The sequence below is a fragment of the Hyunsoonleella sp. 2307UL5-6 genome, assembly GCF_047345485.1.
Taxonomy (GTDB): Bacteria; Bacteroidota; Bacteroidia; order Flavobacteriales; family Flavobacteriaceae; genus Jejuia.
In genome coordinates, this window is record NZ_JBLFEN010000003.1 from 288177 (window position 1) to 403519 (window position 115343).

Genomic DNA, 115343 nt, shown 5'->3' on the forward strand with positions numbered 1-115343 from the left:
TTTCGTCATTCTCATCAGGTACAATTTTAAAGCTGTTAGCATCTCTATATAAATAACCACGTTTAGATCTGTAATAATTATCATTACCAACCATTTTTACAAACACCGTATCATTTGCTGTAATAAGTAGCTGCTCTTTTTTAACAACATTAGCATCAAAAGCATGTTCGCTAGCCTGTTTTACACCCATTATTATTAAACCAATTACAGCAATAAACCATAAACCTAATAAAGAGAATTTAGCTACGTTACCTATAGATTTAAGATTATTAACTAAAATTTTTAAACCTAAATACGCTAGAAAAAAGAAAGGAACCCCAATTGCGAAAAATACAAGTAAGGATACCAACCAAATAGGAGTATTTGCAGCATTTGCGGCATTTATAATATCAAAACCAGGTATGTTTACAGCATCAGAAATTCCAACTGTAAATACTGAAACTATTAAAGCTATAACAGTTACTGATCCTACAAATAATAATAGTGCTCCAATAAATTTAGCAAAGATTTTAAAAATAAACATCACAACATCGCCCAGTGTTTCAAAAAACGATCTTGAAGACGATTTTATAGAGTTAGCACTTTTTTTTACATCTACATTTCTAGCAGCGTTTGATACGGAATCTGATACATTTTTGGCAACGTCACCAACAGTTTCAGTTACCGTATCAAAACCATCTTTAATTTTTTTTTCAATATTACTAATGTTAACAGGTGCTCCTGTCATCATTATTTTTTCGGCAGTAGTTTTAGCTTCTGGCACTAAAATCCATAGTAAAATATAGAGTAAAACACCCGTACCGGCTACGGCTACTAGAAGTATCCAAGCTAAACGAATCCAAATAACATCTACACCAAAATAATGCGCTAAACCTGCAGAAACGCCACCCACATAAGAGCTATCAGTATCTCTATACAATCTTTTTGAAGGTGCATATTGTGTAGATTTAGAGTAAGATTGATGTGGTTCATCCTCAAAAATCTCATCATCTACTAAGTAATCCTCTGGCTGCCCCATAATGGCAATTACAGCGTCTACCTCTTTAATACGTATTACTTGTTTATCGTTTTGCACGCGCTCGTTAAAAAGTTCGGCAATACGCGCTTCTATATCAGCGATAATTTCAGATCTACCTTGAGAATCTGTAAATGAACGTTTTATAGCCTCAAGATAGCGTTGTAATTTAAGGTAAGCATCCTCATCTATATGAAAAAATATACCTGCTAAATTTATGTTGACTGTTTTATTCATCTTCTTTGTGTTTTTCTTGTGCTGAATGTATTTCAGTATGGTTTGTTACAATGTTTACTGCGTTACGCAATTCGTTCCAAGTAGTATCTAATTCTTTTAAAAATAATTTACCGGTTTCGGTTAAACCGTAATACTTTCTTGGTGGTCCAGAGGTACTTTCTTCCCATCTGTAATTTAAAAGTCCAGCATTTTTAAGTCGCGTTAGCAAAGGGTAAATTGTACCCTCAACTACTAGCAACTTTGCGTCTTTTAGCGTCCCTAAAATCTCCGCAACATAGGCATCGTTATCCTTTAATACCGATAGTATGCAAAACTCTAAAACGCCTTTACGCATTTGTGCTTTTGTGTTTTCTATCTTCATAGTGTCATTCCTTTAATGTTGTAAAACTGTTCATTTTTTGATTGATTTGATTGATGATTATTGATGAAATTTTAAATAATATTAATTAGGGCGTTACCACAAGGGTCGGGCTTTCACTAGTCGCTCCTCCTTAGGTCGGGAGCTTCAACATACCGTTCAATCCCTAACGCGGTATTGGCTATTAATTCAGATTGCTGTCATTTTAAAAAATTAATAGTAAACGGATAGTTGTAAAATTGGCCATCTCTAGCTTTTAAACTCGCAATAACAATTAGTGCTAACTCTATAATAAAAGCGAGTATAGCCAATACACCTAAACCACCACCAACATAAAGTAGGGCAGATGGCTTACCCATGGAAATATGAAAATCGTGTAACCCATGAAAATCTATAAAATCTAAACCGCTAAAAATTTTAAAAATAAAAAATGGTACTGTAAGTGTACCCAATATTATGGCATACAATAACATACTAATCTGGAAGTTTAAAGCTTGCTTACCGTGTTGGTCTATAAAGTCGGATTTATCTTTGTTAATCGTCCATAATAATAGCGGCCCAATAAAATTTCCAAGTGGAATAACAAACCTACTAAAGGTAGATAAGTGAATAAATGTGGCAATGTTTTTTTGATGATTATCTAACATGATTTTTGTTGATTGATTAAAACATATAATAGTTTCTTATACAAATATATGTCTAAAAGAAGGTACTTTGTTACGCATAGTACTAAAATTTAACATTTTTTTAACATAGTTTGAAGCTCTTTATAATCAAAAGAGAAAAGATTAAAATATGAGAATACTTCTAAAGTACTCTGCTATATTTTAAACTTATATATGTTTATATGCGTACAAATAAAACACAATGATATATTTAAAATTAAATAGAGAATTTATGTTAACTATTTGTATTATAGTGTTTTATTTTGGTATTTAAGTGTAATGTGTATGTTAAATTCTCTATAAATTAAATAATAGAGTATAATTAATAACTGGTGTCATCTAATTTTACTTTACCATGAAATGTTTTGTACAGAAACAGAAAATATCCAGCTAAGAGAGGTGCGCCAATAAGAACAATAGTTAACATGATACCCAAAGATTTTTGAGACGATGCTGCATTATAGATAGTAACACTATAATCTGGATGAATTGTAGAGGGTAATAATACAGGATATAATTGAAAAGCTACCAACATTAATAAAAACGACATGGTTAATGACGAAAAAATTAAAGCACTAGCATACTTTTTTTTAGATACTAGCCGCGGTACGTTAGCTACTGCTAAAAAAGCAAAAACCGGAAGTATAAAAAATACAGGATATTCTTTAAATTTATCTGTAACACCTGGTAAAAATACCAGCGTATATAAAGACGTAGCTGCAAAACTCATAATAAAAAAAATCATACTTTTTTTAAGCAAAAAAGTTAATCTTGCATGTAACCTACCTTCAGTTTTTAGTAATAAAAAAATAGCACCTTGCGTCATAAATAAAGACACGGTAGTTACGCCAACAATAATAGCATAAGGATTTAAAAACGAAAAAAACATACCACCTTTGTAGCTGTAATTTTCACCTAATGCAACCCCTTGAAGTAAGTTGGCTAAAACCACACCTAATAAAAATGAAATTAATGTATTTGATACAAAATATATAATATCCCAAGTTTTACGCCACCATAGCATATTTTCAGCACTTCTAAATTTTATCGCAGAAGATCGTAATACCAATAACATTAAAAATAACATAAATGGTACATACATGGTAGATAGCATAGTAGCATACATTACTGGAAAACCAGCAAACAATGCGCCACCACCAATAATTAGCCATACTTGGTTGGCATCCCACAAAGGGCCTATGGCATTTATTGCAATACGCCTACTTAAATCTTTTCTAAAAAATAAGTGCCAAGATCCTGCACCGTAATCAAAACCTTCTAAAATAGCATAACCTGAAAATAGTAAGCCTACTACCAAATACCAAAGCGTTGGATAATCTAACCCTAAAAAAGTGTTCATAGTTATGTGTTTAAACGTATTTTAAAAATTCATCTGGATGTTTAGCTTCATCGTAAGGCCCATGCTTAATCTTTTTATTTACCGAATAAATAAATAGAAGAAATAATATGGTATACACCACTAAAAACAGTATTAATGAAAATAGTATTTGATTAGAAGATACCTCTTGCGAGAACCCTTCATTAGTTCTTAAGTGTCCATAAACTATCCAAGGTTGTCTGCCCATTTCGGCTGTAAACCAACCTACTTGATTTGCTATTTGTGGTAATAACACCGAGAATGCGAAAATTTTTAATACCCATTTTTTTTCAAATAAAACCCCACGCCACCATAAGAAACAGGCATATAACGTAAGGCCAATTAAAAACATACCAATAAAAATCATAATATGATAAAATTGAAATACAGCATTTACCTGCCTAGGCCTGTCTTCTTTAGCAAATGCGTTTAATCCTGTAATGGGTGTACTAAAATCTTGATGTACTAAAAAAGATAAACCACCAGGTAATTTAATACCAGTTACCTCTTGGGTGTCGTTATTTACCCAACCAAATAAATACAAATCTGCTGGTGCAGATGCTTCATAATGCCCTTCCATTGCAGCAAGTTTAGCAGGTTGGTTAACTGCAACGCCATCTGCAGAACTATGCCCCGATAGTAATTGTGTTAGTGAGACTATTGTAGCAACACCTAAAGCTATTTTAAACGCTTTTTTAGATATTTCTACATAACGCCCTTTTAAAAGATAATAGGCGTGCACACTTAATACTAAAAAGGCACCAGCTAAAAAAGCACCTTGCCATACATGTATTATTCTATCTACACTGGATGGATTAAAAACCATAGCCCAAAAATCGGTAACTTCTGCTCTCGCATTAAAACCTTCACCAACTATATGATAACCAGCAGGTGTTTGCTGCCAACTGTTGGCTACAACTATCCAAACTGCTGAAAACATCGAGCCTAGAAACACACCAATAGTTGAAATAAAATGAACCTTAGGCGATACTCTATTCCAGCCAAACAACAAAATTCCTAGAAAAGCACTTTCTAATCCAAAAGCAAATAAACCTTCTGCGGCTAGTGCGCTTCCAAAAATATCACCAACGTATCTGGAATATACGGCCCAATTAGTACCAAATTCAAACTCCATTATTATACCAGTAGCTACACCAATACCAAACGTTATAGCGAAAATTTTTAACCAAAAGCGCGTTAAAATCTCATAATGTTTGTTTCCTGTTTTAAGATACATACCTTCCATATATACCATAATTAGCCCCAAACCAATACTTAAAGGCGGATATATGTAGTGAAATGCAATAGTGAAAGCAAACTGGATTCTGGCAAGAATTTCTGTATCCATATGGTTATATATTTTCAACACAAATTTAAAAATATATATTGCTAAATTGGGTAACATTCATTACATAATTATACATTTTTCGTAATAATCTTAATAGTATTTAAATGTTTTTTGAAGAGAAAAATATGGTGTTATTGCTATTAATAATAATTGTATAAATACAGTTGTAATTATTAGAAATAAATAACTACTAAACATAATAATTTAGTTGAAGTGTTAGCCCAAAACTTAAGCTATTACCAAAAACTTAAAAACGTTTGTAACTAAAGTTACTGTTTTTAAAACTTAGAGTATTTAATTTTACATCTTTAAATATATTACAATTATGAATGTATTACCAGTAGTATTTAGCCTATTATTTATGTTATCAAGTTGTAATGATGCTGATGATAGTATTGCAACCAAAAATGAAACTGAACTAGAAAGTAATGAGAGCGCCAAAGCAAGTATAGTTAGTGTAACATCTACAGGAACAGCTGGGGCTTATGTTTTTAGCGTAGGTATTGCTAGTCCTGATACAGGATGCGATCAATATGCAAACTGGTGGGAAGTAATATCCGAAGATGGTAGTACACTAATTTATAGAAGAATATTGGGGCACAGTCACGTAAACGAACAACCTTTTGTTAGATCTGGAGGTACAGTTACTATAGATGCATCTCAAATGGTAATTATAAGAGCACATATGAATACTTCGGGTTATGGTATAAACGTTTTTAGAGGTTCGGTATCAACAGGTTTTAAAGAAGATACTTTGGCTGAAAACTTTGCTGATAACCTATCAATGCAACAACCATTACCTACTAATTGCGCGTTTTAGATAATTTGTAATTATGGAAAAATATATAAATGGTTTTAAAGATGCCTTTTTAGGTACTGTAGATTGGACGTATAAATCAATTCTTTTCGATGTGCTATGGTACACCAATTATTTTTATGGACTTCTTATCATTTCACTCTTAATTTGGTGTTTAGAAATAGCATTTCCCTGGCGCAAGCAACAAGCAATATTTAGAAAAGATTTTTGGCTAGATGGCTTTTACATGTTTTTTAATTTTTTTATTTTCTCTGTAGCTATAAGTGGGTTTTATAAGCTTTTACAAATTGGGTTTTTAGATTTAGGAATAACAAACAAATCGCTTGCATTATTTAACCCTTCGGGTTGGCCAACATGGGTTCAACTTTTAGTGTTTTTTGTGTTGTTAGATTTTGTGCAATGGTTTACACATACGCTTTTACATAAATATCCATTCTTTTGGCAGTTTCATAAAGTACATCATAGCGTTAAAGAAATGGGGTTTGCAGCGCATTTAAGATACCATTGGATGGAAAACATATTATATAAACCCTTAAAAACTTTTGCAGTAATGCTGTTGTTTGGGTTTGAGCCAGAACATGCTTATATCGTTCATTTTATTGCTATAACTATAGGTCATTTTAATCACTCTAATATTAAAATTACTTGGGGGCCTTTTAAATACATTATTAATAACCCAGTAATGCATTTATACCATCATGCTTATCATTTACCAACGGGTAAATATGGTGTAAATTTTGGCATAAGTTTAAGTGTATGGGATTATATATTTAGAACGAATTATATTGCAGAAGACGGTGGGCAAATTAAATTGGGGTTTCCAGGAGACGAGGAGTTTCCTAAGGATTTTGTAAGTCAAAACACCTATGGTTTTAAAACTACAAAAAAGTAATATTACGTTACTTTTCTTAACCTACTTCTATAATTATTTTATCAGGATTTATTTAAAAAAATAGTATTCTTACATATTTAAATTTTATAACTTACCATAAAATTATATGTTTTTATGAAATTAACCCCTAGTAAATTAAATACGTTTAGCCTGTTTAAGTTACCATCTGCCTATTTTTGTGGTGTACGTGTAAAATATTTAGATGATAAAAAATGCGAAGTCTCTGTAAAACATAGGTGGATCAATCAAAATCCATTTAAATCTATGTTTTGGGCAGTACAAGGTATGGCGGCAGAACTCTCATCTGGCGCATTAATGATTGGTAAAATACAAGAAACTGGAAAAAAAATATCTATGTTAGTTACCACAAATAATGCAACTTTTACCAAAAAAGCAACGGGCAGAATAACTTTTACATGTAATGATGGGCATTTGATAGATGAGGCTTTAAGAAAAACTATTGCAACTGGAGAAGGGCAAACCATTTGGATGAAAACCGTTGGTATTAATGACGATGGGGTAGAAGTATCTATCTTTAATTTTGAGTGGAGTGTTAAGGTGAAGAGTTAATTTTCAATTAAAGAATAATTAATTTAAAGATAATGTCCGACAAAAATGATTTTGAAATAAGAGGAAAGATTCTATCTTCTAGTTTACTAATTGAGGAACAACTTAATAGGATTATCTATAATTTTTTCATTCCTAAATCAATAGATAAAATTACTAGAAGTAAGTTTTTAGAACTTTTCGTCTTCAATAAGACTTTTGGCGGTAAGTATCAAATTTATTCTGAATTGCTAAAAACTGGCAGATATAAATTAAAAGTGGAAGAACAATTGAAGAAAAAACCTGTTTCACTCCAAAAAGAAACTATTTATGAGTTCGATTCCTTTAAAGAATTAGTTTCTAAAAACTTGAGCAAACTTATTAAAGTTAGAAATGATGTTGCACACGGTTATGATATTTCAAAAGCTTTTGTTGCTTTAGAAGATGGTGAGTTTGTTTTTGCAAATAAGAATAAGTTCAATAAAATAATTAATTCAGATGTGGAGGATTATATTAAGCTGACAAATGAAACTAATATACTGTTAAATATTACTCAAGGAGTTTTACAAGACTAGAAATCTTAATAATGCTGTAACAAAACCGTAAACTAATCAACATATAAACAAATCAACAGTTAAACATAAAAACATCAATTAAAATGACTTCACACGAAATAGATTATCGCATTTATGGCGAAGAAATGCAATATGTAGAAATAGAATTAGATCCGCAAGAAGGTGTTATAGCAGAAGCAGGAAGCTTTATGATGATGGATGATGGTATAAAAATGGAAACTATTTTTGGAGACGGTTCTCAAAAAGACACAGGCTTTTTAGGTAAAATATTAGGTGCAGGCAAACGTATCCTAACTGGAGAGAGTTTGTTTATGACGGCTTTTTATAACGATTTAGTAGGTAAGCGTAATGTGTCTTTTGCATCGCCATATCCTGGAAAAATTATCCCAATAGATTTAACTGAGTTTGGTGGTAAGTTCATCTGTCAAAAAGATGCTTTTCTTTGTGCTGCGAAGGGTGTAAGCGTTGGTATAGAGTTTTCAAAAAAACTAGGACGTGGTTTATTTGGAGGCGAAGGTTTTATTATGCAAAAATTAGAAGGTGATGGTATGGCATTTGTACACGCGGGTGGTACTATGGCTAAAAAAGAATTAGCAGCAGGAGAGACATTAAGAGTAGATACAGGGTGTATTGTGGGTTTTGATCAAACTGTAGATTATGATATTGAATTTGTAGGCGGTATTAAAAATACTGTATTTGGTGGCGAGGGGCTATTTTTTGCCAAATTACAAGGCCCAGGAACAGTTTTTGTTCAATCTTTACCATTTAGCAGACTTGCTGGTAGAGTGCTAGCATCTGCACCAAGAAGCGGAGGAAAAGGTAAAGGTGAGGGCAGTATCCTAGGTGGTTTAGGTGATATTTTAGATGGTGATAATAGGTTTTAACACTGTTAAAATCCTATTAAAATGGTATACTTTTGTAATTTTTGTTTAACTTTATACACTAACCTAAAAACAGTGCATATACCAAAATCTACTTTATTACAAACCTAAAATCCTAAAATTAAAATGGCAAGAGCAATGCTAGATTACACAAAAACAATACTTGAGAAAGTAAGTTTTGACGCGACATTGTTTTGCAAAGAAGTACAAAAGGCAGTTGAAAGATTATTACCTTATGAGATTGAAGAGCTTAAACATTATATTCTATCTCTTGTGCAGCAAAACCCAGAATTAAATCAATGTATGATTTATTTGAAAGCATAAAAAAAGCGACCTAAAGGTCGCTTTTTTAATTTACTCATAATACTTTTAAAATTGTCACTTACTTGGTAAAGGGCTAATAATTTTTACATCCTGAAATTTAATTGCGCCTCGAATAATTCCAGTTATTACAGATTGCATAGCCTCTATAATCTGCATTTTTAATTCGCTTTTATGATAAATAATACTCACCTCTCTAGCAGGAGAGGGCTCTTCAAAATAATGTAAATTATGTTTAATATTAGTATTTAAATCTAAAGTATGTAAGTAAGGTAGCAGCGTCATGCCTAAGCCTTCGTTAGATAGTTTTATTAAGGTTTCTATACTACCACTTTCCAACTGAAACTTATCGTCTTCATGATCTTTAAAAACTTTACATAAATTAATAACGCCATCTCTAAAACAATGGCCATCTTCTAGAAGTAGCATATCTTCAATTACTAAGTTTTCAACTTTAATTTTTTCTTGTGTATGTAATTTATGTCCTTTAGGTATATAGGCAACAAAAGGTTCAAAATACAAAACGCGTTCTTTAATATTATCATTTTGTAAAGGTGTAGCAGCAATGGCAGCATCTAAATGTCCTTCATTTATGCGATTAATGATCTCTTCTGTATTAAGCTCTTCAATTTTTAATTTAATTTTTGGATACTTTTTTATAAAAGTTTTCAAAAACATGGGTAGTAGTGTAGGCATGATTGTTGGGATAATACCTAATTTAAACTCTCCACCAATAAACCCTTTTTGCTGATCTACAATATCTTGAATTCTATATGACTCATTAACAATATTTTTAGCTTGGTTTACAATTTTTCTGCCAACATCGGTTAACTCAATAGGTTTTTTACTACGATCAAAAATCAAAATATCAAGTTCGTCCTCTAATTTTTGAATTTGCATACTCAAAGTAGGTTGCGTAACAAAACATTTTTCTGCTGCTTTGGTAAAGTTTTGATGTTCAGCAACGGCCAATACATAGTATAATTGCGTAATTGTCATTAAGGTAAGTTTAGATTATAAAAATATAAAAACTATCAATCTTACTTATAGAATAATAGTTTTTTTATAAACTATTATTGTTTATACATAATTATGATTGTATTTAGTGATTTTTTAAAATTGCAAGTTAAATATTAACTAAAAAACAAAAGACGACCATTTGGTCGTCTCTCAGTTATATATCTAAATAGATTAGAATTTAATATCTATATCTAAGTTAGTTGTATTCATTTCAAATTTTGCTTCTGCAAATTGTGGTGGTCCATAACTCATAGGGTTATTAGACATGCCGTATGATTCTTGTGGCATACCTCTATCGTCAAAATCCATAGTATTATTATCATTTTCATCGTGTAATGCCATAATAGCGTAAGTTCCAGGTGTTACATTTTTAAAAGTTACTAAAATTTTACCATCAACTATTTTACTTTTAGCATTTTTTATGCCAGGGCCTCTCATAAAAGTTTCTTTGGTGTGTAGTGATACTGCAACGCTTCCATTATTATTTGTAATATTTTTGATAGTTACAGTTATAGTGTTTCCGGTGTCTACTGCTTGTGCATTAGTAAAATTTACGGTTAAGAATAATGCGATAAATACTGTTGTTAAAGTTTTCATGATGTATGTTTTTTAGTGTTATGTTTTGTTGAACACTTCAAAGATGCGATACTCATTTAGTATTTTATAATTAGAATTACCGAATTGTAAATTTTTGATGATGAATTGTTGATTTTGGTATTGAAGACTAACAATTTAGGATTTAAAACTCTAACATTTTTTTTATAATAACCCTCTAGCTTTTATTTCAAGATATTTATTAATAGTATCTACAGTTAAATTTTTTGGTGTAGTTAATATAGAGTAGATACCAAATTTTTTAAGTTCATTTACTATTAAACGTTTTTCAAAATCAAACTTTTCAGCAATCACTTTATCATAAACTTGCTGTACCGTTTCTGCTTTGTCGTTTATAAGTGTATCAATTTCTGTATTCTTAAAAAAGATAACAACTAGTAGATGACTTTTAGCAATGGCTTTTAAATATGGTAGTTGCCTATTTAAGCCATCTAAAGTTTCAAAATTAGTGTACATTAAAAGTAAACTTCTGTGTGTAATATGTCGTTTAATGTTGTCATATAGTTTTCCGAAATCACTTTCAAAATAATCAGTTTTCACATTATATAACGCTTCTAAAACTAATTGCATTTGTCCGCTTCTACGTTCTGCAACTACTACATTATCTATCTTTTTTGAAAACGATAACATACCAGCTTTATCATGCTTTTTTAAAACAATATTACTAATGACTAAGGTGGCATTAATAGCAAAGTCTAATAAGCTTAAACCATCAAAGGGCATTTTCATAATCCGCCCTTTATCAATTATGGAGTATACGGGTTGCGACTTTTCATCTTGAAATTGATTGACCATTAATTGATTTCTTTTAGCTGTTGCTTTCCAATTAATAGTGCGTAAATCATCACCTAACACATATTCTTTAATTTGCTCAAACTCCATGGTGTGTCCTAAACGGCGTACTTTTTTAAGCCCAAAATCCATGGCGTTTTTATTAATATTTAATAGCTCGAACTTTTTTAATTGTTTAAAACTTGGGTAGGTTGGTACCATAGTTTTAGTATCAAACATAAAACGTTTTGCTACTAATTTTAAGGCAGAAGAGGCATAAATATTTAATAACCCAAAATGATACTCACCTCTTTCTTTGGGTGTTAAATTATACGTAATATTTCTATTTTGCCTAGGACGTATTGTTTCTTTTATTTTGAAATCTCTAATTTGAAATTGTTCAGGAATTTCATCTATAATTTCTAAATGAGACACAAAAGTGTAGTTGTTTCTAATGTTAATTTCAATTTGATTTGCATCGCCATTAGAGAATTTATCAGGAACAATTCTACGAGCTTCAATTTTTTGTTTCCCCATAAAAATAATTAACATATCTAGAAAAAATAGACCAACTAAAACCAATATACTTAACTGTGCAATATTAAAAAGTAGAGGTATAAAGTAGCTTAAAGCAAATAGAACTACAATACCAATACCTGCATAAAAAAAACGGGGTTGTATGTAAAAGGGTTTTAGGAAATTCAATATTTTAGTTATTGGTGAATACTGCTTACTGATAACTGAGATTGCAAACTTTTTATCTAGGTATTTCTACAGTTTCAATAATTTGATTAATAATTTGTTTACTTGTTACACCTTCCATTTCGCGTTCTGGCGTTACAATAACTCTGTGGTGTAATACAGGTATTACGGCACGTTTTATATCTTCTGGGGTTACAAAATCGCGTCCGTTCATGGCTGCAAATGCTTTACTTGCTTTTAGTACAGATATTGAGGCTCTAGGTGATGCACCCAAATATAAAAAGCGGTTGCTTCTGGTGGCAACAATTAATTCTGCTATGTATTTTAATAAGTGTTTTTCAACAATTACTTGGTTTACTAAGTTTTGATAATTAGCAATTTGTGTTGCCGTTAAAAACGATGTTATTTTTTCAGTTTTCGTGCCTTCTTTTAAGTCATGTTCTCTAGATAAAATTTCAATTTCCTCTTCTAAATTAGGATAATCCACATCAATTTTAAATAAAAACCTATCCAATTGAGCTTCGGGTAAGCGGTATGTGCCTTCTTGCTCTACAGGATTTTGGGTTGCTAATACCATAAATGGTGTGTCTAATATATATTTATGGCCATCTATAGTAATTTGCTGTTCTTCCATAACCTCAAACAAAGCAGCTTGGGTTTTTGCAGGCGCACGATTAATCTCATCAATAAGTATCATATTGGAGAAAATAGGCCCTTTTTTAAACTCAAATTCTGAATCTTTAAGGTTGAATACTGAGGTGCCTAAAATATCACTTGGCATCAAATCTGGTGTGAATTGAATTCTACTAAAACCAACACTTAACGATTTGGCTAATAGTTTAGCAGTTACCGTTTTTGCAACACCAGGCACACCCTCAATTAGCGAATGCCCTTTAGCCAAAAGTGATGCAATTAGCATATCTACCATATCTTTTTGGCCAACAATAACTTTACCTACTTCGGCTCTTATTTTAGAAACACTATGTTGAAGCTCTGATAAATCTAATCTGTTTTTAAATTCTAAGTCTTTAGTATCATCATTTAAAGCACTATCATCTATAGATGACACTGTATTGGGCTCTGATTTTGGTAAAAACTCTTGGTTGTTGTTATCTTCTTTATTTTCGTCCATAATTATTGTGAATAAAATGCTTCTATAAATTTATTTAATTTGATGAGGCTTTGCTCTGTAAGTTCATCTTTACTTTGTAACCATTTTATATAGTTAATTAACTGCGCTACATCGTCTTTTTTTCTACCTGATTTACTTGCTAGTTTTTTTATAAAATCATCATCTAGTATTGCGGTGTCAATATTAAAGTCGGTTCTAATTTTTTCTAAAAAATAGGTTATTTTTTTGTGAGTTAGGTTTTTATAATCTTGGGTTTCAATGTATAAATTGGATATTGTTTTTATAAAAGCTAAAGATGTGTTTTGTACTGGTTTTATAATTTTTATAACACGTTGCCTACGTTTAGCGTTAAAAATCATAAATAGTAATAAGAATATTAAGGCAGTATACCACGCCCACCTAAATGATAATTGTTCCATAAACCATCTTAAGTTAGATTCTTGTTCTGCATCTCCATAAGGTGTTTGTCGTTTTGTGTAAGAATCAAAATACACATCGTCGTCTGGTAAATAAGATAATACGTGCTCTATATAACGATATCTATCGTTTTTTAAAATATGATAATTGGTAAAAGCTTTTGGTTCAGTATGCAGCAATATGCTTCCGTTTCCAAAAGGGATTTTTATAAAGTTTACACGTTTTTTATCTGTTTTGGCGTATCCTAAAACTGTGTAGTTAATACTATCAAAACTAGAAAAATAATAATCGCCTTCAGTTTTGTCTATTTTGGTTGCGTTTAAATTTTTATTTTGAAACGATAATTCCGAAATGCTATCTTTTTTAGGGTTGTATTCAAAATCAACATCAATATTCAATGTGTCATGTATTTTTTGGGGATAGTAATAATCTGATATAAATAAGGTATTACCTTTATCTACAAAATCTAAGAGTTTGTTTACTGAATAATTAGAGAGATAGTCTGATTTTCCAATAATTATATAATTGCCCTTAGCGTCATGGTCGCCTTCACCATATTCAGAATTTGCATAAAGATAGCTTGATGGTTGATGGTATACCGTTCTTAACTTATAGCTTTCAAATAGATTAGGGAGTTCTGTGTAAAGTACACTTAAACCATAAGGTTTGTTACTTCTTTCGTTAAAAGATTCTTCCCAGTCTATAGTTTTTGTGCGTTTTATACCAAAAGTTAAGGCGGCTACAACTATTAGCGTGATGATTATTAATATAATAGGTAAAATCTTCTTCATTATTTTACCTGATTTAAAAGTGTAGTAAAGTTAGCTTTGGCTTTAGCATATTGAGAGGCCTCTAAATTGAATTTCCCGTACCATATATAATTGTATAAATAAGAGGTATATGAAAATCCTTGGCTAAAGGGTGTGTCGCTAATTTCGTTTAAGTATTCAGTATTTGTTTTATCATCTTCAAATTTTATATAATTTTTTAAACTCAATGTCTTTAAAACTAATAGATAATAATACCGAATAGCAAGCCTGAAATCTTTATCATTTTCAGCTTGTTGTATTAAAGCGTGTATATCTGCATTTTCAATATTTTCAGATGTAATATCGTCATAGCGCGTAATATGTTTGTTTTTGCTTTTAGCAAATATGCCTGTGCCGCCATCATTGAGTAAAGCGTATGCTAAATATAACACTGCCACTATTAGAAAAAGGTAAAACAACCAACTAAGTGGACCAAGATTAATTAGAATTTCGTCATTATCATTTTGTTCTTTAGTTTTAATTTTTTCATCACTATAGTCCTTATAATCTCCAGAACCCATTCTAGATGTTTTTACAACTTTTTTGCCTTCATAATTATAAGTGTCGCTACTGTAGCGGTCTTTAAAATTAGCATCAAAAACACGATTTACTTCTGGTTGTTGGGTTGGTGCTACTGCAAAACACCATTGCTGCATTGAAAGTAAAAGCAAGAACACTAAAAGTATATGTGGTTGTTTTTTTATCATTAAGCAATAATAGGGGCAGAGGTTTGGGTGATTTGTTTTTGAATTTTATAGGGGTAAATTAAATAGTAATAACTTATAATGCTTAAAGTAATTAATATGATACCTACAGATAGCCAATTAGGCATACTATTAGAATATCTGGTAATAAATCCTTCTAAAAATCCAGCAGAAAACGTAAAAGGAAAGGTGCTTATTAATAGTTTAATGCCTGTTTTAGCGCCTAGTTTAAAAGAGGTGTATCTAGAATGTGTAGCAGGAAATAAAATACTAGCGCCTAATATTAAACCTGCTGCACACTCGATAACTATGGCAAAAATTTCCATGGCACCATGAATCCAAATACCGCGAACGCTTTCCCAAAACACCTCTTTTTCGTAAAAGAAATATTGAAAAGAGCCCAACATAATACAATTTTTAAACATGATGTAAAGCGTGCCAATACCCAAAAAAACACCTAGAACAAATGCTATGATACCAACACGTAAGTTATTTACAGTGATACCTATAAAGCTACCCCAATTACTACCACTTTTATATATAGCTACAGGATCTCCAGCTTCAATATTCTCAAGAGTTTGATCTACATAACTGTTACCAACAACAGAACGTAAAAACTCTGCATTATTTGCTGCAGATACAACGCCAATTGCAGTAAAGGTGAAAAACACAATAAATGCCACATAAATAAATTTGCGATATTGGTAGCAAATTAGTGGTATTTCGGTTTTCCAGAAACTAATAATTCTATTAGTGTCTTGACGCTTGGTTTTATAAATTTTTTGAAATGCCTTTGTTGCAAGCTGATTTAAATAGGTAATCACCTTACTTTTAGGGTAGTACGTTTGCGCATATGCCAAATCGTTTACTAGCTTAATGTAATTTGAAGCAAGTTCGTCTGGATCGTTTAAATTATTATTAAGAATAGCTGTCTCAAAACTCAACCATTTTTCTTTATTTTGCTTTATAAATGCAACTTCTCTCATATTTGAGATAAATTAAAATATAAATTGTCAGAGTTACAAATTAACACGACGCAAAATGTAAAAATAAATTTCACTGCCGCAGGTGTAGGAGAACGATTGGTTGCATTTATTATAGATACTGCTATAAAAATTGGATATTTATTACTATTGAATAAAATTTTTGGAGTGTTTGAAGGTATGGATGAATGGTCTCAAATTGGGATAAACACTATTTTGAGTTTTCCTGTAATGTTGTATTCCTTGGTTTTAGAAACGTTTTTGGACGGACAAACTCTTGGTAAAAAGGCATTAAAAATTAGAGTGGTTAAAATTGATGGATTTCAGACTACGTTTTCTGATTATGTAGTGCGCTGGTTTTTTAGAATTGTAGATGTTTGGATATTTGGTATTGGTTTCTTTGTGATTATTTTTAGTAAAAAGTTGCAACGTTTAGGCGATATGGCTGCTGGTACAGGAGTAATAAGTTTAAGAGATAAAGTAAATATAAACCATACGATACTAGAGAAACTTAAAACCGATTATAAACCTACGTATCCTAATGTGATAAAGTTATCGGATAATGATGCACGCATTATAAAGGATACTTTTACAAGAGCTAGAGCTGCTAAGGATTATGCTACATTAATAAAGCTAAGAAATAAGTTAATTGACGTTGTTGGTATTAAAGACGTAAAACAAGCTAGCGATATAGAGTTTATTGATATTATTTTAAAAGATTATAATTTTTATACCCAAGATATGTAAGCAGAGAACCACTTTTTCTTTTTAGAAAAAGTGAGTGAATCGCTTATGCTGAGCGGAGACGAAGTATCTCAGAGAACCACTTTTTCTTTTTTAGAAAAAGTGAGTGAATCGCTTATGCTGAGCGGAGACGAAGTATCTCAGAGAACCACTTTTTCTTTTTAGAAAAAGTGAGTGAATCGCTTATGCTGAGCGGAGACGAAGTATCTCAGAGAACCACTTTTTCTTTTTCAGAAAAAGTGAGTGAATCGCTTATGCTGAGCGGAGACGAAGTATCTCAGAGAACCACTTTTTCTTTTTAGAAAAAGTGAGTGAATCGCTTATGCTGAGTAAAAACGAAGTGTCTCAAGGCACCTTTTTCTTTTTAGAAGAAGAGAGTGAATCTTTTACACCGACATTAACTAGATAATTCTGAATTAATTTTAGTAGAGATTAAAATTATCCAAATTTTCTATTTAACATATATCTTAAGTTTAAATGAACGTTAATCAATCAATAATATCAACACTCCTAATATATATATTTTTAAGTGGCCAGTCGGCCTCATCGGTATCAACAGCTGCAATTTTATCCACAACATCCATACCTTTTATAACCTTACCAAACACTGTAAAATCGCCATCTAAGAAGTGAGCGCCACCACGTTGTTGTACAATAAAAAATTCGTACGGAGATGCTAGTTTATGGGGGTTGTCTATATCGCTACTTGGCATAGAAATGGTGCCTCTATCGTGTTTAAAGCCTCTATCTGCATCTACAGGTAATAAATAGCGACCTATGTTTTTGCGTTTTTTTCCTGTTTTTCTATCGTCGCTACTACCGCCTTGTATAATAAAGTTATCTATTACGCGGTAAAACTGCGTGTCTTGGTAGTATTTGCGTTTGGTTAAATAAATAAAATTTGCTCGATGGAATTTAGTTTCTTCAAACAATAGAATATCAAAACTACCATAGTCGGTTGTTAATCTTACAGTGTTTTCTTTATTTTCTTTGTCATATTGTAAAAAGAATTCCATGGCATTTTTAGTATCTAAAACAGGGTGTTTAAGTGTGTCTTTAGCTATGGCATCTTTTTGTGTTTCATCTTGTTTTACAGTAGTTGTAGAGTCTTTAGTTTTAGATGAATTCTTTTTTTTAGTTTGTTTATCTTCACAATTCAGAAATAATAAAAATAAACTTAAAACCAATATAATACGCATAAGATGAATTTTGATGAGTTCGAAAACTTAGTGTCAAAAATAAAAAATATCGAGTTACCTGCCGAATCATCTCATTTTAAAATGGTGCCGCCATCTCGAAAATCTTTTGAGCAATATTCTGATAAGCAATTACAACAAGCCAAAAAAGCAGGGGTTTTAGCATTATTTTATCCAAATGCAGATAAGCAAATGCAAGTGGTGTTTATTTTAAGAAAATCATACAAGGGCGTTCACTCTGCACAAGTATCTTTCCCAGGCGGAAAAGTAGAACCCAAGGACAAAAACCTTAAAGACACTGCCGTTAGAGAAACTTTTGAGGAAGTAGGTGTGCCTATAGAGGATATTACTGTGATTAAAAAATTATCGCAAGTATACATACCACCAAGTAATTTTTGTGTGCAGCCATACATTGGAGTTGTAGCGCAACAGCCAATTTTTAAAAAACAAGAGAGAGAGGTTGAGCAAATAATTGAGGTAAAGTTATTAGATATAATTAATGATGATAATATTATTTTAAAAAACATAAAAACATCATATAGTGTTGATATAGAGGTGCCTGCATTTAAATTAAATGACTTTACCATTTGGGGAGCAACCGCTATGATACTTAGTGAAATTAAAGATATAGTAAAGCAATTGGTGTAGATGGTAGATTTATTACCTTTGTTGCCCAACCTAAAAACTAATTATTAATTTATGGGATTGTTTAAAACAAATCCTTTCGGACATATACTCTTTGTAAAAAAGTGGCTCATTCGCATTTTAGGTGCTATGACGCACAGGCGTTTTCGTGGGTTTAACGAATTACAAATAGAAGGGTCTGAATTAATTAAAAATTTACCAGATACCAACGTACTTTTTATATCTAATCACCAAACTTATTTTGCTGACGTAGTAGCTATGTTTCATGTGTTTAATGCCAGTTTAAGCGGGCGAACAGACTCTATAAAAAACGTAGGTTATATTTGGAATCCGAAGTTAAATATGTATTATGTAGCGGCTAAAGAAACCATGAAAGCAGGTTTGTTACCAAAAATTTTCGCTTATGTTGGTTCTGTAAGTATAGAGCGTACATGGCGTTCTGAGGGTAAAGATGTAAAACGCCAAGTGAAAATGAGTGATATTTCAAACATAGGTAAAGCGCTGGATGATGGTTGGGTAATTACATTTCCACAAGGGACTACAACCCCTTTTAAACCTATAAGAAAAGGTACTGCTCACATTATAAAACGCTACAAGCCTGTTGTGGTACCTATAGTAATAGATGGTTTTAGACGCTCTTTTGATAAAAAAGGATTGCGCGTTAAGAAGAAAAATATTTTACAATCCATGGAAATTAAAGCGCCATTAGATATTGATTACGATAACGAATCTACAGATGATATTGTAAAAAAAATAGAGTTTGCCATAGAGCAACATCCATCTTTTCTAAAAGTAATTCCAGAAAAAGAATTAAAGGCTCAGTTAGAGCTAGATAAGTTAAGAGAATGGTAAAATTAAATATTGTTTTTGAATTTTGAAGATTTAGAATTCGTTAATAACTCTTAATAACTCCCTTAAAAATAACTTCTTTAAATTTCTATTTTGCACTATTAATTTTAGTCATTAATAGAAACACATCTTGAAAGTTTGTATCGCCGAAAAACCAAGTGTTGCCCGAGAAATTGCTGCTGTTTTAGGAGCAAACACAAAGCATGATGGGTATTTTGAAGGTAATGGATATGTGGTAACTTTTACATTTGGTCACTTATGTACACTTAAAGAGCCAGCAGATTATAAGCCATATTGGAAAAGCTGGGATCTAAATAATTTACCTATGCTTCCTGAAAAGTTTGAAACCAAAGTATCTGATAATTCAGGAATTCAAAAACAATTCAATATAGTAAAGCGTTTATTTGAAAGGGCAGATGTTATTATAAACTGTGGTGATGCAGGGCAAGAGGGTGAACTCATTCAGCGTTGGGTGATGAATCAAGCTAATTATAAAGGTGAAGTAAAACGCCTGTGGATTTCATCATTAACTACCGAGGCTATTAAAGAAGGTTTTGAGCATTTAAAACCAGCGACAGATTATGATAATTTGTATTATGCGGGGTTTTCTAGAGCTATTGGCGATTGGTTGTTAGGTATCAATGCAACGCGATTATTTACTGTAAAACATGGTGGTTACAAACAAGTTCTATCCGTAGGGCGTGTGCAAACACCTACTTTAGCTATGGTTGTTAATAGGTTTAAAGATATTGAAAACTTTAAACCAAAGCCATATTGGGAACTACAAACCTTGTACCGTTATACTTTATTTAGCTATGAAGAAGGTCGATTTGTAAAGAAAGAAGATGGAGAGGCATTGGCAAATAAAGTAAAAGAAAGTGATTTTGAAATTAAATCCGTCACAAAAAAGAAAGGTAAAGAATATGCACCTAAACTTTTTGATTTAACAGGTTTACAGGTGTACTGTAATACTAAATTTGGATTTTCAGCAGATGAAACACTTAAAATAGTGCAAGCCTTATACGAAAGAAAAGTGGTTACTTACCCAAGAGTAGATACAACATTTTTACCAACAGATATTTATCCAAAAGTTCCTGGTATACTTAAAAAACTAGTTGATTATTCACAACTTACACAACCACTTTTAGCGCAAAAAATAAAGAAATCTACTAAGGTTTTTAATGATAAAAAGGTAACAGATCACCACGCAATTATTCCAACAGGAATGCAAACCAATTTGCAATATAATCAACAGCAGGTGTATGATATTATTACCAAACGATTTATTGCAGTATTTTACAAAGATTGTATTGTGTCAAATACCACTGTATTAGGCGCTGCAGCCGAAGTAGTATTTAAAACTACTGGAAAAGAAATTTTAGATAAAGGCTGGCGTATTGTATTTGAAAGTCCGAATCAAAAAGTAAAAGAATCAGGCGTGTTGCCAACTTTTGAAAAAGGCGAAAAAGGGCCACACGAACCTTCGTTTTTAGAAAAAGAAACCAAACCACCCAATCAGTTTACCGAAGCGTCTTTATTAAGAGCAATGGAAACCGCCGGAAAACAAGTAGATGATGATGAGCTAAGAGATTTAATGAAAGAAAATGGTATTGGCAGACCATCAACACGTGCAAATATTATTGAAACGCTTTTCAAAAGAAAATATATTAAGCGAAACAAGAAACAAGTACTGCCAACCGAAACAGGTATTCAGTTGATTGATACCATACAGAATGACTTATTAAAATCTGCTGAACTTACTGGTAAGTGGGAAAAACAACTAAAAGACATAGAGAAAGGTAACTATAGTGCAGGTGCGTTTATAAAAAACATGAAACGTATGGTAGATGCTTTAGTATATGAAGTGCGAAGCGAAACAAAACGGGCTAATATTTCGCATACTAAAACGGTTCAAAAAAATAGAACAAAAGTTAAGTCTAAGGCAACTGCCGGAATTACTTCAGAAAAATGTCCTAAATGTAAAAACGGATACCTAGTAAAAGGTAAATCTGCTTATGGTTGTAGTGCTTATAAATCGGGATGTGATTTTATTTTGCCATTTAAATTTAGTGGAAAAAAGATTTCAGAAAAACAATTTGTACGACTGCTTCAAAAAGGATCTACGGTTAATTTGAAGGGGTTTAAGGAAGACTCCAGAACTGTTGATGGTTTATTGCGTTTTGATGATAACTTTGGTCTTAAATTAGAGCCTAAGCAACCAATAGAAAGCCAAAATCAGGATGTGCTTTCTTGTCCAAAATGTAAAAATGGAACTGTGCTGAAAGGGAAAACCGCTTATGGCTGTTCTAATTATAAATCTGGATGTGATTTTAAAGTTACTTTTGATGAGGTAAGGCGTAAAATGAGTGGTTTAAAACCTACAAAAGCACTAGTTTATAATATTTTAGTTAAAAATGCCTAGTATTCGTACTGATATTTTATAAATTACGCTTGCTATTTAAATATCTTACAATCTACTAATTTCTCTCAAATGAAAGATACTTTCATACTAAATTTCACACCTACAGGTATGATTCCTACTAAGGAAATGACGTCTCATGTACCTATAAGTGTATCAGAAATTGTTGAAGATGTACATAAAGCTTCTGAGATAGGTATTACCATGGTGCATTTACATGCACGTGATGAAACAACTGGCATACCAACCTATAAAAAAGAAATTTATGCAAAAATTGTTGAGGGGATAAGAACTTATGCGCCAGAGCTAGTAATATGTTTGTCTTTAAGTGGCAGAAACTTTAATGAACTTGAAAAGCGTAGCGCGCCTTTAATGCTTGAGGGCAATTTAAAACCCGATATGGGAAGTTTAACATTAAGCTCCTTAAATTTTAATAAAACGGCAAGTGTTAATGATCCTGAAATGATTAAAAGTTTGGCAAAAATTATGAAAGAAAGAGACATAGTTCCAGAACTTGAGGTTTTTGATATTGGTATGATTAACTATGCTAAATATTTAAACAAGAAAAATTTAATAGAACCTCCATATTATTTCAATCTTTTATTTGGTAATATAGCTTGTTCACAGGCTAATTTATTACATACAGGAGTAATGATTAATGATTTGCCAGAAGCAGCTTTATATAGTTTGGCAGGTATTGGTAAAGATCAATTACAAATGAATTCACTTTCTATTGCTATTGGGGGCGGTGTTCGAGTTGGATTAGAAGATAATATTTGGTTTGATGCAGCAAGGAATAAATTAGCTACCAATTCTGAATTATTACAACGCATTCATGTAATAGCTAATGCTAATAATAGAGAGGTAATGACGCCTCTTGAGTTTAGAAAATTAATGAAAATGGAGTTAGGAAATGGAAGTTACGGACGTAGTTTTAATAGTTTTTAATTATGGAGGTAACTGGTAATAAACGGTTTTATAAATGGTATTGGTTTTGGAATATTATAAAACATGGCATGCTTATACAAGGTATAAGAAATCAAATGGCGAAATTGGGAGTAGATGTTATGCCTTATTTTTGGACCTTAGAGGGTGCTGAAATTATAAAACCTCCTGAGGTAAATGGAGAAACTTCTAGTTTTGTTATATCTCGTTTTTCTGTTGATGATGTAGATGAAGCACAAAATTTAATTGCAGGGAGATATTATAAAAAATTAAGAGCCTATATTGAAGAAGGTCAAATTTGTGTAGGTATAAAAGATAATAGTGATATTGTGGCTTTTATGTTTATAAAACGAGACGCATTTCTATTTAGAGGTAAAACGTTTTTATTTAATAAGCATGAAGCTTATTTACATAGCATGTATACCTTTGAAAACTACCGCGGCAGACGTATCGCACCTTATTTGCGCTACCATTGTTATGGTATTTGTAAAGAATTAGGTTTTACAAAAGTGTATAGTGTGAGCGAATATTTTAATAAATCTAGTAAAAGATTTAAGAGAAAATTGAAAGCAAAACAAACGGCTTTTTATTTGAGTATTATACTTTTTAAAAGGTATAAGAAAACTTATTTATTAAAGCGATACAGCTAATACAGGTTAAAAAGTGTATGGTTAACTACATTATTTACAAACCCTACGGGTATTTAAGTCAGTTTACGAGCAATGATTCCAAACAGCAATCTAAACGATTTTTGGGAGAGCTTCACGATTTTCCAGAAGGGGTAATGTCCGTAGGGCGCTTAGATGAAACATCAGAGGGTTTATTGTTACTAACTACTGATGGAAAAACGAGTGCATATATTAATAGTAAAAAAGTAGATAAAGAATATTATGCTTTGGTTGATGGAAACATTACAAAAGATGCTATTAATAGATTAAAAACTGGCGTAGAGATAGGTTTTGATGGAAAAAAGTATACAACAAAACCCTGTAATGCTTTTAAGCTAGTACATACGCCTAATTTACCAGCACGTTCTAAAAAGATAAGAGATGCGCGCCATGGTCCTGTATCTTGGGTGTCTATAACTTTAAACGAAGGTAAATTTCGGCAAGTGCGTAAAATGACTTCTGCTGTTGGTTTTCCTACGCTGCGATTGGTAAGGGTTAGGGTAGGCGTAATACATTTAAATGAAATGCAAGTTGGTGAAGTTGTTCCTGTTGATGATTTTAATATTTAAGTTTAGATTTTAGAATAAAACTACTAAACCCATTTGGTGTTTAAACATCATATATTAAATCCATAACTCAGAAGATAAATTCAACAGAGAAAAGCTAAAATTTATAATTTCTGTAATTTGAAATAAAGTAACTATCTTTTTGGAATAACTCCCAAATATATTTATTCTTCTATACTTTTTAGTTCAGAGTAATTTTGCTTTAGGCGTTTTAAAAGTAATCCATAAAGTAAATAATATATACCATAAATAATTCCTAAAAACAGTACTGTTATTAGTAAAATAACAATAATAACTACAGTGTATTTGGCTAAGCTTGTTGCATCGTTAAAGGCTGTTATTCCTCCTTCTAATTGAGTGTAAGCGATAAAACTGGCAACAGAGAAAAAAATACCTCCAAATAATAAATTGAATAAAATATAGTAACGTACCGTTCTTCTAGTTTTTAAGATATTTTGCATCAATACTTTAGCATTATCTGTTGCATTGATTTTTTTATAATTCCTGTAGAAAAGATAAATGAAATAAAATATAATTGGAAACATTATATACGAGAAAATATCTAGCCATTGCGGGTATTCAACTTCATTTTCAAAAGTTGGATTTATAATAGCTAATATAAGTCCTAGGCTTAATTCGAATAAGCTAATGTAAAATATCCATTTTACAATAGAAGATGATTTTTTTAGAATCATCTTATAAATTTCGTGGTAGGAGAGTTTTGGGTATTTACTTTCGTTGTTCTCCCAGTCTTTTTTTAATAAATCTAATCCATCCATAGGTTAAGGATTTAATATGTTTCTTAGTTTAGTTTTTGTTCTGTTCATCTTCACTCTCGCATTTACTTCACTAATACCAAGTGTTTTACTTATTTCTCTATAATCTTTGTCTTCTAAGTATAAAAACACAAGGGCTTTTTCAATGTCGTTTAGTTGGTGTATGGCTTTGTATAATGATTTTAATTGCTCCTCTTCAGTATCATCATAATCTTCTGCTTTTATTTTAAAAGATACACCTTCAAAATCTTGAGTTTTTACGCGACGTTTAGATTTTCTGTAAAGCGTAATTGCTGTATTTAATCCTACGCGATACATCCAAGTACTAAACTTTGCATCACCACGAAATTTAGGGTATGCCCTCCAAAGTTGAATGGTTATTTCTTGAAATAAATCATTATGTGCATCATAATTATTTGTATACAACCTACATACTTTATGTACAATATTTTGATGCTTTTCTAACAACTCAACAAAGCTATGTTCTTGTTCTGTATTCAAATATTTTGGTGGTTTAGTTATACTGTAAGTAGCTTTTTGTGTTATAATGTTACACTTAAAATGAAATTATTTTAGATTTATTTTAAAAGTGAATTATTGATTTATTTAGAAATTTTCCTTTCAGTTAATCATAATATAGTTTTAAATTAATACTTTACAATGGTTAATTTAAACTAATGGTTACTAATAGTTTGTGTTGTCTGTATAGATAAAACCTATTGATGTTTTTTTGTAATATTTAACAGATTTGTGTAGAAGACCTTATGCTAATATATAAAAAAAATAATTGTTCAAACTTCGATTTATGTTACTACTTAATTGAATATTTTATTGGCTTTTGAATTTATTATAATACTAAGTTTTAATATATATTTAGATTTAAAATATCGAATAATTGTGTGTGTTTTGAATTGATTCTTTCTTGTGTTTTTATGTAATTGTATTAATGGTTTTAGTGTCTCTATTAATAACACTAAATTAAATTACAATTCGTCTCTATAAAATTACAGTTCGGTAAATGTTAGTTTTAAAACGTATCGTTATGTTGCAGTTTTGTACCAATTAAAAACGAACAAATTTTAAATAATGAAACCGCTACTCTCTATTCTAATCACCTGTTTTGTAATCCAAATCCATAGCCAAACTATAATAAGTGGTACTGTTTATAACACGCAAAAAGAACCTATTATTGGAGCTAATGTATATTTAGAAGGCACCTACGATGGCGGTACTACTAACGAAGATGGTGTGTTTTCATTCTCTACTTCTAAAACCGGGTCTCAAACTTTAATAATCTCATTTTTATCATACGAAACATTTACGATGTTAGGTGATATATCTTATATGAAAGATTTAAATATTAAGCTTAAAGATGATGTAAATACATTGGATGCTGTAGTGTTATCTGCTGGTACGTTTTCCGCAGGAGATAATAGTAAAGTTAACGTATTAAAACCTTTAGATGTTGTTACAACTGCTAGTGCTCTTGGTGATTTTGTTGGTGCGTTACAAACCTTACCAGGAACCACTACCGTTGCTGAAGATGGTAGGTTATTTGTGCGTGGTGGTGATGCTAGTGAAACCCAAATTTTTATTGATGGTATTCGTGTATTTACACCTTATACACCAACCACTAATAATGCACCAACTCGTGGCCGATACTCACCATTTCTATTTGATGGTATTACGTTTTCTACAGGAGGGTATTCTGCAGAATATGGGCAAGCACTCTCTAGTGTATTACTATTAAATACTATTGATGAGCCAGACCAAGAAAAAACAGATATTGGTATTATGAGTGTAGGTGCTACATTAGGTAATACACAAAAATGGGAGAAAAGTTCAGTGAGTGTTAACGCATCATACGTTAATTTAGCACCTTACAATGCTATATTTTCAAATAGAAATGATTTTATTAAACCTTTTGAAACAGCCTCTGGAGAAGCTGTTTTCAGAAGAAAAACAAATTCTGGGTTATTTAAATTGTATAGTGCTTTTGATACCAGTAGCTTTGAGCTAATACAAGAAGATATCAATCAACCAGAAGGGCAATTTATTAAATTAAATAACAATAATTTTTATGTTAATGGATCTTATTCAGGCGTGTTAAGTGATACTTGGAGCATGCAAACAGGGTTTAGTTTTACCAATGCTAAAAATAAGGTGAATTTAGGTGAAAGTGCTATCAGAGATACCGAGCAATCTATTCACTCTAAATTAAAATTTAAGAACCGCATTAGTAACCGTTTCAAATTATATTTTGGTGCAGAATATTTTAAAACTGACTTTGAAGAGCAGTTTAATAACGAATTTGTAGATAATGTTAATTACGGTTTTGATAATAATATAGTAGCGGCATTTACCGAAGCTGATATATTTTTATCTAAAAATTTAGCATTTAAAACAGGTTTGCGAGCAGAGTATAGTAATTTATTTGATGATTTTACCCTAGCGCCAAGAGCAACTATGGCTTATAAAATATCAGCTAAAAGTCAGTTGTCTATAGCGTATGGTGATTTTTATCAAAACCCTACTAGTAACGTCCTAAAATTCAATCAAGATTTTGACCCCGCAAATGCTAAACATTATATTTTGAATTATCAATATAATGCAGATAGAAAGATATTTAGAGCAGAGGCTTATTACAAAGACTATAATAGTTTAGCAAAATTTAGTGGAGATTTCCCGAGTTTTGATAGCAGTTTTAACAGTAATGGTTCTGGTTTTGCAAGAGGTATCGATTTTTTCTGGAGAGATAGTAAAAGCATAAAGAATATTGATTACTGGTTGAGTTATTCGCTTTTGGATACCAAACGTAATGATAGAAATTTTCCTGAGCTAGCACAACCAAATTTTGCTAACACGCATAACTTTTCTGCGGTAGCTAAATATTGGATAGACGATTGGAAAAGTCAAGTTGGTTTTAGTTATGCTTATGCATCAGGAAGAACATTTACAGACCCTAATAAACCTGGATTTTTAAACGAAAAAACTAAAGCATTTAACAACTTAAGTGTGAATTGGGCATATTTAATCAGTCCTCAAAAAATACTTTATGCTTCGGTAAACAATGTATTAGGTTTTAAAAATATTAATGGATATCAATATGCTAATACACCAAATATGAATGGTAATTTTAACCGTCGTGCTTTACGTCCAGCTCTAGATCAATTCTTTTTTGTGGGATTCTTTTGGACGATTAGTGAGGATAAAAAGAGTAATCAGTTGGATAATTTATAGAGATAAAACTGCATGTTCATTTTACAATCTGTAATAGCCATATCTTTAATTCTTTCGTTTGCTACCACGTCGTTTCTCAATATATTTAATATAAATATGCTTGTATCTTGTGTTATTAGGAGCGTTACGTTCTTCAACTTCAAACTCACCAATAGACTTTATTAAAGGAGTTAATTTTTGAAATCCATAATTTCTAGAATCAAAATTGGGGCGTTTTTTTTGTATTAAGCTACCAACATCTCCAAGAAATGCCCAACCATCCTCATCTGATAAATCTTCAATAGAGGTTTTAATTAAGTTTATTTCTTTTCTGGTAATACTGTCAACCGAAGCTTTTTTGCTGGTTTTTACATCACCTTCGTCGTCACTATCATTTTTATCGGTATCTCTACTTTTAAGAATTTCTATATAAATAAATTTATCACAAGCTACTATAAACGGATTAGGAGTTTTCTTTTCCCCAATGCCAATTACCTGCATCCTAGCTTCTCTTAGGCGGGTTGCTAATCGAGTAAAATCACTATCGCTAGATACTAAACAAAAGCCTTCTACTTTATTAGAATATAAAATATCCATAGCATCAATAATCATGGCAGAATCTGTAGCATTTTTTCCAACGGTATACCCATATTGTTGTATTGGGGTTATAGCATTTTCAAGTAGTACCTTTTTCCATTTATTTAAGTGGGGTTTTGTCCAATCTCCATAGATACGTTTTATAGTTGGGTTGCCATATTTGGCTATCTCCTCCATCATCTCTTTTACATGTCCTGCAGGAATGTTATCACCATCAATTAAAACAGCTAAGTTTATATTCATAATTAGTGTTTAAAATAAGCATCTAAGTTACTAGATACTTAAGCTAGAACCAAACTTATGTGAATTTTGTTTTTCCGAAAGCAATATGTTATTAGTTATAAAACAATATAATTTATTATATATTCTTATAATTATATCAATATTTTAGGAATATGACAAAAGTCATAAATAATATTTAGTGATCTACATAACTTTATAGTATCAAAAGGAAGACTATTAATAAAATATACACCATTTTATTTTTAGAACATTTCAAATATTAAAACTGTTAATTATGATACCTAAAAAGAACCCTGAAATAGAGGTGGGCCGGAATAGCAGCCTTTATTTCGCTATAGGATTAAATATGATGTTATTACTATCATGGCAAGCTATTGAATATAAAACTTACGAAAAAGAAGAAGTTATAATAGATATGGTTATGGTAGAACGTGAATATGATGAAGAAGTGCCTTTAGTAAGTGTAAATACGCCGCCACCGCCGCCACCGCCAGTAGTAATGCAAGAATCTGTGCAAATTGTAGAAGATACAGAGGATATTGAGGAAACTGTTTTTGAAAGCACTGAAACAAGTCAGGATGATTTAATATCTGATAATGTTATTAGAGTAGAAGATGTTAATGTTGGTGAAATTGAAGAAGATGTAGAAGTACCATTTGCTATTATTGAAGATGTACCATTATTTCCTGGTTGTGAAAAGGTGAAGAAATCTGAAAGACGAAATTGTTTTCAACAAAAAATGAATGCACATGTAGCTAGTAATTTTAAATACCCAGAAGTTGCTTTAGATATGGGGATATCAGGGCGCGTATTTGTAATATTTATTATTGCAAAAGATGGTAGTATTACAAAAATTAGAACAAGAGGGCCAGATAAAATGTTAGAAAAAGAAGCGCAGCGTATCGTAAATTTATTACCAAAAATGATACCAGGAAAACAACGAGGCAAACCAGTTAGTGTACCGTTTAGCTTACCAATTAACTTTAAAATGGCAGAACAATAATAACTACAAAACAAACTTTTTAGGGTTATACCCATTATCATGTTTGGATGGCTAAGACTACTTTTAATTAAGTATTCTTAGCTTTTTTTATTACGATTTAATCGTTTTGTTTAATAAATGACATTTCGGTAACTAATTTTTACAGTTCAGTAAGTTCAATTTTAAAAAATTGCAACTCTGGTTGATATTTGTACTGTAATTAAAACACAAACTATTATGCAACATCTTATTAAAATCATCTGTTTTTTTATTTTAAGTACATCTTTAGCAGTAGCCCAAGATACTAGTAAAAATACGGTAGCAGTCACCGTTTCAAATTTAGAGAGTAACAAAGGAAAGGTTTACATAGCACTTTATGATGCAGAACAACACTTTTTGAAGAAAATATTTAGAGCCAACTTTTCTGAAATAAAAGATAATAGTTGCGCATTAACTTTTAAAAACATACCTAATGGTATTTACGCAGTATCTATATTTCATGATGAAAATGATAATAATAAAATGGATACAGGTGTTTTTGGAATCCCAAAAGAAGATTACGGATGCTCTAATAATGCCACAGGATTTATGGGACCACCAAAATGGGAAGATGCAAAATTCCGAGTAAACAATACATCAGTAACACAACACATAACATTATAAATCTATTATTATGAAACATTTAATAATTATAACAGTACTATTTATTTCTGCTGTAACAACAGCACAAACTAATTACGAAAAAGGCATGCAAAAAGCATTTGAGCTTTGGAGCAATAATAAACCAGTAGAAGCAGCAAATTTATTTGAGCGTATTGCATCAGCTGAAACAGATAATTGGTTACCATGCTATTGGGCAGCACAAATAAATATATTAACCAGTTTTGGAGAGCAAGACAAAGATAAACTTACAGCCAAACTTAAAAAGGGACAAGATTTATTAAACGATGCTACAGCAATTTCTAAAAACAATCCAGAAATTATGGTTATGCAAGCATTATTACATACCGCTTGGATAGCGTTTGACGGGGCAACATATGGTATGATATTATCACCAAAAGTTGTAGAGCTTTATGCGAAAGCGGAAGCTATTGCGCCAGAAAACCCAAGAGTTATAGCATCTAAAGCAGAATGGAATATAGGTAGTGCCAAATATTTTGGACAAGATACAACAGCATTTTGCAAAGATTTAGAACGTGCTTTAGAACTTTTCGCTAAATTTAAACCAGAAAGCGAATTTCATCCCAAATGGGGAAAAGATCGTGTAGAGGAGTTATTAAAATCTTGCAAGAAGTAAATTTTAAGTTTTAAAATAGCAACATGAAAAAATCAATCAAACAAATTATTATAACCTTTATCATTGGTTGTATTGTCTATGTAATTGGAGAATTACTTTCAGATAAATTTAGTTATAATTCTATACAGGATTTTTTCATCGATTTTGGCTTCTATCAGTTATATGCTTTTGTCTTAGGGTATTCTAATATGTACTTTTTTGGCAGGATGAAGACATTTAATTGGAAAAGAAATGGCACATTAAAGCGCATCATTATAGGTTCACTTGGAGCCACATTAATAACATTGGTAGGCTTATTCTTTTTAAGACTGTTTACTTATTTTGTATTTGACGGCAACTCAATAGAAGCATTTTTACAAAGAGAACGTTTTCAATATTATTATTTCGGACTATGGATTACCTTAGCTATTGTATCTGTATTTCATATTATATATTTCTATAATAGGTATCAGCAAAATAAGTTAAAAGAACAAAAGGTAATTGCAGGAACCGCAAGCGCGAAATTTGATGCTTTAAAAAATCAATTAGATCCTCATTTTCTATTCAATAGTTTAAATGTATTAACCAGTTTAATTGAAGAAAACCCAAAACAGGCACAAAAATTTACCACTTCTTTATCTAAAGTATACCGCTATGTTTTAGAGCAAAAAAGTAAAGAGTTGGTTACTGTAGATGAGGAGTTGCAATTTGCAAAAACTTACATGTCTTTGCTAAAAATGCGTTTTGAAGATAGTATTGTGTTTACAATGCCAGAGCGTTCTTTAAATCCAGAAAGTAAAGTTGTGCCATTATCATTGCAATTACTCTTAGAAAACGCAGTAAAACATAATATGGTAACATCTAGTAAGCCTTTACATATTAAAATTTACGAAGATGAAGAAGGGTATCTAGTAGTACAAAATAATTTACAACCCAAGCAAATTGTAAAAAAGAGTAGTGGCGTAGGTTTAAGCAATATTATGCAACGCTATAAATTACTTACTAAAAAAAAGATAGACATAAATAAACAAGCAAGCAGTTTTGCGGTAGCAATACCAATGCTTACAAAACAAATAGCAATTATGAGAACAGAAACATCAAACCAAATGGATGATACTTATCTACGAGCTAGAAATCACGTAGAAGAACTTAAAAACTTTTATTACAGTTTAATATCATACTGTTTAGTTATTCCGTTCTTAATTTTTATTAACTACAAAACATTTTGGGGTTTCCAGTGGTTTTGGTTTCCGATGCTAGGTTGGGGCATAGGTTTAACTATACAAGCATTTAAGGTGTTTGTTAGTAATAAAACATTTGGAGGAAATTGGGAGCGACGTAAAATTGAGCAGTTTATGAGAGAAGAGGAAGATAACCGTTGGAACTAACACTATGGAAAATTTATTAAATAACCCACAAACACATACTTACAAAAGAGCAAAACAACGTGTAAAAGCTCTAAAAGGCTTTTACTATCATGTACTCACATATTGTTTAGTTATTCCGTTTTTAATTTTTATTAACTATAAAACCTATTGGGGCGTAAAGTGGTTTGTTTTTTCAGCAATTGGTTGGGGTATTGGTTTAGCTATGCATGCCTATCGTGTGTACTCGCGAAACCCGATATTAGGACAAAACTGGGAAAAACGTAAAATCGAGCAATTTATGCGAGAAGAAGTAAAACAACAGCATTAAAATATAAATTTATGGAAAATTACGATATTGAACCTTACGGTAAGGAAAACTATAAAAATGAAGACGCTTATATAAGGGCCGAAAAACGACTTAAAGCGCTTAAAGGCTTTTATTGGCATGCCTTCTGGTATGTAGTTGTTAATATATTTATTGTTGTTATGATAGTAAGTAGCGGTGGTAATATTATGCATTATGGCACATGGTCTACACCCTTCTTTTGGGGTATTGGCTTAGGCTTTCATGCCATAGGTGTTTTTGGTAAAAATCGTCTTTTTGGTAAATCTTGGGAAGAACGCAAAATAAATGAGTTTATGGAAAAAGATAAACGCCAGTGGGATTAAAATACCCTTGGCGATATTTGTAAGGAGTCGGGCTTTCCTTCAAACGTACTTAATCTCGTTTTAGGCTTAATTTATAAAGTCCGTTTCTATATAAATGCAAAAGGATATTATTTCTATACTAACAGAATCTAGAGGTAAATCAATGATATCAATTAACATCAAACATATTAATTAACCATCGGTAATCAAAAATCAAAAAAAAATGAGTGTAATAATTATAGAAGATGAAAAACCATCAGCAAGACGTTTACAGCGTATGCTTAAAAGTTTAGAGGTCAATGCAGAGGTTATGTTGCATTCTGTTGAAGAATCTATAGTATGGTTTCAAAATAATGCACATCCAGATTTAATATTTTTAGACATTCAATTAAGCGACGGTTTATCTTTTGAGATTTTTGAAACTATAGAAATTAAATCTGCAGTAATATTTACTACAGCCTATGATGAGTACGCCTTACAAGCCTTTAAGTTAAATAGTATTGATTATTTATTAAAGCCAATTGATGAAGATGATTTAGCTATTGCAGTAAAAAAATACCAAGAACGTGCGCCGCGACAACAAGCCGTTACATTAGATTTTAATGATATAAAAAAACTACTAGTAAACCCTATAGACCGTGACTATAAAAAACGCTTTTCGGTAAAAGTAGGGCAACATCTTAAGCTAATTAATATAGATGAAATAGAATGTTTTTACAGCGAAAATAAGGGTACTTACATATATACCAGTGACAACCGAAATTACTTAATAGATACAACGCTAGAACAGCTAGAAGAAGCGCTAGAACCACAAATATTTTTTCGTATCAACCGAAAATTCTTTGTAAATATAAATGCTATTAAAGATATGGTAAGTTATACCAACTCACGTTTACAAATAAAATTAAACTCATATAACGAGCAAGAGGTTATCGTAGCAAGAGAACGCGTAAAAGATTTTAAGGCTTGGTTGGAGTGATGTTTTACTAAATGCAGCAGATATAATTTACTTTCTTTATCAAAACACACATTAAAATTTTTATATTCAAAACTTAAAAACAAAAAAACCACTTTGTAAGCAAAGTGGTTTTTTCTATAGTGGTTCGTAAATTTAATTTACCGAAATCAAGTTTATGTCAAAAATTAAAACGGCGCCTCCTGGAATACTACCTCTGCCAGCATTTCCATACGCTAAGTGAGATGGTACAAGTAAGATACCACTACCACCTTCTTTAAAATACGTGATACCTTCTGTCCAGCCTGCAATTACCTGTTGTAAACTAAACGAAATACCTGTATCACTGCTTTCATCAAATACATCACCGTTTGTAAAATAACCTTTGTAAGCTACTGTTACGTTATCTGTAAATGTTGGTTGAACTCCAGTTCCTGCAGTATCAACCACATAATATAAACCTGAATTACTTTTCTGAGCATTCAAATTATTTGCTGCTATGTAATCTGTGATTTCTGTATCGTTAGCGTCTCTAAAATCTGTTGTTTCATTATCGTTAGAATTACACGATACTAGCGCTAATACCATTAAAATTACTATTGTATATTTCATCATCATTTTTTTATACAAATATAATAGTAGCAACCAATTAAACAAATCATAGTTAAATATTATTTTTGTAGTTTATGGTTATATTATTGATAAGTTTCTAATATTTTAAGTTTTACTTAGATTATTATCAATAATAGTGCATATAAGGTTGAAATTTTATATTTGAGATTAGGTTTAGTTGAACTGTTAAATTAAAACAAATAAGTAAGAAACTAAAAAACCACTTTGTGAAAGCAAAGTGGTTTTTTATATATGATAGCTGCTTAAAGATAAACAGTTTTTCAACGCTTAAAACATTGTATAAGTTATTTTATCATATCGTAGCTTCGCTTAATAAAGTTGGTTAACTCTTCGCCTTTAAGTAGGCCTTGAGATAAACGGGCCAAATCTAAGCTTTGGGTAATTAAACGCTCTTGTTTCTTTTTGGTTTTAGTGTTTAAAATTTCACCAACCAAATCAGAGTTAGTATTTACAACTAAGTTGTACATCTCTGGCATATTACCCATACCAAACATACCACCGCCACCGGTTTGTTGCATCTCCTTCATACGGCGCATAAACTCAGGTTGTGTAATAATAAAAGGGTTAGCATTACTATCCATAGCTTCTAGCTGTACTATAAATTTTTCTGAAGGAATAACTTCTTTTAGCAATTCATCTAAAGCCTTCGTTTGATCTTCATCTAACTTAGAAATTTTTGTATCGTCTTTCTTAATTAAATTATCAATATGATCACCATCAACTCGCGCAAAAGAGATATTTTCTTTTGAAGATTCTAATTTTTGTATTAAGTGTGGTACAATTGGAGAATCTAATAGTAATACTTCGTAATCTTTTGCTTTTGCAGCTTCAATATAACTGTGTTGCGCATCTTTATCAGAAGCATAAAGAATAACTAATTTGTTGTCTTTATCAGTTTGGTTTGCTTTTATTTTATCATATAATTCTTGGTATGTAAAATAGTTACCATCAATTGTTGGATATAATGCAAAAGCATCTGCCTTTTCAAAGAATTTTTCTTCAGAAAGCATACCGTATTCAATTACAATTTTAATATCGTTCCATTTTGCTTCAAAATCTTCACGACTGTTATTGAATAATGATTTTAATTTATCAGCAACCTTTCTAGTAATGTAAGACGAGATTTTCTTTACAGCACCATCAGCCTGTAAATATGAACGCGATACATTTAAAGGAATGTCTGGAGAGTCTATAACACCACGTAACATAGTTAAAAACTCAGGCACAATACCTTCTACATTATCTGTTACAAATACTTGATTTTGATATAATTGAATTTTATCTTTTTGTATTTGCATATCGTTCGACATTTTAGGGAAATATAAAATCCCTGTTAAGTTGAACGGATAATCTACATTTAAGTGAATATTAAACAGAGGCTCTTCAAATTGCATTGGGTACAATTCTCTGTAAAAACCACTATAATCTTCATCTTTTAATTCAGAGGGTTGTTTAGTCCATGCTGGGTTTGGGTTGTTAATAATATCATCAACAGTAATTTGACGGTGTGGTTCTGTAGTTTCTTTACCGTCTTTATCTTTCGTTGTTTGTGGTTCGTGCTCTGGGTCGTTTACTTCCTTAGTTCCAAATTTAATGGCAACTGGCATAAACTTGTTGTATTTGTTTAACAGCTCTCTAATGCGAGCTTCTTCTAAAAATTCTGTAGAGTCGTCAGCAATATGCAGTATAATCTCAGTGCCTCTATCAGTTTTATCAGCTTCTTCTAAGGTAAATTCAGGAGAGCCATCACACATCCAATGCGCAGCTGGTTCGTCTTTAAAAGATTTAGTGATAATTTCAACTTTTTCTGCAACCATAAAAGCGGAATAAAAACCAAGACCAAAATGCCCAATGATTCCAGAATCTTTAGCAGAATCTTTGTATTTATCTAAAAACTCTTCAGCTCCAGAAAAAGCAACTTGGTTAATGTATTTTTCAACTTCTTCGGCTGTCATACCTAAACCTTGATCTGTAATATGAAGCTTCTTACCTTCCTTATCAATTTTAACTTCAATTTGCGGGTTACCGTATTCTACCTTGGCTTCACCTACATTAGTTAAATGCTTAAGTTTTAAAGTGGCATCTGTTGCATTACTAATTAGCTCACGTAAAAAGATTTCGTGATCGCTGTACAAGAATTTTTTAATTAGCGGAAAGATATTCTCTACCGATACATTAATATTTCCTTTTGTCATGATATATGTGTTTGTCTATTTATTAATTAGACAATACATAAGTCAAAAAAAATACCAAGTATTTAAATATGACAAACTGACACTGTTTATGTCAACAAAAAAATCTAATTTGTTTAAGCGTATAAAACTCTAATAAATTATTGTAAAATTTTATATAGATAGCCAATATGCAATAATACTTATTTGTATTAAGGCAACGATCATTAATAAGTATATAAGCGTGTTATTTATTTTAAAATTTTCCATAGTAGTGAGGGGATTTTATTTGTTAATAGATTTCTTTAGGTATTTTTATCATTCAAACAAAACTATGCACTAAGTCGAAAAAAGTATATAAAATTACAGTTAAACGGAAAAAATAGACTTAAAACGGAATATTGTGAGGTTTTTAATCATATTAACGTGTAAAGTGCACGTATAACTACCATTATTAGACTTTTATAAAAAGTGTAATTACCCTTAAAAATGAATAATTACCTTTAAAATGGTAATTTATTGATGGTTTTAAGTGTTTAAAAGCGTTTATTTAAATAGCATTTTTAAAATTGAAAGTTTATATTTACTACTACTATAAAAATATGAATATGATGTATAATTCCAGAATTACGGGACTTGGTAAATACGTGCCTGAAAATGTAGTAACTAATGATGATCTATCTAAAATGATGGATACTAATGATGCTTGGATACAAGAACGTACTGGAATTAAAGAACGAAGATGGATTGAAGAAGGCTCTAAAGATACATCTGCAGTAATGGGTGCTAAAGCTGCTAAAATTGCTATTGAACGCGCTGGATTAACTAAAGATGATATAGATTTTATTGTATTTGCAACACTTAGTCCCGATTATTATTTCCCTGGTTGTGGTGTGCAAATTCAAGATATGCTAGATATGCCAACTATTGGTGCTTTAGATATTAGAAACCAGTGTACAGGATTTATATATGCAGTTTCTGTTGCAGATCAGTTTATTAAAACAGGTATGTATAAAAACATATTGGTAATAGGTGCAGAGTATCATTCTGGAGGATTAGAAAAATCAACAAGAGGTAGAAATGTAACTGTTATTTTTGGTGATGGTGCAGGAGCAGCAGTAATGAGTAGAACCGAAGATAATACAAAAGGCGTTTTATCATCACATTTACATTCTGAAGGTAAATATGCTGAAGAATTAGTGGTTGAAGGCCCAAGTATCAAACATTGGGTGCCAGAAATTTTAGAGGCTAACGACCCTGATGATACCTCGTATTATCCTTATATGAATGGACAATTTGTATTTAAACACGCTGTGGTACGCTTTAGTGAAGCCATTGTTGAAGGCTTAACGGCTAATAATTTACAAAAAGAAGATATTGATATGTTAATTCCGCATCAAGCCAATCTTCGAATTTCTCAATTTATTCAAAAGAAATTCGGATTACGAGACGATCAAGTATTTAATAATATTCAGCACTATGGAAATACAACTGCGGCATCAGTTATTATTGCATTAACTGAAGCTTGGGAAGAAGGTAAGATAAAAGATAATGACACTGTTGTATTAGCTGCCTTTGGTAGCGGTTTTACATGGGGTAGCGTAATTATAAAATGGTAAATTCCTGCGAAAGCAGGAATCTGTTTTTGTTTTAAAATGAATGCTCTTAATACTATAAATTCTATAGTTATAAATAAAGATGGTGTATATATGTACTAAAAAACAAAAATCCGAAACGTGTATCATATACAGTTTCGGATTTTTTAATGCTATTAACCAACTAGTTTCAATTAACACAAATTTTGAAAAGATAATCTCTTATGACATAGTTAGATGATAATAGCAAATAATTTTTTATAATTCTTATTCGATTCTTTAGAAAATAAAACTCGAAATTTTTAAGAATTCCGAGTTTAAAAGTACCTAAGTACTATAACCGTTTAACTAATTTTTTAAAAGCGACTAACTCAAATAATTATTAAATACAGTTTTTTATTTATAACGTTACTAATCGCTAATTAGTGTGAATCCTTTAATGTTTTAACATTTTTAACATTATTTTGAATATTAATCGCAATAAAATTCTGAAGATTTATACTTTGGGATTCCATTTAATAGTTTATCTAAAACGTTTCCAGTATACCGTTTAAAGCATGCGCCACTTAGCGATATACATTTAATATATTTATTTTTTTAAATTTTTATAGTTTCATGATATAAAGTAATACCTCATGTTAAAGTTTCTCTTTTAGAGTTTTTAATAATTACGTTAACATACGGTAAGGGAGGTTTACTTTTAACGTCTAATATTTTACCAGAAATGTTATTTTTATTGGTATTGTAAGCATTTAATAAATTAGCATGAGCGGTTAATCCTATAAAAGAAAAAAGTAAAATGTTTAATGAAAGAAGTCTTTTCATTAGTATTTATTTGATTAATTAATTAATTAATTGATTGATGACCGTTTATAGTTATCTAATAATATTTTTACTGGTTTATAAAATAATTTTAATATATGAAGAAGAAAACTTTAGTACTTGGAGCATCCTTAAAACCAAATAGATATTCTAATTATGCAGTGCAGCGATTAGTTGCTAATAGTATTGAAACAGTGGCTTTTGGTTTAAGAAAAGGTGAGGTTTCTGGGGTAACTATTGATACAGAATTATTAGATTATGAAACTATTCACACGGTTACTCTGTATTTAAACCCAAAACGGCAAGTAGAATATTACAACTATATAGTGTCTTTAAACCCTAAGCGTGTTATTTTTAATCCAGGAACAGAAAATCCTGAGTTTTATGGATTGTTAAAAGAGCATAACATTGCTTTTGAAGAGGCTTGTACTCTAGTTTTACTTTCTACGAATCAGTATTAAACCTAAGAAGGTGATTAATCCATTTAGTGGTAATATTTCCCAATGAAATTTATAACTACCAATAATGTTTTCAGGAAGCGATGTTATGGCAAAACTTATTACAATAGAAAGTAGAGCCACTATCCACGCATATTTATCTTTAATGTGATACTTAGTTAAAATACCAAAAGCAAATAACCCCAATAAAGGGCCATAAGTAAATGTTGCAAATTTAAATAAGTTACTTACTACGTTACCCTCAAGATAATTAAAAATAATTACTACTATTACAAGCACTAGAGATACTCCAATATGTACTTTTTTACGTAGTGGTTTTTGTTGGTCTTTAGGTCTCTTTTGAATGTTTAAAAAATCTACTGAAAACGAAGTTGTAAGAGATGTAAGAGCGCTATCAGCACTAGAATATGCTGCTGCTATTAACCCAATAATAAATGTAACAGCTAAAGCATTTCCTAACCCTTGATTCATTGCAATCTCAGGAAAAAGTAAATCGGTACGTGTTCTGCCATTAACTACAGGAATATCTAAACCAAATTTCTCTGCATAAATAAATAGTAAAGCACCAAGTGATAAGAAAATGAAATTAACTACAACCAGCAAACTAGCCATGGCAAACATGTTTTTCTGAGACTCTTTATTAGAGCTACAGGTTAAGTTTTTTTGCATCATATCCTGATCTAAACCAGTCATGGCTATAGTTATAAATATCCCGCCAATAAAGTATTTCCAAAAATAAGTTGCGGCATTAGGGTCATCAAAAAAGAATATTTTACTTTTTTGAGAAAACACATCAGATGATAATGCCTCAGTAAATGACCAATTTAATTTTTCATTTATCAAAAATATAGCTACTATAACGGCTGTTAACATTGCTAATGTTTGAATAGTATCTGTCCAAATAATTGTTTTTATACCACCCCGATTTGTATATAACCAAATAAGTAAAATAGAAATAACAACAGTAGCCCAAAAGGGGAAACCAATACGCTCAAAAACAATATATTGCATTGCGAGTGCTACTAAAAACAATCTAAATGAAGCCCCTGTAACTCTGGAAAGTAAAAAGAAAAAAGCACCAGTTTTATAGCTTACTATACCAAAACGCTGTTCTAAATATTCGTAAATAGAGGTTACATTGAGTTTGTAGTAAAGTGGTAATAGTATGGTTATAATAACTAAATATCCTACAAAAAAACCCAAAACACCTTGCATGTAAGCAAATTGTTGGCCACCAATCATTCCAGGTACAGAAATAAAAGTAACTCCAGAAAGTGAAGCCCCAATCATTCCAAAGGCTACTAAATACCATGGCGCAGATTTGTTGGCTTTAAAAAAAGCATCGTTAGAATCTTCCTTTCCAGTGAAATACGAAATTACTATTAACACAAAAAAGTAGGCAGCAACTAAAAATAGAATTTGTGTAGCACTCATAAAAGTAATTTTCAAATATTCAAAATACAACTATTCAAATTCAAAATCCAAATGGAAGTGTACCTATTTTAATTGCATTGTTTAAAATTAGTGAAATTAAGGTGTAAATAGTATTTTCGCAGTTATGGAATTCTCTTCTAAATTGTTAGAAAATGCAGTAAGCGAGATGTCTCAACTGCCAGGTATTGGTAAGCGAACGGCATTACGTTTAGTATTACATATGCTGAGACAGCCTAAAGCCCAAACCACGGCATTATCAGAGGCTTTGGTTGCTATGAGAACTACTATTAAGTTTTGTAAATCTTGTAACAATATTAGCGATGTAGAGTTGTGCGATATTTGTGCTAACCCTAACAGAGATAATCGTATAATTTGTGTTGTAGAAGATATTAGAGATGTAATGGCGATTGAAAACACAAGTTCGTTTAAAGGCTTATACCATGTTTTAGGAGGTAAAATTTCCCCAATTGATGGTATTGGCCCGCACGATTTAAATATCAATCCTTTAGTACAAAAAGTAAAATCTGGTGAGGTAAAAGAAATTATTTTCGCGCTAAGTTCTACTATGGAAGGCGATACCACGAATTTTTATATCTTTAAACAGATTCAGGAATACACAATTAAAACGTCAACAATTGCAAGAGGTATATCAGTTGGTGATGAATTAGAATATACAGATGAAGTCACCTTAGGACGTAGTATTCTCAACCGTGTACCTTTTGAATCGTCTCTCAAACTTTAATTATCTATTTGAAACTTTCTGTAATTATACTTAACTATAATGTGCGCTTTTTTTTAGAGTTATGTCTAAAAAGTGTAGAAGCTGCTATTGTAGATATTGATGCAGAAATTATTGTGATAGACAATAACTCTGAAGATGACAGTTGTGAGATGGTGAAACAATTGTTCCCTAAAGTTACGCTTATTGAGAATAAAGAGAATTTTGGATTTTCTAAAGGTAATAATATTGGTGTTGCTCAAGCAAAAGGCGAATATTTGTGTATTTTAAACCCAGATACTGTAGTTACTGAAGATACATTTACGAGATTTTTAGAGTTTTGTTATGGTAAGGGTAATTTAGGTGCGGTAGGGTGTAAACTTATAAATGGCGTTGGAGAATTTTTGCCAGAAAGTAAACGAAACATTCCTTATGTTAAAGCTGCTTTAAAAAAAATATTTGGTAATTCTTCTGAGTATTACGCAAATCATTTGACTAAAGATGCCACAGGTAAAATTGATATTTTAGTTGGTGCTTTTATGTTCTTAAAACGTGATGTTTATAACAATGTAGATGGGTTTGATGAAGATTATTTTATGTATGGTGAGGATATCGATTTGTCTTACAAAATATTGAAAGCAGGATTTCAAAATTATTATTTAGGAGACACTACTGTAATACATTTTAAAGGCGAAAGTACACTTAAAGATAAAAACTATGCACGAAGATTTTACGGTGCAATGCAAATTTTTTACAAAAAACACTTTAAGAAAAATATTGTATTCGATATGCTGGTTTGGTTTGGCATAAGGCTGGCTTATCTTTTTAGAACTGCAAAAAACAAGCAAAATAAATCAGTGTCACAATACGTATTTATATCAAATAAAAATAACAAAAGCTTAGAGGCTATATTACCCAAAAGGTTGCTTTTAAATAATAAAATAATTGAGTTTGAACCACAAACTGAGATTGTTTTAGATGCTAACCACTTAAGCTACAAGGAGATTGTTAAGATTTTAGAAAACTATACAAACTCAAGTAGTTGGACGTATAAAATTTTACCAAATGGCTCTAATTTTATTTTAGGAAGTGATAACGCTTTGAGTAGAGGTGAGATTATCCAGTTTTAAGAGGTTTTTGTTGTAGATAATTTAAAAAAATTAATGATTTTTAAGTAATTTTGCAATCTAAATAAAAATAAAGACTTTAATTTAAAGAAATGGCAAAGTTTGAATTGACATTACCAAAAATGGGGGAAAGTGTTGCAGAGGCAACGATAACATCTTGGTTAAAAGATGTTGGTGATACCGTGGAGTTAGATGAAGTTGTTTTGGAAATTGCTACAGATAAAGTAGATAGCGAAGTACCAAGCGAAGTTGAAGGTGTTTTGGTTGAAAAACGTTTTGAGGTAGACGCTATAGTGCAGGTTGGACAGGTTTTAGCTATTATAGAAACTAATGGAGATGAAGCGCCTATTATTGCAAACGTTGAAACGCCATCCAATAATACTCCAGAAGAAGTGATGACAGAATTAACAGGACGTGTTGAAAAAGCAAAAGCTGAGATAAATATAAATGCACCTACTATTTCTAGTACAGAACGTTTTTATTCGCCATTGGTTAAAAATATAGCTAAGCAAGAAGGTGTCTCTCAAGAAGAACTAGATGCTATACCTGGCACTGGGAAAGAAGGAAGAGTCACTAAAAATGATATTTTAGGTTACATTGAAAATAGAGGTAATAGCACAACGCAAAAGGAGGAGGCTAAACAGGAGGTTATTAAAAAACCTATTACTGTTGCACCAAAAGTAGAGGTAAAACCAGTTGTGGTAAGCGGTGAGGACGAGATTATTGAAATGACACGTATGGGGAAATTAATTTCTCAGCATATGACAGAATCATTACAAACATCAGCACATGTGCAGAGTTTTATTGAAGCAGATGTGACTAAAATTTGGAATTGGAGAACTAAAGTAAAAGATGCTTTTGAAGTGCGTGAGGGTGAAAAACTTACTTTTACGCCAATATTTATGGAAGCTGTGGCTAAAGCTTTACGCGATTATCCTATGTTGAATATCTCATTTGATGGTGATAAAATCATTAAAAAGAAATCTATTAATTTAGGAATGGCCACAGCACTAGCCGATGGCAATCTTATTGTTCCTGTGATAAAAAACGCAGATCAATTGAATTTGGTAGGCATTACCAAACAAGTAAATGATTTAGCTAATAGAGCGAGAAATAATGCATTAAAACCAGAAGATATACAAAATGGAACGTACACCGTTACCAATGTTGGCTCTTTTGGAAGTATTATGGGTACACCAATTATTAACCAGCCACAAGTGGGTATTTTAGCGCTTGGTGCTATTAGAAAAGTACCAGCTGTTATTGAAACCGACGAAGGAGATTTTATTGGTATTCGTTATCGTATGTTTTTATCACACTCTTACGACCATCGTGTTGTAAATGGGGCGCTTGGAGGCATGTTTGTTAAAGCTGTAAAGGATTACTTAGAGGCCTGGGATAGCGATAGAGAAATATAAAAAATAAATAGATGAAGCCCGACCAGAAACGGTTGGGTTTTTATTCTGTATTTATACAGAAAAAATCAATCAAAAAAAATGCAATTAAACTTAACAAAACCTATCTGTTTTTTCGATTTAGAAACCACAGGTATTAATATCACGCATGACAGGATAGTTGAAATTTCTATTCTTAAAGTTTTTCCTAATGGTACTGAAGAGCGTAAAACATGGTTAGTAAATCCTGAGATGAAAATTCCAAAAGAGGTTACTGAAATTCATGGTATAGATGATGCTAAAGTTGCTAACGAACCTACGTTTAAGGTTCTTGCAAAGGATATTTATAATATGATTAAAGATTCTGATTTAGGAGGGTTTAACTCTAATAGATTTGATATACCGCTTTTGGCAGAGGAGATGTTACGTGCTGATGTTGATTTTGATATGAAGCATACCCAATCTGTTGATGTACAAACTATTTTTCATAAAATGGAACAGCGTACTTTAAGCGCTGCTTACAAATTTTATTGCGATAAGAATTTGGATGATGCGCATAGTGCAGAAGCAGATACAAATGCAACTTATGAGGTATTGAAAGCGCAGTTAGATAAATATGATGAATTGGAAAACGATACTAAGTTTTTAGCTGAGTTTAGTTCTAGAAAAAAGTTTGCCGATTTTGCTGGTTTTATTACTTATAATAAAAAGGGTGAGGAGTGTTTTTCTTTTGGAAAACATAAAGGAAAGTTAGTCACCGAGGTATTGGATAAGGAACCAGGCTATTTTGGATGGTTGTTAAATGCTGATTTTCCGCGGTATACTAAAAAGGTGCTAACGGCTATTAAGTTGCGTAGTTTTAATAATAAGTTTTAGTAGGTGTGTTTATTGTGTAATTGTTTAATCGTGTAATTTGTTTAAACGGTTTGATGTAGCTAACAAACATAAGTGGGTATAAACGCTAAGATGTAGCAGTGTATTTGGCAAGTACACCCGCGTTAGGGATTGCAGAGGAAAGCCCACAGCCCGACAAAGGAGGTGCGAGGACTTGTAACGAAAAGCCCGACCTTTTGTGATCCTGCAAGGTTTTTTAGCCTTGTAGGTATGAGCAAAAGGTAACGCCCTAATTAAATTAAATTAACCGCTTTGCGTCTTAACGTTTTTGTGAGAGTAAAATAATATTGAAAGATGAAATTAATTTGCATAGGTAGAAATTATACAGCCCATATTGCAGAACTTGAAAATGAGAAACCTAAAGATCCTGTAATTTTTTTAAAACCAGATACAGCAATTTTACTAAAAAAACAGCCGTTTTTTATTCCAGATTTTTCTGAAGAAGTGCATCATGAAGTTGAGGTTTTGGTTAAAATTAATAGAGTGGGGAAGCATATTGATAAAAAGTTTGCTCATAAATATTATAACGAAATAGGCTTAGGTATAGACTTTACTGCTCGTGATTTACAACATAAATTAAAGGCAAAAGGATTACCATGGGAAAAAGCGAAAGCCTTTGATGGTGCTGCGGTAATTGGTAATTGGCTACCTAAAAGTGAGTTTGAAGATGTTAACGAAATTGAGTTTTCTTTAAAAAAGAATGATATTGTTGTACAAAAAGGGAATACTAGCCATATGCTTTGGAAAATTGATGAATTGATAGAATATGTCTCAAAATATTTTACTTTAAAGATTGGAGATATTATATTTACAGGCACGCCTGCCGGAGTTGGTAAGGTTGTTGCCAATGATACGTTAAAAGGTTATATAGGAGACCACCAACCATTTTCTATAACAGTGAAATAACATGGAACAACATTATAAATTATTTAGAGTAAGAGAGTTAGCAGATAATGATGAGGATTTTGTGATGGCTTTAGCTGCTACTTTTTTAGAGGAAGTACCTGAGGATGCAGAACGCTTAAAAAAAGCAGTTGCAGAGAAGGATTACCACACCGCTTACCAAGCGGCACATAAAATGAAACCAACCATTGATTTGTTTGAGTTGGGTGTTTTACAAGATTTAATTGAAGTGCAAGATTGGGGTAAATTTACCAAAACCGATGTAGATGTTACTGATAAATTGGAGATTGTGATTACTGCGGTAGAACAAACTGTTTTAGAGATTAAGCAAGATTTTGGATTGTAGGAAATGCTAGCAGAAATTATAACCATTGGCGACGAGCTTCTTATAGGTCAGGTTATTGATACCAATTCTGCCTTTATAGCACAACAATTAAATAGTATTGGAGCTTCTATATACCAAATTACCTCAGTTCAAGATGATAAAGCACATATTTTACAGGCCTTTAGGGATGCCGAAAGTCGTGTAGATATAATTATTATCACAGGAGGTCTTGGTCCTACAAAAGATGATATTACTAAAAAAACTATTGCTGAATATTTTAATGATACGTTAATTCGTGACGCCGCAGTTACTAAAAATATTGAAGATATTTGGAAAAAACATGTGCGTCAAAATTTGCTTCAAGTAAATAAAGATCAGGCTTTAGTGCCATCTAAAGCTACAGTTTTAATGAACGAATTAGGGACTGCTCCGGGCATGTGGTTAGAAAAAAACAGTAAAGTTTTTGTAGCCTTACCAGGCGTGCCTTTTGAAATGAAAACCCTTATTACCAATAAGGTAATCCCCAAACTTAAAGATAAATTTGATTTTCCGTTTATACTACATAAAACATTATTAACCTATGGTTTAGGCGAAAGTACATTAGCAAGCAGAATAGAAGCTTGGGAAAATAATTTGCCTGAAACTATACGGTTAGCCTATTTGCCAAGATTGGGTAGTGTACGTTTGCGTTTATCATCAAAAGGATTCAACGAAACAGAAGTTAGAAATGCTATTGATGCTGAGATTAAAAAACTGATACCCTTAATTAAAGATGTATTTGTAGGTTTTGAAGATAAAGAAGAATCTTTAGAAGCCATTATTGCAAAACGTTTAACGGCATCTGGTAAAACGTTAGCTATTGCAGAGAGTTGTACTGGTGGTAATGTGGCAGAACGGTTTACACAAAACCCAGGCGCATCAGCATATTTTAATGGCGGTGTAATAACGTATGCGACTGCATCTAAAATTAAGGTTTTAGGTATTTCTAAAACGCTTATTGATACCTATTCAGTAGTAAGTGCAGAAGTTGCAGAAGCTATGGCACAAAATGTACGCGAATTATTTAATGCCGATTACGGTGTAGCTACAACAGGAAATGCGGGGCCTACAAAAGGCGACTCAAATGTAGATGTTGGTACCGTTTTTATTGCCATAGCAGGAAAAGATACTGTAATATCACAATCATTTAAATTGGGTTCTACCCGTAAACGCGTTATCAAAAAAGCAGTAAATAGAGCACTAGAAATGCTTGAAAAAGAAATTTTAGACCATTAATTTTTTGCGATGTATAGTTCTCAATACTAAGCATTAAATTTCTTAAAAAATGTCATTCCCCGTACATGTTAAGCATCTAAAATAATTTATTATACGTCTTAAAAATAGGGTTTTAAATGACCTAAAAATATCTATAATTGGTATCGAAATTATTCCTGTAAAAAAATCTATATTTTAATTGTCATAATTCAAAAAATAAGTATATTTGCACCTCGTTTTTAAGCAACAACAAATTTAAAGTTAAAAATATAATGTCAAGAGTTTGTGAACTTACAGGAAAGAAGGCAATGGTTGGAAACAACGTGTCTCATGCAATGAATAGAACTAAACGCAAGTTTAATGCTAATCTATTAAAGAAACGTTTTTACATTCCAGAAGAAGACAAATGGATAACTTTAAAAGTTTCTACTTCTGCGTTAAAAACTATCAACAAAATAGGGATTTCAGCGGCACTTAAAGAAGCTAAATCAAAAGGATTTATAAAATAATACGTCATACGTTAAGTATTAAAAAATGGCAAAAAGAGGCAACAGAATACAGGTAATTTTAGAATGTACAGAGCACAAAGAATCTGGTAAACCAGGTACTTCAAGGTACATTACAACTAAAAATAAAAAGAACACGCCAGATAGAATGGAGTTAAAGAAATTTAACCCAATCTTAAAGAAAATGACAGTTCACAAAGAAATTAAGTAATAAGTTTTACACCGTAAAGCTAAAACGTATATACAATGGCAAAAAAAGCAGTAGCATCGTTACAAACAGGATCTAAAAGATTAACAAAAGCTATAAAAATGGTAAAGTCTCCAAAAACGGGAGCTTACATGTTTGTAGAGTCAGTAATGAGTCCAGATAAAGTAAACGATTTCTTAAACAAGAAATAAACGTTTATTTCACAATATTTTAAAGCTGCTATCTGTAAAGAGAGCAGCTTTTTTAATGAGATAGAAACGCTAACATACGTTTAAGGTTTTGTAATCCAATTAATCCTGCCCATTTTGGCGGGATTTCTTTTATGTCATATCAAAATTTTGTTACCTTTCCCTATATTTACAATTCAAATGTTAATGACAATATTTCATGTTTTAATTAAAGGCAAGAATGTTGTTGTCAAGTATTTGGGCGTTACCCTAAAGGGTCAGGCTTTCCGCTATATCTTTTTAAAGTGTCATTGCGAGGAGCTTGCGACGTGGCAATCTTTTTCAGGAAGTTTCTAAACTAGAATTAGTTGACTTACATTCTTTAAAAAGGATGCCGCTGCAATCCTTAACGCAAAAGTCTATTCAGTCTTTGGTTGACAGTTTAGTCATAAATATAGAACCCTAACAAAAAGAGTAAAAACGATTAAACGTTTAAACTCATAAAAGAATAAATAATCGCACATGAGTTTTTTTAAAAAAATATTCTCTTCAGAAAAAAAGGAAACCCTAGATAAGGGTTTAGAAAAAACTAAATCTAGTTTCTTTGGTAAATTAAGTAAAGCTGTAGCCGGAAAATCTAAAGTAGATGATGAAGTTTTAGATAATCTAGAAGAGATTTTAGTAAGTAGCGATGTAGGAGTAAATACTACACTTAAAGTTATTGAACGTATAGAAGCACGTGTCTCAAAAGATAAATACTTAGGAACCGATGAGCTAAATAAAATATTGCGCGAAGAAATAGCAGGTTTACTATCAGAAACCAATTCAGGAGAGGATACAGAGTTTACCATTCCTGAAGGCAAAAAACCTCATGTAATTATGGTGGTTGGTGTTAATGGTGTTGGTAAAACAACAACTATAGGTAAATTAGCAAGTCAGTTTAAAAAACAAGGTTTAAATGTAATTTTAGGAGCAGCTGATACGTTTAGAGCAGCAGCAATAGATCAATTACAAGTTTGGGCAGATCGTGTAGATATACCAATTGTTAAGCAATCTATGGGAAGCGATCCAGCTTCAGTAGCTTTTGATACGCTTAAAAGTGCAGTAACACAGGATGCCGATGTTGTTATTATAGATACCGCAGGCCGTTTACATAATAAAGTAAATTTAATGAATGAGCTTACCAAAGTAAAGCGCGTAATGCAAAAAGTTGTTGACGATGCGCCACATGATGTGTTATTGGTTTTAGATGGTTCTACAGGGCAAAATGCTTTTGAGCAAGCCAAACAATTTACAGCAGCCACCGAGGTTACTTCATTAGCTGTAACTAAATTAGACGGAACAGCAAAAGGAGGTGTAGTTATTGGTATTTCAGATCAGTTTAAAATTCCCGTAAAATATATTGGTGTAGGCGAGGGGATTGATGATTTACAAGTATTTAATAAATACGAGTTTGTAGATTCTTTTTTTAAGTGATTTTTTTAAATTTAATAAATTTCGATTATTAAAATTTAATACGCTACCGATTAAATCATGTTTATAAAAATAACTTCATTTTTTTTATGAAGTCTTAAAAAAAACACGCAATCTATTTAAATCCAATAGTTTAGTTGAATACGTTTTTCATTTATTCATTTCTAATACAAATGTTAAATGTGTTAAAGTCTATTTTTTTTGAAAGGTAGCTAACTCCTACTCGTCATTTATAGTGGCGAAACCTGAAAAGCCTATAAAAATAGAGTAAGGAGAAAAATTTATTACTATGAAAATTTTAATGACAGTATTTGCTGCTTTGGCAATCTCAACTGCAGTAAATGCACAACAATCTGAATGTACAATTAGATCTGGTCAAGACATTTCTAGCCGAACGTATGATGCTATAGTACGCACGGTTTTTACTGGAGATGGTGTTAATATCGTAAACAGAAGAACAGGTGAAGTTTTAGATTTTATTGCTATTACAGAAAATTCATTTGGAGTAAGATGTCGTCCAGCTTCAGCAGGTAGCTCAACTAGCGAGAATTCAGGAAGTACTTCTTCAGGAACTACTTCTCAGACTAACACTGTGCGTAATAGTACTTCTGTAAGAAGAACTTCGTCTTCTGGTACTACATCATCAAACACTAGTAATAATGGTTCTCGAAGAGGTTTTCCAGCTTCTGCTGCTTTAGGTTTACCATAATTTTATATACCTATTTTATTAAAGCTGTTTTTATATAAAAAAAACAGCTTTTTTTTTTGCGTTTTAGTAATAACTCTGTAACTTTTAGTGTGGTTTATCCAACAAAAAGGTATTTTTATAAAAAATATTAGCCATGAGATATATTTTATCCTTATTTGTTATTGCTTTACTTTTTAATTGTAAATATGCTGAATCAGACCATAAAACCATGGAGTCATCTACTGATTTAAGTGCTATCTCTTCGAAAGATTTTAGAGAATTTAAAGTTTTAGAATCAAAATATATTGATGCTAAGGATTTATGGAAACCTTTTGAAAAAGATTTAGAAGATTTTACCGAAAACGACTATAGTAAATTAAAACCGCTAATATTAGAACAAGATATTCCAACACTCCAAAAATATATTTTAGATAAAAAATTATCATACGAGAAACTGGTTAAATTCTATTTATACCGTATTCGAAAATACGATAGAGAAAACAAGTTGTCTTTAAATTCGGTGATTTCATTAAATCCTAATGTAATTACGGAAGCTAAAGAAAAGGATAGAATGAAGTTTGAAGTTGCGCCACACCTTATTTTCGGGATGCCAATTCTTTTAAAAGATAATATTAATACATCAGGAATACCAACTACTGCAGGAGCTGTAGCTCTTCAAAATAATAATACAGAAGATGCATTTATAGCAAATAACTTAAAAAGAAAGGGTGCAATTATATTAGGTAAAGCCAATTTAAGCGAATGGGCTTACTTTTTTTGTGGCGATTGCCCAAGCGGTTACAGTGCTATTGGCGGACAAACATTAAACCCTTACGGTAGAAGAAGTATTGATACAGGAGGCTCTAGTTCTGGTAGTGGTGTAGCCGTTGCTGCTAATTTTGCAGTTGCTGCTATTGGTAGTGAAACCTCTGGTTCTATTTTATCACCTTCTAGTCAGAACTCCGTTGTCGGCTTAAAGCCTACAATTGGGTTGGTAAGTAGAAGTGGTATTGTACCCATTTCTTCAACCTTAGATACTGCAGGACCAATGGCAAAAAATGTAATTGATACTGCGATTTTATTGGATGCTATTTTTGGTTATGATACAACAGATTCAAAATCTATTAATCCAAAGTGGAGTAGTAGTTACTATACGACTGATTTAAGAAATAACGCTCTAGAAGGTAAACGTTTTGGTGCTCCAAAAAGGCTTTTAGAAGACACTCTTTATGTTCAAGCCATTTCAGATTTAAAATCAAAAGGCGCTATTATTATTGAAATAGAAGAAGAAAAAGTAGACTTACCAGATTTTTTAAGATTACTAAATCTAGATATGAAAGTCGATTTGCCCGTATATTTATCAAATTATGCAGGTAAAAATATAACAGCTAAATCTGTACAAGATATTATGGATTTCAATCTAAGAGATTCTTTAAATACCATGCCTTATGGTCAAAAATTATTTGAAGGCATTGTTGCTGACAATGCTACTGATTCAGCATTTAATACAATTAAAAATACCTTAAAAACTAATGGAAGAATATTTTTTGATATGCCATTTAAAGCTTATAATTTAGATGGATTTCTATCCATTAATAATTATCACGCAGGTTTTGCTGCTGTTGCAGAATATCCAGCCATTACTGTTCCTATGGGATATACTGAAAACGGTGCGCCAAAAGGTTTAACGTTTATAGGTAAGCCACTTTCTGAAAAACAGTTACTTGGATTTGCTTATGGTTATGAGCAAGTTTCTAAACGACGTATAGCTCCAAAGGATTATAATTAATTGATAAGTGCATTAATTTTATCCCACAATTCATTATCAAAATTAGATAACGCCAACGCATCAGTATTAGCTTTGTCTCCCATACGTACTATTACTAGTTTTTTACTTGGTACAACATATATCTTTTGGTCATTTTTACCTAAAGCAGCATAAGTATCGTTGGGCGCATTAGGAATTAATGGACCACCAAATTTTAATTGACTTGCAGGTAAATAGAAATCGCTTTTTCCGTTTAGCCACCATAAGTAGCCATAGGATTTATTAATATTTTGTGAAGCATTGGTAGCATTATTTAAAAATGCTTCAGGCACAATTTGTGTAGCGTTCCATTTACCTTTAGCATACATCATAAGTCCAAAACGTGCCATACTTCTTGTGTTGCTCCAATACACATTAAAGTTGTTTGATGGCACCCACGCGCCATTCATTCCAATTTTACTTTTCAACTTTTCGTTGAAATAACTGCTCCAAGTCGTATTATTAGCTGTTGTAATAACATCTTGCATTTTTTTATACACATTATGGTACGCCCAACGTGTTCCAGCATCAGCTTTGTATTGTAAATTTTCTTTAGATACATCATCGCCTAAACTGTCATCTAAACCAGAGTTCATAGATAATAAATGTTTACATGTAATCAGGCTTTCCTTTTCTAAAGACGTACTTGTCCAACCTTCACCTAAATACTCAGAAACCTTATTATTTATGTTAATAATACCTTCATTTTGAGCTATCCCAGAAATAGCAGTAGTTAATGTTTTACCAGCACTTGCCCAATACCATAGTTTTGTGGCATCATGATCGTTCATATAAGCTTCAATAACAATTTTTCCGTCATGGAGAATGATGAAACTTTTAGTATTTTTTTCGTCAAGAAACTCTAATAGTGGTTGTAGTTGTAGTGTATTCCAGCCTAAACTTTCCATAGTTTCAGTATCCCAGATATCAGAATTTAATGGTGGGAAGTAGATGCTTTCAGTTGGTGCTGGATTGTCTTCTACTGGTGATTCAGAAGTACAACTAAATACAAAATAAAGGCATAAAAAAAGATATAGGAAATTGATTTTCATAACAGCAGGTTTTTATTTGGGACACTCAAATATACAAAAGGTTTAATTAGATATTAAATTTTAAGATGTTTTTGCAAGAAATCATGTATAGGTTTTCGTGTATACTTAAGTAAAATATACTATGTTTATATTAACTATAGTTAAACGGAATATTGGTAACTATTTCGTAAATCATTCCGTAACTTTGCGCCCTGATTTACAAATACTATGCGCACAAAATCACTTAAAAAAAATAGGATAAACGTTGTTACATTAGGTTGTAGTAAAAATGTGTACGATAGTGAAGTACTTATGGGGCAACTTAAAGCAAGCGGTAAAGATGTAGTTCATGAGGAAGAGGGTAATGTCGTAGTAATTAATACCTGCGGTTTTATCAATAATGCTAAGGAAGAAAGTGTGAATACTATTTTAGAGTTCATGCAAAAAAAAGAAGCTGGAGATGTGGATAAGGTATTTGTAACTGGCTGTTTAAGCGAACGCTATAAGCCAGATTTGCAAAAGGAAATTCCTAATGTAGATGCATATTTTGGAACAACAGAATTACCCGGTTTATTAAAGGCACTTGGTGCAGATTATAAACACGAATTGATAGGTGAACGCTTAACAACAACGCCAAAAAATTATGCTTATTTAAAAATAGCTGAAGGTTGTGATAGACCATGTTCGTTTTGTGCTATTCCTTTAATGCGAGGTAAACATAAATCTACTCCAATTGAAGACTTGGTAATTGAAGCTGAAAAATTGGCTGCAAACGGTGTTAAAGAGTTAATATTAATTGCTCAAGATTTAACATACTATGGGCTTGATTTATATAAGAAAAGAAATTTAGCTGAACTTCTTGAGGCTTTAGTAAAAGTTGAAGGCATAGAATGGATACGATTACATTATGCCTTTCCAACAGGTTTTCCTTTAGATGTATTGGATGTTATGAAGCGTGAGCCTAAAATTTGTAATTACTTGGATATTCCGTTACAACATATTTCTGATGCTATATTGAAGAGTATGCGTCGCGGGACCACAAAAGAAAAGACCACAAAGTTATTGCAAGAATTTAGAGCCAAAGTCCCTGAAATGACCATTAGAACTACTTTGATTGTTGGGTATCCTGGTGAAACGGAAGAGGATTTTCAAACCTTAAAACAATGGGTGCAACACATGCGCTTTGAGCGTTTAGGATGTTTTACCTATTCTCATGAAGAAAATACACATGCTTATAATTTGGAGGATGATGTTCCTGAAGATGTTAAGATGGATAGGGCTAATCAAATTATGGAAATTCAATCTCAGATTTCATGGGAACTAAATCAACAGAAAATAGGACAAGAGTATAAAGTTGTTATAGATAGAAAAGAAGGTAATTATTTTATTGGACGTACCGAGTTTGATTCTCCAGATGTTGATAATGAAGTTTTAATTGATGCTACAAGTACCTATTTAAAAACTGGAGAATTCTCAAATATCAAGATTATTGAAGCCGAAGATTTTGATTTGTACGGTGAAGTTATCTCATAAAAAAAGCTGATAATTAAATTATCAGCTTTTAGAAATTTATAAAATCTTTAAGATTCTTCTTTTTTTGTATTTTGTTTGTTTAATTGTTTCTTAATTTTTTTAATAGCATTTTCAATTGATTTTTCTGGTTCTATAATATTATAAGCACCCCAAAATTCTGGGTCAGTAAAACCTGAAGTTTGTTCTGTTAATATAGATGTAGGTTTTAACGTCCTTTTACGAACTTTAGCTATTTTAGTTTTTGGTATTTCCCAGTCTGTAATAGCCATTTCGCTATTTAGGGTATATACACTATTAAATAATTTCCCTTTCCAATTTACTTTAAAAGTTAAGCCTATGTTGCTATAAGCATACTGCCATTTCCCATTTTGAGTTCTATATTTTATTTTATAGGTAGCCTCTGTTGGGTATACATCTACTTTTCTTGGTTTTTTTCTAACAAATAGACTACTGGATAGTTCTTTATTTTTAACGTTTAAACTATAAGCTGCACTAGTAAGGGCTAAGGTTTGAGCATCAATGTATAACTTGCCGTAGTACATTGGTGTTTTTACGTTAGATTTTTGCTTAAAATTTACTACATACACTAAGTTTTTATTAATATTCGTAGAGTTTTCATAGTTAAAGTCGTAGTAGTCAATATCTTCCTCGTTAAAAATATACTCAGGATATTTTACTAAATCTGTATATAAGTTACTAAAAGGACCGCCTTGAAGTTTAAGGGCCAGGGTGTCTAGCTTTGAGTAATCTGTGTTTTTTCTAGATTTTATGAGCTCTATATGATCATTACGCACACTAGCAAATGGTTGCCTATGTATTTGAACTATAGCCTCAGAAAGAGAAGCGTTTCGTCGTCTTTTCTTTATGGTTTCTCTATAAAACGCTGTTAACAACGCATTTTTATCATTATAAGCGGCGCTTTTATTCTCTAATGTTTTTCTCACAAGTGTTTTAGCATCGTATTTTGGTGTGGCAGCAATACTTACGGTAGAGAGTTCTGTAACGCTAGATGTTAAGTAAATTTTTTCATCAGTACTTAAGTCAACTATATTTAACAATTTTTTTTCGTACCCTAAATGTGTAATTACTAATTTTTCACCCAAATATTTATAAGGTATTTTAAGTAAAAATTCACCATCAGAATTAGTTACAGTACTAATATTAGAACCATCTACAACAATATCTGTAAATATTAAAGCGTCTTGCGTTTCTTTGTCAAATACTTTACCACTAATTTCTTTAATTGGATCGTTGTTTTGAGCATTTGTGGTGTATGCAATTAGCATTATAAACACAAATAGATAAGATTTTAAATTTAAAAATGTGGTTGTTTTCATAGTCAATTTATTTTAAATCTAAATTAAATAAAAACTCATGATTCTATGATAAAGAATAAATTTTTAACACAAATATTAACTTTTAATACACTAAGGTTCTGTCAGTTAGTGTTTTCATAAAGGCTATTACTGCATTTATTTCTTCTTGGTTTAAATCTAATGAGTCTGCAGGTAAAGTTTGGTAAGGTACATTAAGTCCCATACCTTGTCCGCCACCTAAATTATAAAACTCTAAAACCTCTTCTAAAGTATTAAAAGCCCCATTATGCATATAGGGAGCTGTAAGTTCAATATTTCTTACTGAAGATGTTTTAAAAAAACCTCTTCTTTCTTCAACCTCATAAGGGTAATACATGCCAGGATCTTCATCTAAAATGGGATATTTAAAATTGGTATTTTTTGTAATACCTAAATTTTCAAATTCTGTTTCTTTGAATTTAGGCGGTACAGTGCCATTAAATGTAGGCGGAAAATGGCAGGTTGCACATGCAGCTTTTCCTGTAAAAAGATTAAATCCTTTAATTTCTTCTGTTGTCATAGTGCTTTCTAGATCTAGCATGTTTCTATCAAACTTAGAGTCAAAAGGTGCTAAACTTCTAATGTAAGTGGCTATAGCATGTCTCACATTTTTGTTTGTAATTTTACCTTCATACAACATGTCAAAAGCCTTTGTATATTCTGGGTTATCTTTAACTCTTTTTTCTATAGTTATTAGATCTGTATGGAATTCGTCTTTATTATTTGTAACGCCAACAATTTGCCCTTCGAGGCCATCGCCTCTACCATCGTAAAAAAATGTTCTTTGGTAAACCGCATAAGATAGGGTTGGTGTATTACGTTGAAGTGTTACACCATTTCTTCCAATAGCTAGTTTTTTACCATCTGTAAATGCCTTTTCACTAATATGGCAGGTAGCGCAACTCATATCGTTATTAATTGATAACGTTTTATCATTAAACAGTGTTTTTCCAAGTGCAATGCGCTCATCAGAAATAACAGGAGATCCTTGGGGCGAAAAGTGAGATAGATTAAAAAAGTCTTTTTGAAATAAATTTACGGCATAAGGATTTAGCGCAAAGTTCTCAGCCATTTCAATATCCCATTTTTTGAAGGCTTCAGTTAATAAGGCGAGTTGCTTATTTGTGTGGTTTTTAATAAAAGCGTAACGATCTAAAGTTTCAAAAGTTTTAGATAATAATAGGTGTTCTGCTGCTTTAAATTCATCTAGTAACTGCTTGTAAATTTCAGTTTCTCCGTAAACATCTTCCATATATTGTAGAATGTTTTGTAAAGATTGATACACATGAGCAGATTCTTCTGTTGAATTTAATTGCATTGGAGAGTCAAAACCAGTGAGACCCTTTGTAGCAACTGTTATTATTTCATCTCTAACCATTTTAAAGTAATGCCTATCTTTTTGCTTATAGATAATATGGTTATGTGCCATAAAAGGCACTCTAGATTGTAAAAATATAAGTTGTAATTCGAGCTCTTTTTTATCTAAGCCATCCTCGTTATAAAGCAATTCTTCTACAACCTGTAAACTTTTGGGTTTAATTTTTTTAATATCGGTATAATCCTCAGCATGCACAATAAGCAAATTCGGTCCGTTAATTGTTAGGTAGCTGTTATTATCAAAAGCAATCATAAATGGCTCTGCATATTTATACCATTTTCTTACTGTTTTAAAGATGGCTTTGTTGTCTTCTAAAGATTTTTCAGGATCTAATTTATTTAAGTAAGTAGATAAGCTATCTAAGTTACGTAAATAGTAGTCTCTTAAATCTTTAGTAAAAACCGAGTTAGTTTTTGTAGTTTCAATATCAACTAATTTAGTGTTGTTTTTACAAGACGAAATAGCTAGTATTACAATTAGAAAGAGGAATCCTGCTTGGATTCCTCTTTTTATAGTATATGGATAATTACTTTGCATACAAACTATCTTGGTAAACCAGTTATTTTGAATAAGAATGAACCTTCTAAGTCTGAAAGGCCTTCTGCAATAGCTGTAGGATCGAAAAATGCTTTACCGTCTGCTCTTACAGCAGTATCAATTTTATCAAGTTCCCAACCATGAACTTGAACACCGCATATATAGGTAGGTTCAGCTGCTCCAATAATATCGGTAACATCTATCATACCTGTAATTTCCCATTTGCCGCCACCGCCGTACTCTGGGTTATTATCTTCGTCGCACTCTAAAACAGTAGTAAGTGCACCAGTAGCAATATCATATTTGTATAATTTTGCCCAACCTTGAATAGCAGTGTTTTGATCAAAATACCCATTAGGATCTTCTTGAATGTAAACAAAGTTTTCTGTAACCAAAATATTATCAGGGCTATGGAAGCCGTCAGCTACACCACCTACTTTGTCACCATCTAGTACACAAGTGATTTTACAATCTCCTGTAGGACTATCATCATTTAATTCTACCATGTAGATTCTTCCAAACGTAGTACCTCTTTTAGCTAAATCTGGATTGTCGCTTCTGTAGCGACCAGTAACACAGAAAAAGAATGTTCTTTCGTTATCAGCAGAACCTTTTCTCCAATCTATATCTTCAATTCTTTGGAAACCAATCACACCGGCATCTATAGCTTCTTGGTTTAATTCGTCTTTAGTTCTTTCTGTCATTTCTATCCACTCAGCATCATAAGCAACTCCTTCTGCCATACCCATTTCAAATAATAAGCCACCTTGTCCAGGTTCTGTTTCAACAGGGTTTTTACCTTTTAAAACAAAAAGATCGCCTCCAAATAAATCTCCACGAGCACCTACATACATACCTAAGTGTCCTTCAGGATATGTGTTATTGCTATCGTCATCTCCTATAATAGCAACTGTTCTATTAGAATATGCATTTTTACCAATTACAACTGCATTTTCTGTAGACCATTCTCCCATAGCTGGAGATCTGGTTGCAAAAGACGCTAAATCTGCATCCTTAAAAGGATCTACAACGTATACACCTTGCGCTCCAGCACCTTGGCCAACCCATTCTCCACCAGAAAGATACATAGGGCCAAATCCATGTTCTGATTTAGAAATACCAGAACCAGAACACATGGCCGTAAATGCAGTAGCCGTAGAGTTTACAATATAATCACCTTCTAAAGGCTGTAAACTTTTATTCATTTTAATTCTGGCAATAGAGTAATCTCGTTCCAAATTAACAATGCAAGAGTACGTATCGTCTCCGTTATCAAACAAGGCACAACCATCAGTAAAGGAACCATATACAAATGTAGAGTCTGAAGGTAAAATATCTGCAGATGTTAATAACATCTCTACATTTACAGATGCATCTAACACATCAAATACCTTATCTGCCGATACCACAGAACTTGTTAAAGGCGTTAGTGTTTCAGGAGTAAAATCTTCTCCATCCATACCATCCTGACCGTCTTGACCATCCATACCATCAACACCATCAATACCGTCTTTCCCATCCTCTATATCACAGCTAATTACTGATACAGGGATTATTGCTAAAGCAGTGACTAGTGATAAAAAGCTAAATAATTTTTTCATAATTTTTTGATTGTTTTTAGTTATTATTTGATGTCAAAATTATGATGAGAGTTAATAAAATTTGTTAACTAAATACTGTGGTTTTATTAAGTTAGAGTTAGCGGAAAGTTATCAATATTACTAGAATATTACCACTGTTATTACAGTGTTAACAATTGTTATACTAGTATTATTTTTATGTATTACAGTTAAATTTTTACTTGTATAATTAAGATGTTATTTACAGAGGTTTAAAAAAATAGTAAGGCTTTATATTATAAATTAAATTTTAAATAAACTGTTAACTTAATTTTTAGATTTTAAAAAATGTAATAACTGTATATTTACACGACTATTAAGTGATATATGCAGCACGACTATTTACCATTTAAATCTACAGGTTATTTTTCATCTTTAATATGTGATTATTTAGATGAAAAACCTCAATTGCATCAGTTTTATAATCGGTTTCCAACTTTAAAGGATTTTAAAGCTCAGATAGAAGAAAAGCGCAACTCTAAATCTGTGTCTCTATCGCATAGAAGTGTTTTAGTATCTGTTTTAGAACAGCAGTATAAAAACGTTGAGACATCAGACTTAACATTGCAGCATATTAAAAGCTTAAGTTCAGAAAACACCTTTACCATTACTACAGGTCATCAATTAAATTTATTTACCGGACCACTTTATTTTCTTTATAAAATAGTTTCAGCCATAAATCTTTCAAAAGAATTAAAGGAGAATTACCCTAACAATAATTTTGTGCCTGTATATTGGATGGCTACAGAAGATCATGATTTTGATGAAATAAATTACTTCAATTTTAAAGGTAAAAAGTTTCAATGGAATAGAAATACCAGTGGTGCAGTAGGAGAACTATCTACAAAAGGTTTAGATGATGTTTTAGAGTTATTCTCGCAAGATTTAGGAACAAGTAAAAATTCTGAAGATTTAAAAACACTTTTTGAAAACTCTTATATCAACCATGATAATTTAGCTGATGCTACACGTTATTTGGCAAATTCGTTATTTAAAAACTACGGTTTGGTAATTATTGATGCGAATGATACCAATTTAAAGCGGTTGTTTGTTCCTTATATTGAAAAGGAGTTGGTTGATCAAACGTCATTTAACGCAGTTTCAAGCACTAACAACGTTTTAGCAACTGTTTCGGATGATTACAAAATACAAGTGAATCCTAGAGAAATAAACTTATTTTATCTTACTAAAAATGTACGCGAACGTATCGTGTTTGAAGATGATGTTTTTAAGGTGTTACATACAGATATTACATGGCGTAAGGGTGAAATACTAAAAGAGCTATTAGAACATCCTGAACGGTTTTCTCCAAATGTAATTATGCGCCCGTTGTATCAAGAAGTAATTTTACCTAATTTATGTTATATTGGTGGAGGCGGCGAGTTGGCCTATTGGATGCAATTAAAATCTTATTTTGACAGTGTAGATGTTACCTTCCCTACAATTTTACTTAGAAATTCTGTATTGATTAAAACTGGAAAGCAAGCTGAAAAACTTCAAAAATTAAATATTTCAAACGAAGAACTTTTTTTAAAGCGAAATAGATTCATTAACCGTAAAGTGAGACAAATTTCTAATATTGATATAGATTTTTCTAAACAACAAGCAGCGTTATTAAAACAGTTTAAAGATTTATATACACTAGCAGAACAGACCGATAAATCGTTTATAGGCGCAGTAAAAGCCCAAGAAGTAAAGCAACTAAAAGGGTTGAAGGCTTTAGAAAAACGGTTGTTAAAAGCGCAAAAACGAAAATTGTCTGATGAGGTGTCTAGAATGACCGAAATTCAAAAGGAATTATTTCCAAATGGTAGTTTGCAAGAGCGTAATGCCAATTTTTCTGAATTTTATTTGGAATATGGCGATTGTTTAATTCCTCATCTAATCAAAAACTTAGAGCCTTTACAAGGTGAGTTTTCTGTTTTAACGTTTTAAATCTCAATCTTAATTCCATACTATAGTTTAAACAGCTTAATAGTAAATTTTAAAAATAGAATACAAAATGCACAAAATAGATATGGCTTTGGTGGAGATGACTATGGATGTCATGAAGTACGTCATAGACCGTCTATCAAACACAAAGCATAAAATTGGCAAACCAAAAAAAGAAGCAGAACTTAAAGCTTTGGTGGGTGAAACAATTACTGAACAAGGTATTGGTGGTGAAGAAGCTTTTAAGCTATGGCGAGAACATTTAACTAAATTTAATGTACCAATAGACCACCCAAGGCATTTAGCATTTGTACCTGCTTCTCCTACCAGAGCAGCAGTTATGTTCGATTTGGTTACATCGGCTTCAAGTATTCATGGGGCATATTGGATGGAAGGCGCAGGAGGCATATTTTGTGAGAATGAAGCTATGCGATGGATAGTATCATTAACGGGTTTACCAGAAGGTGCGTTTGGGGTTTTTACAAGTGGAGGTACAGCAGCAAACTTATCATCTATTGTTACCGCAAGAGAATATTGGCGAAGCTTAAATGAGCGCAATACGGTTGAAAAAGGATTAATAATTACATCTATTGGAGCACATTCTTCTATTAAAGCTATGGCAAAAGTAGCAGATATTGATGTGTTATTAGTTGATACTGAAGACCGACTTGAAAAGGCGGCTTTACAAAAAACTATTGATGATTTAACAATTCAACAAAGGCAGCGACTATTTGCTATTGTTGCTACAGGAGGCACAACCAATGCTGGTATTATAGATGATTTAGAGGGTATAGCTGAAGTTTGTGACAAAGAAAAATTGTGGTTTCATGTTGATGCTGCTTATGGTGGAGGGGCTTTAGTTGCTGATTCTGTTAGGCATTTGTTTAAAGGTATAGAACAAGCAGATAGTATTACCATAGACCCACATAAATGGATGTTTTCGCCGTATGATTGCGGTGCGGTAATATATAAAAACCCAGATTTAGCTAAGAAAGCCCATTCGCAACAAGGGTCTTATCTAGATATTTTTAAAGATGAAGGCGCTCATGGTTTTAATCCAACCGATTATCAAATACAGCTTACACGTAGAGTTAGAGGATTACCTTTATGGTTTTCATTAGCAACTCATGGAACCGATAAGTATAAAGAAGCTGTAGAACGTGGCATTGAGCTTGCTCTAATTGCTGGTAGAATGATTGATACAAAAACACATGTAGAATTAGTTCGCAAACCTAGTTTGTCTTGTGTGCTATACAGAAGAAAAGGATGGCACGCTGAGGATTATAAACATTGGACATATGAAAATCATAAAAAAGGATTTGCTTTAGTTACTCCAACCAAATGGAAAACAGGTGCTACTTTCGAAACCGTATCGCGTTTTTGCTTTATCAATCCAGACACTACAGAATCTGATATTGAGGCTATTTTAGATTCTATGGCTTAAACATAATGTGCTTTTATCTAATTAACAACTCGTTAATAACCTATTCAAAAAAAAGTAGAAACCTAAATAGTAATTCTAAAATCAATTCCTATTTTTGCGCATGCAACATGATAAGGTACTTATTTTAGACTTCGGTAGCCAATACACACAGCTTATTGCGCGTAGAGTTAGAGAACTCAACATTTACTCCGAAATTAAACCATTTAACAAAATTCCATCAAATTTAAATCAATACAAGGCAGTGATATTGTCTGGTAGTCCAAATTCCGTTAGAGGTGAAGACGCTTTACATCCAGATTTATCTGAGATTAGAAGTAAAAAACCAATGCTAGCTGTGTGTTATGGTGCACAATATTTAGCACATTTTTCTGGTGGTGAAGTAGCACCATCAAATACTAGAGAGTATGGAAGAGCTAATTTGTCATTTATAAAGAAAGGAGAATCTTTTTTTGATAAAGTAAAGTCTGATAGCCAAGTTTGGATGAGCCATAGTGATACTATTAAAGCGCTACCAACCAACGGTGTGCTTATAGCTAGTACACATGATGTTGAAAATGCAGCATATAGAATTGACGGAGAGGATACATATGCCATACAGTTTCATCCTGAAGTATACCATTCTAAAGATGGAAAACAGATTTTAGAAAATTTTTTAGTACACATTGCAGGTTTACGACAAGATTGGACGCCGCAGTCATTTGTAGAAGAAACTGTAGAAGCGATTCAAGAAAAAGTAGGGAATGATAAAGTAGTATTAGGACTTTCTGGTGGTGTAGATTCTACAGTTGCTGCAGTATTGCTTAATAAAGCTATAGGTAAAAACCTGTATTGCATTTTTGTAAATAACGGTTTATTGCGTAAAAATGAATTTGAAAGCGTATTGAATCAATATGAAGGTATGGGACTTAACGTTAAAGGTGTTGATGCTTCCAAACGATTTTTAGATGCTTTGGCCGGTATTGAAGACCCAGAGAAAAAACGAAAAGCTATTGGTAATGCGTTTATTGAAGTTTTTGATGATGAAGCTCATAAATTAGAAGATGTAAAATGGTTGGCACAGGGTACTATTTATCCAGATGTAATAGAGAGTGTGTCTGCTACTGGCGGGCCATCTGCAACTATAAAAAGTCATCATAATGTAGGCGGATTACCAGATTTTATGAAGCTTAAAATTGTAGAGCCTTTACGTGCTATTTTTAAAGATGAAGTAAGGCGTGTTGGTAAAACTTTAGGTATAGATGCAGAATTATTGGGGCGTCATCCATTTCCCGGACCTGGCTTAGGTATTCGTATTTTAGGAGATATTACTGCCGAAAAAGTACGTATGCTTCAAGAAGTAGATTATATTTTTATAAAGGGATTAAAGGAATGGGGCTTGTACGACAAGGTTTGGCAAGCAGGTGCCATGTTATTACCAGTAAATAGCGTAGGCGTTATGGGTGATGAGCGTACTTACGAAAAATGTGTAGCTTTACGTGCTGTAGAAAGTACGGATGGTATGACTGCCGACTGGGTAAACTTACCCTACGAGTTTTTACAGAAAACATCAAATGAAATTATTAATAAAGTAAAAGGTGTAAACAGAGTGGTGTATGATATTAGCTCTAAACCACCTGCTACTATAGAGTGGGAGTAACTCAGTTTTTAGTGATTAAGTAAGCTGGAGGCAGTAGCAGAAAACCCAGTGCTTAATCCTTTAGACTGAAAACTGCAGACTGATTTGCGTTAGGGATAGTAGCGGCATCCTTTTTTGAGGCACGAAAAAAAGATATAGCGGATAGCCCGACCCCTTGTGGGTAACGCCCAATTTAAAAATTATGGCACGCTATATGTAATAATTAATTAAAAGGTTTTAATCTTTTTACACAATAAATAACGTATATACTCTATTTAATATAGGTTTAGCTATTTAACACACACTACAATGTATAGATTTTTATTAGTTCTAATTGTCACATTATTTTTTGGAATAACTTCTGTAAACGCACAAAATTACAGTACGCACCAAGTTAAAAAAGGCGAAACTGTTGAAGTTTTAGCAAAACGTTATTATGTAACTCCTAGCGATATTTATAGTTTAAATCCTGATGCAAAAAAGGGATTAAAGCCTAATACTATTTTAATAATCCCTATTTCTAAAGCTAATAAACCTATAATTACAGAGGTTAAAGAATTACAAGGGTTTAAGAAGCATAAAACAAAGCGAAAGGAAACCTTATATAGTATATCTAAAAAATATGATGTAGCGATTGAGGATATAAAAAAACATAACACTTTTTTGTACGCCAATAATTTGAGAAAAGGGGATAAGCTGCAAATTCCAATTTTTAAAATTACTAAAGTAGCAGAAGCGATAAATGAGAATAAAACTTACATAGTAAAGGCTAAGGAGGGAAAATGGCGTATTGCTTATAAATTTGGAATTACAGTAGCAGAGTTAGAGGCTTTAAACCCGAACATGGGTGATGTATTACAGGAGGGACAGCAAATTTTTGTACCTAATATTGGTACAACAGAAGAACAGCAAATTGATGAAACTTACAGTTACTATAAAGTGTTGCCAAAAGAAGGGTTTTATAGGTTGAAACTAAAGTTGGGTTTAGAAAAAGAAGAAATTGAAGCGCTTAATCCGGATTTGGTAAATAGTGGTTTAAAAGCGGGTATGATTTTAAAAATACCATTTTCTAAAACGTCTGGTGTCTTATCTAGAGACTTAGAGTCAACAAACTTATCACTTAAAATTAAAGACTATAACACTAAGCATATTGCATTAATGTTACCATTTCGGTTAAGCCGCGTGGAGTTTGATTCTATTGTTGAAACGAAACGAAGTATTGAAAAGGATCCTTATTTAGATGCATCTTTAGATTTTTACACAGGTGTACTTATGGCTGTAGATTCTTTAAAGAAAATGGGTATTTCACTAAAATTGGATGTTTACGATACAAACTATAAAACTACTACAGTTTCTAGAATTTTAGTTGATAATAATTTTGAAAATGTAGATGCAGTAATAGGGCCTCTAACTACTAAAAATTTTAATGTAGCTGCCAGCGAACTTAGAAAATATAATGTACCAATAGTTTCACCTATTGGCACAAATATAAAGCTTCACGATAATGTATTTCAAACAAGGCCATCTAACGATTTGTTGAAAAATAAAGTAATTGATTTTGTGAAACGTGATAGTTTGTCTAAAAACATTATAATTCTTTCAGATTCTAAAAACATGGCTATTGCTAATGGATTAAAAAGAGAGTTTAATGCTGCAACTATAGTGTTTTCTAGAAAAAATAAGGAAGGCAAAGATGAATATTTTGTAACTAAGGAAGATATTGAAGCAGCCTTAAAACCAGGTAAGAATTTTGTGTTTTTAGAAACACAAAATGAAAGTTTTATATCTGGAGCTACCAGTGTTTTGGCAGCTTTAAATAATAGAGTAAACCCAGAAAAGCCAGAGGATGAAAAACCTGAAATTATATTACTAACAACTAGGTTTAATGGTGCTTTTGAGGGAGATGAAGTAAATAATACGCACCTCTCTAAGTTACAATTTACTTTTGCAACATCATCTAGTATGATGAGTGATGACGACAATAATTTATTTTATAAGAATTACAAAAAAGTTTATAATATTACTCCTGGTAGACGCGCTATAAAAGGTTTTGATTTAACGATGGATGTAGTATTACGAACAGTAACTTCTGATGATATATTTATGTCGGTTAATGATGCTCCATTAACGGCGTATGTAGAAAATAAATTTGCTTACAAAAAGAAACTTTTTGGAGGTTATTATAATGATGCGGTATACCTTGTAAAATATAATAATCTTAAGATTGTTGAGGTAGCGCAATAAGCAACTTATAATTTTCGTTTTAGGATAAACTTACAGGTTGTGCCTAAGATTATTGTTATTGTCGTATTTTTAGTATTCTTTTTTAAGTACGATAAGGAACCTACAATACCTTGGAGTGCTAATTACAAACTAACTTGGGACGATTTTAAAGCGAAACCAAGTAATAATTCAAGTGCTGTTGCTACAACAGCTTCTGGTATAACATTTGGGTTTTCAGTTAAACAGAGTGATACACGCGTTATAAGTTTTACTACAGAAGTTTATGCTTTTTTTTATCCACAGCAATCGTGGTATAAACAAGAACACGCCAACAAACATATTTTAGAACACGAGCAAGTGCATTTTGATATCACCGAACTTTACGCACGAAAATTTAGAAAGCGTATTAGTCTGTTAAAAACCACTCGCGATGTTGCTAAGCGTTTAAGAATTACACATAAAACGATAAATAAAGAATTAGCTAACTTTCAAAATAAATATGATACTGAAACTGATTTTTCCAGAAATATTAATAAGCAATTAGAATGGCAAGCTCTAATAAAAATAGAATTGAAAAAACTCGATGACTTTAAATTTAAAACTTAAATATGTTACCAGATAAACAGTTTTTAATAGACTTGGCACATACTAAAATGCCCTACGGTAAATATAAAGATCGTTACCTGATAGATTTACCAGAGTATTATGTGGTTTGGTACCACTCTAAAGGATTTCCTAAAGGAAGACTAGGTGATATGTTAAAGCAAGTGTATGAACTAAAAATTAATGGTTTAGAGGATTTGGTGAGAGGCATTCAACAACGGTATTCCAAATAAAATTTTATAATTTATATAAATAAAAAGCTACCAAAATGGTAGCTTTTAATATTATTTTATAATTAGAAGGTGTTTGTACTATTGAATGATTCCTGCACAACTAACGCGAGCGCCAGCAGCACCAGAGGGTTGTGATGTGAAATCATCTGCGCCAGCATGTACAATTATTGCTTTTCCTAAAATATCTTTAGTTGTATCGCCACAACCAATACACCACTCATCTGTTGTTTTAGATATCGTACCATTACCATTTTCATCAGCAATAAAATTACCTATATCGCCTTTGTGATATCCTGTGTCATTGCCCCATTTACCATGTGGTTTACTAGTTGGGTTCCAATGACCTCCAGCTGATTTACCATCTGGAGAACTACAATCTGCTGTAGTATGTATATGTATCGCATGTTCACCAGCTTGTAAACCACTAATAATTGCCGTCATAGTTACACTTCCATTTTCTTGTTTGAATACCACATTTCCACTAGTATTGGTATCACTTTTTGAGTTTAAAGCTATTTTTATTTTTTTATTTTTTTCAACCTCTACAGTGGTGTCTTCAACTTTTACCTCTTCTTTTTTCTTTTTGCATGCTGTTAAAGATACAGTTATGGCTAATACTAAAATTGTAATTCTTGTCATGATTCTGGTGATTTTATAATATAGTACAATTTAAGACTTTAATACACAAAATGCAAGTAAGTGTTATGACATATATCATGTTTTTTATTTTTTCATTGCTCTAATTTTGAATTATAATAATCAGGTATGTTAAAAACATTAATTAACAAATATAATATAGCAGGACCACGTTATACAAGTTATCCTACGGTACCTTATTGGAATAGTAATACGTTTTCTGTGGAAAAATGGAAAAGTTCACTGCTAAAATCTTTTAATGAAAGCAATACTAAAGATGGTCTAAGTTTATACATTCATTTACCATTTTGCGAAAGTTTATGTACGTTTTGTGGTTGTAATAAGCGTATTACTAAGCAACATAGCGTAGAACAACCTTATATAAACGCTGTATTAAAAGAATGGAATTTGTATTTAAAAGTATTTGGTGAAACTCCAAAACTAAAAGAAATACACCTTGGCGGTGGAACACCAACTTTTTTTAGTCCTGAAAACTTAAAATACCTGATTTCTGAAATTTTGGCAGCTTCAAAATTAGCATTAGATTATGAATTTAGTTTTGAGGGACACCCAAACAATACAACTAAGGCTCATTTACAAGCTTTATATGATGTTGGTTTTAAACGTGTAAGTTACGGCGTACAAGATTATAACAAAACTGTGCAGAAGGCCATACACCGTATACAGCCATTTGAAAATGTAAAACAGGCAACTGAAATGGCTAGAGATATTGGATATACTTCTGTTGGTCATGATATTATTTTTGGATTACCATTTCAAACCTTAGAGCATGTAAAAACAACTATTTTAAAAACAAAATCATTACTTCCAGATCGATTGGCATTTTATAGTTATGCACATGTACCTTGGATAAAAGGTAACGGCCAACGTGGATTTTTAGATACAGATTTACCAAGTGCTAGTTTAAAAAGAATGCAATACCAGTTGGGTAAAGCATTGCTTGCCAAGGTTGGGTATCAAGATATTGGTATGGATCATTTTGCACTAAAAACTGATACTTTATACACCTCTATGAAAAACGGAAATCTTCATAGGAATTTTATGGGCTATACCGCTTCTAAAACTCAGGCAATGGTTGGGTTGGGTGTGTCTTCAATAAGCGATAGTTGGTACGGTTTTGCACAAAATGAAAAGGATTTAAAAACATATTATCAACTTTTAGAAAACAATGTGTTGCCTGTGTATCGTGGTCATATTTTAAACGAAGAAGATAGTATTATTCGTCAACATATTTTAAATTTAATGTGCCGTTTTAGTACATCTTGGAATAAGGGTAATCTTTATTTTAATGAGCTTCCTGAAGCTTTAATTCAGCTTAAAGAAATGGAGGTAGATGGTTTAGTAGAAATTAGTACTAATACTATCAAAATCACGCAAAAAGGTAAACCATTTGTACGTAATGTATGTATGGTTTTTGATGTATTGTTGAAGCGAAAACAACCTGATGCTAAATTATTTTCAATGACAATGTAGCATCATCAAAATTGAAATTTTATTAATAACAAAGTGTGTTTTTGTTTAGCTAAAATTATAACACGCTCACTAAAAAAAACATCATGAAAAAAATTATTGTTCCTATAGACTTTTCAAGTCACTCAGAATATGCACTTAAAACGGCAGCAAAATTAGCTAAAAAATTTAATGCAGAAGTTTTGGCATTACACATGTTAGAAATGTCTGATATTATGCTTACGGCTTCAGATGGTTTACAAAACGAAAAAACAGTATTCTTTTACAAATTAGCACAGAAAAAGTTTAAATCTTTTTTAAAGCAAGACTTTTTAAAAGATATAAAAGTAACGCCATTGGTAAAACATTTTAGAGTATTTAGCGAGGTAAACGATGTAGCAATTCAGCAAAAAGCAGATATTATTATCATGGGGTCTCATGGTACAAGTGGCGTTAAGCAGTATTTTGTAGGCTCTAATACAGAGCGTGTTGTACGAAATGCCGAAGTGCCTGTTTTGGTTGTAAAACAAGAGCTATCAAATATAAATTTTGATGTGGTTGCATTTGCTTGCGATTTTTCAGAGGAAGCTATCACTTCATACCTTAACGCAAAACAATTATTCCATAAAATAGGTTCTAAAATGTATTTAGTACACGTTAACCTACCAAACACTCATTTTAAAAGTACCTTAGAAATAGAACGTAAAGTGGTTAATTTCTTTACAAAGGCAGATGGTAATTTAGATAAAATGGCAGATGTGTGTTATGTAGCAGATTATACGGTTGAAGATGGTTTGTTAAACTGTGCAAATAATATAGGTTCTGATATTATTGGAATACCAACCCATGGCAGAAAAGGTTTATCTCATTTTTTTGAAGGCAGTATTGGCGAAGACGTTGCAAACCACGCAACTTTACCTGTTATCACATTTAAAATTTAGATGAGTGATTAGAAAAAACATAGTAGTTTTAAACTTTAGACCTGCCTATTAGCGATATAGTAGGCAGGTTATCCATAAATGGTTTGGTTTTAATCAATGATTTCTATCTATAATTAATGAATTATTAATGTTTGACTACCTAATTACTTAATTACTTATTGGTAATGGACTTTGAACACGCCGTTTAATAAATAACTCGGGTAAATAATTGAATTTTACGAATTCAAAATTTAATTTAATTATTTTTATGGATGCTTTATTAACTTCATCTTCAGGTAAGTTATAATCAAATTTTAAGTATTGTTAACTTTTTTTCAATTGAGAGTTTAAAGTTACGTTTGCCAAATAATATTAATAGAATTATTAAAATTACTCAATAGCCAATACATTAAACAAATTTGCTTTAGTTTTTAAGAAATCGTTTTCAATTTCTATAGCCTTCAATTTTGCATCAATAAGTTTAGATTCTCTGGTGTTTACTAAAAATAAAGAGCTTTCTCCTAAAAAGAATTTACGCTCTTCGGCTGATAGCATAGTAGCATAATCGTTAACTATAACATCGGTAAAATCGCTTTGTATGACATAAGAGTCTAGCTCTTGGTTAATAGCATCAATCTTATTTCTAAGACTTACTCTAGTGTCTTGTACTTCAAACTGAGTATCTTGTAATTTTAATTTTGCTAATCGTAAGTCTCCACGTTCTTTTCTTAAAAATAGTGGAAAATTAACATTAACTCCACTTTTGTAGGCAGAGGTACTAAAAGACCTGGCAACTTCTGGGGTTTCAGATAAAAAATTATATTGTAAATCAATTTGAGGTAATAGATTATTAGCTTTTAATCGTCTTTCAATATTTAAGCTTCTTATTTTATAATCTAAAGATTGTAGTTTTGGGTGACTCTCAATATCAAAACTCTCAATATCTAAACCAGATGTATTTAGAGTCTCATCAACAGTTACAAAAGTATCAACATTCGGTATAACAGTATCTTCTAATTCTACAGGCGTATTATTATCTAGCCATATAAAATTAGATAGCTCTAATGTTGCTTTAATAAATTTAATTCTAGATTTTTCTAAATTTAAGCGCCTGTTATTAAATGTTATTCTGGCTTCTAGGGTGTCTATAGCGGGTCTTTCGCCAACTTCATAACTTTTTACAATACCATCAAAACGTATTTTAGCATTGTCTAGAAAATCTTCATAAACTCGTTTTTCGTTATAGCGTCTTAACCAATTAAAGTAGGTGTTAGTAGCATCAAATAGAATATTGTTGACTAATAACTGTCTGTCAACCTGTGCTTGTTTTACATACAATCGGGATTGCCTTAACATTGCCATGCGCTTATTGGTTAATAAACCACGAGCAACAGGTATGGAAACTCCAGCACTGTATAATCCATCAATTGGTACATCGGCTTCTGGATTTAAAAATTCTCCTGTATTTTCTTCTAAATTTCCTTTAAACTCTATACCAAACCAAGTAGGAATTTTAAAAGCTGCATTCAGCTTATCAAAATACTCAATGCCTTTAAACTTTTTTCTATCATAATCTACTTCTAACTTAGGATCAAATGCACCACGTGCCTTCATTAATTTGGCTTCACTTTCGTTAATTACCAAATTAGCCTGTTTCACTATGGGGTGAAACGATTTTACATAGCCTAAATATTCAGCTAGAGACATTACCGAAGTAGTATCTTGCGCAGAAGTTAAGCCACTAAAACATAAAAATATACTTAGGATGAGTAGTCTCATTTTTTATTCTTTTTTGATGCTGTTTTACTGCCTTCTGGTTGGTAATAGTTAGGAGGGAAGCTGTTAATTTGTCGCCATAATTCAAACCAAATAGGTACATCTTCTAATAACGCAATAGTTCTTGCGCCCGAGCCTGCGCGAATAGCTTCTGGCCATTTATGATCTGTTTCGTCTGGTGCTAACAACACACGGTATTTTCCATTATCACTTATAAAGCGCTCTATGGCAACTACTTCTGCGCCGTAAGTTCCGTAGGATACATTAGGCCATCCACTAAAAACAATTGCGGGCCATCCATCAAATTGTACGCGTACTTTTTCGCCGGTATGCAAAAGTGGTAAATCTATGGGCCTAACAAAGGTTTCAACTGCTAAATCAATTTGAGCAGGCATAACACCTACTAATTCAGAACCTTCTTTGAAGGTAACGCCTATACCGCCTTTTAAAACTTTATTGATATATCCGTTTTGTGGTGCAGTTACATATAATAAATCACTACGGCGCTGGTAATTTGTAGATGCATTCTCTAGTTTAGAAACCTGTGCCTGGGTATCAAAACCGCTAGATTGTGCTGTAAACATATCACTTTGTGCTTTTGATATTTTGTCAGCAAAAGCAGCATTAGTTCTAGAGAGTTCTAACTTTGCATTAATCACTTCATTTTGACTTGCTAAATATTTATTTTCTTGAGAAATAAATTTAGCTTGTGTTTCCTGTAGTTTCAAACGTTTTTCTTCAACGTCTTTTACAGCTTTTAGACCTTCTTCTTGTAAGGTTTGTATACGCGTAAACTGCGTTTCTGCAATTTTAAGATTTGTTTTGGCAGCCTCTAAATCAATACTATCGCTTTTTACTTTTAATCGCGATTGCAATAATTTATTTCTGGTTTGTTCCATCTTTAAGTTTTGCTCATTTCGTAATGCAGAAATCTGTCTATTTAAAGCATTAACTTTACCCTCGTATGCAGTTACAGAAGATGATTTTGCTCTAATTTGCTGGTTGGTTCTTTCCACCAACCTATCATCAAAATAATCACTTTTTACTTCAGAAATTCTTAAAATAGTATCACCTTTTTCTACATAGTCACCTTCTTGCACAAACCACTCTTCAATACGTCCTGGTATTTGCGATTGAATGGTTTGAGGGCGCTGGTTTGGTTTTAAAGTTGTAACTAAACCTTGCCCAGTAATATTCTGTGTCCACGGTAAAAACAATACAATGATTAATATGATGGCCGCAGTTAGTAAAAACCTGTTAAAGTACTTGTAATACTTAACATTCATGATATTTTTACCAGACTTATATTTTGATAAATCTATAGTTTTATTTAATTGATTATTAGTTATATTAAGCATAACTTAGTTTTTAGATTTAATTAGTCCATTTTCTAACGTGATTATTTCGCTGCAATTATTTAGCCAAACATCGCTACTGCTAACTACTACAAGCGCCCAAGGTCTATCTTTATGGCTTAGATAATTTACAATAGCTTCAGTTTCTTTTTGGTTAAACCTATCAAGTGCATCTTCAAGAATAAGCACTTTAGGAGCTTTTAAAATAGCACGTGCCAGCACTAATTTTTTAGATAACGTATAAGACATTTGTTTACCGTCTGGATACAAAATGGTGTTTAAAGCTTCGGGTTGGTCTTTAATAAAAGTTTTAAGCCCTACAATGTCAAGTACTTCGTAAATAATATCATCGGTAATCTCCTTATTTGCAAACGTTAAATTGTCTCTAATAGTTCCTTCAAAAGGATTTTCGTCAGATAGCGATAGCCCTAATTGCGACCTATAAAAGTTTAAATGCAAGCTATTAATAGACATATCGTTTACATAAACATGACCCGCTGTAGCATCTATAATTCCTGAGATTAAACGCAGCAAAGTAGATTTTCCTGATCCACTTTCACCTTTTATTAGTATACGACTGCTAGCATCAATTTTTAAAGAGATGTTTTTTAGAATATGTTTTTCTCTGTTTTCTACTCCATAAGACACATTATCTAATTCAATATGTATGCCTTTACTAAATTGAGGTGTTTCACCAGTTTGACTTTCTAGTTCTTTATCAACAATTTGTCCTATTTTTTCTAAGGAAGTTAAAGTGTCATAGAAGGATTCTAATCCTAATATTAATTTTTCTACTGATGCAATTACAAGTAAAATGATAATTTCTGCTGCAACAAACTGCCCAATATTCATTTCTTGATTTAGTACAAGAGCACCACCTATTAATAATAAACTTGCTGTTACAATAACTTTAAAACTTATCATTTGAATAAATTGAAGCATAAGTACTCTAAAGTGACTTTCTCTAGCTTTTAAATAATTATTGACTAGATTGTCATTTTTAGAGATGCCTAAACTTGTACTACCAGAAGATTTAAAACTAATTACAGAACGTGCAATTTCTTGAATCCAATGTGCTACTTTATACTTGTTTTTAGATTCGTATAAGCTGGTTTCAAGGCCTTTTTTTGCGGTAAACTTAAAAACCACAAATATTAGAATTAAAAGTAAAAGCCCAAATATGATAAAAAAGGGATGGTAAAATGATAGCAGTATTAAAGCAAATAAAATTTGTAATACAGCTGTTGGTACATCTATTAAAATTTTTGATAAACTTTTTTGGATAGTTAAAGTATCAAAAAAACGATTAGCTAATTCTGGTGGGTAATAATCTCGTAATTGAGACATTTTTATTTTTGGAAAGCGGTAGGCCAACTCAAAAGAAGAGCGCATAAATATACGCTGCTGTATGGTTTCAATAATTCTTAGTTGCATTAATTGTAAGCCACCAGAAAAAGCTACACCCAGAGTAACGATTGTTACAAGCACTATCCACGATGTAGATATTTGAGCACCTTGAATTAAATTAATAATAGCTTGTATACCTAGTGGTAATGATAACGCCACTATTCCAGCAAAAATAGCATAGTAAAAAATTTGTAAAATATCTCTTTTTTCAAGTTGAAGTAACCCAACTAGTCGCTGCCACGGGGTCATTTTAGTATTTTCCATAATTAGGCTTTCAAGGTATTAAGTACTAGGTTTTTCATAAACTCTGTTGGTGTGGTATTGTTACCACAATCTGTAATGGATTTAAAATGCGCTTTTAAAAAATGTTGATGTAAGCTACCTTCTATAATTGTACTTGCTAAACTTGACGGGAATTTATAATTAGGCTGTATAGCTATTATCATATCTCGTAAACGGTGTACAATACGTTTGTATATTACAAAATAGCCATCTTTATTTTCTTGATCTACCTCTTTGGTTAAAAAAGATTTTGAGTTTTCGTTAACCATAATTTTGTTGAGTACAACTTCATTAATATGAGAAAAATTAGAATCCTCTTTAATTGCTCTTGTCACAATTTCTATAGCTTTTTCTAATTTAGTATTAGGGCTTAAATTATGAGTTTCAATAACAAGTTGATATTCTACCCAAGCCCAATACCATGATGATAAATAGAGCAGTAGTTTATGTTTACTCTCAAAGTAGCGGTATATTGAACTCTCGTTAGACCCTATAATGTTTCCGAGTTTTTTAAAAGTAAAACTATCAAAACCAATATCGTCTATTAAAAGGATACTGTTTTCTACAATACGCTTGCCTAATGCAGAGGATTCGGGGTCTTTAACGAATATTTGCTCTGGAACAGCTATCTTGATATTTGAAAGTATTGAATCCATAATTAATTTATTTGGTTGCAAATATAATAGCATTGCTATTATTATGGTAAATATAACTATTGATTTTGCTAATGTAATCCATAAAGAAAATTTATATGAGCTCAAATACTTTAAAAGTGAGTTTTTTTAGTTTAGAAAGTAGGCAGTTTATTAAAGTTTATACAGGCCTTGGCGGGTGCGTGCGTTAGGGATTGACGTGGATAGCCCACAGCCTGACGAAGGAAGTGCGAGGACTTGTAACTAAAAGCCCGACCCGACTCTAAGTCGGGTAACGCCCAAAGTTTTTTAATGACAATTAATACCATTAGAAACCAATTGATACACTGGTGCAGGAGAAAGGTAAGGAATACCTAGACCCAAACCACGCAATATAAAAAGTGTACCAATTACAACTATAAATACAGGAATGGCTTTTTGAATGCGCTGTCTTGCTTTTCCTTTTAAAAAGTGACTAAAATATATAGCAGTGGTCATTAACGGTACGGTACCTAAACCAAAAACTACCATTTGTAAACTGCCACTTGCAGCATTACCACTAGCCATAGCAGCAAAAAGCGCCATATAAACTAAGCCACATGGCAGGAAACCGTTAAGGAAACCGATGGTTAAAAAAGTATCCATAGTCTTTTTTTTAAGCGCTGTACCTAAAGCGGTTTTTACTCTAGAAATGGTTTTGTAGATGGGTTTGGAGATATTAAATTCATCTAATATATTTTTAGGAATTATAACTATTAAAATCATAAATAACCCAATACCTATAGAGAGTTGCTGCTGGTACCCAAAAATAAACAGACTTTTGCCTATGAGCCCAAATACTAACCCAATTAAGCTGTAGGCTAAAAGTCTGCCTAAATGATACATACTTATTTGCGATATTTTTTTTAAAGTATTTGTTCTATCTACAGGCAGCATAAACGCAATAGGCCCGCACATACCTGCGCAGTGAAAACTACCTAATATCCCTAATATGAACGCTGATAATAACATACTAATACGTTATAGATTCTTTAAATAAATACGATTTTCCACTATATTGCCAATCTATTTTAATGTTCCAACGGCCATCTACCAAACGTTTGTCAGGTATGAGCAAATGAGAGTTAGACAATGAAATGACAGTTTCAAAGTCTAGTTGCTTGTTAGATGGCCTGTATAGGAACACTTTTCCAGTAATTGCCTTGTAATTAATATGCTTAGGAAATTGTATAATTAACCCATCAGCAGATTTTACGTAGCTTAAATTAGTTTTTAAAGTCTTAGAGTTTTCAAGCTTATTAATATCATTTTGGTATTGCAATTCATCAGCATAATAATCTTCGCTTACCAAATCGTGGTCATACTTATTATTAACATTCATAGTAATAATAAAGTATAATATAAAGCTAATAAACCCTACAAATGCTAATACAACTCCCGTACCCCAATTAATTTTCATCATTTAATATTTTTGTTGTTCCCTCAAAGGAGATAATCTATTTTTTTATTATGGCATTCCCCTATCGGGTCGGGCTTTCCGCTATATCTTTTTTGCTTTAATGGCAAAAAAGGATGCCGCTGCAATCCCTAATGCACCAATCCGCCAAAGCCATTTTTTACCGCAAGAGTAAGTATTGCCTACTTTAACTTAAAACTTAGCCTGAATTACCTATAACTTCTAGGTCCCAAAAAATTAGCCGTAGTAGTTTCAATTAAATCCTCACCTTTATACACCCCAATTTTAATTTTATTTCTATCTCCAGATAATGCCGAATTATTAATTTCTATAAACAAAGTACCTTGTGCAATACCTTGGCTTGGTACTATAAACTCATTACTTGTTGCTACTAATCGTAATTCCCCTTTATGAGACATTAATTTAAAGCTTACATTATTTATAGCTTTAGATGTTTTGTTAACCAACTTATAAGTAAATACGTTGCTTATAATGTTGCCATCTTTATGCTCGTATAACTGCCCAGGTAGTCTTAAAACATTGGCTTCTACATCATTTCTTAAAAATAACATACCAATAAGTAGCCCAATCATAATAGAGAGTACAGCGATGTAACCTTTTAGTCTTGGCGTAAGCTTAAACTTTGTTTTTTTCTCAATATTTTCTTCACTAGCGTAACGAATAAGACCTTTTGGTAAATTTATGCTTTCCATAATATGGTCGCACTCATCAATACAAGCAGTGCAATTAACGCACTCAAGTTGTGTACCGTTTCTTATATCTATACCTGTTGGGCAAACATGTACACATTGTAAACAATCTATACAATCGCCATGGCCTAAAGCTTCACGATCTTCGTTTTTTCTAAAAGATTTTCTACCAGTTTTAGCTTCCCCACGCTTATAGTCGTAAGCCACAACTATAGATTTTGTATCTAATAAAACACCTTGTAACCTGCCATACGGACACGCTATAATGCAAACTTGCTCTCTAAACCAAGCAAATACAAAATAGAATACACCAGTAAATATGAGCAATGGTATAAGTGTGCCCAAGTGGTTAAATGGATTATCTGTGATGTATCTTAAGAGTTTATCACCACCAATTAAATATGCCAGAAATACATTAGCTATTAAAAATGAGATAATTAGAAATATAACAAGCTTAACACCTCTCTTTTTAATTTTTTCAGCATCCCACTTTTGTCTAGCCAGTTTGCGTTGTTTATTTCTATCGCCCTCAATCCAATACTCTATTCTACGAAATACCATTTCCATAAAAATAGTTTGTGGGCATATCCATCCACAAAAAATGCGTCCAAAAGCCACTGTAAATAATGTGATGAACACAATACCAATTAACATGGAAATGACAAAAAGGTGAAAATCTTGCGGCCAGAATGGAAACCCAAATATATTAAAGCGACGTTCTAAAACGTTAAACATTAAAAATTGGTTACCATTTACTTTTATAAAAGGAGATAGGAGCAAAAAGGCAAGTAAAACGTAGCTTACGTATTTTCTGTATTCATAGAACCTTCCACTAGGTTTTTTTGGAAATACCCAAGCACGTTTACCGTCTTCGGTAATAGTGCCGATTGAATCTCTGAATATTTCGTTTTCTGGAGTTTCCACTTGTTTTACAATTTGAATCTAGAGTTAAGTTTATAATTATATTACTCTGTTTTTATTTCGGTGGCATCTATATCTATTGCAGTTTCTGATGCAACTTCAACATCAACTGTGGTTTCATCTACCCAAATATCACCTTCTGCAGCTTTAGGGTCTGCTGGTGTAGTACCTTCAAAAGTTAACACATAACTAGCAACTTTAGCAATTTGTGATGGTTTTAATTGCGCTTTCCAAGGAATCATACCTTTTCCAGAACGCCCACCTTCTGATATGGTTTTAAATACATTTTTAATACCGCCACCTAATATCCAACGTTTATCGGTTAAATTAGGACCAATACCCCCGCCACCATCTGCCATATGGCACGCTACACAGTTAGTCTCGAAAATAGATTGCCCTGTTTTTAAATCAGAAGGATCGGTTAAGGCTACTGCCGTATTAAAATCAACTAAATCTTTAGCGGTTTTTTTATAAGCTTCAACGTCTATTTTAGCTTGTGCTAATTCAGTTTCTAGCTCAACAATTTGATTATCACCATTAAATACATGATATTTTACTAAGTATACAGCAGCAAAAACAATGGATATGTAAAAGCCGTATAGCCACCAAGGTGGTAAGTTGTTGTCTAACTCTTTAATACCATCATAATTATGATCTAGTATTATTTCTCTTTCTTCTTCAATAGGTTTTTGTCCTAATAATTTTTGATAAACGTTTTTTAACCAAGTAAATTGATAGGAGTTTTCTTTTTCAACCAAAAACTTAGCTTTAGCTGCTTCGTCTAGCTTATGTAGCATTACATTTTCTAGGGCGCTAACAATAGCTTCAGTAGCTATTAAAATTAAAAGAACCAATAATAGAAAGAGCAACACTGCGGGATATTTTATAAACGCAGGTTTATCACCAGAATCTACAAAGAATTCTACGGCTCCAAAAATAATAAAGAATGCTGCTGGAACACGAATCCAGGATGGAATTAAATGTCGCATGATGTTTGGTTGTTTTGGTTGTCTAAAGGCATCTTACTTACTTGAGTTATATAGTCTTTTTTAGCAGTAATAACCCACCAAAAGAGTGCCACGAAAAAGATGAAAAATATGAGTAAGGACATCATAGGGTATATCTCTATACCGGTGATACTTTCCATATGGTTTTTTATAAATTTTAACATGATTTCAATTATTTATTGTTTGTTAATGTTGTTGTTTGCTCAGGTTTAACTTTAATATCTGTGCCTAAGCGTTGCAGATAAGCAATAAGCGCTACAATTTCTCTGTTTTTCATTTCTATAAAATCTTCGCCATTATTTGCAGCATATGTTTTATCAGCTTCGTAGGTTTTTGCAAAATCAGGATCGCTATATAGGTTTTGCTCAATTAGAGTACCTTGGTCTAGCATGCTTTGTTGTGCGTTTGTAATATCATCGTCAGAATATGGAACACCTAACGCAACCATGGCTTTCATCTTTGCTTCAGTTTTAGAGGTGTCTAGTTCATCTTTTATTAACCACTGGTAACGAGGCATTATAGAGCCAGATGATGTACTTTGCGGATCATACATATGATTAAAATGCCAGTTATCAGAATACTTAGCACCTACACGGTGTAAATCTGGACCGGTACGTTTGCTACCCCATAAAAACGGGTGATCGTATACAAATTCTCCAGCTTTAGAGTATTCGCCATAGCGTTCTACTTCACTTCTAAACGGACGAATCATTTGCGAGTGGCAACCCACACACCCCTCACGAATATAAATATCACGACCTTCTAATTCTAAAGGCGAATAAGGTTGTACGCTAGCAATGGTTGGTATGTTAGATTTTACCATAATAGTTGGTACAATCTGGATAATACCTCCAATTAAAATAGCCACTGTAGCTAAAAGTGTTAATTGAATTGGTCTTCTTTCTAACCAAGTATGCCACCCTTCATTTGCAGTACGTTTTTTAGTAACACGTTCTAGCGCAGGTGCTTCAGCTAGTTCGTCTTGTACTTTGCTTCCGTTTCGCACGGTAGCAATAACATTAGCTACTAAAATTAACATTCCAATAATATATAGGGAACCGCCAATGGCACGCATCCAGTACATTGGTATAATTTCGGTAACTGTTTCTAAAAAATTACCATACACTAAAGTACCGTCAGGATTAAATTGTTTCCACATACTAGCTTGGGTAAACCCAGCAACATACATAGGTAATGCATATATAATAATACCTAAAGTACCAAGCCAAAAGTGTAAATTAGCTAAACCTAAAGAGTATAATTTTGTTTTAAATAATCTTGGTACTAAGTAGTAAATAATACCAAATGCCATAAACCCATTCCATGCTAAAGCACCAACATGTACATGTGCAATAATCCAATCGGTAAAGTGTGCAATTGCATTTACGTTTTTAAGCGATAGGGTAGGGCCTTCAAAAGTAGCCATACCATAACCTGTTATGGCTACCACCATAAATTTTAAAACGGGGTCTGTTCGTACTTTATCCCATGCACCACGCAGCGTTAACAAGCCATTTATCATACCACCCCAAGATGGCATGAGTAGCATTACTGAAAACGCAACACCTAAGTTTTGCGCCCATTCTGGTAAAGCTGTATATAATAAATGATGAGGTCCTGCCCAAATGTATATAAAGATTAAAGACCAAAAATGCACAATAGATAAACGATAAGAATATACAGGTCTATTAGCCGCTTTAGGTACAAAATAATACATTAAACCTAAAAACGGTGTGGTTAAAAAGAAAGCTACAGCATTATGCCCATACCACCATTGTACAAGCGCATCTTGCACACCAGCGTAAACCGAGTAACTTTTCATGCCACTAACAGGCAATTCCAGACTATTAAAAATATGCAGTACTGCAACGGTAATAAATGTTGCCAAATAAAACCAAATAGCAACATATAAATGACGTTGACGACGTTTTAAAATCGTCCAAATCATATTCACACCAAATACTACCCAAATTAGAGCAATAGCAATATCAATTGGCCATTCTAATTCGGCATATTCTTTAGATGTGGTATAGCCTAATGGTAACGAAATAGCAGCGGCCACAATAATTAATTGCCAACCCCAAAAGTTTATATTACTTAAAACATCACTTGCCATACGTGTTTTAAGCAGGCGTTGTAGCGAATAGTAAATTCCTGCAAACATGGCATTCCCCACAAAGGCAAAAATAACAGCGTTGGTATGTAAAGGTCTTAACCGTCCAAAACTAAGCCATGAAATTCCATCGGTTAAATTCGGGAATAAAAACATAAACGCAAGCAGTAAGCCTACTACCATACCCACAACCCCAAACACTATGGTAGCGTAGAGAAATTTTGTAACTATTTTGTTATCGTAATGAAACTGTTGTATTTCCATAATTCGAAATTTATTCTTCTTTGGTTAGTATCTTTTTATTTGGTATATCTTTAACTAATTCGTCCTCAAAAAGTATGCGTACCGAAGGTGTGTAACTATCATCAAACTGTCCACGTTTTACAGCAATAATAAAAGCGATAAAAAAGCCAATAGCCACTATAATACTTATCGTTAATAAAAAATATATAACACTCATACCTATTTGAAGTTATGGTTCAAAAGTACTTTCAAACTCGTTTTTAAAATATGATATTTATCATGATTCATTATTTATTTTTATTTGGGCACCTGCCTACCTGCGGTATCGCAGGCAGGTTACTGACAAGGGGTCACGCTTTTACTACTCAATCCCTACTTCGTCAGGGATTTCAAACATGCCGTTCAATCGCTAACGCTCCTATTCGCCAAGGTTAGTTCTCAATTTTATCCTTGTATATTTCTGCTAAATCTCAGTAAAACGCTGTGTGCAAATAATTCACTTTTTTTCAGAGCTTGTATGTTTCTTCCTAACGGGGAGGTTAAGAGGGGCTATTACATTGGTGCAAATCGTTGTAAACACCACAATGCTTATCGAGCTTAAAGGCATTAAAATAGCAGCAATAACTGGTGCTAACTGCCCTGTAACTGCAAAATATAAGCCTATGCTGTTATAGATAAACGATAGTAAAAAACTCCACTTTATTATTTTAATAGCCGCTTTTGAAGCTTTAATAAAATGGTATAATTGGTTAAATTTTGAAGCATCTAAAATCGCATCACATGCAGGTGAAAATACATTTACATTCTCTGAAATTGCAATACCAACATCACTCTGTGCCAAAGCACCAGCATCGTTTAAACCGTCACCAATCATCAAAACCTTAGCACCATCATTTTGATGATGTTTTATGTATTCCAGCTTATCCTCAGGTTTCTGATTAAAAAATAATTTCGTTTTAGCAGGTAGTAGTTTGGTTAAGTTTTCTTTTTCTCCAGCATTATCTCCTGAGAGAATCACCAAATCAAACTGAGGTTTCAATTGGTTAAACAACTTCGAGAGTCCTTTTCTATAGGTATTATAAAATGTAAATTTTCCTTTATAGGTATTATTTGTACTCACATAAACTGCCGTGTTTAAACTAGCTGTTTCAGTAGAGTAACCTACAAAAGGCGCAGAACCAATTTTTATAGAATTTTTATTATGTTTAGCAGCAATACCCTTCCCGATGTATTCTTCATAATCATCTAAAGTTAAGATGTTATTATCTTCTAAGATAGCGTAAAGCGATCTACTTAAAGGATGATTAGAATTACGTAGCGTACTTTTCAATAAGTCTTCTTCATTATCTGAAAGTTGAGCACCATCATAATCAATGGCCGTTTCCTTATTAGCAGTAATTGTTCCTGTTTTATCAAAAATTATAGTATCAATAGTAGCAAGTTGCTCAATAACGGAGGTGTTTTTAGCATAAAATTTTAATTTACCAAAAATGCGTAATACGTTTCCAAATGTAAAAGGTGCAGCCAAAGCAATTGCGCATGGGCACGCAATAATAAGTACCGATGTAAATACATTTAATGCTTTAGACGAATCTTTAAATAACCAGAAGGATGTTGCAACAATAGCTATACTGAGTATTGTAACTGTAAATTTTTTACTTATGCCATTTGTTATAGTGGTAAAGCCATCTTCTTTGTTTTTACTAAACACATCGTTGCTCCACAATTGGGTAAGGTAACTTTGTTCAACCGTTTTTAAAACATCAACTTCTATACTACCATCTAGTTGTTTTCCACCGGCAAAAAGTTTATCACCAGATTGTTTTGTTACGGCTTTAGACTCTCCAGTTACAAAACTATAATCAATATGTGCATTACCTTTAATTAAAATACAATCTACAGGAATTAATTCTTCATTTCTAATTAAAAGTCTATCTCCCTTCTTAATATCATAAACCTGAATAGATTCTTCTTTATTATCAGAAGATATTTTCGTGATACCAATGGGGAAATACGATTTGTAATCCCTTTCAAAAGACAAGAAATTATACGTTTTTTGTTGAAAAAACTTCCCAAGCAGTAAAAAGAAAATAAGCCCAGATAAACTATCAAAAAAACCTGTGCCAGTATTAAAAATAATTTCAGCTGTACTTCTTATAAATAATACAGCAACCCCAAGCGCTATAGGCACATCAATATTTAAAAGCTTTGTTTTTAGACCTTTGTAGGCTGATATAAAATAATCTTTAGCACAATAAAACACCACAGGTAGAGAAAATGCGAACATTAACCATCTAAAAATTGGTGCATATTGTTCAATCCAAAACCCATTAACTTGAAAATACTCAGGGAATGATAAAAACATAATATTCCCAAAAGCAAAACCAGCAACGCCTAACTTATAAATAAGTGAACGGTCTACATTTTTTTTGCCTACACTAAAATCATCTAAACTAATAAAGGGTTCATAACCAATACTGCTTAGTAATTGCACTAATTCTTTTAAAGAATAAGATTCAGTACTATAGTTTACACGTACTGTTTTCTTCCCAAAATTAACGATAGATGAACTAATACTAGGATATAGTTTATTCAAATTTTCTAAAATCCAAATACAAGAACTACAATGTATATGCGGAATGTATAAGGTTACAATTTGCGTATTTTCATCGTTAAACTCTAAAAGGCTTTCAACAATTTTTGCATTATCTAAAAAGTTATATTTACCTTCTATTTCCTTAGGAGTTGCACCAGGTGCTTGCTGTAAATCATAATAACATGTTAAGTCGTTCTCAGAGAAAATTTGGTATACAGTTTTACAACCGTTACAACAAAACGATTTTTTATCATAAATAATTTCGGTAGATGATGCATCTAACCCACAGTGGAAACATGGTTTTATTCCCATAATATTTGCTCTATTTATACCTCTAACAAAAGTCAAAAAACAACTGTGTTTTATATATGATATTTGTCATGTTTTGTTTAATTTTAGCAATACAAACAAATTACAACAGATGAGTAAGTGTGAACAATGTATCATAAAGCAGTTTAATGCGCTTAAATCCTTAACAAAAGATGAATTGGTTCGTATTTCTACATGTAAAACATCCAAAATCATAAAGAAGGGCGAAGTTATTTTTGATGAGGGCGAAACAATAAACGGTGTCTATTGTGTTAAGGACGGTATTTGTAAATTAACAAAGCTTAGTGAAAACGGAAAAGACCAGATTGTAAAAATGGTGGTTAAGGGTGAGCTTATTGGGCAACGTTCTTTAGTATCTAACGAGAGTTCTAATCTTCAAGCTACTGCTTTAAGCGACATGGAAGTTTGTTTTATACCAAAAAGTGAAATTATTTTAGATTTGGAAAAAAACCCAAAGTTTACTCTAGATATGTTGAAAGATATGGCGCACGATTTAAAAGATGCCGACGATGTAATTGTAGACATGGCTCAAAAATCGGTAAAACAACGTTTAGCAGAAACTTTAATTTATGTAGAAAAGAATTTTGGTACAAACCCTGACGGTACCATCAGTTTAATACTCTCAAGAGAAGATTATGCCAATATTGTTGGTACTGCAACTGAATCTGCAATTCGGGTGCTATCTTCATTTAAAAAAGAAGGACTAATTTCTACTACAGGAAAATCTATTAAAATTGAAGATTTAAACGGTTTACGTCGTGTAGAATAATACCTATTTATTAAAGATGTTAAAGAATAGATAAATCCAATAGTGCTCTCTGTTTTTTTATTTTAAAAAGTAGTATTTTTATGCTGCTATGAAAAACAACAAAGCTTTTAGAAAAGGTTTCGTTTTTAAAAAATACGAAGCGCCCAACAAATCACCTTTTGATACACTTTTTGAGATTTTTAAAGAACTCATTACTCACACTTCTGGTGATTTTGATGAGGCTATCAATTGGTTGCGAGAATTAGATAAAGAATATAAACTAACAACCGCAGAATATACAATTGAAGATTTTATTGAAGATTTAAAGAAAAAAGGCTATTTGAAAGAGGAAATAGATCCTGATGGTAACGGCTCTCTAGCTATTACAGCAAAGACTGAGCGTGCTATACGCCAACAAGCTCTAGATCATATTTTTGGAAAAATAAAACGCAGCGGCCAAGGCAATCATAAAAGTAAAAGCCCAGGACTTGGCGACGAGCATACAGGAGATTTTAGAAATTACCAGTTTGGTGATGCATTAGATAGGGTTTCTATGACAGAAAGTTTAAAAAATGCGCAGATAAATCATGGGATATCAGATTTCACACTTTCAGAAGATGATTTAGTAGTTGAAGAAACGTTGCATAAATCTCAAATGAGTACAGTGCTCATGATTGATATAAGCCACAGTATGATATTATATGGAGAAGACCGTATAACACCAGCTAAAAAAGTAGCTATGGCTTTGGCAGAATTAATAACATCCCGTTATCCAAAAGACACTTTAGATATTTTAGTTTTTGGTAACGATGCGTGGCAAATAGAGATTAAAGATTTACCTTATTTAAAGGTTGGGCCTTATCATACCAATACTGTAGCTGGTTTACAGTTAGCTATGGATTTATTGAGAAGAAAACGAAATACCAATAAACAAATTTTTATGATTACTGATGGTAAACCAAGTTGTTTACGTTTACCAGATGGCCAATATTATAAAAACAGTAATGGGTTAGATAAACATATTGTAAACAAATGTTACGCTATGGCGCAACAAGCAAGACGTTTACATATACCAATTACTACGTTTATGATAGCTCAAGATAGTTATTTAATGCAGTTTGTTAGAGAGTTTACTCATGCAAATCAGGGAAAAGCATTTTATACAGGACTTAAAGGACTTGGAGAAATGATTTTTGAAGATTACGAGACCAATAGAAAAAAGAGAATTAGAGGATAATTAATAAGCTGTTAGCATTTAATTTTTAACACAAGGTTTGCTAACAGCCAAAGGCAAATAGCCAAAAGCTATAACATGAAAATAGAAAATATAAAAACACTAGGAGAATTAAAACAATCAGGTTACAAAAGCAAATCTATAAAAGATGAGTTGAGAGATAATTTGATACTTAAAATCAAAAATGGCGACACTACGTTTGAAGGTGTTCATGGTTATGAAAACACTGTGATACCTGAGATTGAACGCGCTATTTTATCAAGGCATAACATTAATTTACTAGGTTTACGAGGGCAAGCTAAAACGCGTTTAGCCAGATTAATGCTGAATTTATTGGATGAATATATACCAGTAGTGGAAGGATCAGATGTTAATGACGATCCTTTAAATCCCATTTCTAGATTTGCTATTGAATTGATTAAAGATAAAAGTGATAGTACTCCAATTTCGTGGTTGCACAGAAGCGAACGTTTTGCTGAAAAATTAGCAACGCCAGACGTAACTGTGGCTGATATTATTGGTGATGTTGATCCCATAAAGGCAGCTAATTTAAAGTTGAGCTATGCAGACGATCGCGTAATTCATTACGGAATGATACCAAGAGCAAACCGTTGTATTTTTGTAATTAACGAACTACCAGATTTACAAGCTCGTATTCAAGTAGCATTATTCAATATTTTGCAAGAAGGTGATATACAAATCAGAGGGTTTAAAGTGCGTCTACCTTTAGATATTCAATTTTTATTCACGGCAAATCCAGAGGATTACACCAATAGAGGAAGTATTGTAACGCCTTTAAAAGATAGAATAGGGTCTCAAATTTTAACACATTACCCTGAGGATATTGAAACTGCACGATTAATTACCGAGCAAGAAGCTAATTTGGTAGAAGGACAAAAAAATAATATTAAAGTGCCAAATTTGGCAAAGGATTTGTTAGAACAAATTGTTTTTGAGGCAAGAGAAAGTGAATATATTGATGCAAAATCTGGTGTGAGTGCTAGATTAAGCATTACAGCTTTCGAAAATTTATTAAGTACTGCTGAAAGACGCGCTTTATTAACAGGAGACGAAACAACAACCTTACGTTTAAGTGATTTTATCGGAATTATTCCAGCTATTACGGGGAAAGTAGAGTTGGTGTATGAGGGAGAACAAGAAGGTGCTGCTGTAGTGGCTTATAACTTAATAGGAGAAGCGGTAAAAAGTTTATTTGAAGAATTTTTTCCTAAGATTGAAAAACTAAAAAAGCAAGATGAAGAAACTGCTTATGATGATATTGTATCTTGGTTTTTTAATCAAAAGGAAGGTTTTGAATTATCAGACGATCTTAGAGATAAAGAATATAAAAATATGCTAAATGGCATATCACCACTAGATGATTTACTAGCAGAGTATCAACCAAACCTAAAAAAAGAGGATAGTTATTTTGTTAAAGAGTTCGTGCTTTGGGCATTGGCTGAATATAAGCAGTTAAGTAAACATCGTTTTTCTGAAGGCATACAATTTAAAGATCCTTATGGTAGTTTTATAAGCGGTATTTAAAAAAACAGATAGTTTAAAATAGAGAAAAGTGCTGATTTGGTTATCCAGATTAGCACTTTTTTTATTTAAATAAGGTAATTTATTAAATGTATAATCTTTAAAATTGTAATACAAATGTTTGTGAATTCTTAGTAAGCTACTCTTTATTTAACACTTTACAAATACAAGTAAAATTTGCTGATTTTAGCTTGTTTTTGACGATTTTATGCGTTATTTTCTTCAAAAATCATTAAAAATTCAAAATTTAAAACTTTTTTATGAGTAAAACAGAAGATAAAAATCACCCAGATATAAAACTTCTTTCTTTCGACATTGATAACACACTAATAGATTTTCATACTTACAAAAGTAATTTTAAAACCGTTTGGCAAAACTATAAACCAAATGGTGTTTTACTAACATATAATACAGGTCGATTAATTGATGATGTTCTTAATTTAATCGAAAAGCGAATACTGCCTGAGCCTGATTATATTATTTCTGGTGTAGGAACCCACATTTATAATTACAAAGATAAAAGCATAGTTAAAGAATTCAATGATGTACTTGATGAGGGATGGGATTTAGAGTTAGTTGAAAATGTTATAAAAAGTATAGCACACCCTATAAGTGAACAGCCCTCTAAATTTCAACATGCTTATAAAAGAAGTTACTTTTTTCATGACGCTACACCAGAATTAGTAGCTAGTGTAGAGCAGGATTTTACAGAGGCTAATATGCATATTAATGTAGTATATTCTGGTAACAAATTCTTAGACATACTTCCAAAATTTGCCAATAAAGCTAATGCATTACAATGGTTAATTAAAAAAATTAATATTACGCCAGAGGAGGTTTTGGTAGCTGGAGATAGTGGTAACGATTCTGCAATGTTTGATTTAAAAAATATAAAAGGTATAGTAGTTGCCAATGCGCACGAGGAGCTATATCAATATACTAAGCACCGACAGGTTTACCATACTGAAAATGAAATGAGTGATGGTGTTATTGAAGGACTTGTATATTATAAAGTATTACCCGAAGAAGCTAAAGTAACTGCAAATTATGATCACAAAGAGGACTTTTTTATTAAACAAGAGTTAAGCAACATAGCTTCTGAAGATGAGGATGAAAAAATAGCAATGATTAAAGAAGGCTATGAAAAAGCTATAGAGGCCCTTAAAAAAAATATTACACCCCTAGGATTTTCTGCATGTTCTATAAAAGATAACGTTGCCCATGGTACAGACGAAAATTATTATAGTGTATGGGCTAGAGATGGTGCCATTACAGTTATAGGTGCTTTACCTTTAATAAAAGAAGATAAAGAAATTCACCAATGTGCAAGACAAACGCTGGTTACTTTATTTGAGCATATTTCGAGAAACGGACAAATACCATCAAATGTTAGAATTAAAGATAATATTCCTGATTACTCAGGGGTAGGAGGTATTTGTTCTATAGATAGTGGTATTTGGGTGGTTATAGCTTTTTACGAATATGTTAATATTACTAAAGATATTAAGTTTTTAAGAGAATACATTTCAGACATAAAAGAAACCATGCGATGGTTAGGAGCTCACGATAGTAATAATGATGCACTTTTAGAAATACCAGAAGCTGGTGACTGGACAGATTTATTTGGCAGAAGTTATAATATTCTATATGATGAAATTTTATGGTACCGCTCTAATGTATGTTTTGGTAGAATGCTAGAGATGTTAGGAGATCATGAACAAGCAGGTGAATACATTAGATGGTCTCAAGTTATTAAAAAAGAGATTTTACAAAACTTTTGGCCTTCTACGCAGCAAAAATTATTTCAATCTGTATCTTTTGCCGAAAAACAATTTACACTAGGCGATACCTCATATTTAATTGCACAAACAACACCTTTTGATTTTAGTTGGCGCTGTGATACTTTAGGTAATATTCTCGCATTTTTACACGGTACTATTGATGCTGAAAAAGCGCACCAAACCTTTAAATTTATGTTAGGTGTGGGGGTTAACGATCCTTTTCCAGTGGCTAATGTGTATCCAGTAGTAAGTCCTGGCGATCCAGATTGGAGACCTTATTATACAGTTAATTTGCTAAATCTTCCAAATCACTATCATAACGGTGGTATTTGGCCGTTTGTAGGTGGTTTTTGGGTAAAGTTTGTTAATAAATTAGGCCTAAAAGATATTGCTATTGCAGAGTTATATAAACTAGCATTGATAAATAAAGAGGGAATTAACGAAGAATGGGAATTTAACGAATGGGCGCATGGAACCACAGGGAAACCAATGGGTAAAGCGTATCAGGCATGGTCTGCAGCTCAATACATATCTGCGTGTCATGATTTAAAAATAATTAAAAATAAATAAAAATAATAAACTATGAAATCAATATTGATGATATCCTTACATGGGTATGTAGGCGCAAATTCAGAAATAGGGCAACCAGATACAGGAGGACAAGTAGTTTATGTATTAGAGTTAGCTGAACGTTTTAGTAGACTAGGTAAAAAGGTAGATTTAGTAACACGACAATTTGAAGATCAGCCAGAATATGATATTGTAGATGAGAATTATAGTATTTGGCGTATTCCTTTTGGAGGAAAAGAGTTTATACGAAAAGAGGACATGCACGATCACCTTAAAAAGTTTGTTACTAACACTTTAGCAGCCATTGTTAAAGAAAGAAAAAAGTACGACGTTGTATACTCTCATTACTGGGATGCAGGTTGGGCTGGACAAAAAATAGCTGAAGAGTTAGGTATTTCTCATGTACACACGCCACATTCTTTAGGATGGTGGAAACAGCACACCATGGGAAGTGATATGGATGAAAAAGAAATGGAGAATACCTACCGTTTTAAGGAGCGCATACGTAAAGAATATTTTGTGTACCAAATGTGTAACCACGTTATTGCAACTACTTTACCACAGGTAGATTTATTAACCCAACAATACGATGTACTTCCACGTAATTGTACCATGATACCTCCTGGAATTGATGAAAATAGATTTTATCCAGTGCCTTCTAAAGAAAATGATAAGATAAGGGCTAAGTACGATATTCATCCTACAGATATTTTAGCATTAGGAAGAATGGCACATAATAAAGGTTACGATTTATTGATTAAGGCGTTACCTACTGTTTTTGAATTATGCCCTGAAGCTCGATTAGTAGCGGCTATTGGAGGAGACTCTACCCAAGATAAACAAGGTATCAAAAAACTAAAAAAATTAGCTGCCGAATTAGGCGTGATGGATAAAATTAAATGGAAAAATTATATAGAGGATGACGATTTAGCAAATGTGTATAGAGCGGCTAATATTTTTGTAATGCCATCAAGATACGAACCTTTTGGTATGGTAGCAATTGAAGCTATGGCATGCGGTACGCCAAGCGTTGTTACTGTTCATGGTGGATTGTGCGATTTAATAGATTTTGGCAATCAGTCATTATTTGCAGATCCGCATCGCCCAAAAGAGTTTGGTGCAATTATGGCAATGCCACTATTATATCCTAAATTACGAAATGAAATTTCTGTAGAAGGTGCTCGTTTTGCACGTCGTAATTTTGGTTGGACAGGTATTGCTAAACGTATGCTACAAGTATTTAGAAATTCTATTAATCAACAAACGATGGAGTCTAATATTTATTAGTGGAACTCAATTTTGAAAAGTTACAAAGCAACTCATTAAAATTTTAAGTTAAATTAACCCCGCTTTTATAGCGAGATTTTAAGTTTGATAACCCAATGCGGTCTATTTAGTTTAAGAATTATAATTGAGTAAATCTATCAGGTTTTTAAAAATTGATAGGTCTTTATAAAAAAACAAAATCATTTTATTAAACATGTCAAAAGTTGTATGTTTTGGTGAAGTACTTTGGGATATTTTTCCAAATGGAAAGAAAAAAGTAGGTGGCGCACCCTTAAATGTTGCGCTTAGATTAGAGTCGTTTGGTAATGATGTTACTATGATAAGTGGAATTGGTAATGATGATAATGGTCAAAAATTATTAAAATATATGTCATCTAACGGGCTCGACACAGCTTTTATTCAAACGAAACAAAAATTTAGTACTGGAGATGTGACAGTGACTTTAAACAATAAAGGCTCTGCATCTTATGAAATAGAACATCCTCGTGCTTGGGATAAAATAGATTTTACAAATGAATTAGAGTCTAAAGTTATTGGTGCCGATGCCTTTGTATTTGGAAGTTTGATTGCTAGAGATGAAGTATCCAAGAAAACACTATATCAGCTTATTGAAATAGCAAGTTATAACGTATTCGATTTAAATTTACGACCACCACATTATTCTAAATCGGTTTTATTATATCTTATGAAAAAAGCAGATTTTATAAAGTTTAATGACGAAGAACTTTATGAAGTTGCTGACTATTTAGGTTCTAAATACAAAGGTTTAGAACAGAATTTGAAATTCATTGCAAAACAAACTCAAACAAAACATATTTGTGTAACTAAAGGCGCTTTTGGCGCAGTGTTGTTGTATAATGATAAGCTATATTATAACAGTGGCTATCAAATTAAAGTTGTAGATACTGTTGGGGCTGGCGATTCTTTTTTAGGTTCTTTAATTAGTCATTTGCTTAATTGCGAAACTCCTCAAAAAGCAATTGATGTATCATGTGCTATAGGAGCAATGGTTGCACAAAGTGAAGGCGCTAATCCTAAAATTTCATTACAAGATTTGAATACATTTATGTATCCATAGCTTTATGTTTGTTTTTTCAAAATAGTGTAAGGATTTAAGTGTCCGCGTTTAAGATTTTCGCATAAAATAAGAGCCTTATCAATTCTTGTTTGCGTAGTTTTATATCTTGCTACAGCATAAATAATACTTCGTTTTTTCCCAGCAGTTAGTGTTTCGAAAACTTGAAATGCCTCAACATCACTTTTAAAAACTTCATCTAATTCCTCAGGAACATCAACGCCATATTTTGAAGTATCTTTAAAAATCTGGATTTTAAAATAATCATTTTGTAATACGCCCAAGGCTTTCTGCAGTCTTTTACCAAACATTATTCTGTAGTCATCAGTGTTTTTATCTCTCACAAATGCAGCATAAAACTCAATATGTTTATCATTAAATGTTGCTTTTATTTTTAGGCGTTTTATTTTTGCTTGCACAAAAGGCGTCATAATAACCTCTGGAATGTAGATATGATACTTATCTAGTAAACCAACTTCAAAAATGGTACTTTTCATTTAGTTTGTTATCGCGTGTTTCTACTTTTAATATTTGCTTCACAAAGTTTTAAAATATCTATAATACGCTTTTTACGCGTTTCTTCTCGTTTTGCACTTTGTAACCAAGAGAGATAAGATTTTCTATACCCTTTAGCAAAACTCTGATAGTTTTTAAACGCGCTTGTATTTTTGTCAAAAGCCTTTTGTAAATCTTTAGGAATTATGCCATTTTCAACATCATCCATCGCAGACCAAGTTCCTGTTTTTTTAGCTAAATCAATGAGTTTGTAACCAGATTCATGAATTAACCCAACTTTTTTTAATGCTTCAACGTATTTTTTATTTAAAGCACTCCATGTACTTTTAGGATTTCTAGGACAAAAATATTGACGTCGTTTACCATCTCCCAAGCTTTTTACAGTAGAATCTATCCAACCAAAACAAATAGCTACTTTTACTGCTTCTTCCCAGCGCATTGTTGGCATATTTAATTCTAATTTGTAGAAAATTAGGTATACACCTTTTGTTTTATTATGATTTACACGAAGCCAGTCATACCAATCTATATCACGTTCAAAATATAGTTCTGGTAAATCTTCCAATTTTAGATTTGTTTAGAATAAACATAAAAATCTTCATCTATATTAATAGGCATTTTACTTGAAGGTGTTTTCAGTATTTGCCATTCAGCTTTTGGATATATCCATTGAGGATCATCTCCTATTGTAATTTGAACAGGCATATCAAAACCTTTAATAATGTTTGTCCATCTATATTTAAATGCTTTTTTCTTATATGAAAATTCTAAAGTCGGAATTTGAGTAGTTCTTAAGTATTGATCAAAAAATTCGGTTAAATCAATACCAGTCTCTCTACTTAAAAAATTTTCAATTTGATGTGTTGTTACCGTTTGGTGATAAAATTTAATATTTATTTTTCTTAATACGTCTCGCCATTTTTTATCATCATCCACCAATTGGCGAAGAGTATGTAACATATTAGACCCTTTGTAATATTTATCGGTTCCATTGCTTGCTTTATTAACATTATAAGTGCCTATTATTGGGTTTTTATTTTCAATTAGTTGTCGTGTACCTATAACATATTCGGCAGACGCTTGTTTCCCGAAATGATAATCTAAATACAAGTTTTCAGAATAAGCTGTAAAACTTTCATGAATCCACATATCTGCAACATCTTTATTGGTAATATTATTCGCGAACCACTCGTGACCAGATTCATGAATTAAAATGAAGTCAAATTTCAATCCCCAACCTGTTCCAGATAAATCTCTACCTAAATAACCATTCTTAAACTTATTACCATAGGTTACAGAACTTTGGTGTTCCATACCCAAATACGGAGTCTCTACTAGTTTAAAACTATCAGCATAAAACGGATATTGCCCGAACCAATGTTCGAACGCTTCCATCATTTTAGGAGCTTGTTTAAACTGTTCTTTAGCCTTTTCCAAATTATAAGACAACACATAATAATCCATATCAAGGTTACCCGCCAAACCGTCATATACCTCTGAGAAATTTACATAATCCCCAATATTAATATTTACGCCGTAGTTGTTTATTGGGTTTTTGACAATCCAATGATAGGTTTTGGTATCACCTATACGTTCTACAAGTCGTAATCGTCCGTTAGAAATATTTATTAATTTATTAGGAACGTTTACACTAATTTTCATGCTGTCTACCTCGTCATACATATGGTCTTTACAAGGCCACCAAACACTTGCGCCTAAACCTTGACAAGAGGAAGCTATAAAATGATTGCCATTTTTATCTTTTTTCCATGAAATACCTCCGTCCCACGGTGCTCTAATAGCTTCTTTGGGGAAACCTTCATAAAACACTTCAATAGTTTCTATATTACCGGCTACTTGGTTTTTATTCAGATGAATAAAATGTGCATTTCCTTTATGAACAATACTTAAATCTTGATTATTTTGAACCGCCTTTAAAATTTTCATAGGAGATTGTAAATCTATTTGCATTATAGAATCTGCTTCTAAAACTTTATACTTAATGGTGTTTTTTCCAGAAATAAATTTTTTATCAGGTTCTACTTTAATGTCTAAATGATAAAAAGTTAAATCCCACCATGCACGCTCAGGTGTAATGCTGCCTCTAAGTGTATCTTGTTTGGTGAAATTTTGTTGCTTTTGTGAAAAGCCTAAAAAAACGAAGAGTAATAAAAGGGCGAATATAGTATTCTGTTTGTATATCATTTCCTTAGTTTTTATAGCATGACTTCATTTGGGAAAACAACAGGACTTTCAAATCCATTTTCACCAACTGCTGCAATTCCGAAGAAATAATTATCAATAACAATACCGTCCAAAGTAAACTCTGAAATATCTCCAACATAACGGCTATAATCCCAAGTAGGCGAGGTGGTATCGCGCCAATATATTTTATAGCCTTTTGCACCAGCAACTTTACTCCATTTAAATTTTGCTGAAGCTTCCACAACACCGCCAATAGCTACCTGTGTTGGTGCTGGAGGTGCCCAAGCTAAACATGCCAAATTAATAGCATTAACCGCAGTGAGTTTTTTAGCATAACTAAAGTTTACATGTTCTATAACATCACCGTAATTAATACCGTTTTCTTCTCGTATATCTTGATGCTGTTGTGTATAATTTTCATGAGCTTCCATAATCCTGATACCAGGGAAGCCTAAATCATTGAAAGGACGATGGTGTCCACCGCGTCCAAAACGATCCAATCTATACACCATCATAGGATTCATTTCTGGCATATATGCCTTCGTTGTTTTATGAATGTAGCGTGCCAGTTGTCTAGAAATACCATCTACCTCACCACCATAAAATCGCCTTAGTGTTCTTTGGCGTTCCGTCTCAGTAGGAGGAACAGGCTCTGAGAAAATTCTAAACGTTCGGTTATCAATTACACCATCAACGCCTTTAATGTTTCCAATCATATCATTATTTAAAACACCAATAATATCCCAGTTATTATCCTTTGCATATTTGGCTAATCCTGCACCTCCGAATAACCCTTGCTCTTCACCTGATAAACCAACGTAAACTATACTGTTTTCAAATTTATATTTTGATAAAACTCGTGCGGCTTCAATACTGCCCGCCATACCCGAGGCATTATCATTTGCTCCAGGTGCATCTGTTGTAAAATCCATGGTATCACTTGCACGAGAATCTATGTCACCACTCATAATTACATATCGGTTAGGATACTTTGTGCCTTTTTGAACAGCAATTACATTTACCACCCAAGCATCATGAGGCACACGTCTATTGCCTTCTTGAGTCACAAAATCTTTTTGATATAATACGCTTAAGCAATTATTGCAATTATCAGAAATGGTTTCAAATTCTGATTTAATCCAACGTCTTGCTGCACCAATACCTCGAGTATCAGAAATGGTATCACTAAATGTATTTCTTGTACCAAAATCTACAAGCGTTTGTATATCTTTTTGAATACGTTTTGCTGAAACATCATCTATAATTTTATAAATATCTTGCTGTGATTGGCTGAAGCTAAGAAGTGAAATAAAAAGAATAAAGAAAGTGCTACTATTTTTCATGTGAATTATTTTCAACTAAATTAATAAAAAAACGCCTCAAAATTGAATTTGAGACGCCTTTTACATTCGAATTAGTCACACGAAATTATTAAAGTTTAAAACCTAAAAGCAATATTTATTTTCATTAATTACTTTTTCAGCAATAATATGTCTTAGTTCTATAATATTAGGCATGTTAACATACTTGATGTAACGTTTTAAACCAACAAGCATCATTTTTTGTTCATCACCAGTAGAAAATGAAATTATGGAATGTTTTCCAGCAGTTTCAATAACATCAATAGCGTGGAACAAGTTTAATTTTGCCATAGCAATTTGTTCCTTAACATTAGCTTCTCCTTCTTTTTTAGCCATTTTTTCTGCTCTTAGAATAGCAGATTCAGCTAAATAAATTTGAATTAAAATATCAGAAGACGCTAGCATTAACTGCTGTTGTGCTTCAATTTTTTCACCATATTTTTGAAGTGCTGCACCAGCAACCATCAAGAAAAGCTTCTTTAAGTTTTTAACTATATTTTTTTCCTCAGAAAATAGCTCAGAATAATCAGGCACTTCAAAAGAAGGAATACCCATCAATTCTTCTTTTACTGATGTAGCAGGTTCTAAAACATTTACATGTCCTTTCATGGCTTTTTTTATCAGCATACCAACACTTAACATTCTGTTTATCTCATTGGTACCTTCATAAATTCTTGCTATACGTGCATCTCTCCAAGCAGATTCTATAGGTGTTTCTTCAGAAAAGCCCATGCCACCAAAAATTTGAATTCCCTCATCTGTACAGTTTTGTACAAATTCTGAAACAGCTACTTTTAAGATAGAACACTCTATAGCATATTCTTCTACACCTTTTAATTCTGCTTCTTGGTGTGTGTCTTTACCATTATTTCTTCGTAATTCAATACGATCTTCTATGTCTTTAGCAGAACGATATGTAGCGGCTTCTCCAACCCAACAGTTGGTTGCCATTTCTGCAATTTTTTGACGAATAGCCCCAAAGCTAGAGATTGGTGTTTTAAATTGAATACGCTCATTAGCATATTTAACAGATTCTGTAATAGTACGTCGTTGCGCATCTAAACATGCAGCGGCCAATTTAATTCTACCAACATTAAGGGCATTCATGGCAATTTTAAACCCGTTACCTCTGGTAGACAACATATTCTCTACAGGGACAACAGTTTCATTAAAAAAAACCTGTCGTGTTGAAGATGCACGAATACCTAATTTGTGTTCTTCTTCCCCCATTGTAATACCATTAGGGTTTTCTGGATCATATTCTACAATAAAACCTGTAATATTTTTATCATCTTCTATTCTAGCAAAAACAATCATAACACTACAAAAACCAGCATTAGAAATCCACATTTTCTGACCTGTAATTTTATAGGTTTTACCATCTTCCGAAAGTACCGCTTTTGTACGTCCAGAGTTAGCATCGCTTCCTGCTGTTGGCTCAGTTAAACAGTAGGCTCCAAACCATTCGCCACTGGCTAATTTTGGAACGTATTTTTTCTTTTGTTCTTCATTACCGTAAAGCGTAATTGGCATCGTACCAATACCGGTATGCGCACCAAATGCAGTACTAAACGATCCTGTTGCGCCTGATATGTAATCGCAAACTAAGCAGGTATCTACGAAGCCCATACCCATACCACCATATTCTTCTGGAACAGCTACACTTAAAAAGCCTAATTCTCCTGCTTGACGCATACAAGACTCGGTTAAAGCATAATCTTTTTGTTCAAATTGTGCTTTTTTAGACCAAATTTCTCTATCCACAAATTCTGAAACAGCCTCTTTCATCATCAGCTGATCTTCATTAAAATCTTCTGGTGTGAAAATATCTTCACATGCACTTTCTTTTACAAGAAACTGTCCACCTCTTAAAATATCTTTTTCTATTGCTTCCATTTGTTTTTATTTTGTTGTCTTCTTAGTTTAAAAATTCAAAAATACCACAAGCACCTTGTCCTGTACCAACGCACATGGTTACTGCGCCATATTTGCCTTTCATATTTCGCTTGCGCATTTCATCAAATAATTGAACTGATAATTTTGCGCCAGTACATCCTAATGGGTGTCCTAGTGCAATGGCACCTCCGTTTACATTAATGATATCTGGATTTAAACCTAATTCTCTAATAACAGCAAGAGATTGAGATGCAAAAGCTTCATTTAATTCTATCAATTCTAAATCACTCTGTTTTAAGCCGGCTTGTTTTAATGCTTTAGGAATTGCTTTAACAGGACCAATACCCATAATACGTGGCTCAACGCCTGCTGCTGCATAGTTTACCAATCGTGCAACTGGTTCTAGATTTAATTCTTTAACCATATCTTCACTCATTACCATTACAAAAGCAGCACCATCACTCATTTGAGAAGAATTGCCAGCTGTAACGCTACCGCCTTGAGCGAAAACAGCACGTAATTTAGCTAAAACTTCTATTTTAGTTCCTTTTCTCGGACCTTCATCTTTAGTAACAGTATACGTTTTTGTTGCTTTTTTACCGTTAGCATCAATATAAGTTTGTTCAACCTCAATAGGTACAATTTGGTCTTGGAAACGGTTTTCTGCTTGTGCTTTCAAGGCTTTCATATGTGAATTAAAAGCAAATTCATCTTGATCTTCTCGAGATACTTTAAACTCTTTTGCAACTGCTTCTGCAGTATTCCCCATGCCCCAGTAATAATCTTCATGACCCGCTTTAACGATGGCATCATAATTTAGTTCTGGTTTAAACCCCGTCATAGGAACGCTACTCATACTTTCTGCACCACCAGCAATAATACAATCTGCCATTCCAGCTTGAATTTTTGCTGTGGCCATACCAATAGTTTCTATTCCAGACGAACAAAATCGGTTTACGGTCACTCCAGGAACATCTATAACTTCTAATCCCATTAAAGAGATTAAACGTGCCATATTAAGTCCCTGAGAACCTTCTGGCATAGCGTTACCAACGATTACATCATCAATACGCTTTGGATCCAAATTTGGCAATTCTTTCATCATGTGTTTGATGGTTTCTGCCGCTAACTCGTCTGTTCTTTTAAAACGGAATACACCTTTTGGTGCTTTACCAACTGCCGTTCTATATGCTTTTACTATATATGCTTGTTTCATTCCTCTCCCTAACCCTCTCCTAAGGAGAGGGAATTTTTACGGTTATTTTTAATTAACTTATTTAATGAATCCTCAAACTTTTCCTTCCCCTTTGGGGAGATTAGGTTGGGATTTAATTTCTCAACGGTTTCCCAGTCTTCAACATGTGCTGAATACGTTCTAATGTTTTGCGTTCTGTACAAAGCGATAAAAACGCCTCACGTTCTAAATCTAATAAATATTGCTCGCTTACTAAAGTAGGTTCAGATAAATCTCCACCAGCCATAACGTAAGCCAATTTATTGGCGATTTTCATGTCGTGCTCACTAATGTAATTACTAGCTTCCATAGAGTCTGTGCCAACTAAAAACATACCTAAGGCTTGTTTACCAAGTACTTTTACATCTTGTCGTTTTACAGGTTGCGTATATCCAGCATCTGCCATTAGTCTTGCATGTGCTTTTGCTGTTGCAATTTGTCTGTCTTTATTAACGACTACAATATCTTTTCCCTTTTGAAGAATCCCTAAATCGAAAGCTTCGTAAGCTGAAGTGGATACTTTTGCCATACCAATAGTTAGAAAATATTCTTGCAATGTGTTTAACTCCACATCACCTTTTCTAAATGTATCAGAGGCACGTAACGCCATTTCTTTAGAGCCAGCACCGCCTGGTATAACTCCCACACCAAATTCAACTAAACCAATATAAGTTTCAGCTGCTGCTACAACCTTATCGGCATGCATGGATAATTCGCAAGCGCCACCAAGCGACATGCCATGGGGTGCAGAAATTGTTGGTATAGCAGAATAACGCATACGCATCATAGTATCTTGAAAATACTTAATAGCACCATTTAATTCTTCATATTCTTGCTCTACGGCCATCATAAAAATCATTCCAATATTTGCACCAACTGAGAAGTTTGCACCTTGATTTCCTATAACTAGTCCATCGAAATCTTTTTCCGCAATATCAACTGCTTTGTTTAAACCTGTAAGAACATCACCACCAATTGTATTCATTTTAGACTGAAATTCGCAGTTTAGGATTCCGTCACCTAAATCTTCTATAACCACTCCCGAATTTTTGAAAACTTCATTAGAGGTTCTAATATTATCTAAAATGATAAACGCATCTTGCCCAGGTATTTTTGCTTGAGATTTTGAAGGTATATCATAATAATGTGTTGCTCCGTTTTGCACGGTGTAAAATGATTTACTACCAGAACTTATCATATCATAAACCCATGATGCAGGCGCTAAACCTTCAGCTTTTATTAGCTCTATTCCTTTTTCAACACCAATGGCGTTCCAAATTTGGAAAGGACCATGTTCCCATCCAAAACCAGCTTTCATCGCATCATCGATTTTATACAATTCATCTGAAATTTCTGGAATTCTATAGGTAATGTAGGCAAAAAGTTGCGCAAACAATTTTCGGTAAAACTCTCCAGCTTTATCTTTGCCTGATACTAAAATTTTAAATCTATCAATAACCTTATCTACGCTCTTTGTAAGTTCTAAAGTTGCAAATTTCGCACGTTTTTTAGATCGGTATTCTAGAGTGTCTAGATCTAATGATAAAATTTCACTTTTACCATTATCGCCTTTAATCTTTTTATAAAACCCTTGTCCTGTTTTACTACCCAACCATTTATTTTCAACCATAGTCGAAATAAAATCAGGCAGTTTAAATAGCTCTAAACGTTCATCATCTTTACAATTATCTGCAATACCGTTAGCAACATGTACAAGAGTATCTAATCCTACTACATCAACAGTTCTAAAGGTTGCCGATTTTGGTCTACCAATAACAGGACCTGTTAGTTTATCAACTTCTTCAACAGTTAAGTTCATTTCTTTTACAGCATGAAATAAACTCATAATACTAAAAATACCAATTCGGTTTCCTATAAATGCTGGTGTGTCTTTAGCTACAACCGAGGTTTTACCTAAATATTGCTCACCATATCTATTTAAAAACTCTAGAACTGAGGTTTCTGTTTTTGGGCCTGGAATAATTTCAAAAAGCTTTAAATATCTTGGTGGATTAAAAAAATGTGTACCACAGAAATGCTTTTGAAAATCTTCGCTACGCCCTTCACTCATAAATTTGATGGGAATACCTGAGGTATTGCTTGTAATAAGAGTTCCTGGAGTTCTGTGCTTTTCTAGATTTTTAAATACTTGTTTTTTGATGTCAAGTCTCTCAACAACGACTTCAATAATCCAATCTACATCTTTTACTTTAGAGATGTCGTCCTCTAAATTTCCAGTTGAAATTCTGCTAGCAAAATCTTGATGATAAATAGGCGAGGGCTTTGATTTTAGAGATGCCTTAAGTGCATCATTTACCAAGCGATTTCTCACACTTTTATCTTCTAAAGTTAAACCTTTAGCTTTTTCAGCGTCTGCGAGTTCTCTAGGAATTATGTCTAAAAGTAAGACTTCTACACCAATATTTGCAAAATGACAAGCAATACCGCTTCCCATAATACCAGAACCTACAACTGCTACTTTTTTAATAATACGTTTGCCCATCGTGTTTAAACTCTATTTACGTGTTGTTATAAATTTTTTTATTACAAACCATTTCATTGATAGTTTCTGCAACTTCATAGAAATGATTCATTTTTTCTTCGGAAATATGTTTCCTAATAGTTTCATTAAATATTAATACTTTCTCTTTAGAAAGCGCTCTTTTTTCTTTACCCAAATCTGTTAAATGAATTAAGACACCTCTACCATCATTAGGGTTAGGTTGACGTTCTATCAGTTTACGTTTTTCCATGGTTTTTAGTATACGCGATAAGCTTGTAGCTTCCATACCCATTTTAGGCCCCAACGCTGTTGAGGGAGTTCCAGAATCAGGATCAATGCTTAGTAAAGTGAAACCTGTAGCCATTGTAGTTTCAAATTTTGAAGCCTCTTCATTATACATTTTATTCACTGTTAACCAGGTAGTTCGCAATACGTAATCTATAGTTTTATCTTTCATTTATAAGTATTGGAGTTACCAAATATAATAAAAAATTTATTATGCATGCATAATAAATATAATAAAAACGATTATTTATAGAACAAAAAACCACTTACTGATAAGTGGTTTTTTAAATATTTAAGTTGTATTACTTATTTGTCAATTAGGTCTGTATATTTTTTCAATTAGAGTAGTGTACATGTTTTTAATAACGTCACGTTTCATTTTCATTGTAGGTGTAAGATGTCCATCATCAATAGACCATACTTGTGGGGTGATTTCAAACCTCTTAATTTGTTCCCATTTCCCAAATTTAACATTACATTTATCTACTTCTTTTTGAATTCGTTTTTGAACAATTTCAGATTGCGCCATGGCTTCCATAGTATTTTCAATGGGATGATTTTTACGTACTATCCATTCATGCAAAAACTCAAAATTTGGTTGAATTAAGGCAGCTGGCATTTTTTCACCTTCACCAACAACCATAATTTGTTCTATGAATCGCGATTGTTTTAAATCGTTTTCTAAAAGGGTTGGGATGATGTATTTACCGCCCGAGGTTTTAAACATTTCTTTTTTACGTCCGGTTATTTTTAGGAATCCATCAGCATCTATTTCACCTTTATCACCTGTATGAAAATAATCATCAGTCATTACGCTTGCTGTTTTCTCAGGATCTTTATAATAACCTAACATCACATTAGGACCTTTAATTAAAATTTCTCCATCTTCAGCTATTTTTACTTCAACATTAGGAATGGGTATACCTACCGTTCCAACTTTGTACATTTTATCTGCGTATTTACCAACAGATACTACAGGAGAGGTTTCTGTTAAGCCATAACCTTCCATAACTTGCATGCCAGCAGCACCAAAAATTCTTGCAAGACGTGGTTGTAAAGCTGCACTACCAGATACCATAGTGTGTAATTCTCCACCTAAAGCAGCACGCCATTTGCTAAAAATAAGTTTGTTTGCAATACTTAACTTAAACTCGTACCATGCACCATTTTCTCTGTAAGGTTTCCATTGTTCTCCTAAAGCCACTGCCCAATAAAATAAGGATTTTTTTATACCCGTTAAGCCTTCAGCTTTATCCATTATTTTGTCATACACCTTTTCTAAGAGTCGGGGAACAACACTCATCATATTTGGATTGATTTCTTTGGCATTATCTCCAATTTTATCTAATGCTTCAGCATAATATATAGAAGTGCCTGCGTGTTGGTATACGTAAATAAGTACACGTTCAAACACATGGCAAATAGGTAAAAAGCTTAAAATTTTTGTTTCAGCATTCTTTAATGGTACTCTTGCGGCACTATCAAGAACATTACTAGTTATATTCCAGTGCGATAACATTACACCTTTAGGTTTTCCAGTGGTTCCAGAGGTGTATATTATTGTTGCCAGGTCATCAGGTTGTACGTTATTTTTTCTAGTTTCTACATCATTTTGATTGCTGGTATCTTGTCCAAGTTCTAACAATTCAGAATAATGTTTACAACCTTCAATATGATCAAAAGAAAATACGTCTTTTATATTAGTGTTCTTTCTTATTTTATTTACTTTTTCTAATACTTCGGCATCAGAAACAAAACAGTAGATGGATTCACTATGGTTAATCACATATTCATAATCCTCTGCACATATCGTAGGGTAAATAGGTATGTTTTGTGCGCCAATTTGTAATACGCCAATATCAACGATGTTCCATTCTGTTCTATTTGTGGTAGAAATAACAGCAATTTTATCATTTTTATTTACACCCAATTTCAGTAGTGCTCTACTTAAAGCATTGGCTTTATCTAGATACTCTTTTGTTGATGTTTCAATCCATTTACCATTGTATTTAGTAACTAAAGCAGCAGCATTAGGCTTATGCTCTAATTGGTAATACGGAAAATCAAAAAGTCGTGTTATTTCAGTCATATAATTATAGAATCTGTTGATGCAAATTATGAAAATAAATAGGATTTACAAATAGTAAAAGATGCCTTTTTGGAAAACCCTCAAATCTTTTCTGTTTATAATTTTAGTTGAAATTATAAAAAATAGTGCGTTTTAATTTTGAAATTATCAAATTTTTAACTGTTTTATTATAAAAGCCTAAATGAAGTATTAGTTAAATAGAAATGTTAAGTAAGATCTTAGGTTATTATTTAAAATGCATCAAATCCCTCTTTTTTAATAGTTTACTGATAATTGTCATATTTTAAGACGTTATGGGATCTTAACTTTGGATTATCAAATTATAATACATTTTACAAAATATAAATATAATAGAGCGATGGAAGTAAAACAGTTTAAACCCGGAATTTGGATAGAAAAAATTGATGTAAGGGATTTTGTTAGTAATAACATTACTCCTTATTATGGAACGCACGAGTTTTTGGAAGGCCCAACAGCCAAAACCCTAAAGTTGTGGGGCATTTGTAAAGAAGCTACTAAGGAAGAACGCCAAAACAATGGTGTGAGATCTTTAGATACAGACACAATATCTACAGTAAGTGCATTTAACGCAGGATATATTGACAAGGCCAACGAGGTTATTGTTGGTTTACAAACCGATGAGCTACTAAAGCGCACTATGAAACCTTTTGGAGGTTTTAAAGTAGTGCAAAAAGCTCTTGCAGAACAAGGTGTAAAGCCAAATGATAATTTAACAGAATTGTTTTCTAAATATGTAAAAACACATAATGATGGTGTATTTTCAGCTTATAATGCTGAAATTAAGAAATTCCGTTCTCTTGGTTTCTTAACAGGATTACCCGATAACTATGCAAGAGGTAGAATTATTGGAGATTACCGTCGTGTAGCATTATATGGTATTAATGTTTTAATTGAAACTAAAAAGAAAGATTTAGCAAATATTGAAGGACCGATGACAGATGCTGTAATTCGTTTACGCGAAGAAGTATCAGATCAAATCAACGCACTTAAAGAAATCATAGCGCTAGGTGCTAAATACGATTTAGACTTAGGTCGTCCTGCTGAAAACGCAAAAGAAGCTGTACAGTGGACATATATGGGCTATCTTGCTGCAGTTAAAGAGCAAGATGGTGCAGCAATGTCTCTTGGTAATGTATCTACCTTTTTAGATATCTATATTGAAGAAGATTTACAAGATGGTTTAATTACTGAAGCTGAGGCACAAGAGTTTATTGACCAGTTTGTAATGAAATTACGTATGGTGCGCCACTTAAGAATGAGCGCTTATGATGAAATTTTTGCTGGAGACCCAACTTGGGTAACTGAAGCTATTGGCGGTATGTTTGATGATGGAAGAACTAAAGTGACCAAAACATCATTCCGTTTCTTAAATACCTTATACAATTTAGGGCCATCACCTGAACCAAATATGACTATTCTTTGGTCTGAAAAACTACCGCAAAACTTTAAGGATTTTTGTTCTAAAGTAGCAATTGATACCTCTTCAATTCAATTTGAAAATGATGAGTTAATGCGAAAGAATAGAGGTTCTGATGATTACGGTATTGCATGTTGTGTATCTTATCAAGCTTTAGGTAAATCTATTCAGTTTTTCGGTGCACGTACCAATTTAGCTAAAACATTACTACTGGCTATTAACGGTGGTAAATGTGAAATTACAGGAACACAAATGGTAGACGGTATTAAACCATGTAATTGTGAAGTTTTAGACTTTGATAAAGTAATGGCTAACTTTAAAATTGCCATGAAAGAAGTAGCTAGAGTGTATAATGACTCTATGAATATTATTCACTACATGCACGATAAGTATTATTATGAAAAAGCACAAATGGCACTTATTGATACAAACCCTGAGATTAACATTGCTTACGGCATCGCTGGGTTATCAATTGTAGCAGATTCATTATCTGCTATAAAATACGCTATGGTGAAGCCTATTAGAAATGAAGATGGCTTGACGGTTGATTTTAAAATTGAAGGTGAGTTCCCATGCTATGGTAATGATGATGATAGAGTGGATGTGTTAGCTGCAAAAGCTGTGGCTGACTTTAATGATGAATTAAAAAAGTTAGCAGTTTATAAAAATGCAGAACCAACACTATCTGTATTAACTATCACATCAAATGTAGTGTATGGTAAAAAAACAGGGGCAACGCCTGATGGTAGAGCTAAAGGAATTCCTTTTGCGCCAGGGGCAAACCCAATGCATGGTAGAGATTCTCATGGTGCCATTGCTTCATTAAACTCTGTAGCAAAAATTAATTATAAAGATTCTCAAGATGGTATTTCAAATACATTCTCAATAGTTCCAAAATCATTAGGAACCAATGAAGGAGAGCGTATAGAAAACCTAGCATGTATTTTAGATGGTTATTTTTCTAAAAACGCACAACACGTTAATGTAAATGTGCTGGATAAAGAAACCTTGCTAGACGCCATGGAGCATCCAGAAGAATATCCACAATTAACTATAAGAGTTTCAGGTTATGCTGTAAACTTTGTAAGGTTGACTAGAGAGCAACAAATGGAAGTAATTACAAGATCATTCCACGAGTCAATTTAAAATAAACTCTATTTATATTTTGTAAGCATCTGAAAAATGAAGTGCAAACTACTTCTTTTTCAGATGCTAATTTTAAAACCTAATAGTATCAAATCAAAAGATAACATATTAAGAGTGCATTCCATTGAATCTTTTGGCACGCACGATGGTCCTGGAATACGCCTCATTATTTTTTTACAAGGCTGTAAATTAAAATGTTTGTATTGCCATAATCCAGATACAATTGATACGCACGCAGGCAAAGACTATCCTATAGAAGATTTGGTGCAAATGGCCATTAAAGAGAAACCTTATTTTGGTAAAAAAGGAGGCGTTACTGTCTCAGGAGGCGAGCCCTTGTTACAATCAAAAGCTTTATTAACTCTTTTTAAACGTTTGAAGGAAGAAGGGATTCATGCAAACATTGATACCAATGGTAGAATTCTAAATCACTTTACTGAAGAATTACTAGACAAGTATGCTGATTTGGTAATGCTAGATATAAAGCACATGACCGAAGAAGGTTACGAGTACATCACAGGTCAGAAAAACAGAGAAACCACATTTAATCTGGCAAAATATAGGGAGGCTTCAGGTAAACCAATGTGGCTGCGTTATGTATTGATTCCCGAGATTACTAATAAACCCGAATTGCTTCACCAAATGGGTACCTATTTTAAGGATTATAAAACTATTGAAAAAATTGAGTTACAACCCTATCATAAATTAGGTATACACAAATGGGACGCTTTAGGTTGGGATTATCCATTAAAAGATGCTAGAGAAAATAAACCTGAAGAAATTGATGCAGCAGTAGAAATTTTAAAACAATATTTTAAAGACGTAAGAGTAAATTAATGAGTAAAGCCAATTGGCAGCTCAAATACAAATATTATGCAAACACAAAAACTAAAAAACCGTTGGCTTATTGCTGCTTCTGCAGTTGGAATTCATATTTCTATCGGATCTGTATATGCTTATTCAGTAATGACAAACCCCGTAAAAGATTTTTTTGATGTGGATGGTAGTGTGATAAAATGGGCATTTAAAATTGCCATTTTATTACTTGGCTTATCAGCAGCATTTTTAGGAAGATGGGTTGAGAAAGTAGGACCCAAAGTTAGTGGAACAACCGCTGGTATATTTTATGGTATAGGTATTTTAGGCTCTGGATTAGCAGTGCAACTAGAAGCTTTATGGTTATTCTATTTATGCTACGGTGTTATAGGTGGTATTGGTTTAGGTTTAGGCTATATAACGCCTGTAAGTACTTTGGTGAAGTGGTTTCCAGACCGCAGAGGTTTAGCAACAGGAATGGCTATTATGGGGTTTGGCTTTGCAGCTTTAATTTTTGGCCCTGTAATGCAATCACTTTTTGAAAGTGTAGGTGTCTCAAATGCATTTTACATTTTAGGACTTATTTATATGGTGTTAATTTTATCTTCAGCACGATATATTGAAAGGCCTCCAGTAGGATATCTACCAGATGGTTTTAAACTAGGAGAAGGGAAAACCATTAAAAAAGATATGGCTAATATTACAGCCAATGCATCACTTAAAACACCACGTTTTTATTACATCTGGATTATGATGTTTATTAATATTGCTTGCGGTATTGCTATAATTTCAGCGGCTAGTCCTATGATGCAAGAGAAGCTAAATTACACACCAATGGAAGCTGCAGGAATAGTTGGTTTAATAGGCGTATTTAACGGACTGGGTAGAATTATGTGGTCTACATTATCCGATTATTTGGGGCGTGCAAATACTTATATTATTTTCTTCGGATTCCAAATTCTGGCATTCTATTTCTTACCACAAATTACTATGGAACTCGCATTTTTAATCGTGCTATTTACGGTAATAACAATGTATGGTGGTGGTTTTGCAACACTTCCAGCATTTCTGGGTGATTTATTTGGTACAAAGCAATTAGGCGCCATTCATGGTATGGTATTAGCAGCATGGGGATTAGCAGGAGTTGTTGGGCCAACTGTTTATGATATGGTTAAAACTGCAACAGGTTCTTTAGATACTACATTAAAAGTATTTGCAGGTTTATTTATTATTGCATTTTTAGTATCATTACTGATGAAGCGTACTGTAGTAAGAGCACACAAAACTCAAGAAAATGAAAATAAAACAGTTAAAAAAAAATTAAGAGTTGCATTTAAGCACTAGCAAAATAGCAGTTAGCATTACTTTGAAAAAATAAAATCACTATTGTAGTTGCTTAGCAATGTACTATTAATGTTTACTATTAACCTGTTTAATTAAGATACTATTCTAAATTTAGAATCTTATCAAGATGAAAAGTTTATAATGTAGATTTAATTATCCTAGTTTTTTAAATATTTTGCGTTTATCGGTAAATAGATTTTCTAATATAGTTTGTTTAAATATATCTATATCATAGGGTTTTACAATAATATCATTCATTCCAGATTCAAAAATTTGATATTTCTGTTCTTCAATTTCTACAGCCGTTAATGCAACTATAGGTACTTTATCATTAAAAGTTCTAATTTCTTTAGAGGCCTCAAGTCCATTTTTAACAGGCATATTAATATCCATCAATATTAAATCGTAATCTTGTGTTTTTGTTTTAGCAACAGCTTCCTCACCATTATCTGCTATATCACAATTTACATTTGATGTTTTTAATATTTTTTTAGTAACTATTTGATTTATACGGTTATCTTCAACCACAAGTATATGTTTATTGGCTAGTTGCGAGGTGTCTTTTATTGAAGAAGAAGCATTTTCTTCAAATTGCGAAGCTACTTTTAGTGCTAATGCAAACTTAAAGGTAGTGCCTTCACCTAATTTACTTTCTATATCAATTGAACTTCCAGCTTGCGATACTAGTTTTTTAACTATAGGGAGTCCTAAACCAGTACCTTGATATGTTTTGGTTGATGAGTTAATTTGAGTAAACTCATCAAAAATAGTTTTAAGTTTACAGGCTTCTATTCCAGGACCATCATCTTTAATTGTAAACTTAATGTTTGCTATATCTTCGTGTATATTATCTAAATTAATAATAACATCAATATCACCATTTTCTGTAAATTTGCAGGCATTACCAATAAGATTCATTAGTATTTGAGATAACATTCTAGAGTTACCTTTTAAATATTTAGGAACATTATCACTTATAAGAAGATTGATTTTATTTTTATGCTGTAATCTTATATATTCAAACGAAAAAGAAATAGTATTTATTAAATCTCTAAGGTTAAAAACAATTTCCTCTTTGGTAAATCTATTGTTATCAATTTTATTCATTTGTAGTAAATCATTTATAAGTGCTAATAAGTAGTTTGCAGAAAACTTAAGAGATTTTAAATCTTTTTCATGTGCTTTAAGCTCAACGTTTTCAAGCAAAATACTGCTTAAACCGATAACTCCATAAAGTGGAGTTCTTAATTCATGACTTACTGTTGCAAAAAATCTAGATTTAGACTTTGCTAGTTGTTCACTTTCTTGCTTTGCAATTAAATATTGCTTGTTTCTAACCTGTAAATCTTCAACAAGCAGTTTTTTTCGTTTGTTAGATGCATAAATAATTGATAATAAAAAAATAAGAAAAACTCCAAATAATATTGTGCCTATTAAGAGGAAATTTTTACGCTCTGATTTTTGAGTTATTAGTTGTTTTTCAAGTTCTTTAGCTTTAATTTGATCTTTATAACGCTCAACATTAAGTTTTGCCGAAACAGCATCAGTAACATGTTTAGCTTCATCTTTATCCTTCTTGTTTTCGTAAACTTCTAATTTTTTATTTATTTCATAAATGCCTTTATAGTCTTTTTTCATTTCCAAAGCTTCTTTATACCCTTGGTAACCTTCTACAAGCGCATCAACAAAATCAGTATTTTCGCATAAAACTATAGTTTGTTTAAACTTTTTTATAGCTTTATCTGGTTCGTTCAATAATAAATGCAATCTCCCCTGGTTATGTAAATGGCTGGCTTTGTAATGTGGAGGATTTCCTATTTCGTTTAAGTATATTTCAGTTTTTTGTATTTGATATTTACTTTTCTCAGGTTGGTTTGTTTCGTTAAAAAGTCGTGATAAGTTATGATGCATAATAAACAAACGCATAGTATCTTTCAAACGTTTAGCAATTTTCATGCTTTCAAAATACTTTTCAATAGTTTTATGTTTGTATCCAGGCATGTAATAGTACACATTGGCTAGATTACCAATTGACTTTAATATTGCTATACTATCATTCGCTTTTCTTGCTTCTTTAAGTGATTTTAAGAATATTTTTTTTGCGCCCGATGTATCTTTTACACGTAATTTAGTATTGCCTATAATAGATCTTGCTTGACCTAGATATGTACTGTTACCACATTTCTTTGCAAGATACATCCCTTTATCAGCATAAATTAAAATTTGTACATAACTAGATTTATAATGCTCTGTAGTCATCCATTCAATCATGGCCTTTACATGATTTGATAATTCTGCTTTAGTGGAATCTTTAGAAATTTCTGGTAAAATTTCGGCAGCGGTTTTGTTGCTGCTATCTAAAAATAAATCAAGCTTTTGGTTTTGCGAATTAAGATATGTACAAGTTAAAAAAGCAAATATAAATAGTGGTTTATTTAAATACTTCATACTAATTTGATGATCATAGGATATCAAATATACATATTTATTTACATAATAGTCGTTTAATCGATATATTTAGTTGTTTAAACGGTTTTTTGTCAATTCTTTTTAGGTTAAAAAACAGAAAACTTTTAAATGAAAAAACTCTATATTTTGAAGTCAGAATATTGAGTTTTTTATGTAGTTACTATTTTATCAACCAATTTTTAGCATTCACAAAAGCCTCTAACCAAGGCGAAACTTCATCTTTTCGACCAGCGGGATAATTAGCCCAATTCCATTGAAATGTAGAACGCTCAATATGAGGCATAGTCACTAAATGACGCCCTGTTTTATCTGTCATCATAGCGGTGTTGAAGTCAGAACCATTTGGATTGTGTGGATAACCTTCATATCCATATTTTGCAACAATATGATACTTATCTTCAGAATATGGTAAATTAAACTTCCCTTCACCGTGTGAAATCCAAACCCCTAAAGTAGTACCAGCCAGCGTTGAAAGCATGACTGAATTATTTTCTTGAATTTTTACCGAAGTGAAGGCGCTTTCGTGTTTGTTGGAATCATTATGATGCATTTTACCATGAATGTCATGATCTGGATTGATGAGGTCTAATTCCATCCAAAGTTGACACCCATTACAGATACCAATAGAGAGAGTATCATCTCTTTTAAAAAAATTATCAATTACTTTTTTGGCTTTTTCATTATATTTTATAGCACCTGCCCAACCTTTAGCAGAACCTAAGACATCGGAGTTTGAAAAACCACCAACAGCTCCTAAAAACTGTATGTCTTCAAGTGTTTCGCGACCCGAAATTAAATCGGTCATGTGTACATCTTTAACATCAAAACCTGCTAAATACATGGCGTTTGCCATTTCACGTTCAGAGTTTGATCCCTTTTCACGAAGTATAGCCGCTTTTGGACGTCCTTTGTCATTGCGAGTAGTTTGCGACGTGGTAATCTCGCACTTTGTACTGGCAGATTGCTTCACTGTGTTCGCAATGACGTCTACAAGTTTTCCTGTAAAGTGTTTTGGAAAAGTATACTTTAAAGGTTGATTTTTATAATTATCAAAACGATCTTGGGCTAAACCATTTGCTGTTTGCTTTTGGTCTAATAAGAAAGATGTTTTATACCAAAAGTCTCTAGTTTCAGCAATATTAAAATCGAACGTATCATCGTTGTTCTTAATGTTTAAATTTCCAGAATTGTTTGCTGAACCAATATTGAAAAATTCAATATTATTTTCAGATAACACAGTTTCTACTGAAGCATCTGCTTGAAAAACAAGTCCTGAGTTTTCAGCAAATAACACTTTTATAGAATCTTCTTCATTCAATTTAGAAAGATCTAAATCTGCACCTAAATCTACATCAGCAAAACAAAGTTCTAAAAGTGTTGTAATTAAACCACCAGAAGCCACATCATGTCCTGCAGTAATTTTATCCCTAACAATTAAAGATTGAATGGTATTGAATACTGTTGCAACATATCCGGCATCTTTTACATTAGGCGCATCATTTCCAATGGTATTTAATACTTGATTGAAAGAACTTCCACCCAATTTAAAATTATCTTGTGAAATATTGATGTAATAAATAGAACCACCG

General features: G+C 32.4%; 102 protein-coding genes (2 of these 102 cut by a window edge). 54 read left to right on the forward strand and 48 right to left on the reverse strand.

Annotated elements, in window-relative coordinates:
* From ACKGJY_RS07230 to ACKGJY_RS07250, 5 genes are all read right to left on the reverse strand, one after another.
* On the reverse strand, window positions 1-1252 hold the 5' portion of the coding sequence (locus tag ACKGJY_RS07230) for a PspC domain-containing protein (protein ID WP_413973201.1). It extends 557 nt beyond the left edge of the window; only the first 1252 of its 1809 coding nucleotides appear in the window; the start codon lies at window positions 1250-1252; its stop codon lies off the left edge, out of view.
* Complete coding sequence (locus tag ACKGJY_RS07235) at window positions 1245-1613, reverse strand: PadR family transcriptional regulator (RefSeq protein ID WP_413973202.1); 369 nt, start codon at window positions 1611-1613, stop codon at window positions 1245-1247. The genes ACKGJY_RS07230 and ACKGJY_RS07235 overlap by 8 nt, the downstream gene beginning before the upstream one ends.
* 197 nt (window positions 1614-1810) lie before the next feature.
* Window positions 1811-2257: a DUF4870 domain-containing protein gene (locus tag ACKGJY_RS07240; RefSeq protein WP_413973203.1), complete on the reverse strand. Its 447-nt coding sequence runs from the start codon at window positions 2255-2257 to the stop codon at window positions 1811-1813.
* Between the two features lie 340 nt (window positions 2258-2597).
* Window positions 2598-3635 (reverse strand): cytochrome d ubiquinol oxidase subunit II, encoded by a 1038-nt coding sequence (gene cydB, locus ACKGJY_RS07245; protein ID WP_413973204.1) that lies wholly within the window; start codon window positions 3633-3635, stop codon window positions 2598-2600.
* Window positions 3636-3645: 10 nt separating this feature from the next.
* On the reverse strand, window positions 3646-5001 hold the full coding sequence (locus ACKGJY_RS07250) for a cytochrome ubiquinol oxidase subunit I (RefSeq protein WP_413973205.1): 1356 nt from the start codon (window positions 4999-5001) through the stop codon (window positions 3646-3648).
* A 325-nt stretch (window positions 5002-5326) separates the two neighbouring features.
* Between ACKGJY_RS07250 and ACKGJY_RS07255 the strand changes: the two genes are divergently transcribed.
* The 6 genes from ACKGJY_RS07255 to ACKGJY_RS07280 all read left to right on the forward strand — a co-directional run bounded on the left by ACKGJY_RS07255 (window position 5327) and on the right by ACKGJY_RS07280 (window position 9036).
* On the forward strand, window positions 5327-5821 hold the full coding sequence (locus tag ACKGJY_RS07255; protein WP_413973206.1) for a hypothetical protein: 495 nt from the start codon (window positions 5327-5329) through the stop codon (window positions 5819-5821).
* Window positions 5822-5834: 13 nt separating this feature from the next.
* A complete protein-coding gene (locus tag ACKGJY_RS07260; RefSeq protein WP_413973207.1) occupies window positions 5835-6710 on the forward strand; it encodes a sterol desaturase family protein in 876 nt (291 codons plus the stop codon).
* Window positions 6711-6824: 114 nt separating this feature from the next.
* Complete coding sequence (locus ACKGJY_RS07265) at window positions 6825-7280, forward strand: DUF4442 domain-containing protein (RefSeq protein WP_413973208.1); 456 nt, start codon at window positions 6825-6827, stop codon at window positions 7278-7280.
* Between the two features lie 32 nt (window positions 7281-7312).
* Window positions 7313-7831: a hypothetical protein gene (locus ACKGJY_RS07270; protein ID WP_413973209.1), complete on the forward strand. Its 519-nt coding sequence runs from the start codon at window positions 7313-7315 to the stop codon at window positions 7829-7831.
* Window positions 7832-7914: 83 nt separating this feature from the next.
* Entirely contained in the window at window positions 7915-8715 is an 801-nt protein-coding gene (locus tag ACKGJY_RS07275; protein ID WP_413973210.1) for a TIGR00266 family protein, read from the forward strand.
* A gap of 123 nt (window positions 8716-8838) precedes the next feature.
* Window positions 8839-9036, forward strand: a complete 198-nt coding sequence (locus ACKGJY_RS07280; RefSeq protein ID WP_413973211.1) for a hypothetical protein — start codon at window positions 8839-8841, stop codon at window positions 9034-9036.
* A gap of 54 nt (window positions 9037-9090) precedes the next feature.
* Here ACKGJY_RS07280 and ACKGJY_RS07285 read toward each other — a convergent pair whose 3' ends face one another.
* The 7 genes from ACKGJY_RS07285 to ACKGJY_RS07315 form a co-directional block, all read right to left on the reverse strand.
* Window positions 9091-10032 carry a LysR substrate-binding domain-containing protein gene (locus ACKGJY_RS07285; RefSeq protein ID WP_413973212.1) on the reverse strand — a complete coding sequence of 314 codons (942 nt, stop codon included), beginning with the start codon at window positions 10030-10032 and terminating at the stop codon, window positions 9091-9093.
* Between the two features lie 192 nt (window positions 10033-10224).
* The gene (locus ACKGJY_RS07290; protein WP_413973213.1) at window positions 10225-10650 is read right to left on the reverse strand and encodes a DUF2141 domain-containing protein; all 426 of its coding nucleotides are present in this window, start codon (window positions 10648-10650) and stop codon (window positions 10225-10227) included.
* A 162-nt stretch (window positions 10651-10812) separates the two neighbouring features.
* Window positions 10813-12144 (reverse strand): DUF58 domain-containing protein, encoded by a 1332-nt coding sequence (locus ACKGJY_RS07295; RefSeq protein ID WP_413973214.1) that lies wholly within the window; start codon window positions 12142-12144, stop codon window positions 10813-10815.
* Between the two features lie 52 nt (window positions 12145-12196).
* On the reverse strand, window positions 12197-13273 hold the full coding sequence (locus ACKGJY_RS07300; protein WP_413973215.1) for an AAA family ATPase: 1077 nt from the start codon (window positions 13271-13273) through the stop codon (window positions 12197-12199).
* Window positions 13274-13275: 2 nt separating this feature from the next.
* A complete protein-coding gene (locus ACKGJY_RS07305) occupies window positions 13276-14481 on the reverse strand; it encodes a DUF4350 domain-containing protein (protein ID WP_413973216.1) in 1206 nt (401 codons plus the stop codon).
* Window positions 14481-15206, reverse strand: a complete 726-nt coding sequence (locus ACKGJY_RS07310) for a hypothetical protein (protein ID WP_413973217.1) — start codon at window positions 15204-15206, stop codon at window positions 14481-14483. Before ACKGJY_RS07310 ends, ACKGJY_RS07305 begins: the two co-directional genes overlap by 1 nt.
* Entirely contained in the window at window positions 15206-16189 is a 984-nt protein-coding gene (locus ACKGJY_RS07315; RefSeq protein WP_413973218.1) for a stage II sporulation protein M, read from the reverse strand. The genes ACKGJY_RS07310 and ACKGJY_RS07315 overlap by 1 nt, the downstream gene beginning before the upstream one ends.
* A gap of 24 nt (window positions 16190-16213) precedes the next feature.
* Between ACKGJY_RS07315 and ACKGJY_RS07320 the strand changes: the two genes are divergently transcribed.
* Window positions 16214-16933 carry an RDD family protein gene (locus tag ACKGJY_RS07320; RefSeq protein ID WP_413973219.1) on the forward strand — a complete coding sequence of 240 codons (720 nt, stop codon included), beginning with the start codon at window positions 16214-16216 and terminating at the stop codon, window positions 16931-16933.
* A gap of 485 nt (window positions 16934-17418) precedes the next feature.
* Here ACKGJY_RS07320 and ACKGJY_RS07325 read toward each other — a convergent pair whose 3' ends face one another.
* On the reverse strand, window positions 17419-18129 hold the full coding sequence (locus tag ACKGJY_RS07325) for a peptidylprolyl isomerase (protein WP_413973220.1): 711 nt from the start codon (window positions 18127-18129) through the stop codon (window positions 17419-17421).
* A 3-nt stretch (window positions 18130-18132) separates the two neighbouring features.
* Here ACKGJY_RS07325 and ACKGJY_RS07330 point away from each other — a divergent pair, with 3 nt between their 5' ends.
* The 6 genes from ACKGJY_RS07330 (at window position 18133) to ACKGJY_RS07355 (ending at window position 24221) form a co-directional block, all read left to right on the forward strand.
* Window positions 18133-18774 (forward strand): NUDIX hydrolase, encoded by a 642-nt coding sequence (locus ACKGJY_RS07330; protein ID WP_413973221.1) that lies wholly within the window; start codon window positions 18133-18135, stop codon window positions 18772-18774.
* 51 nt (window positions 18775-18825) lie between these two features.
* Window positions 18826-19623 carry a lysophospholipid acyltransferase family protein gene (locus ACKGJY_RS07335; protein ID WP_413973222.1) on the forward strand — a complete coding sequence of 266 codons (798 nt, stop codon included), beginning with the start codon at window positions 18826-18828 and terminating at the stop codon, window positions 19621-19623.
* A 127-nt stretch (window positions 19624-19750) separates the two neighbouring features.
* Window positions 19751-22042: a DNA topoisomerase 3 gene (locus ACKGJY_RS07340; protein WP_413973223.1), complete on the forward strand. Its 2292-nt coding sequence runs from the start codon at window positions 19751-19753 to the stop codon at window positions 22040-22042.
* Between the two features lie 69 nt (window positions 22043-22111).
* Window positions 22112-22987 carry a 3-keto-5-aminohexanoate cleavage protein gene (locus tag ACKGJY_RS07345; RefSeq protein ID WP_413973224.1) on the forward strand — a complete coding sequence of 292 codons (876 nt, stop codon included), beginning with the start codon at window positions 22112-22114 and terminating at the stop codon, window positions 22985-22987.
* Between the two features lie 2 nt (window positions 22988-22989).
* On the forward strand, window positions 22990-23634 hold the full coding sequence (locus tag ACKGJY_RS07350; RefSeq protein ID WP_413973225.1) for a GNAT family N-acetyltransferase: 645 nt from the start codon (window positions 22990-22992) through the stop codon (window positions 23632-23634).
* A gap of 17 nt (window positions 23635-23651) precedes the next feature.
* Window positions 23652-24221, forward strand: coding sequence for a pseudouridine synthase (locus tag ACKGJY_RS07355; RefSeq protein WP_413973226.1), 570 nt, complete (start codon window positions 23652-23654; stop codon window positions 24219-24221).
* 161 nt (window positions 24222-24382) lie between these two features.
* Here the strand turns inward: ACKGJY_RS07355 and ACKGJY_RS07360 are convergent, their stop codons facing one another.
* Window positions 24383-24997 (reverse strand): hypothetical protein, encoded by a 615-nt coding sequence (locus tag ACKGJY_RS07360; RefSeq protein ID WP_413973227.1) that lies wholly within the window; start codon window positions 24995-24997, stop codon window positions 24383-24385.
* Between the two features lie 3 nt (window positions 24998-25000).
* Window positions 25001-25495, reverse strand: a complete 495-nt coding sequence (locus tag ACKGJY_RS07365) for an RNA polymerase sigma factor (RefSeq protein ID WP_413973228.1) — start codon at window positions 25493-25495, stop codon at window positions 25001-25003.
* Between the two features lie 585 nt (window positions 25496-26080).
* On the opposite strand from ACKGJY_RS07365, the gene ACKGJY_RS07370 reads away from it, so the two are divergent.
* On the forward strand, window positions 26081-28234 hold the full coding sequence (locus ACKGJY_RS07370; protein ID WP_413973229.1) for a TonB-dependent receptor: 2154 nt from the start codon (window positions 26081-26083) through the stop codon (window positions 28232-28234).
* Window positions 28235-28279: 45 nt separating this feature from the next.
* Here ACKGJY_RS07370 and ACKGJY_RS07375 read toward each other — a convergent pair whose 3' ends face one another.
* On the reverse strand, window positions 28280-29053 hold the full coding sequence (locus tag ACKGJY_RS07375; RefSeq protein WP_413973230.1) for an NYN domain-containing protein: 774 nt from the start codon (window positions 29051-29053) through the stop codon (window positions 28280-28282).
* A 274-nt stretch (window positions 29054-29327) separates the two neighbouring features.
* Between ACKGJY_RS07375 and ACKGJY_RS07380 the strand changes: the two genes are divergently transcribed.
* From ACKGJY_RS07380 to ACKGJY_RS07410, 7 genes are all read left to right on the forward strand, one after another.
* Window positions 29328-30056, forward strand: coding sequence for an energy transducer TonB (locus tag ACKGJY_RS07380; protein WP_413973231.1), 729 nt, complete (start codon window positions 29328-29330; stop codon window positions 30054-30056).
* Between the two features lie 216 nt (window positions 30057-30272).
* Window positions 30273-30698: a DUF2141 domain-containing protein gene (locus ACKGJY_RS07385; protein WP_413973232.1), complete on the forward strand. Its 426-nt coding sequence runs from the start codon at window positions 30273-30275 to the stop codon at window positions 30696-30698.
* Between the two features lie 10 nt (window positions 30699-30708).
* A complete protein-coding gene (locus tag ACKGJY_RS07390; RefSeq protein ID WP_413973233.1) occupies window positions 30709-31332 on the forward strand; it encodes a hypothetical protein in 624 nt (207 codons plus the stop codon).
* A 23-nt stretch (window positions 31333-31355) separates the two neighbouring features.
* Window positions 31356-32699: a 2TM domain-containing protein gene (locus ACKGJY_RS07395; RefSeq protein ID WP_413973234.1), complete on the forward strand. Its 1344-nt coding sequence runs from the start codon at window positions 31356-31358 to the stop codon at window positions 32697-32699.
* A 4-nt stretch (window positions 32700-32703) separates the two neighbouring features.
* Window positions 32704-33006, forward strand: coding sequence for a 2TM domain-containing protein (locus ACKGJY_RS07400; protein WP_413973235.1), 303 nt, complete (start codon window positions 32704-32706; stop codon window positions 33004-33006).
* Window positions 33007-33017: 11 nt separating this feature from the next.
* Window positions 33018-33347 (forward strand): 2TM domain-containing protein, encoded by a 330-nt coding sequence (locus ACKGJY_RS07405; RefSeq protein ID WP_413973236.1) that lies wholly within the window; start codon window positions 33018-33020, stop codon window positions 33345-33347.
* A gap of 202 nt (window positions 33348-33549) precedes the next feature.
* Window positions 33550-34305 carry a LytR/AlgR family response regulator transcription factor gene (locus ACKGJY_RS07410; protein ID WP_413973237.1) on the forward strand — a complete coding sequence of 252 codons (756 nt, stop codon included), beginning with the start codon at window positions 33550-33552 and terminating at the stop codon, window positions 34303-34305.
* A gap of 132 nt (window positions 34306-34437) precedes the next feature.
* On the opposite strand, the gene ACKGJY_RS07415 is transcribed toward ACKGJY_RS07410, so the two are convergent.
* Window positions 34438-34893 carry an FKBP-type peptidyl-prolyl cis-trans isomerase gene (locus tag ACKGJY_RS07415; RefSeq protein WP_413973238.1) on the reverse strand — a complete coding sequence of 152 codons (456 nt, stop codon included), beginning with the start codon at window positions 34891-34893 and terminating at the stop codon, window positions 34438-34440.
* Window positions 34894-35198: 305 nt separating this feature from the next.
* On the reverse strand, window positions 35199-37109 hold the full coding sequence (gene htpG / locus ACKGJY_RS07420) for a molecular chaperone HtpG (RefSeq protein ID WP_413973239.1): 1911 nt from the start codon (window positions 37107-37109) through the stop codon (window positions 35199-35201).
* Between the two features lie 587 nt (window positions 37110-37696).
* Between htpG and ACKGJY_RS07425 the strand changes: the two genes are divergently transcribed.
* Window positions 37697-38704, forward strand: coding sequence for a 3-oxoacyl-ACP synthase III family protein (locus tag ACKGJY_RS07425; RefSeq protein WP_413973375.1), 1008 nt, complete (start codon window positions 37697-37699; stop codon window positions 38702-38704).
* 609 nt (window positions 38705-39313) lie between these two features.
* Here the strand turns inward: ACKGJY_RS07425 and ACKGJY_RS07430 are convergent.
* On the reverse strand, window positions 39314-39505 hold the full coding sequence (locus ACKGJY_RS07430) for a hypothetical protein (protein WP_413973240.1): 192 nt from the start codon (window positions 39503-39505) through the stop codon (window positions 39314-39316).
* 95 nt (window positions 39506-39600) lie between these two features.
* Here ACKGJY_RS07430 and ACKGJY_RS07435 point away from each other — a divergent pair, with 95 nt between their 5' ends.
* The gene (locus tag ACKGJY_RS07435) at window positions 39601-39963 is read left to right on the forward strand and encodes a CoA-binding protein (RefSeq protein WP_413973241.1); all 363 of its coding nucleotides are present in this window, start codon (window positions 39601-39603) and stop codon (window positions 39961-39963) included.
* On the opposite strand, the gene ACKGJY_RS07440 is transcribed toward ACKGJY_RS07435, so the two are convergent.
* Window positions 39940-41394: a sodium:solute symporter gene (locus tag ACKGJY_RS07440; RefSeq protein ID WP_413973242.1), complete on the reverse strand. Its 1455-nt coding sequence runs from the start codon at window positions 41392-41394 to the stop codon at window positions 39940-39942. The genes ACKGJY_RS07435 and ACKGJY_RS07440 overlap by 24 nt on opposite strands.
* 124 nt (window positions 41395-41518) lie before the next feature.
* Here ACKGJY_RS07440 and recR point away from each other — a divergent pair, with 124 nt between their 5' ends.
* From recR to ACKGJY_RS07505, 13 genes are all read left to right on the forward strand, one after another.
* A complete protein-coding gene (gene recR, locus ACKGJY_RS07445) occupies window positions 41519-42136 on the forward strand; it encodes a recombination mediator RecR (RefSeq protein WP_413973243.1) in 618 nt (205 codons plus the stop codon).
* Between the two features lie 8 nt (window positions 42137-42144).
* The gene (locus ACKGJY_RS07450; protein WP_413973244.1) at window positions 42145-43242 is read left to right on the forward strand and encodes a glycosyltransferase family 2 protein; all 1098 of its coding nucleotides are present in this window, start codon (window positions 42145-42147) and stop codon (window positions 43240-43242) included.
* A gap of 89 nt (window positions 43243-43331) precedes the next feature.
* Window positions 43332-44657 carry a dihydrolipoamide acetyltransferase family protein gene (locus ACKGJY_RS07455; RefSeq protein WP_413973245.1) on the forward strand — a complete coding sequence of 442 codons (1326 nt, stop codon included), beginning with the start codon at window positions 43332-43334 and terminating at the stop codon, window positions 44655-44657.
* Window positions 44658-44735: 78 nt separating this feature from the next.
* Window positions 44736-45509, forward strand: a complete 774-nt coding sequence (locus ACKGJY_RS07460) for an exonuclease domain-containing protein (protein ID WP_413973246.1) — start codon at window positions 44736-44738, stop codon at window positions 45507-45509.
* Between the two features lie 312 nt (window positions 45510-45821).
* On the forward strand, window positions 45822-46433 hold the full coding sequence (locus ACKGJY_RS07465) for a fumarylacetoacetate hydrolase family protein (RefSeq protein WP_413973247.1): 612 nt from the start codon (window positions 45822-45824) through the stop codon (window positions 46431-46433).
* A gap of 1 nt (window position 46434) precedes the next feature.
* Window positions 46435-46776, forward strand: a complete 342-nt coding sequence (locus ACKGJY_RS07470) for an Hpt domain-containing protein (RefSeq protein WP_413973248.1) — start codon at window positions 46435-46437, stop codon at window positions 46774-46776.
* 3 nt (window positions 46777-46779) lie between these two features.
* Window positions 46780-48030, forward strand: coding sequence for a competence/damage-inducible protein A (locus ACKGJY_RS07475; RefSeq protein WP_413973249.1), 1251 nt, complete (start codon window positions 46780-46782; stop codon window positions 48028-48030).
* A gap of 251 nt (window positions 48031-48281) precedes the next feature.
* A complete protein-coding gene (gene rpmB, locus ACKGJY_RS07480; RefSeq protein ID WP_413973250.1) occupies window positions 48282-48518 on the forward strand; it encodes a 50S ribosomal protein L28 in 237 nt (78 codons plus the stop codon).
* Window positions 48519-48543: 25 nt separating this feature from the next.
* Window positions 48544-48726, forward strand: a complete 183-nt coding sequence (gene rpmG, locus ACKGJY_RS07485; RefSeq protein ID WP_413973251.1) for a 50S ribosomal protein L33 — start codon at window positions 48544-48546, stop codon at window positions 48724-48726.
* 35 nt (window positions 48727-48761) lie between these two features.
* A complete protein-coding gene (locus tag ACKGJY_RS07490; protein ID WP_413973252.1) occupies window positions 48762-48914 on the forward strand; it encodes a DUF4295 domain-containing protein in 153 nt (50 codons plus the stop codon).
* 498 nt (window positions 48915-49412) lie between these two features.
* Window positions 49413-50366 carry a signal recognition particle-docking protein FtsY gene (gene ftsY / locus ACKGJY_RS07495; RefSeq protein WP_413973253.1) on the forward strand — a complete coding sequence of 318 codons (954 nt, stop codon included), beginning with the start codon at window positions 49413-49415 and terminating at the stop codon, window positions 50364-50366.
* 286 nt (window positions 50367-50652) lie between these two features.
* Window positions 50653-51072 carry a hypothetical protein gene (locus tag ACKGJY_RS07500; protein ID WP_413973254.1) on the forward strand — a complete coding sequence of 140 codons (420 nt, stop codon included), beginning with the start codon at window positions 50653-50655 and terminating at the stop codon, window positions 51070-51072.
* Window positions 51073-51205: 133 nt separating this feature from the next.
* Window positions 51206-52840 (forward strand): amidase family protein, encoded by a 1635-nt coding sequence (locus tag ACKGJY_RS07505; RefSeq protein WP_413973255.1) that lies wholly within the window; start codon window positions 51206-51208, stop codon window positions 52838-52840.
* Here ACKGJY_RS07505 and ACKGJY_RS07510 read toward each other — a convergent pair.
* Window positions 52837-53910 carry a serine hydrolase domain-containing protein gene (locus ACKGJY_RS07510; RefSeq protein WP_413973256.1) on the reverse strand — a complete coding sequence of 358 codons (1074 nt, stop codon included), beginning with the start codon at window positions 53908-53910 and terminating at the stop codon, window positions 52837-52839. The genes ACKGJY_RS07505 and ACKGJY_RS07510 overlap by 4 nt on opposite strands.
* 207 nt (window positions 53911-54117) lie before the next feature.
* Between ACKGJY_RS07510 and rimO the strand changes: the two genes are divergently transcribed.
* Entirely contained in the window at window positions 54118-55422 is a 1305-nt protein-coding gene (gene rimO, locus ACKGJY_RS07515) for a 30S ribosomal protein S12 methylthiotransferase RimO (RefSeq protein ID WP_413973257.1), read from the forward strand.
* Between the two features lie 47 nt (window positions 55423-55469).
* Here the strand turns inward: rimO and ACKGJY_RS07520 are convergent, their stop codons facing one another.
* The 3 genes from ACKGJY_RS07520 to ACKGJY_RS07530 all read right to left on the reverse strand — a co-directional run bounded on the left by ACKGJY_RS07520 (window position 55470) and on the right by ACKGJY_RS07530 (window position 60293).
* Window positions 55470-56759, reverse strand: a complete 1290-nt coding sequence (locus tag ACKGJY_RS07520; protein ID WP_413973258.1) for a carboxypeptidase-like regulatory domain-containing protein — start codon at window positions 56757-56759, stop codon at window positions 55470-55472.
* An 82-nt stretch (window positions 56760-56841) separates the two neighbouring features.
* On the reverse strand, window positions 56842-58692 hold the full coding sequence (locus tag ACKGJY_RS07525; protein ID WP_413973259.1) for a cytochrome-c peroxidase: 1851 nt from the start codon (window positions 58690-58692) through the stop codon (window positions 56842-56844).
* Window positions 58693-58697: 5 nt separating this feature from the next.
* Entirely contained in the window at window positions 58698-60293 is a 1596-nt protein-coding gene (locus ACKGJY_RS07530; RefSeq protein WP_413973260.1) for a phosphatase, read from the reverse strand.
* Window positions 60294-60638: 345 nt separating this feature from the next.
* Between ACKGJY_RS07530 and bshC the strand changes: the two genes are divergently transcribed.
* From bshC to ACKGJY_RS07560, 6 genes are all read left to right on the forward strand, one after another.
* Window positions 60639-62246: a bacillithiol biosynthesis cysteine-adding enzyme BshC gene (gene bshC / locus ACKGJY_RS07535; RefSeq protein ID WP_413973261.1), complete on the forward strand. Its 1608-nt coding sequence runs from the start codon at window positions 60639-60641 to the stop codon at window positions 62244-62246.
* 67 nt (window positions 62247-62313) lie between these two features.
* Window positions 62314-63687, forward strand: coding sequence for a pyridoxal phosphate-dependent decarboxylase family protein (locus tag ACKGJY_RS07540; RefSeq protein ID WP_413973262.1), 1374 nt, complete (start codon window positions 62314-62316; stop codon window positions 63685-63687).
* Between the two features lie 100 nt (window positions 63688-63787).
* Window positions 63788-65323 carry a glutamine-hydrolyzing GMP synthase gene (gene guaA, locus ACKGJY_RS07545; RefSeq protein ID WP_413973263.1) on the forward strand — a complete coding sequence of 512 codons (1536 nt, stop codon included), beginning with the start codon at window positions 63788-63790 and terminating at the stop codon, window positions 65321-65323.
* A 288-nt stretch (window positions 65324-65611) separates the two neighbouring features.
* Window positions 65612-67546 (forward strand): PBP1 and LysM peptidoglycan-binding domain-containing protein, encoded by a 1935-nt coding sequence (locus tag ACKGJY_RS07550; RefSeq protein WP_413973264.1) that lies wholly within the window; start codon window positions 65612-65614, stop codon window positions 67544-67546.
* 39 nt (window positions 67547-67585) lie between these two features.
* Window positions 67586-68131, forward strand: coding sequence for a DUF922 domain-containing protein (locus ACKGJY_RS07555; RefSeq protein WP_413973265.1), 546 nt, complete (start codon window positions 67586-67588; stop codon window positions 68129-68131).
* Between the two features lie 2 nt (window positions 68132-68133).
* Window positions 68134-68361, forward strand: coding sequence for a DUF3820 family protein (locus ACKGJY_RS07560; RefSeq protein WP_413973266.1), 228 nt, complete (start codon window positions 68134-68136; stop codon window positions 68359-68361).
* Window positions 68362-68439: 78 nt separating this feature from the next.
* Here ACKGJY_RS07560 and ACKGJY_RS07565 read toward each other — a convergent pair whose 3' ends face one another.
* On the reverse strand, window positions 68440-69000 hold the full coding sequence (locus ACKGJY_RS07565; RefSeq protein ID WP_413973267.1) for a superoxide dismutase family protein: 561 nt from the start codon (window positions 68998-69000) through the stop codon (window positions 68440-68442).
* 126 nt (window positions 69001-69126) lie between these two features.
* Between ACKGJY_RS07565 and hemN the strand changes: the two genes are divergently transcribed.
* Window positions 69127-70491, forward strand: a complete 1365-nt coding sequence (gene hemN, locus ACKGJY_RS07570; RefSeq protein ID WP_413973268.1) for an oxygen-independent coproporphyrinogen III oxidase — start codon at window positions 69127-69129, stop codon at window positions 70489-70491.
* An 83-nt stretch (window positions 70492-70574) separates the two neighbouring features.
* Window positions 70575-71408, forward strand: coding sequence for a universal stress protein (locus ACKGJY_RS07575; RefSeq protein WP_413973269.1), 834 nt, complete (start codon window positions 70575-70577; stop codon window positions 71406-71408).
* Window positions 71409-71777: 369 nt separating this feature from the next.
* Here the strand turns inward: ACKGJY_RS07575 and ACKGJY_RS07580 are convergent, their stop codons facing one another.
* From ACKGJY_RS07580 to ACKGJY_RS07635, 12 genes are all read right to left on the reverse strand, one after another.
* Window positions 71778-73166, reverse strand: a complete 1389-nt coding sequence (locus tag ACKGJY_RS07580) for a TolC family protein (RefSeq protein WP_413973270.1) — start codon at window positions 73164-73166, stop codon at window positions 71778-71780.
* Window positions 73163-74521, reverse strand: a complete 1359-nt coding sequence (locus tag ACKGJY_RS07585) for an HlyD family secretion protein (RefSeq protein ID WP_413973271.1) — start codon at window positions 74519-74521, stop codon at window positions 73163-73165. The genes ACKGJY_RS07580 and ACKGJY_RS07585 overlap by 4 nt, the downstream gene beginning before the upstream one ends.
* A 3-nt stretch (window positions 74522-74524) precedes the next feature.
* Window positions 74525-76189, reverse strand: a complete 1665-nt coding sequence (locus ACKGJY_RS07590) for a peptidase domain-containing ABC transporter (RefSeq protein WP_413973272.1) — start codon at window positions 76187-76189, stop codon at window positions 74525-74527.
* Between the two features lie 2 nt (window positions 76190-76191).
* A complete protein-coding gene (locus ACKGJY_RS07595; RefSeq protein ID WP_413973273.1) occupies window positions 76192-76863 on the reverse strand; it encodes a TetR/AcrR family transcriptional regulator in 672 nt (223 codons plus the stop codon).
* Between the two features lie 285 nt (window positions 76864-77148).
* A complete protein-coding gene (locus ACKGJY_RS07600; protein WP_413973274.1) occupies window positions 77149-77850 on the reverse strand; it encodes a sulfite exporter TauE/SafE family protein in 702 nt (233 codons plus the stop codon).
* 1 nt (window position 77851) lies between these two features.
* Window positions 77852-78298, reverse strand: a complete 447-nt coding sequence (locus ACKGJY_RS07605; RefSeq protein WP_413973376.1) for a FixH family protein — start codon at window positions 78296-78298, stop codon at window positions 77852-77854.
* A gap of 206 nt (window positions 78299-78504) precedes the next feature.
* Window positions 78505-79929, reverse strand: coding sequence for a cytochrome c oxidase accessory protein CcoG (gene ccoG / locus ACKGJY_RS07610; RefSeq protein ID WP_413973275.1), 1425 nt, complete (start codon window positions 79927-79929; stop codon window positions 78505-78507).
* 41 nt (window positions 79930-79970) lie between these two features.
* Window positions 79971-80915 (reverse strand): cbb3-type cytochrome c oxidase N-terminal domain-containing protein, encoded by a 945-nt coding sequence (locus tag ACKGJY_RS07615; RefSeq protein WP_413973276.1) that lies wholly within the window; start codon window positions 80913-80915, stop codon window positions 79971-79973.
* Window positions 80903-81097: a CcoQ/FixQ family Cbb3-type cytochrome c oxidase assembly chaperone gene (locus tag ACKGJY_RS07620; protein WP_413973277.1), complete on the reverse strand. Its 195-nt coding sequence runs from the start codon at window positions 81095-81097 to the stop codon at window positions 80903-80905. The genes ACKGJY_RS07615 and ACKGJY_RS07620 overlap by 13 nt, the downstream gene beginning before the upstream one ends.
* An 8-nt stretch (window positions 81098-81105) precedes the next feature.
* A complete protein-coding gene (gene ccoN / locus ACKGJY_RS07625; protein WP_413973278.1) occupies window positions 81106-83310 on the reverse strand; it encodes a cytochrome-c oxidase, cbb3-type subunit I in 2205 nt (734 codons plus the stop codon).
* 10 nt (window positions 83311-83320) lie between these two features.
* Window positions 83321-83506: a cbb3-type cytochrome oxidase assembly protein CcoS gene (gene ccoS, locus ACKGJY_RS07630; protein WP_413973279.1), complete on the reverse strand. Its 186-nt coding sequence runs from the start codon at window positions 83504-83506 to the stop codon at window positions 83321-83323.
* A 279-nt stretch (window positions 83507-83785) separates the two neighbouring features.
* A complete protein-coding gene (locus ACKGJY_RS07635) occupies window positions 83786-86197 on the reverse strand; it encodes a heavy metal translocating P-type ATPase (protein ID WP_413973280.1) in 2412 nt (803 codons plus the stop codon).
* A 109-nt stretch (window positions 86198-86306) separates the two neighbouring features.
* Between ACKGJY_RS07635 and ACKGJY_RS07640 the strand changes: the two genes are divergently transcribed.
* The 6 genes from ACKGJY_RS07640 to ACKGJY_RS07665 all read left to right on the forward strand — a co-directional run bounded on the left by ACKGJY_RS07640 (window position 86307) and on the right by ACKGJY_RS07665 (window position 94455).
* A complete protein-coding gene (locus ACKGJY_RS07640) occupies window positions 86307-86984 on the forward strand; it encodes a Crp/Fnr family transcriptional regulator (RefSeq protein ID WP_413973281.1) in 678 nt (225 codons plus the stop codon).
* A gap of 88 nt (window positions 86985-87072) precedes the next feature.
* The gene (locus tag ACKGJY_RS07645) at window positions 87073-88200 is read left to right on the forward strand and encodes a vWA domain-containing protein (protein ID WP_413973282.1); all 1128 of its coding nucleotides are present in this window, start codon (window positions 87073-87075) and stop codon (window positions 88198-88200) included.
* 75 nt (window positions 88201-88275) lie between these two features.
* Window positions 88276-89742, forward strand: a complete 1467-nt coding sequence (locus ACKGJY_RS07650) for a magnesium chelatase (RefSeq protein WP_413973283.1) — start codon at window positions 88276-88278, stop codon at window positions 89740-89742.
* 257 nt (window positions 89743-89999) lie between these two features.
* Window positions 90000-92090, forward strand: coding sequence for an HAD-IIB family hydrolase (locus tag ACKGJY_RS07655; RefSeq protein WP_413973284.1), 2091 nt, complete (start codon window positions 90000-90002; stop codon window positions 92088-92090).
* Window positions 92091-92102: 12 nt separating this feature from the next.
* On the forward strand, window positions 92103-93377 hold the full coding sequence (locus ACKGJY_RS07660) for a glycosyltransferase (protein WP_413973285.1): 1275 nt from the start codon (window positions 92103-92105) through the stop codon (window positions 93375-93377).
* A 193-nt stretch (window positions 93378-93570) separates the two neighbouring features.
* On the forward strand, window positions 93571-94455 hold the full coding sequence (locus ACKGJY_RS07665) for a carbohydrate kinase family protein (RefSeq protein WP_413973286.1): 885 nt from the start codon (window positions 93571-93573) through the stop codon (window positions 94453-94455).
* Between the two features lie 2 nt (window positions 94456-94457).
* On the opposite strand, the gene ACKGJY_RS07670 is transcribed toward ACKGJY_RS07665, so the two are convergent.
* The 9 genes from ACKGJY_RS07670 to ACKGJY_RS07710 all read right to left on the reverse strand — a co-directional run bounded on the left by ACKGJY_RS07670 (window position 94458) and on the right by ACKGJY_RS07710 (window position 106541).
* Window positions 94458-94949 carry a YdeI/OmpD-associated family protein gene (locus ACKGJY_RS07670; RefSeq protein ID WP_413973287.1) on the reverse strand — a complete coding sequence of 164 codons (492 nt, stop codon included), beginning with the start codon at window positions 94947-94949 and terminating at the stop codon, window positions 94458-94460.
* An 8-nt stretch (window positions 94950-94957) separates the two neighbouring features.
* Window positions 94958-95533, reverse strand: coding sequence for a YdeI/OmpD-associated family protein (locus ACKGJY_RS07675; RefSeq protein WP_413973288.1), 576 nt, complete (start codon window positions 95531-95533; stop codon window positions 94958-94960).
* A 2-nt stretch (window positions 95534-95535) separates the two neighbouring features.
* On the reverse strand, window positions 95536-97173 hold the full coding sequence (locus tag ACKGJY_RS07680) for a M1 family metallopeptidase (protein WP_413973289.1): 1638 nt from the start codon (window positions 97171-97173) through the stop codon (window positions 95536-95538).
* 11 nt (window positions 97174-97184) lie between these two features.
* Window positions 97185-98516 (reverse strand): M28 family peptidase, encoded by a 1332-nt coding sequence (locus ACKGJY_RS07685; RefSeq protein ID WP_413973290.1) that lies wholly within the window; start codon window positions 98514-98516, stop codon window positions 97185-97187.
* A 102-nt stretch (window positions 98517-98618) separates the two neighbouring features.
* Window positions 98619-100430, reverse strand: a complete 1812-nt coding sequence (locus ACKGJY_RS07690) for an acyl-CoA dehydrogenase family protein (RefSeq protein ID WP_413973291.1) — start codon at window positions 100428-100430, stop codon at window positions 98619-98621.
* Between the two features lie 22 nt (window positions 100431-100452).
* Window positions 100453-101646 carry an acetyl-CoA C-acyltransferase gene (locus ACKGJY_RS07695; protein WP_413973292.1) on the reverse strand — a complete coding sequence of 398 codons (1194 nt, stop codon included), beginning with the start codon at window positions 101644-101646 and terminating at the stop codon, window positions 100453-100455.
* A 112-nt stretch (window positions 101647-101758) separates the two neighbouring features.
* Window positions 101759-104167, reverse strand: coding sequence for a 3-hydroxyacyl-CoA dehydrogenase/enoyl-CoA hydratase family protein (locus ACKGJY_RS07700; protein WP_413973293.1), 2409 nt, complete (start codon window positions 104165-104167; stop codon window positions 101759-101761).
* A 16-nt stretch (window positions 104168-104183) separates the two neighbouring features.
* The gene (locus ACKGJY_RS07705; protein WP_413973294.1) at window positions 104184-104624 is read right to left on the reverse strand and encodes a MarR family winged helix-turn-helix transcriptional regulator; all 441 of its coding nucleotides are present in this window, start codon (window positions 104622-104624) and stop codon (window positions 104184-104186) included.
* A gap of 141 nt (window positions 104625-104765) precedes the next feature.
* Window positions 104766-106541: an AMP-dependent synthetase/ligase gene (locus ACKGJY_RS07710; RefSeq protein WP_413973295.1), complete on the reverse strand. Its 1776-nt coding sequence runs from the start codon at window positions 106539-106541 to the stop codon at window positions 104766-104768.
* A 358-nt stretch (window positions 106542-106899) separates the two neighbouring features.
* Between ACKGJY_RS07710 and pflB the strand changes: the two genes are divergently transcribed.
* The 3 genes from pflB to ACKGJY_RS07725 are packed head-to-tail and all read left to right on the forward strand — an operon-like array spanning window position 106900 to window position 111285.
* The gene (gene pflB / locus ACKGJY_RS07715) at window positions 106900-109125 is read left to right on the forward strand and encodes a formate C-acetyltransferase (RefSeq protein ID WP_413973296.1); all 2226 of its coding nucleotides are present in this window, start codon (window positions 106900-106902) and stop codon (window positions 109123-109125) included.
* A 36-nt stretch (window positions 109126-109161) separates the two neighbouring features.
* Window positions 109162-109962 carry a pyruvate formate-lyase-activating protein gene (pflA, locus tag ACKGJY_RS07720; RefSeq protein ID WP_413973297.1) on the forward strand — a complete coding sequence of 267 codons (801 nt, stop codon included), beginning with the start codon at window positions 109162-109164 and terminating at the stop codon, window positions 109960-109962.
* Between the two features lie 36 nt (window positions 109963-109998).
* Window positions 109999-111285: an OFA family MFS transporter gene (locus ACKGJY_RS07725; protein ID WP_413973298.1), complete on the forward strand. Its 1287-nt coding sequence runs from the start codon at window positions 109999-110001 to the stop codon at window positions 111283-111285.
* 153 nt (window positions 111286-111438) lie between these two features.
* Here the strand turns inward: ACKGJY_RS07725 and ACKGJY_RS07730 are convergent, their stop codons facing one another.
* Entirely contained in the window at window positions 111439-113733 is a 2295-nt protein-coding gene (locus ACKGJY_RS07730; protein ID WP_413973299.1) for a response regulator, read from the reverse strand.
* Between the two features lie 181 nt (window positions 113734-113914).
* Window positions 113915-115343 carry the final stretch of a phosphoribosylformylglycinamidine synthase gene (gene purL / locus ACKGJY_RS07735; protein WP_413973300.1) on the reverse strand. Its footprint extends 2312 nt past the window's final position, so 1429 of the gene's 3741 nt are visible here — the last part of the coding sequence; the start codon falls outside the window, past its right edge; the stop codon is at window positions 113915-113917.

Bases quoted from the DNA above. Each gene is read 5' to 3' on its own strand.
- ACKGJY_RS07235 (WP_413973202.1), bottom strand. From the start codon at position 1,613: ATGAAGATAGAAAACACAAAAGCACAAATGCGTAAAGGCGTTTTAGAG.
- ACKGJY_RS07240 (WP_413973203.1), bottom strand. From the start codon at position 2,257: ATGTTAGATAATCATCAAAAAAACATTGCCACATTTATTCACTTATCT.
- cydB (WP_413973204.1), bottom strand. From the start codon at position 3,635: ATGAACACTTTTTTAGGGTTAGATTATCCAACGCTTTGGTATTTGGTA.
- ACKGJY_RS07250 (WP_413973205.1), bottom strand. From the start codon at position 5,001: ATGGATACAGAAATTCTTGCCAGAATCCAGTTTGCTTTCACTATTGCA.
- ACKGJY_RS07255 (WP_413973206.1), top strand. From the start codon at position 5,327: ATGAATGTATTACCAGTAGTATTTAGCCTATTATTTATGTTATCAAGT.
- ACKGJY_RS07260 (WP_413973207.1), top strand. From the start codon at position 5,835: ATGGAAAAATATATAAATGGTTTTAAAGATGCCTTTTTAGGTACTGTA.
- ACKGJY_RS07265 (WP_413973208.1), top strand. From the start codon at position 6,825: ATGAAATTAACCCCTAGTAAATTAAATACGTTTAGCCTGTTTAAGTTA.
- ACKGJY_RS07270 (WP_413973209.1), top strand. From the start codon at position 7,313: ATGTCCGACAAAAATGATTTTGAAATAAGAGGAAAGATTCTATCTTCT.
- ACKGJY_RS07275 (WP_413973210.1), top strand. From the start codon at position 7,915: ATGACTTCACACGAAATAGATTATCGCATTTATGGCGAAGAAATGCAA.
- ACKGJY_RS07280 (WP_413973211.1), top strand. From the start codon at position 8,839: ATGGCAAGAGCAATGCTAGATTACACAAAAACAATACTTGAGAAAGTA.
- ACKGJY_RS07285 (WP_413973212.1), bottom strand. From the start codon at position 10,032: ATGACAATTACGCAATTATACTATGTATTGGCCGTTGCTGAACATCAA.
- ACKGJY_RS07290 (WP_413973213.1), bottom strand. From the start codon at position 10,650: ATGAAAACTTTAACAACAGTATTTATCGCATTATTCTTAACCGTAAAT.
- ACKGJY_RS07300 (WP_413973215.1), bottom strand. From the start codon at position 13,273: ATGGACGAAAATAAAGAAGATAACAACAACCAAGAGTTTTTACCAAAA.
- ACKGJY_RS07305 (WP_413973216.1), bottom strand. From the start codon at position 14,481: ATGAAGAAGATTTTACCTATTATATTAATAATCATCACGCTAATAGTT.
- ACKGJY_RS07310 (WP_413973217.1), bottom strand. From the start codon at position 15,206: ATGATAAAAAAACAACCACATATACTTTTAGTGTTCTTGCTTTTACTT.
- ACKGJY_RS07315 (WP_413973218.1), bottom strand. From the start codon at position 16,189: ATGAGAGAAGTTGCATTTATAAAGCAAAATAAAGAAAAATGGTTGAGT.
- ACKGJY_RS07325 (WP_413973220.1), bottom strand. From the start codon at position 18,129: ATGCGTATTATATTGGTTTTAAGTTTATTTTTATTATTTCTGAATTGT.
- ACKGJY_RS07330 (WP_413973221.1), top strand. From the start codon at position 18,133: ATGAATTTTGATGAGTTCGAAAACTTAGTGTCAAAAATAAAAAATATC.
- ACKGJY_RS07335 (WP_413973222.1), top strand. From the start codon at position 18,826: ATGGGATTGTTTAAAACAAATCCTTTCGGACATATACTCTTTGTAAAA.
- ACKGJY_RS07345 (WP_413973224.1), top strand. From the start codon at position 22,112: ATGAAAGATACTTTCATACTAAATTTCACACCTACAGGTATGATTCCT.
- ACKGJY_RS07350 (WP_413973225.1), top strand. From the start codon at position 22,990: ATGGAGGTAACTGGTAATAAACGGTTTTATAAATGGTATTGGTTTTGG.
- ACKGJY_RS07355 (WP_413973226.1), top strand. From the start codon at position 23,652: ATGGTTAACTACATTATTTACAAACCCTACGGGTATTTAAGTCAGTTT.
- ACKGJY_RS07360 (WP_413973227.1), bottom strand. From the start codon at position 24,997: ATGGATGGATTAGATTTATTAAAAAAAGACTGGGAGAACAACGAAAGT.
- ACKGJY_RS07370 (WP_413973229.1), top strand. From the start codon at position 26,081: ATGAAACCGCTACTCTCTATTCTAATCACCTGTTTTGTAATCCAAATC.
- ACKGJY_RS07375 (WP_413973230.1), bottom strand. From the start codon at position 29,053: ATGAATATAAACTTAGCTGTTTTAATTGATGGTGATAACATTCCTGCA.
- ACKGJY_RS07380 (WP_413973231.1), top strand. From the start codon at position 29,328: ATGATACCTAAAAAGAACCCTGAAATAGAGGTGGGCCGGAATAGCAGC.
- ACKGJY_RS07385 (WP_413973232.1), top strand. From the start codon at position 30,273: ATGCAACATCTTATTAAAATCATCTGTTTTTTTATTTTAAGTACATCT.
- ACKGJY_RS07390 (WP_413973233.1), top strand. From the start codon at position 30,709: ATGAAACATTTAATAATTATAACAGTACTATTTATTTCTGCTGTAACA.
- ACKGJY_RS07395 (WP_413973234.1), top strand. From the start codon at position 31,356: ATGAAAAAATCAATCAAACAAATTATTATAACCTTTATCATTGGTTGT.
- ACKGJY_RS07400 (WP_413973235.1), top strand. From the start codon at position 32,704: ATGGAAAATTTATTAAATAACCCACAAACACATACTTACAAAAGAGCA.
- ACKGJY_RS07405 (WP_413973236.1), top strand. From the start codon at position 33,018: ATGGAAAATTACGATATTGAACCTTACGGTAAGGAAAACTATAAAAAT.
- ACKGJY_RS07410 (WP_413973237.1), top strand. From the start codon at position 33,550: ATGAGTGTAATAATTATAGAAGATGAAAAACCATCAGCAAGACGTTTA.
- ACKGJY_RS07415 (WP_413973238.1), bottom strand. From the start codon at position 34,893: ATGAAATATACAATAGTAATTTTAATGGTATTAGCGCTAGTATCGTGT.
- htpG (WP_413973239.1), bottom strand. From the start codon at position 37,109: ATGACAAAAGGAAATATTAATGTATCGGTAGAGAATATCTTTCCGCTA.
- ACKGJY_RS07425 (WP_413973375.1), top strand. From the start codon at position 37,697: ATGTATAATTCCAGAATTACGGGACTTGGTAAATACGTGCCTGAAAAT.
- ACKGJY_RS07430 (WP_413973240.1), bottom strand. From the start codon at position 39,505: ATGAAAAGACTTCTTTCATTAAACATTTTACTTTTTTCTTTTATAGGA.
- ACKGJY_RS07435 (WP_413973241.1), top strand. From the start codon at position 39,601: ATGAAGAAGAAAACTTTAGTACTTGGAGCATCCTTAAAACCAAATAGA.
- ACKGJY_RS07440 (WP_413973242.1), bottom strand. From the start codon at position 41,394: ATGAGTGCTACACAAATTCTATTTTTAGTTGCTGCCTACTTTTTTGTG.
- recR (WP_413973243.1), top strand. From the start codon at position 41,519: ATGGAATTCTCTTCTAAATTGTTAGAAAATGCAGTAAGCGAGATGTCT.
- ACKGJY_RS07455 (WP_413973245.1), top strand. From the start codon at position 43,332: ATGGCAAAGTTTGAATTGACATTACCAAAAATGGGGGAAAGTGTTGCA.
- ACKGJY_RS07460 (WP_413973246.1), top strand. From the start codon at position 44,736: ATGCAATTAAACTTAACAAAACCTATCTGTTTTTTCGATTTAGAAACC.
- ACKGJY_RS07465 (WP_413973247.1), top strand. From the start codon at position 45,822: ATGAAATTAATTTGCATAGGTAGAAATTATACAGCCCATATTGCAGAA.
- ACKGJY_RS07470 (WP_413973248.1), top strand. From the start codon at position 46,435: ATGGAACAACATTATAAATTATTTAGAGTAAGAGAGTTAGCAGATAAT.
- ACKGJY_RS07475 (WP_413973249.1), top strand. From the start codon at position 46,780: ATGCTAGCAGAAATTATAACCATTGGCGACGAGCTTCTTATAGGTCAG.
- rpmB (WP_413973250.1), top strand. From the start codon at position 48,282: ATGTCAAGAGTTTGTGAACTTACAGGAAAGAAGGCAATGGTTGGAAAC.
- rpmG (WP_413973251.1), top strand. From the start codon at position 48,544: ATGGCAAAAAGAGGCAACAGAATACAGGTAATTTTAGAATGTACAGAG.
- ACKGJY_RS07490 (WP_413973252.1), top strand. From the start codon at position 48,762: ATGGCAAAAAAAGCAGTAGCATCGTTACAAACAGGATCTAAAAGATTA.
- ftsY (WP_413973253.1), top strand. From the start codon at position 49,413: ATGAGTTTTTTTAAAAAAATATTCTCTTCAGAAAAAAAGGAAACCCTA.
- ACKGJY_RS07500 (WP_413973254.1), top strand. From the start codon at position 50,653: ATGAAAATTTTAATGACAGTATTTGCTGCTTTGGCAATCTCAACTGCA.
- ACKGJY_RS07505 (WP_413973255.1), top strand. From the start codon at position 51,206: ATGAGATATATTTTATCCTTATTTGTTATTGCTTTACTTTTTAATTGT.
- ACKGJY_RS07510 (WP_413973256.1), bottom strand. From the start codon at position 53,910: ATGAAAATCAATTTCCTATATCTTTTTTTATGCCTTTATTTTGTATTT.
- rimO (WP_413973257.1), top strand. From the start codon at position 54,118: ATGCGCACAAAATCACTTAAAAAAAATAGGATAAACGTTGTTACATTA.
- ACKGJY_RS07520 (WP_413973258.1), bottom strand. From the start codon at position 56,759: ATGAAAACAACCACATTTTTAAATTTAAAATCTTATCTATTTGTGTTT.
- ACKGJY_RS07525 (WP_413973259.1), bottom strand. From the start codon at position 58,692: ATGCAAAGTAATTATCCATATACTATAAAAAGAGGAATCCAAGCAGGA.
- ACKGJY_RS07530 (WP_413973260.1), bottom strand. From the start codon at position 60,293: ATGAAAAAATTATTTAGCTTTTTATCACTAGTCACTGCTTTAGCAATA.
- bshC (WP_413973261.1), top strand. From the start codon at position 60,639: ATGCAGCACGACTATTTACCATTTAAATCTACAGGTTATTTTTCATCT.
- ACKGJY_RS07540 (WP_413973262.1), top strand. From the start codon at position 62,314: ATGCACAAAATAGATATGGCTTTGGTGGAGATGACTATGGATGTCATG.
- guaA (WP_413973263.1), top strand. From the start codon at position 63,788: ATGCAACATGATAAGGTACTTATTTTAGACTTCGGTAGCCAATACACA.
- ACKGJY_RS07550 (WP_413973264.1), top strand. From the start codon at position 65,612: ATGTATAGATTTTTATTAGTTCTAATTGTCACATTATTTTTTGGAATA.
- ACKGJY_RS07560 (WP_413973266.1), top strand. From the start codon at position 68,134: ATGTTACCAGATAAACAGTTTTTAATAGACTTGGCACATACTAAAATG.
- ACKGJY_RS07565 (WP_413973267.1), bottom strand. From the start codon at position 69,000: ATGACAAGAATTACAATTTTAGTATTAGCCATAACTGTATCTTTAACA.
- hemN (WP_413973268.1), top strand. From the start codon at position 69,127: ATGTTAAAAACATTAATTAACAAATATAATATAGCAGGACCACGTTAT.
- ACKGJY_RS07575 (WP_413973269.1), top strand. From the start codon at position 70,575: ATGAAAAAAATTATTGTTCCTATAGACTTTTCAAGTCACTCAGAATAT.
- ACKGJY_RS07580 (WP_413973270.1), bottom strand. From the start codon at position 73,166: ATGAGACTACTCATCCTAAGTATATTTTTATGTTTTAGTGGCTTAACT.
- ACKGJY_RS07585 (WP_413973271.1), bottom strand. From the start codon at position 74,521: ATGCTTAATATAACTAATAATCAATTAAATAAAACTATAGATTTATCA.
- ACKGJY_RS07590 (WP_413973272.1), bottom strand. From the start codon at position 76,189: ATGGAAAATACTAAAATGACCCCGTGGCAGCGACTAGTTGGGTTACTT.
- ACKGJY_RS07595 (WP_413973273.1), bottom strand. From the start codon at position 76,863: ATGGATTCAATACTTTCAAATATCAAGATAGCTGTTCCAGAGCAAATA.
- ACKGJY_RS07600 (WP_413973274.1), bottom strand. From the start codon at position 77,850: ATGTTATTATCAGCGTTCATATTAGGGATATTAGGTAGTTTTCACTGC.
- ACKGJY_RS07605 (WP_413973376.1), bottom strand. From the start codon at position 78,298: ATGAAAATTAATTGGGGTACGGGAGTTGTATTAGCATTTGTAGGGTTT.
- ACKGJY_RS07615 (WP_413973276.1), bottom strand. From the start codon at position 80,915: ATGCGACATTTAATTCCATCCTGGATTCGTGTTCCAGCAGCATTCTTT.
- ACKGJY_RS07620 (WP_413973277.1), bottom strand. From the start codon at position 81,097: ATGTTAAAATTTATAAAAAACCATATGGAAAGTATCACCGGTATAGAG.
- ccoN (WP_413973278.1), bottom strand. From the start codon at position 83,310: ATGGAAATACAACAGTTTCATTACGATAACAAAATAGTTACAAAATTT.
- ccoS (WP_413973279.1), bottom strand. From the start codon at position 83,506: ATGAGTGTTATATATTTTTTATTAACGATAAGTATTATAGTGGCTATT.
- ACKGJY_RS07635 (WP_413973280.1), bottom strand. From the start codon at position 86,197: ATGGGAATAAAACCATGTTTCCACTGTGGGTTAGATGCATCATCTACC.
- ACKGJY_RS07640 (WP_413973281.1), top strand. From the start codon at position 86,307: ATGAGTAAGTGTGAACAATGTATCATAAAGCAGTTTAATGCGCTTAAA.
- ACKGJY_RS07645 (WP_413973282.1), top strand. From the start codon at position 87,073: ATGAAAAACAACAAAGCTTTTAGAAAAGGTTTCGTTTTTAAAAAATAC.
- ACKGJY_RS07650 (WP_413973283.1), top strand. From the start codon at position 88,276: ATGAAAATAGAAAATATAAAAACACTAGGAGAATTAAAACAATCAGGT.
- ACKGJY_RS07655 (WP_413973284.1), top strand. From the start codon at position 90,000: ATGAGTAAAACAGAAGATAAAAATCACCCAGATATAAAACTTCTTTCT.
- ACKGJY_RS07660 (WP_413973285.1), top strand. From the start codon at position 92,103: ATGAAATCAATATTGATGATATCCTTACATGGGTATGTAGGCGCAAAT.
- ACKGJY_RS07665 (WP_413973286.1), top strand. From the start codon at position 93,571: ATGTCAAAAGTTGTATGTTTTGGTGAAGTACTTTGGGATATTTTTCCA.
- ACKGJY_RS07670 (WP_413973287.1), bottom strand. From the start codon at position 94,949: ATGAAAAGTACCATTTTTGAAGTTGGTTTACTAGATAAGTATCATATC.
- ACKGJY_RS07680 (WP_413973289.1), bottom strand. From the start codon at position 97,173: ATGATATACAAACAGAATACTATATTCGCCCTTTTATTACTCTTCGTT.
- ACKGJY_RS07685 (WP_413973290.1), bottom strand. From the start codon at position 98,516: ATGAAAAATAGTAGCACTTTCTTTATTCTTTTTATTTCACTTCTTAGC.
- ACKGJY_RS07690 (WP_413973291.1), bottom strand. From the start codon at position 100,430: ATGGAAGCAATAGAAAAAGATATTTTAAGAGGTGGACAGTTTCTTGTA.
- ACKGJY_RS07695 (WP_413973292.1), bottom strand. From the start codon at position 101,646: ATGAAACAAGCATATATAGTAAAAGCATATAGAACGGCAGTTGGTAAA.
- ACKGJY_RS07700 (WP_413973293.1), bottom strand. From the start codon at position 104,167: ATGGGCAAACGTATTATTAAAAAAGTAGCAGTTGTAGGTTCTGGTATT.
- ACKGJY_RS07705 (WP_413973294.1), bottom strand. From the start codon at position 104,624: ATGAAAGATAAAACTATAGATTACGTATTGCGAACTACCTGGTTAACA.
- ACKGJY_RS07710 (WP_413973295.1), bottom strand. From the start codon at position 106,541: ATGACTGAAATAACACGACTTTTTGATTTTCCGTATTACCAATTAGAG.
- pflB (WP_413973296.1), top strand. From the start codon at position 106,900: ATGGAAGTAAAACAGTTTAAACCCGGAATTTGGATAGAAAAAATTGAT.
- pflA (WP_413973297.1), top strand. From the start codon at position 109,162: ATGAAGTGCAAACTACTTCTTTTTCAGATGCTAATTTTAAAACCTAAT.
- ACKGJY_RS07725 (WP_413973298.1), top strand. From the start codon at position 109,999: ATGCAAACACAAAAACTAAAAAACCGTTGGCTTATTGCTGCTTCTGCA.
- ACKGJY_RS07730 (WP_413973299.1), bottom strand. From the start codon at position 113,733: ATGAAGTATTTAAATAAACCACTATTTATATTTGCTTTTTTAACTTGT.